The organism is Bradyrhizobium sp. SZCCHNR1051, assembly GCF_032489615.1.
GTDB lineage: Bacteria > Pseudomonadota > Alphaproteobacteria > Rhizobiales > Xanthobacteraceae > Bradyrhizobium.
In genome coordinates this window covers 229,687-320,192 of sequence record NZ_JAUEYJ010000007.1, presented here as the reverse complement: position 1 = coordinate 320,192, position 90,506 = coordinate 229,687, and the positions used below count along the sequence as shown (strand labels likewise).

At 63.6% G+C, this 90,506-nt stretch carries 78 protein-coding genes and 1 pseudogene (1 of these 79 running past the window's edge); 41 read left to right on the top strand and 38 right to left on the bottom strand.

Translation table 11 applies throughout. The features are described 5' to 3' along the window. Window positions 1–294 precede the first annotated feature (294 nt). Both QW868_RS11315 and QW868_RS11310 read right to left on the bottom strand, forming a co-directional pair. Window positions 295–528 carry a DUF6894 family protein gene (locus QW868_RS11315; RefSeq protein ID WP_315712992.1) on the bottom strand — a complete coding sequence of 78 codons (234 nt, stop codon included), beginning with the start codon at window positions 526–528 and terminating at the stop codon, window positions 295–297. Window positions 529–752: 224 nt separating this feature from the next. Beyond that, window positions 753–983, bottom strand: a complete 231-nt coding sequence (locus QW868_RS11310; protein ID WP_315739109.1) for a hypothetical protein — start codon at window positions 981–983, stop codon at window positions 753–755. Between QW868_RS11310 and QW868_RS11305 the strand changes: the two genes are divergently transcribed. After that, entirely contained in the window at window positions 964–1,152 is a 189-nt protein-coding gene (locus QW868_RS11305) for a hypothetical protein (RefSeq protein ID WP_315782872.1), read from the top strand. The genes QW868_RS11310 and QW868_RS11305 overlap by 20 nt on opposite strands. A 2-nt stretch (window positions 1,153–1,154) precedes the next feature. Here the strand turns inward: QW868_RS11305 and QW868_RS11300 are convergent, their stop codons facing one another. The 4 genes from QW868_RS11300 to QW868_RS11285 all read right to left on the bottom strand — a co-directional run bounded on the left by QW868_RS11300 (window position 1,155) and on the right by QW868_RS11285 (window position 4,259). Further along, window positions 1,155–1,481 (bottom strand): cupin domain-containing protein, encoded by a 327-nt coding sequence (locus QW868_RS11300; protein ID WP_316230573.1) that lies wholly within the window; start codon window positions 1,479–1,481, stop codon window positions 1,155–1,157. Further along, on the bottom strand, window positions 1,478–2,140 hold the full coding sequence (locus QW868_RS11295) for a YqcI/YcgG family protein (protein ID WP_315782868.1): 663 nt from the start codon (window positions 2,138–2,140) through the stop codon (window positions 1,478–1,480). Before QW868_RS11295 ends, QW868_RS11300 begins: the two co-directional genes overlap by 4 nt. A 116-nt stretch (window positions 2,141–2,256) precedes the next feature. Beyond that, window positions 2,257–3,549, bottom strand: coding sequence for an MFS transporter (locus QW868_RS11290; RefSeq protein WP_315782866.1), 1,293 nt, complete (start codon window positions 3,547–3,549; stop codon window positions 2,257–2,259). Then, window positions 3,549–4,259 (bottom strand): hypothetical protein, encoded by a 711-nt coding sequence (locus QW868_RS11285; protein WP_315739103.1) that lies wholly within the window; start codon window positions 4,257–4,259, stop codon window positions 3,549–3,551. Before QW868_RS11285 ends, QW868_RS11290 begins: the two co-directional genes overlap by 1 nt. A gap of 65 nt (window positions 4,260–4,324) precedes the next feature. On the opposite strand from QW868_RS11285, the gene QW868_RS11280 reads away from it, so the two are divergent. The 3 genes from QW868_RS11280 (at window position 4,325) to QW868_RS11270 (ending at window position 6,286) form a co-directional block, all read left to right on the top strand. Further along, a complete protein-coding gene (locus tag QW868_RS11280) occupies window positions 4,325–5,344 on the top strand; it encodes a GlxA family transcriptional regulator (RefSeq protein WP_315756162.1) in 1,020 nt (339 codons plus the stop codon). Window positions 5,345–5,541: 197 nt separating this feature from the next. After that, window positions 5,542–5,781 (top strand): hypothetical protein, encoded by a 240-nt coding sequence (locus tag QW868_RS11275; protein WP_315812938.1) that lies wholly within the window; start codon window positions 5,542–5,544, stop codon window positions 5,779–5,781. A 151-nt stretch (window positions 5,782–5,932) separates the two neighbouring features. Beyond that, on the top strand, window positions 5,933–6,286 hold the full coding sequence (locus QW868_RS11270) for a phasin (protein WP_315739142.1): 354 nt from the start codon (window positions 5,933–5,935) through the stop codon (window positions 6,284–6,286). A 108-nt stretch (window positions 6,287–6,394) separates the two neighbouring features. Here QW868_RS11270 and QW868_RS11265 read toward each other — a convergent pair whose 3' ends face one another. The 3 genes from QW868_RS11265 to QW868_RS11255 all read right to left on the bottom strand — a co-directional run bounded on the left by QW868_RS11265 (window position 6,395) and on the right by QW868_RS11255 (window position 7,537). Further along, window positions 6,395–6,709: a c-type cytochrome gene (locus QW868_RS11265; RefSeq protein WP_315739101.1), complete on the bottom strand. Its 315-nt coding sequence runs from the start codon at window positions 6,707–6,709 to the stop codon at window positions 6,395–6,397. 151 nt (window positions 6,710–6,860) lie between these two features. Then, the gene (locus tag QW868_RS11260; RefSeq protein ID WP_315739100.1) at window positions 6,861–7,013 is read right to left on the bottom strand and encodes a hypothetical protein; all 153 of its coding nucleotides are present in this window, start codon (window positions 7,011–7,013) and stop codon (window positions 6,861–6,863) included. Between the two features lie 275 nt (window positions 7,014–7,288). Next, complete coding sequence (locus QW868_RS11255) at window positions 7,289–7,537, bottom strand: hypothetical protein (protein WP_315739099.1); 249 nt, start codon at window positions 7,535–7,537, stop codon at window positions 7,289–7,291. Window positions 7,538–7,962: 425 nt separating this feature from the next. Here QW868_RS11255 and QW868_RS11250 point away from each other — a divergent pair, with 425 nt between their 5' ends. Next, entirely contained in the window at window positions 7,963–9,081 is a 1,119-nt protein-coding gene (locus tag QW868_RS11250) for an OpgC domain-containing protein (RefSeq protein ID WP_316230572.1), read from the top strand. Window positions 9,082–9,091: 10 nt separating this feature from the next. Here the strand turns inward: QW868_RS11250 and QW868_RS11245 are convergent, their stop codons facing one another. After that, window positions 9,092–9,352, bottom strand: coding sequence for a hypothetical protein (locus QW868_RS11245; protein ID WP_315782901.1), 261 nt, complete (start codon window positions 9,350–9,352; stop codon window positions 9,092–9,094). Between the two features lie 198 nt (window positions 9,353–9,550). On the opposite strand from QW868_RS11245, the gene rocF reads away from it, so the two are divergent. Further along, window positions 9,551–10,525: an arginase gene (gene rocF / locus QW868_RS11240; RefSeq protein ID WP_316230571.1), complete on the top strand. Its 975-nt coding sequence runs from the start codon at window positions 9,551–9,553 to the stop codon at window positions 10,523–10,525. A 55-nt stretch (window positions 10,526–10,580) separates the two neighbouring features. On the opposite strand, the gene QW868_RS11235 is transcribed toward rocF, so the two are convergent. After that, complete coding sequence (locus QW868_RS11235; RefSeq protein ID WP_316230580.1) at window positions 10,581–12,212, bottom strand: NAD-dependent malic enzyme; 1,632 nt, start codon at window positions 12,210–12,212, stop codon at window positions 10,581–10,583. Window positions 12,213–12,407: 195 nt separating this feature from the next. Then, window positions 12,408–13,712 carry a divalent metal cation transporter gene (locus tag QW868_RS11230; protein WP_315739096.1) on the bottom strand — a complete coding sequence of 435 codons (1,305 nt, stop codon included), beginning with the start codon at window positions 13,710–13,712 and terminating at the stop codon, window positions 12,408–12,410. A 165-nt stretch (window positions 13,713–13,877) separates the two neighbouring features. Between QW868_RS11230 and QW868_RS11225 the strand changes: the two genes are divergently transcribed. Together QW868_RS11225 and QW868_RS11220 are read left to right on the top strand one after the other, a co-directional pair. Further along, window positions 13,878–17,732, top strand: coding sequence for an ATP-binding protein (locus QW868_RS11225; protein ID WP_315782858.1), 3,855 nt, complete (start codon window positions 13,878–13,880; stop codon window positions 17,730–17,732). Between the two features lie 103 nt (window positions 17,733–17,835). Further along, the gene (locus QW868_RS11220; RefSeq protein ID WP_316230570.1) at window positions 17,836–18,774 is read left to right on the top strand and encodes a hypothetical protein; all 939 of its coding nucleotides are present in this window, start codon (window positions 17,836–17,838) and stop codon (window positions 18,772–18,774) included. A gap of 31 nt (window positions 18,775–18,805) precedes the next feature. On the opposite strand, the gene QW868_RS33535 is transcribed toward QW868_RS11220, so the two are convergent. Then, complete coding sequence (locus tag QW868_RS33535) at window positions 18,806–19,225, bottom strand: hypothetical protein (RefSeq protein WP_410051290.1); 420 nt, start codon at window positions 19,223–19,225, stop codon at window positions 18,806–18,808. A gap of 451 nt (window positions 19,226–19,676) precedes the next feature. Between QW868_RS33535 and QW868_RS11210 the strand changes: the two genes are divergently transcribed. From QW868_RS11210 to QW868_RS11175, 8 genes and pseudogenes are all read left to right on the top strand, one after another. Beyond that, complete coding sequence (locus tag QW868_RS11210) at window positions 19,677–19,940, top strand: hypothetical protein (protein WP_315796627.1); 264 nt, start codon at window positions 19,677–19,679, stop codon at window positions 19,938–19,940. A gap of 328 nt (window positions 19,941–20,268) precedes the next feature. Then, on the top strand, window positions 20,269–20,694 hold the full coding sequence (locus QW868_RS11205; RefSeq protein WP_315739090.1) for a hypothetical protein: 426 nt from the start codon (window positions 20,269–20,271) through the stop codon (window positions 20,692–20,694). A gap of 31 nt (window positions 20,695–20,725) precedes the next feature. Further along, entirely contained in the window at window positions 20,726–21,274 is a 549-nt protein-coding gene (locus QW868_RS11200; RefSeq protein WP_316230569.1) for a hypothetical protein, read from the top strand. A gap of 760 nt (window positions 21,275–22,034) precedes the next feature. After that, window positions 22,035–22,376 (top strand): hypothetical protein, encoded by a 342-nt coding sequence (locus QW868_RS11195; protein ID WP_316230568.1) that lies wholly within the window; start codon window positions 22,035–22,037, stop codon window positions 22,374–22,376. A gap of 142 nt (window positions 22,377–22,518) precedes the next feature. Further along, entirely contained in the window at window positions 22,519–23,448 is a 930-nt protein-coding gene (locus QW868_RS11190; protein WP_316230567.1) for a hypothetical protein, read from the top strand. 89 nt (window positions 23,449–23,537) lie between these two features. Then, a pseudogene (locus QW868_RS11185) lies at window positions 23,538–24,071 on the top strand (phage terminase large subunit); the annotation flags it as partial. Window positions 24,072–24,474: 403 nt separating this feature from the next. Continuing rightward, window positions 24,475–24,936 (top strand): GNAT family N-acetyltransferase, encoded by a 462-nt coding sequence (locus tag QW868_RS11180; RefSeq protein ID WP_315756135.1) that lies wholly within the window; start codon window positions 24,475–24,477, stop codon window positions 24,934–24,936. A 193-nt stretch (window positions 24,937–25,129) separates the two neighbouring features. Further along, the gene (locus tag QW868_RS11175) at window positions 25,130–26,392 is read left to right on the top strand and encodes a CoA transferase (RefSeq protein WP_316230566.1); all 1,263 of its coding nucleotides are present in this window, start codon (window positions 25,130–25,132) and stop codon (window positions 26,390–26,392) included. Window positions 26,393–26,450: 58 nt separating this feature from the next. Here the strand turns inward: QW868_RS11175 and QW868_RS11170 are convergent, their stop codons facing one another. Next, on the bottom strand, window positions 26,451–27,179 hold the full coding sequence (locus QW868_RS11170) for a CBS domain-containing protein (protein ID WP_315777046.1): 729 nt from the start codon (window positions 27,177–27,179) through the stop codon (window positions 26,451–26,453). 161 nt (window positions 27,180–27,340) lie between these two features. Between QW868_RS11170 and QW868_RS11165 the strand changes: the two genes are divergently transcribed. Beyond that, entirely contained in the window at window positions 27,341–27,703 is a 363-nt protein-coding gene (locus QW868_RS11165) for a hypothetical protein (RefSeq protein ID WP_315739043.1), read from the top strand. Between the two features lie 209 nt (window positions 27,704–27,912). Continuing rightward, window positions 27,913–29,586 carry a PHA/PHB synthase family protein gene (locus QW868_RS11160; protein ID WP_410051291.1) on the top strand — a complete coding sequence of 558 codons (1,674 nt, stop codon included), beginning with the start codon at window positions 27,913–27,915 and terminating at the stop codon, window positions 29,584–29,586. A 38-nt stretch (window positions 29,587–29,624) separates the two neighbouring features. Here QW868_RS11160 and QW868_RS11155 read toward each other — a convergent pair whose 3' ends face one another. Together QW868_RS11155 and QW868_RS11150 are read right to left on the bottom strand one after the other, a co-directional pair. Beyond that, window positions 29,625–31,169 (bottom strand): AAA family ATPase, encoded by a 1,545-nt coding sequence (locus tag QW868_RS11155; protein ID WP_316230578.1) that lies wholly within the window; start codon window positions 31,167–31,169, stop codon window positions 29,625–29,627. 22 nt (window positions 31,170–31,191) lie between these two features. Further along, a complete protein-coding gene (locus tag QW868_RS11150) occupies window positions 31,192–32,181 on the bottom strand; it encodes a zinc-dependent alcohol dehydrogenase family protein (protein ID WP_316230565.1) in 990 nt (329 codons plus the stop codon). A gap of 250 nt (window positions 32,182–32,431) precedes the next feature. On the opposite strand from QW868_RS11150, the gene QW868_RS11145 reads away from it, so the two are divergent. Next, window positions 32,432–35,125 (top strand): bifunctional acetate--CoA ligase family protein/GNAT family N-acetyltransferase, encoded by a 2,694-nt coding sequence (locus tag QW868_RS11145; RefSeq protein WP_316230564.1) that lies wholly within the window; start codon window positions 32,432–32,434, stop codon window positions 35,123–35,125. Window positions 35,126–35,168: 43 nt separating this feature from the next. On the opposite strand, the gene QW868_RS11140 is transcribed toward QW868_RS11145, so the two are convergent. Next, the gene (locus QW868_RS11140) at window positions 35,169–35,672 is read right to left on the bottom strand and encodes a phage holin family protein (RefSeq protein ID WP_315777050.1); all 504 of its coding nucleotides are present in this window, start codon (window positions 35,670–35,672) and stop codon (window positions 35,169–35,171) included. A gap of 431 nt (window positions 35,673–36,103) precedes the next feature. On the opposite strand from QW868_RS11140, the gene QW868_RS11135 reads away from it, so the two are divergent. The 3 genes from QW868_RS11135 to QW868_RS11125 are packed head-to-tail and all read left to right on the top strand — an operon-like array spanning window position 36,104 to window position 39,126. Next, a complete protein-coding gene (locus QW868_RS11135) occupies window positions 36,104–37,240 on the top strand; it encodes an MlaE family lipid ABC transporter permease subunit (protein ID WP_316230563.1) in 1,137 nt (378 codons plus the stop codon). Window positions 37,241–37,242: 2 nt separating this feature from the next. After that, complete coding sequence (locus QW868_RS11130; RefSeq protein WP_315739035.1) at window positions 37,243–38,022, top strand: ABC transporter ATP-binding protein; 780 nt, start codon at window positions 37,243–37,245, stop codon at window positions 38,020–38,022. Between the two features lie 3 nt (window positions 38,023–38,025). Further along, the gene (locus tag QW868_RS11125) at window positions 38,026–39,126 is read left to right on the top strand and encodes an ABC-type transport auxiliary lipoprotein family protein (RefSeq protein ID WP_315782846.1); all 1,101 of its coding nucleotides are present in this window, start codon (window positions 38,026–38,028) and stop codon (window positions 39,124–39,126) included. A gap of 10 nt (window positions 39,127–39,136) precedes the next feature. Here QW868_RS11125 and QW868_RS11120 read toward each other — a convergent pair whose 3' ends face one another. Continuing rightward, window positions 39,137–39,454: a cytochrome c gene (locus QW868_RS11120; RefSeq protein ID WP_316230562.1), complete on the bottom strand. Its 318-nt coding sequence runs from the start codon at window positions 39,452–39,454 to the stop codon at window positions 39,137–39,139. A gap of 141 nt (window positions 39,455–39,595) precedes the next feature. Between QW868_RS11120 and QW868_RS11115 the strand changes: the two genes are divergently transcribed. Together QW868_RS11115 and QW868_RS11110 are read left to right on the top strand one after the other, a co-directional pair. Beyond that, complete coding sequence (locus QW868_RS11115; RefSeq protein ID WP_315782844.1) at window positions 39,596–40,309, top strand: helix-turn-helix domain-containing protein; 714 nt, start codon at window positions 39,596–39,598, stop codon at window positions 40,307–40,309. Window positions 40,310–40,881: 572 nt separating this feature from the next. Next, window positions 40,882–41,613: a Crp/Fnr family transcriptional regulator gene (locus QW868_RS11110; RefSeq protein ID WP_315739031.1), complete on the top strand. Its 732-nt coding sequence runs from the start codon at window positions 40,882–40,884 to the stop codon at window positions 41,611–41,613. A gap of 190 nt (window positions 41,614–41,803) precedes the next feature. Here the strand turns inward: QW868_RS11110 and QW868_RS11105 are convergent, their stop codons facing one another. The 3 genes from QW868_RS11105 to QW868_RS11095 are packed head-to-tail and all read right to left on the bottom strand — an operon-like array spanning window position 41,804 to window position 43,721. After that, entirely contained in the window at window positions 41,804–41,944 is a 141-nt protein-coding gene (locus QW868_RS11105) for a hypothetical protein (protein WP_316230561.1), read from the bottom strand. Between the two features lie 36 nt (window positions 41,945–41,980). Next, window positions 41,981–42,979: a TRAP transporter substrate-binding protein gene (locus QW868_RS11100; RefSeq protein ID WP_315771494.1), complete on the bottom strand. Its 999-nt coding sequence runs from the start codon at window positions 42,977–42,979 to the stop codon at window positions 41,981–41,983. 55 nt (window positions 42,980–43,034) lie between these two features. Then, entirely contained in the window at window positions 43,035–43,721 is a 687-nt protein-coding gene (locus QW868_RS11095) for a GntR family transcriptional regulator (RefSeq protein ID WP_315756124.1), read from the bottom strand. A 377-nt stretch (window positions 43,722–44,098) separates the two neighbouring features. On the opposite strand from QW868_RS11095, the gene QW868_RS11090 reads away from it, so the two are divergent. From QW868_RS11090 to QW868_RS11075, 4 genes are all read left to right on the top strand, one after another. After that, window positions 44,099–46,186, top strand: coding sequence for a molybdopterin oxidoreductase family protein (locus tag QW868_RS11090; protein WP_316230560.1), 2,088 nt, complete (start codon window positions 44,099–44,101; stop codon window positions 46,184–46,186). A 727-nt stretch (window positions 46,187–46,913) separates the two neighbouring features. Then, complete coding sequence (locus QW868_RS11085) at window positions 46,914–50,339, top strand: acyl-[ACP]--phospholipid O-acyltransferase (RefSeq protein WP_316230559.1); 3,426 nt, start codon at window positions 46,914–46,916, stop codon at window positions 50,337–50,339. Continuing rightward, window positions 50,339–51,076: an esterase/lipase family protein gene (locus QW868_RS11080; RefSeq protein ID WP_316230577.1), complete on the top strand. Its 738-nt coding sequence runs from the start codon at window positions 50,339–50,341 to the stop codon at window positions 51,074–51,076. The genes QW868_RS11085 and QW868_RS11080 overlap by 1 nt, the downstream gene beginning before the upstream one ends. Window positions 51,077–51,148: 72 nt before the next feature. After that, window positions 51,149–51,928, top strand: a complete 780-nt coding sequence (locus QW868_RS11075) for an enoyl-CoA hydratase/isomerase family protein (RefSeq protein ID WP_315777056.1) — start codon at window positions 51,149–51,151, stop codon at window positions 51,926–51,928. Window positions 51,929–52,025: 97 nt separating this feature from the next. On the opposite strand, the gene QW868_RS11070 is transcribed toward QW868_RS11075, so the two are convergent. Next, the gene (locus QW868_RS11070) at window positions 52,026–53,234 is read right to left on the bottom strand and encodes a TIGR03032 family protein (RefSeq protein WP_315777057.1); all 1,209 of its coding nucleotides are present in this window, start codon (window positions 53,232–53,234) and stop codon (window positions 52,026–52,028) included. Window positions 53,235–53,419: 185 nt separating this feature from the next. Here QW868_RS11070 and QW868_RS11065 point away from each other — a divergent pair, with 185 nt between their 5' ends. Both QW868_RS11065 and QW868_RS11060 read left to right on the top strand, forming a co-directional pair. Further along, complete coding sequence (locus QW868_RS11065) at window positions 53,420–56,746, top strand: autotransporter domain-containing protein (RefSeq protein WP_316230558.1); 3,327 nt, start codon at window positions 53,420–53,422, stop codon at window positions 56,744–56,746. 258 nt (window positions 56,747–57,004) lie between these two features. Further along, the gene (locus tag QW868_RS11060; protein ID WP_316230557.1) at window positions 57,005–57,880 is read left to right on the top strand and encodes a GNAT family N-acetyltransferase; all 876 of its coding nucleotides are present in this window, start codon (window positions 57,005–57,007) and stop codon (window positions 57,878–57,880) included. A gap of 1 nt (window position 57,881) precedes the next feature. On the opposite strand, the gene QW868_RS11055 is transcribed toward QW868_RS11060, so the two are convergent. The 5 genes from QW868_RS11055 to QW868_RS11035 form a co-directional block, all read right to left on the bottom strand. Beyond that, the gene (locus QW868_RS11055) at window positions 57,882–58,244 is read right to left on the bottom strand and encodes a VOC family protein (RefSeq protein WP_316162049.1); all 363 of its coding nucleotides are present in this window, start codon (window positions 58,242–58,244) and stop codon (window positions 57,882–57,884) included. 86 nt (window positions 58,245–58,330) lie between these two features. Next, complete coding sequence (locus QW868_RS11050) at window positions 58,331–59,335, bottom strand: SDR family oxidoreductase (RefSeq protein WP_316230556.1); 1,005 nt, start codon at window positions 59,333–59,335, stop codon at window positions 58,331–58,333. A 208-nt stretch (window positions 59,336–59,543) separates the two neighbouring features. Beyond that, window positions 59,544–59,972 carry a GlcG/HbpS family heme-binding protein gene (locus QW868_RS11045; protein ID WP_315777060.1) on the bottom strand — a complete coding sequence of 143 codons (429 nt, stop codon included), beginning with the start codon at window positions 59,970–59,972 and terminating at the stop codon, window positions 59,544–59,546. Window positions 59,973–60,137: 165 nt separating this feature from the next. After that, window positions 60,138–63,092 carry an FAD-binding and (Fe-S)-binding domain-containing protein gene (locus QW868_RS11040; protein ID WP_316230555.1) on the bottom strand — a complete coding sequence of 985 codons (2,955 nt, stop codon included), beginning with the start codon at window positions 63,090–63,092 and terminating at the stop codon, window positions 60,138–60,140. A 113-nt stretch (window positions 63,093–63,205) separates the two neighbouring features. Next, entirely contained in the window at window positions 63,206–63,964 is a 759-nt protein-coding gene (locus QW868_RS11035; RefSeq protein ID WP_316230554.1) for a GntR family transcriptional regulator, read from the bottom strand. Between the two features lie 128 nt (window positions 63,965–64,092). Here QW868_RS11035 and QW868_RS11030 point away from each other — a divergent pair, with 128 nt between their 5' ends. From QW868_RS11030 to QW868_RS11005, 6 genes are all read left to right on the top strand, one after another. After that, a complete protein-coding gene (locus tag QW868_RS11030; protein WP_316230553.1) occupies window positions 64,093–65,298 on the top strand; it encodes an alanine--glyoxylate aminotransferase family protein in 1,206 nt (401 codons plus the stop codon). A 208-nt stretch (window positions 65,299–65,506) separates the two neighbouring features. Next, window positions 65,507–66,700: a pyridoxal-phosphate-dependent aminotransferase family protein gene (locus QW868_RS11025; protein WP_315739013.1), complete on the top strand. Its 1,194-nt coding sequence runs from the start codon at window positions 65,507–65,509 to the stop codon at window positions 66,698–66,700. Next, complete coding sequence (locus QW868_RS11020; RefSeq protein WP_315739012.1) at window positions 66,700–67,497, top strand: enoyl-CoA hydratase/isomerase family protein; 798 nt, start codon at window positions 66,700–66,702, stop codon at window positions 67,495–67,497. Before QW868_RS11025 ends, QW868_RS11020 begins: the two co-directional genes overlap by 1 nt. A 133-nt stretch (window positions 67,498–67,630) precedes the next feature. After that, complete coding sequence (locus QW868_RS11015; protein WP_316230552.1) at window positions 67,631–68,617, top strand: tripartite tricarboxylate transporter substrate binding protein; 987 nt, start codon at window positions 67,631–67,633, stop codon at window positions 68,615–68,617. 32 nt (window positions 68,618–68,649) lie between these two features. After that, window positions 68,650–69,192, top strand: coding sequence for a tripartite tricarboxylate transporter TctB family protein (locus QW868_RS11010; protein ID WP_315739010.1), 543 nt, complete (start codon window positions 68,650–68,652; stop codon window positions 69,190–69,192). A gap of 119 nt (window positions 69,193–69,311) precedes the next feature. Further along, a complete protein-coding gene (locus QW868_RS11005) occupies window positions 69,312–70,832 on the top strand; it encodes a tripartite tricarboxylate transporter permease (RefSeq protein ID WP_315739008.1) in 1,521 nt (506 codons plus the stop codon). A 66-nt stretch (window positions 70,833–70,898) separates the two neighbouring features. Here the strand turns inward: QW868_RS11005 and QW868_RS11000 are convergent, their stop codons facing one another. The 10 genes from QW868_RS11000 to QW868_RS10955 all read right to left on the bottom strand — a co-directional run bounded on the left by QW868_RS11000 (window position 70,899) and on the right by QW868_RS10955 (window position 85,126). Then, the gene (locus QW868_RS11000; RefSeq protein WP_316230551.1) at window positions 70,899–73,958 is read right to left on the bottom strand and encodes an autotransporter domain-containing protein; all 3,060 of its coding nucleotides are present in this window, start codon (window positions 73,956–73,958) and stop codon (window positions 70,899–70,901) included. Between the two features lie 888 nt (window positions 73,959–74,846). Further along, window positions 74,847–75,008: a hypothetical protein gene (locus QW868_RS10995; RefSeq protein ID WP_315739007.1), complete on the bottom strand. Its 162-nt coding sequence runs from the start codon at window positions 75,006–75,008 to the stop codon at window positions 74,847–74,849. 169 nt (window positions 75,009–75,177) lie between these two features. Next, the gene (locus QW868_RS10990; protein WP_316230550.1) at window positions 75,178–76,368 is read right to left on the bottom strand and encodes a CoA transferase; all 1,191 of its coding nucleotides are present in this window, start codon (window positions 76,366–76,368) and stop codon (window positions 75,178–75,180) included. Between the two features lie 136 nt (window positions 76,369–76,504). Beyond that, window positions 76,505–77,725 (bottom strand): phenylacetate--CoA ligase family protein, encoded by a 1,221-nt coding sequence (locus tag QW868_RS10985; RefSeq protein WP_316230549.1) that lies wholly within the window; start codon window positions 77,723–77,725, stop codon window positions 76,505–76,507. A 126-nt stretch (window positions 77,726–77,851) separates the two neighbouring features. Further along, entirely contained in the window at window positions 77,852–78,691 is an 840-nt protein-coding gene (locus QW868_RS10980; protein ID WP_315759165.1) for an ABC transporter ATP-binding protein, read from the bottom strand. Between the two features lie 142 nt (window positions 78,692–78,833). Then, window positions 78,834–80,120, bottom strand: coding sequence for an ABC transporter substrate-binding protein (locus tag QW868_RS10975; protein ID WP_315759164.1), 1,287 nt, complete (start codon window positions 80,118–80,120; stop codon window positions 78,834–78,836). Between the two features lie 58 nt (window positions 80,121–80,178). Next, on the bottom strand, window positions 80,179–81,252 hold the full coding sequence (locus tag QW868_RS10970; RefSeq protein WP_315759163.1) for a branched-chain amino acid ABC transporter permease: 1,074 nt from the start codon (window positions 81,250–81,252) through the stop codon (window positions 80,179–80,181). Between the two features lie 109 nt (window positions 81,253–81,361). Beyond that, window positions 81,362–82,255 carry a branched-chain amino acid ABC transporter permease gene (locus tag QW868_RS10965; protein ID WP_315739000.1) on the bottom strand — a complete coding sequence of 298 codons (894 nt, stop codon included), beginning with the start codon at window positions 82,253–82,255 and terminating at the stop codon, window positions 81,362–81,364. A gap of 121 nt (window positions 82,256–82,376) precedes the next feature. After that, window positions 82,377–84,308 carry a long-chain fatty acid--CoA ligase gene (locus QW868_RS10960; protein ID WP_316230548.1) on the bottom strand — a complete coding sequence of 644 codons (1,932 nt, stop codon included), beginning with the start codon at window positions 84,306–84,308 and terminating at the stop codon, window positions 82,377–82,379. After that, entirely contained in the window at window positions 84,305–85,126 is an 822-nt protein-coding gene (locus QW868_RS10955) for an ABC transporter ATP-binding protein (protein WP_315712912.1), read from the bottom strand. The genes QW868_RS10960 and QW868_RS10955 overlap by 4 nt, the downstream gene beginning before the upstream one ends. Window positions 85,127–85,456: 330 nt before the next feature. On the opposite strand from QW868_RS10955, the gene QW868_RS10950 reads away from it, so the two are divergent. The 3 genes from QW868_RS10950 (at window position 85,457) to QW868_RS10940 (ending at window position 88,287) form a co-directional block, all read left to right on the top strand. After that, window positions 85,457–86,131 (top strand): Crp/Fnr family transcriptional regulator, encoded by a 675-nt coding sequence (locus QW868_RS10950; RefSeq protein ID WP_315738997.1) that lies wholly within the window; start codon window positions 85,457–85,459, stop codon window positions 86,129–86,131. Between the two features lie 136 nt (window positions 86,132–86,267). Beyond that, window positions 86,268–87,350, top strand: coding sequence for a GDP-mannose 4,6-dehydratase (gmd, locus tag QW868_RS10945; protein WP_316180285.1), 1,083 nt, complete (start codon window positions 86,268–86,270; stop codon window positions 87,348–87,350). Next, window positions 87,334–88,287: a GDP-L-fucose synthase gene (locus tag QW868_RS10940; RefSeq protein ID WP_316230547.1), complete on the top strand. Its 954-nt coding sequence runs from the start codon at window positions 87,334–87,336 to the stop codon at window positions 88,285–88,287. Before gmd ends, QW868_RS10940 begins: the two co-directional genes overlap by 17 nt. Before the next feature lie 80 nt (window positions 88,288–88,367). Here QW868_RS10940 and QW868_RS10935 read toward each other — a convergent pair whose 3' ends face one another. Next, window positions 88,368–89,285 (bottom strand): AraC family transcriptional regulator, encoded by a 918-nt coding sequence (locus QW868_RS10935; RefSeq protein WP_315777189.1) that lies wholly within the window; start codon window positions 89,283–89,285, stop codon window positions 88,368–88,370. Between the two features lie 138 nt (window positions 89,286–89,423). On the opposite strand from QW868_RS10935, the gene QW868_RS10930 reads away from it, so the two are divergent. Both QW868_RS10930 and QW868_RS10925 read left to right on the top strand, forming a co-directional pair. After that, the gene (locus QW868_RS10930) at window positions 89,424–90,179 is read left to right on the top strand and encodes an SDR family NAD(P)-dependent oxidoreductase (protein ID WP_315782799.1); all 756 of its coding nucleotides are present in this window, start codon (window positions 89,424–89,426) and stop codon (window positions 90,177–90,179) included. A gap of 25 nt (window positions 90,180–90,204) precedes the next feature. Further along, window positions 90,205–90,506, top strand: the start of a protein-coding gene (locus QW868_RS10925) for an N-acyl homoserine lactonase family protein (protein WP_315738992.1). It continues 493 nt past the right edge of the window; the window shows 302 of its 795 coding nt (coding positions 1–302); it begins with the start codon at window positions 90,205–90,207; its stop codon lies off the right edge, out of view.

The following is a 90,506-nucleotide window of genomic DNA, read 5'->3' as shown; positions in this document are numbered from 1 at the left end:
GGTTCGATGAGCGGGGAAGGGAAACGGGGCGTTGCCGAATGGCCCAAGCCACCGCGCCCTTCCTCGACTCTACCCGTCGGTGGCGCAGCGGTGGCGTTCGTTGGCGACCGAGGGAAGGGGAGAGCCGGTCGAGCGGAGCGGCGGGGGGCTGACACTCAGGGCGCTCTTGATGCCGAAGCGGCCTGATCGCGCGCCAAACGTACACACTCAAGGGTTGTTCGGCTTTTCGTTTCCTCTACGAAAAGTAGAAAAAATAGTCAGCGCGCAGTCTCTGCTGGCACGCCTATGAAAAAATCAGGACAGGCTGGCCTTCACTGCAGCCGGATAAACCGGCTCACGGTGAACCTCCGCGCCAGATTCGTCGACGACGACGATGGACAGCCTGCGGTCGGTGATGCGCGGGTCGTGCCGGAGTCGCCGGGCCAAATCCCGGCTGTGCTCGATCGCCCCCGCACTCGTCGCAAATTCCAGGCCGGTCCGGTCTCTGGTCGGAATGCCATCCTTCATATCGAAATAATAAGTGCGCATGGTCTTCCTGCAGCCGCTGTGTGGCGGGAGTGGGCACGGAGCCCGAGCGGGATCCGCAACCCATTCTTCCCCCAAAGCAAACTATAGAAGACCTCTAATGTGGAGGACAAGCTTACCGCTGCCGTAATCCCCGCGCATTGTTCGGTAAACGACCGTTTCCACTGGTATCGTCAGCCAGAAACTGCCAGAAGACCCAAATTGTGACGCCGAAATCAACCCACCGGTCAGTTCGGCTTGCTGCGAGAGTTGTTCCCTGGCATACTTTCAACCTCATCGGGTTCCGCACGGTCGATTTCCAGGCGGGCCATCCTGAGGATCAGGGTCGCAGTCGTCAGACCGAGACTTTCAGCCTCGATTGCTGCAGTATCTACCTTGCGTGCAAGGCCTTCACGTTTGCTAAGGACTGGCATTACCGTTTCCTGCCAAAGGTGCGAGATGAAGAATTCAACATTCATCGCGGAGCTGCACACGAAGCTCGGAGCCCCATCGAGCGAAGCCGTGGAAAGCCTTCGTCTGCTGAAGGCGTTCCTGAAGCTGGCTCCGGGCCAGCGCATCGAGGTGATCGAGATAGTCGAGCGGTTGACCGCAGACGCCCTTTCGGAGACCGACCGCCCTCTGTCCTGACCTCATCCCTCCCGATTGCATGCAATGGTTGCGGGTGGCCGCGTAGCGATCGCGTAGATTGCATCATCCAGCGCTTCCGATTCGTGCAGCGTCCCGGCCGGCAACAGGATCTTGTCGCCGGCGGTACAGATGCGCTCGCCGCCTTCCCAACGAAACGCGAGCCGTCCCTTGATCACGACGAGGATTTCGTCGACGGGGTGGGTATGGAAGGCGTGAACCTTGCCGGCTGCATCGTGCTGCAGCTCGATGCAGCCCTGCGTCGGCAACAGCGCCAGGATGTCGGGATCGATCGCGAAGCTGGTCTTGGTTCCAGCGATGATCTGGGTCATGCAGCCTGCTCCTTGTCTGTAATGGACGATGGCTTGGTCTGCGCCAGCTTGTGGAAGGGACAGGCCGGCGGCGGCTGGTTGTCGTCGTAGAGGAAGTACTGTTTGAACTCCCGGCCCTCCGGATTGCCGTAGCGTCCGAGCTGGGGCGAAGGCGCCGTCGTGTCGAACGGGACCAGCCGTTTGCGCACCTCGCCGAAGGCCTTGGCCGCCGCCTCGTCCGTGCCGAGCATCCGTTCGAACACCCAGCGCGGTTGGAAGGTCAGCATGAATGCGCTCGATCGGCGGCTTTGCCGCATCACATGTGCGGGCGTGCTGCAGACGACGAAGATCGGCTCCCCGGCGAACGAGAACTCCCACATCGGATGATCGACGGTCTCGGGAATTTCGGCGGGCCACGGCTGGCTGTCGACGCGCGCCAGCTGATCGAGGATGTGCCAGAATTTCTTGTAGTAGGAGTCGATGGTCTGGACCGGGCGCGGGCGCGTGAACAGCACCAGCGAGGTGTTGGGCCCGTGCGAGCGGCTCTCCGAGACGAACAAGGCGAGCTGCTGGCCGAGCACGTCGATGTCGATGGGGTCGAGAAACAGATAACGAAGCTGATCGTGACGATAGCCCGCGACGCCGAATACGCACGGAAAGGGTCTTGCTTCGCTGCTCATCTGAGCCTCGAATTCCGAAAACAGGACGCTCTGCCAGGTGCCGGCCTGATGGCCGGATCGGACTTCGTCCCTTCTCAAATACAAACGCGACATACTGACCCTCTCTGTTCTTATGCTTAAGTACGAAGTATCAATTCGCGCCTCATCATCAGCGGCCCAAGGAGTCCAGGAAGCGACATCAGGAGAAGAATCTCGATCAGGGCTGCGTAGCCGGAATCGCTGGCGGCACTGCGCAGGCTTGATCCGATGTCGGGGTCGAGGCCGCTTGCAGTCACCATGGCAAAGGCGATCGCCGGCTGAGCCAGCCCGGCAAAAATGCCGGCGGCTGTCGTATTGATCGATGCGCCGACGCCGATGCGCTCCGCCGTGTAGAGATGCTTCGTGCTTTTCAGGATCAGCGGCACGGTGCCCCCGGCCACCAGACCGAGCACGGCGAACACCGCGCCGACATAGAAGAAGCCGAAGCTGTGCGCCAGTGCCGGCAACAGCATCACGACGAGCAGCATGCGCAGCAGGGTGATGGAAATCAGGGCTGCATTGAGCGACTGCATCCGGTCGGCGGCATGGCCGAGAAAGATCGATCCGATGGCGTTGCCGACCATGAAGGCGAGCAGAGGGCCTCCGGCCGCTGACGGCGAGATGCCGAAATAATGCGCGACCATCGGGATGCCCCACACCCCGGCAAGCGTGGTCACGACCGCGAAATGCGCAGCGAAGCTCATGGCGCAGCCCCAGGTCGCGGCCGATCCGAGCGCATGCCAGCTTGTGACCAGGACGCTCTTCAGCGTCCGGCTGGTGTAGTTCGCAGGTGCGGATTTCAAGGTCGCGGACGCGCAGGCAAAGTTCGCGACGCCGACGCAGGCGATGAAGAGAAAACAGGCGCGCCAGCCGAAGCCGCTGACCGCAGCGGCGAGCGGGGTCGTGGCGAGGACGCCGCCGACATAGCCCGACACCTGGGAGATGCCGGACATCAGGCCGAAACGCTGGTCGGAAAAGTTCTGCGCGACGAGCTTCAGCAGCGCCGTGAACACCAGCGCGTCGCCGCACGCCACGACCACGCGTGCGACGAAGACGTCGAACAGGGTAGGCGACAGCGCGAAGGCGGCGCTGCCGAGCACCGACGCCGTCATGCTGCACAGGACGACACGCTTCACACCGTAGCGGTCGACCAGAACGCCCGCGGGGATCTGCATCAAGGTGTAGCCCCAGAAGTAGCTGGAGGCGAGCATCGCGACGCCGGAGGCGTCGGTGCCGAAGTCGCGCATGAAGTCGAGGCCCACGGTCTGCGGCGACATCCGCTGCAGGAAGGCGACGGCGTAGGCAAACGCGACCGTTCCCCACGCAACATAGGCGCGATCGAAGAACCGGAGCGAAGAGGACGCGACCGCTTGTTGTCCGAGCGCCGCCATCACACCCTCGCATAGCCGACGGAGAACAGGGCGTCGGCGGAATCCGGGATGATCCGCGACATCGCGGTCTCGACCAGCGAGGCCCTGCCGTGATAGTCTTGCCTGATATGCTGGATGTGTCCGTAGGCGCCGCGCATGATCATGCGGGGCACCTCGAGCGGCTTGCCCGGATAGATCGTCGCGCACATCTCGACGCAGGCGGCCTGCAACTCCGCATCCGCCGCCTCATCGAGCAGCGACGGCGCGACCCTCTCGCAGATCTTGGCGTTGGCAGCCCACACGATCGGGTTGCGCGTACGCCATCCGTAAAGAATTTCTTCGCCGGGCGTGGCCGACCCAGGATGCTTGAGGATCTGCGACGTAAAGAACCCATACAGGCCACGACCCTGATGTGCGGGTAGTACTTCGGTTCCACTGCGATAGATGGCCAGCCGCTGCGCGATGGTCATCACGCGATAGACCGAAAACGCGACCAGTCCGATGTGATCGTAGACTAGAACGAGGCCGTATTTGCTGTTGAACGGCGATGAGGCCGCGGTCCAATGGGGTTCGATTGCTTTCCAGTTAATGGCAATGATCGAATTCATCGCATCCATGATCGGCTGCCGATCAGGCAGCTCGATCTCCGACGCGTCGGAAAAGCTGTAGACGGTGTAGTCGTCCCATGGCGAGGCGATCGTCTTGTATCGGCCGTCCAGGTTGCGCGACATCACGTGAACTCCAGCACTGCAAGGTCGAGCTATACAGGCGGTCCTCCGATGGCTTAAAGGACAATATGCCCTCGAATCCTGCCAACTCTCCCCGGCGTGCTGCGGTGCGTCGAGATGGTGCCGAAAGGCGGCTCGCCATCTTTGCCTTTCCCGGAGTGACGCTGCTCGACGTTTCCGGCCCGGCGCAGGTGTTCGCCGAGCTCAGCGAGATCGAGCTGCCGGGGCCGGGCTATGCGCTCAGCTACGTGTCCAAGGAGGGCGGACTGGTGCCGACCGATGTCGGCCTGATGATCGACACCGCGCCGCTCTCGTCCGTGAAGCCTGAGGAGGTCGACACGCTGCTGATCCCTGGGGGGCCGGGCATCTGGAAGCTGCGGCAGGACGAGACGGTGATGCGGTGGATCGGGGAGGTGCTCCCGGGCGCCCGGCGGATCGCATCCGTCTGCCTCGGCGCCTTTGCGCTGGCCTGGGTCGGCGCGCTGGAGGGCAGGCGGGCCGCTACACATTGGCGCTACTGCCCCCGCCTGCAGGACAGTTTTCCGAACGTGAAGGTCGAGCCCGACGCGATCTTCGTGCAGGACGGCCGGGTCTGGTCATCCGCAGGCGTGAGCGCCGGCATCGATCTGGCGCTGGCGATGATCGAGGAGGATTTCGGTCATACGATCGCGCTCGACGTGGCGCGCCGGCTCGTCGTCTTCCTGAAGCGTCCTGGCGGCCAGAGTCAGTTTTCGACCGTCCTGGCGGCGCAGGCGTCCGACGTCGAGGGTCGGTTCAGTGCGCTGCATGCCTGGATCATCGAGAACATCGCGAGCGACCTGCGCGTCGAGGCGCTGGCCGCGAGAGCCGGCATGACGCCGCGCACCTTTGCCCGCACCTATGTCAGCCGCACCGGGATGACCCCGGCACAGGGAGTCGAGGCGCTCAGGGTCGAGACGGCGCGCCTCCTACTCGAAAGCCGCCAGGTCGAAAACGTGGTCGAAGTCGCCAAACGGGCGGGCTTTGGCGACGACGAGCGCATGCGGCGGGCGTTCCTGCGGCATCTCGGCGTGTCGCCATCGGAGTATCGGCGCCGCTTCTCGGGCTGAGCGGCGCTTGCCGCAACCGGGGCTGACAAGATTCGCCGGAGTCGACGCCTTTGCCTTTGCTTTCGGGTTAGTCTCGCCGCTCGCGTTGAGGCCAGAGCGGCCATGCCTTATGCGATCGCTCGAAGGCTTCCGTAAAAGGCCATGTGTATAACGCTGAAAATTTGATGCAGATCCGCCTCCGCGGACGGGAAAGGCCAATGACCAACATCGTTCCCTTTCGCACGAGGACACTCTCTCCTCAGGCCGCCTTTGCGACGGCTGAAGAGAAGGCCGCGGTTGTGGTGGCCGGTGCCGGCCACATGGACACCGTGCGAGCCGGTGCATTCGGTGTCAGGGAGGATGCGAGAAGAACTGTCCTCCTTCTCGATCTTGCCCTGCAGCATGCGCGAGAGCTCTCAGGCCTCGTTACGGACCGAGCGCGCGCGGCGGACCTATGATCGTCACCTCGCTTCGATCGAATACGCGCTGCAGAATACGCGCCAACGTATGGCCGCACTCTGACAGGCGCGCAGCTTTCTTCCGCATCTATTTGTACGGCGACGCAGGGAGTCGGATGTGGTAGTTGGATCTGTCGTGGAGGACGCAACGATGACCCAAACCAAACTGGAAGTGCCCGCTGAACTGCGGGACCTGGCCGAAAAGACCATCTCGCAGGCGGAAAAGGCGTTCGAGATGTTCTTCGACGCAGCCGGCAAATCGATCGGCACGGTTCCCGGACCTGCCGCCGACATGTCCAAGCAGGCGCTCACTCTCACCGAGCAGAACATCAAGACGGCTTTCGAACACGCTCGAAAGCTCGTTCACGCCACCGAGCTCGAGGAGGCGATGCGGATCCAGTCCGAGTTCCTGCGCAGCCAGTTCACCAACGCCGGTGAGCACATGAAGACGATCACGTCGAGCATCATGTCCGCCGCGAGCAAGGCGACCGAACCCAAGAGCTGAAGCGCGAGCCTCGCCGTCGCAGGAGCGACGGTCTGCATGGACAGAGCTCGGCGGCAGCGCTGCCGCCGAATGGACACGGGCGGACGAGACGGGCGAAAGAGCCCAGCCCTATTTTCGCAGGCTGCCGATATAGGCGGCGATGTCGGCCGCCTCCAGCCGGTTGAGCGGAAAGCTTGGCATCTTCGGATGCGGGTCGAGCAGGAAAAACGCGACCTTCTCTGGCGTGAAATCCGTCTTCTGAGCAATCTGAGCGAAGGTGGGAACGTCCGCGCTCGCCTGCTTCTGCGTCCCTTCGATGAGGTGGCATGAGGCGCACCAGCGACGGGCCAGATCCCCGCCGTGATCCGGATCGGCGGCCCATGCCGGTGTCGACGCCGCAGCCGCGATCGCGATCGCCATAACTCTCATCACCGAGGCGTGCATCAAGGAACTCCTGATCATTGTCTGTTGAGTGGTGGCATACCTCGCCGGAGTGACGGCGGGTGGCTCACGAAGGAATGTTTCGCCCCTGGAGAGGAGCGATCTTGGCGGCTCCGCCTCGCAGGCACGCGCGGCGCGTCGATGAATCTCGACGTCAATTACAGCATGATTTGGGAAAATGGGACAGGTCGATCCGGCTGACGATTGCCTTCAGGAGCGCGCCGGCGCGGCGCAGCCAAGACATATCGGCCGAGCGAGACACATCGGTCGAGGCGGTGATCGTCAGCTCTTCCGCAACGTAGGACATGTCGAGCCCTCCCTGTCGCTCAGCATCTTTCCGCTCAGCCTGTTGACGAGGTGCGTACCGCCGCATGCTGGGCATGCGGCGGCCTCATAGGCATCGAACTGGTCGGCAAGAGCCGGTGCGGCCAAGCCGATCTGAACGTTCGATCCCGTCTGGGAGCAGCGAAAAATGAGAGTTTCCATCGCCTGAACATGACAAATGCCGGCATCGATGCCTTGATCTGTCTCAACAGGCGATGAGCGGTCCGGCGCGCGCCGGACCGCCGGAGAGAGAGAAAGTCAGGTCAGGCCATGCGATGCGGCCTTCGCCATCTCGATCCGTTCGGCGACATTCACCGTGGACACGGAACCCGTTTGGGCCGCACGGAGCGCCGCATCGATCTTCGACTTCACGCGCCGGGCCGCGAGCGCGGCGAGTCTGGTCTGGGTGCGTCCGGTCTTGATCTGATCGCCGAACTCGTACCGCCATTCCCACATGTCCGGTTCAGCAGTCGCCACGACCGTATATTGGACACCTCGGTGGATCACGGAACCCCCCTGTCAACATTTCCACTGCAAGTCAACGTCTAAGCAATCTACAATCAATCCGGGCAAATACGGGACTGGAACAATTGCCAGTCCGGCGGTGGTGAGATGCTTAACACCACCATGCCGACAATGTTCCACAGGCACCCGGTTTCCGTGCACACTTTTCGAGTACGGATATTGGCCGTGCACAATCGGCTGAAATGACGGGGGGCAGCCTGAAGACGCAAACGGGGGGCTGCGCTCAATGGCCAACCTCGAAATCTGCCAGAAGGGTGGACGACGCGTGCGGCGGATTCGAGTTCCGATCGATGACCGGCAGGAGATATTAAGGCACAACATGCATGCCGGAGTCGATGTTGGTCGGCCATCCCGAGACGAGGTCCATCTTGTTTGCCGATGATCAAGAGCTGGCGAGGACGGATAGCGTGGCAGCCGGCAACGGCAACGGAGGTCGTGACCTCCGGGTCGACGCGTTCCGGGGGCTCGCCCTCTGGTTCATCTTCATCGATCATGTTCCGGACAATTCGCTGGCGTGGCTGACGCTGCGCAACTACGGCTTCAGCGACACCTCCGAGGTGTTCGTCTTCGTCTCCGGCTACACCTGCATGCTCGCCTATGGCGGAGCGCTGCCGAAGCAGGGCTGGGCGACCACGGTGGTGCGGGCGCTGCGGCGCGCCTGGGAGATCTATGCGGCGTTCCTGGTGCTGCTGCTCGCCTATGCGGCGCTGGTCTGGGTGATCGGCGGCGGCACGCGCTTCGTCGACGAGACCAACACCGGCTTCTTCTTTCGCGAGCCCGGGCCCACGCTGGTGCATGTGGCGCTGCTGCAATTCGCGCCCGTCAACACCGACATCCTGCTGACGTTTGCAATTCTGCACATCTGCTTTCCCGTCATCCTGTGGCTGATGATCACCAGCGCGACGTTGACGCTGGCGCTTTCATTCCTGCTCTACATGATGGTTCAGCTGTTCAGCTGGCAGGCGCCGGCGTGGCCGAGCGGCGAGCTGTATTTCAATCCGTTCGCCTGGCAGTTCCTGTTCGTGATCGGCGCCTGGTACGGCTGTGCCGGCGCCACACGCCTGCGTCCGCTCCTCGACTCGCGAATGCTGTTGATCGTGGCGATCGGCTATCTCGTGTTCAGCCTGTTGATGGCGCTCAGCTGGGAGTTCAAGAGTCTCGAGAACCTGATCCCGTCGGCCATCAGCGGCCTGATCTATCCGATCTACAAGAGCCACTTGGCGCCGGTGCGGTTGTTGCACTTCCTGGCGCTTGCCTTCGTGGTGTCGCGGCTGGCTCCGCGGGACTGGAAGGGGCCAATCCGTCCGCTGATGACGGCCATGATCAGGTGCGGCGAGAACTCGCTCCCGATCTATTGCCAGGGTGTGCTGCTGGCCTTCCTCGGCCAGGTCGTGCTGACCGACGTGGCGAGCGGGTTGGCGATGCAGGTCCTGATCAGTGTCGCCGGGATTGCGATCATGGTCATCGCGGCCACGCTGCTGACATGGGAATCGCAGCTCGACCGGCGCGGACCGCGGCTGTTCTGACCGCCGTTCCTCAACGCCGGCGTGCGACGGTGACCCCGAGCAGGAAGGCGACGAACAGGCTCGTGAGCGGGGCCTCGCGGGTGATCGCGCTGATGGTCGACAGGGCGGTCCCGGGCCGCCGCGCGTCCCTTGCCGCTTCGCTCAGCCGGTCCACGGCCGCACTCAGGGTACCCACCACTTCGCCGAGTGCATGCGACATGTCCGTTGCGGTGTCGAGGGCGCGTTCGGCGACGCCCGGCTGCGGAGGTGTTTCGAACGTTTCGCTGCTCACTGTCGTTGCCTTCTTGCCGCGGCTCGTCGGATTGGCACCCTCGTGCCGACGCGATTCGGCCGAGGGGCGCATGTAACGCTCGTGGGAAATGCCTGCTGATGCGATTGGTTCCCTGGGACCGAGACGCATCGCCGGCGAAGCGCGCGGTGCAAAATCGCGCTACGCTGGGCGCCCGGCCGTCGATGAAAGGATTCCGTCTTGGCTTCTCCAGACCTTAAGGCGCCACATCGCATCGCCGTCCTTGGTGCTCCGATCGATCTCGGCGCGTCGGTCCGCGGCACGCTGATGGGGCCTGCTGCGCTGCGCACCGCAGGTCTCATCAGCGTGCTGGAAAGCCTCGGGCTCGACGTCACCGACTACGGCGATGTCGGCATCGCCGACATGACGGAGCCCGGTGACGAGCCGCCGGTGAAGGCCAAGCACTATCGCCAGATCCAGCGCTGGTCGCGGGTGCTGGCGCGTCGCAGTCACGAGCTGGCGCAGACCGGCGCCATCCCGATGTTTCTCGGCGGCGACCATTCGCTGTCGATGGGGTCGGTGAACGGGATCGCGCGCCATTGCCGCGAGATCGGGCGGGAGCTGTTCGTGCTCTGGCTCGACGCACATGCCGACTACAACACGCCCGAAACCACCATTACAGCGAACATGCACGGCATGTCCGCCGCGTTCCTGTGTGGCGAGCCGGGTCTCGACGGCCTGCTCGGCGACGAGGCGCGCACGCCCATCACCCCAGATCAGTTGGAGCTGTTCGGCATCCGCTCGATCGACAGGGCGGAAAAGGAGCTGCTGCGTCTCCGTCGTATCAGTATCGCCGACATGCGCGCCATCGACGAGTTCGGCGTCGGCGTACTGACGCGCCGGATCGTCGACAAGGTTCGTGCGCGGAACGGCGTCCTGCATGTGAGCTTCGATGTCGACTTCCTCGATCCCGAGGTGGCCCCCGGCGTCGGCACGACCGTACCTGGCGGCGCGACCTATCGCGAGGCTCATCTCATCATGGAGATGCTGCACGATTCCGGGCTGGTGCGTTCGGTCGATATCGTCGAGCTCAACCCGTTCCTGGACGAGCGCGGCAAGACCGCGCGGGTCGCAGTCGAACTGATCGCCAGCCTGTTCGGCCAGCAGATTACCGATCGGCCAACGCCCACCAACGCGATCGTGCCGGACCAATAGGTGGATGCCTCTTCGCTCGCCACTGGTGAGTCCGAGGCATCCGAGGGCGTCGAGATCAGTAGCGGGCGTCGTACATCTTCGACTCGACCAAGCCGAGCAGATCGTTCGGCGCCGGCCCCGTGGCGAGCCCATTCTGATAGGCAACGCCGGCCACCGCGGCGCCGATCTGGGCAGACACCTCGCGGATGCGCGGCAGCGCCGGGTACAGGCTGCCCTGCTCGAGATCGGCGCCGGTGACGCAGTTCGCCAGGGTGTGCGCGGCAGCCATGAACATCTCGTCCGTCACCAGCCGCGCGCAGCTGGCGATGGCGCCGAGGCCGACACCGGGGAAGATGTAGGAGTTGTTGCCCTGGCGCGGCACGAAGGTCTTGCCGTCGAGCTTGACCGGATCGTAGGGGCTGCCGCAGGCGAACAGCGCGCGGCCCTGGGTGTAGCGATAGGCCGACTCCGCCGAGCATTCCGCCTTCGAGGTCGGATTTGAGAGCGCAAAGATGATGGGGCGCTCGTTCAGCTCGGCCATGGCCTGCAGCACTTCCGGCGTGAAGGCGCCGCCGACGGCCGCAACGCCGATGATCGCGGTCGGCTTCAGCGTCCTGATCGCGGTCAGGAAGTCTGCGATCGGGGCCTGGTCGTGCGCATAGCGTAGCTTATGGCCGTGCAGGTTCTCTCGCCCCTTGATGACGAGGCCGCGCGAGTCCATCAGCCAGTTGCGCCGCAGCGCCTCGGCTTCGGACAGGCCCTCGGCCATCATGGCGGAGACGACGAGATCCGCGATGCCGGTGGCCGCCTCGCCGGCGCCGAGGAACAGCACGGTCTGGTCGCGCAGCTTGCCGCCAGTGATACGCTGCGCCGAGAACAGGCCGGCGAGCGCCACGGCTGCGGTGCCCTGGATGTCGTCGTTGAAGACGCAGGTGTCGTCGCGATATTTGTGCAGCAGCTTGAACGCGGCGTGGTTGGCGAAATCCTCGAACTGGATCAGCACGCCCGGGAAGGCGGCGCGCGCGGCCGTCATGAACTCGTCGACGAACGTGTCATAAGCTTCGCCCGTAAGGCGCTTCTGGCGCAGCCCAATGTAGTAGGGGTCGGCCAGAAGCTCTTCGTTGTTGGTGCCGACATCGAGCATGACCGGCAGGCACTCCTCCGGATGAATGCCGGCGCACGCCGAGTACAGCGACAGCTTGCCGACCGGAATGCCCATGCCGTTGGCGCCGAGATCGCCGAGCCCGAGAATGCGCTCACCGTCGGTGACGACGATCAGCTTGGCGCGATATGGCCAGTTGGCGAGGATCTCCGCGATCCGGCCGCGGTCATTGGCCGAGATGAACAGGCCGCGCGGACGCTGGAAGATCAGGCCGAATTTCTGGCAGGCGAGGCCGACGGTCGGCGTGTAGATCAGCGGCTGGATCTCGTCGATGTTGTCGCAGACCACCCGGAAGAACAGCGCTTCGTTGCGGTCGTGCAGTGCATTCAGTGCCACGTACTTCTCGAGGTCGCTGGACAGGCTGCGAAGATTGACCAGGATCCGCTCGGCCTGGGCCTGCATCGACATTACGCCGGCGGGCAGGAAGCCGCGCAGGCCGAGCGCATCGCGCTCCTGCTCGGTGAAGCCGGTGCCCTTGTTGAGCAGCGGATCGCGCAGCAGCGCGAGTCCGCGCGGGGAATAGGGGGATAGCGTCGGTGCGCTCATGCGTTGCGGTTGGGTCAAGGCAGTCTCCGAGGTCCTTTATTCGAGCACCGCCATACCGGAGCGCGCCCAGCGTTGATCGGCATCAATCGCGGCGGGATGGCGGGAACGGACTGTTAACACAGTTTACGTCCCGCGTTGCACCAATGACATTGTGCAACTGCGTTGCAGTCGACGCAGAGGGAAACGCGATGGTCGCTAGGCGCGGCCCGTGACGAATGACCACAGCAGGGCCAGCACGGCGATGGCCATGATACCTGTCCCGATCCATCCCAGGGCGATCAGCCAGGACCGTCCGCGGAAGCGGCCCATCAGCCCGGCATTGGACACGATCACCATCATCATCGCCATGATCGGCACGGCGGCGATGCCGTTGAGCACGGCGCTCCACACCAGCATGTGGATCGGGTCGATGCCGGTGAAGCCGAGCCCGAAGCCGATGATCGTGGCGGCAGCAATGATGCTGTAGAAGCCGACCGCCTCGTCCGGCTTGGCCTCCAGGGTCGCGTGCCAGCCGAAGGTCTCGGCGACGGCGTATGCCGCCGAGCCCGCCAGCACCGGGATCGCCAGCATGCCGGTCCCGATGATGCCGAGCGCGAACAACAGGAAGGTGAGGTCGCCCGCGAGCGGGCGCAGGGCTTCGGCCGCCTGCGTCGCCGAGTCGATCCTGGTGATGCCATGCGCGTGCAGCACCGTGGCGGTCGTCACGATGATGAAGAACGCGATTGCGTTCGAGAAGATCATGCCGATCGTGGTGTCGATCCTGATCCGTCGGAGGTCGGGGTGGTCCTTCTTCGACAGCTCGCGCAAGGGACGGTCGACCTTGCCCTGGTTCATCTCCTCGACCTCCTGCGAGGCCTGCCAGAAGAACAGGTAAGGGCTGATGGTGGTGCCGAGGACGGCCACCACCGTCAGCAGATAGTCGGCCTCCGTCGACGGGCTGGGCCATACCGCCGCGAGCAGCGCCGTGCTCCAGGGCACTTCGACCATCAAGGCGGTCGCGACGTAGGCGAACAGGCTGAGGGTCAGCACCTTGATGAACGGTGCGTAGCGGCGATAGGGCAGGAATACCTGGAGCAGCGTCGACCCGGCGGCGAAGATCAGCGCGTGCTCATGGTTGAGACCGCCGATCACCAGCGACAGCGCCTCCGCCATCGCCGCGATGTCGGCTGCGATGTTGAAGGTGTTGGCGCCGACCAGGAGGGCGACGAGGCCGAAGACGATCCCGCGTGGCGCAAGCGCAGTGATGTTGGCCGCCAGCCCTTTGCCGGTGACACGGCCGATGCGCGCGCTCACCAGCTGGATCGCGATCATGAAAGGCGCGGTCAGAAAGACCGTCCACAACAGCCCGTAACCGAACTGCGCGCCAGCCTGGGAGTACGTCGCTATTCCCGACGGATCGTCGTCGGCGGCACCGGTCACGAGACCTGGACCCAAAACCCGGAATACGCTCCAGGGCGACCGTTTCGGTTTGTTCGGTTCGGATGCAACGGTCATGGCCATGGCAGTGCTCCCCCGGCGGTGTATGTCTCTCGAAGTCGCACGCCCTCTTTTCGTTCCCGGCTCCGGAACCGGAGGGGAGTACCAGCGTTCCAGATCACGTCGGATTTCGACCAAGGGGGACGCGTGCCGGACCAGCGGCAAACAGGGCATGATCAGGAGCTCGGCATGGCCGAGCGCGAGAGGCTTTTCGCCGGAGGCAGTGAGCTGGCCGGACTGATGTTGCGGTTCGATTGGGAGAGCACCTCGATCGGAACGCCGGAGCATTGGCCGCAGAGCCTGAAGACGGCCGTCAGGCTCATGCTGACATCCCAACAGCCGATCTGGATCGGTTGGGGAAGGGAGCTGATCTATCTCTACAATGATGCTTACAAGACCATCATCGGCGGTAAGCATCCCTGGGCTCTCGGTCGCCCGACGTCCGCGGTCTGGCACGAGATCTGGGAGGACATCGGTCCGCTGCTGGCAAAGGCCGGCGGCGGTGACCAGGGCACCTATGTCGAGGCGCAGCTCCTGATCATGGAGCGCAACGGCTTTCCCGAGGAGACCTACTACACGTTCTCCTACAGTCCCATACCGGACGACGATGGATCGCCCGGAGGAATCTTCTGCGCCAACACCGATGACACCCAGCGCGTGATCAGCGAGCGCCAGCTCTCGCTGCTGCGCGAGCTCGCAAATGCCGGGGCCGGGGCCCGCAGCATCGACCAGGCCTGCGCAAGCTGCGCGGACGCCTTGGCGCGGGAGTCGCGCGACCTTCCTTTCGCGATGATCTACATGACCGACCCGGACGGCGAGGCGGCGCGGCTGGAGGCCTTGACCGGCATCGACCGCGATCATCCCGCCGTTCAGCCGAGGCTGAGAATTCAGCCGGAAGGAACGTGGCCTCTGGCTGAAGCGCTGAGGCTGCAGGATGCGGTGCTGGTTCGCGATCTTCCGCGGCGGTTCGGCCTCAGCTTTCCGACCGGCGGATGGCGTCAGCCGCCACAGCACGCCGTTGTGCTTCCGCTGCCCGCGTCGGGGGAGGCCGGATGGGGCGGCTTCGTCATCGCAGGTCTCAATCCGTTCCGCCTCTACGACGAGAGCTATGCGCGCTTCCTGAACCTCGTCGCGGGGCAGATTGCAGCGGCCGTCAGCAATGGCGGGGCCTATCAGGCAGAGCGGCGCCGCGCGGAAGCGCTGGCCGAAATCGACCGCGCCAAGACGACGTTCTTTTCCAACATCAGCCACGAGTTTCGTACGCCGCTGACGCTGATGTTGAGCCCGCTGGAAGACCTGCTCGGCCGCGACGAGGCCCAACTCACCTCCGAAGCGCGATCCGTCCTCAGCCTGATCCACCGCAACGGCATTCGCCTGCTGAAGCTCGTGAACACGCTGCTCGACTTTTCGCGCATCGAGGCCGGCCGCATGACCGCGCACTTCGAGCCGATCGATCTTGCGGTCTTCACTGCCGAGCTCGTGTCCAACTTCCGCTCGGCGACGGATCCTGCCGGCCTGCGTCTCATCATCGACCCCAAGCCCCTGTCCGAGCCGGTGTATGTCGACCGCGACATGTGGGAGAAGATCGTTCTCAATCTGGTGTCGAACGCGTTCAAGTTCACCTTCGAAGGTGAAATCGCGGTGTCGATCGGCTTGTCCACCGACCGCAATCATGCCGAGCTCAAGGTTCGCGACACCGGCACCGGCATCCCGCCCAGTGAGCTGCCGCACCTGTTCGAACGGTTTCGTCGCATCGAAGGCGCGCGCGGCCGATCCTTCGAGGGCAGCGGCATCGGTCTCGCTCTCGTTCAGGAACTGGTGAGGCTTCACGGCGGGGAGATCGCTGTAGACAGCGCGCTCGGCCGCGGCTCGGTCTTCACCGTGCGAATTCCGCTTGGCTCGGCGCATCTGCCAGCGGGCCAGATCGGACCTTCCCATGTCCTGACCGTTACCAACGTGCGGGCCGAGGCCTACATCGAGGAGGCGCTCGGGTGGCTGAACGGCGGTGTGTCGTTCGAGCTTCCTCACCCGTCATCATCCGACGACCTCGGAGTCCGCTCCGCGACGGCATCGGCCCGTGATCGCGTGGTGCTCGCGGACGACAATCCCGACATGCGCGACTACGTCCGCCGTCTGCTCGGCGAGGATTATGACGTGGAGGCGGTCAGCGACGGCATGGCGGCCCTCGAGGCGGTCCGACGGCGCCGCCCCGATCTGGTGCTGACCGACGTCATGATGCCGGGGCTCGACGGCTTCGGCCTGCTGAAAGCGCTACGTAGCGATGCGCAGCTTCGCGACATTCCTGTGGTCATGCTGTCGGCGCGCGCCGGCGAGGAGGCCAAGGTCGAGGGGCTTGATGCCGGGGCGAGCGACTATCTCACCAAGCCGTTCAGCGCGCGCGAGCTGCTGGCGCGGGTGCGTGCCAATATCGATCTGTCGCGGGTGCGGCACGAGGCCGAGACCACGCTGCGTGAGCTGAACGAGCGCCTGGAGACGCAGGTCTCCGAGCGTACCGCGGAGCTGCAGGCCAAGGAGGCGCGGTTGCGGACGATCTTCGAGGCGAGCTACACGTTCCAAGCTCTGCTCTCGTCCGATGGGACGCTTCTGGATGCCAATGCGACCTCGCTCGAAGCGATCGCTGCGCCCCTGCACGAGGTCGCAGGGCTGCCATTCTGGGAGACGCCGTGGTTTGCGGGGACGCCCGGCACGCCCGAGCTGATCAGATCCCTGGTCGACGCCGTCGCTCGCGGCGACGGGGCCCGCCAGGAGTTGCAGCTCGAGCTGCCGGTCGGCGGCTCACGGTGGTTCGACTTCCAGATGCGGCCGGTGCGGGACGAGACCGGACAGGTGGTCGCCATCGTGCCCGAGGCGGTCGAGTTGACCGAACGGCGCAAGGCGGAGGAGGCGTTCCGCCAGGCCCAGAAGATGGAGGCGATCGGCCAGCTCACCGGCGGCGTCGCGCACGACTTCAACAATCTCCTGACCGTGATCCGGTCCTCGGCCGACCTGTTGCGCCGGCGCCAGCTGTCCCCGGAGCGCATGCGGCGCTACGTGGATGCGATCTCGGACACGGCGGATCGCGCCGCCAAGCTCACCGGACAGTTGCTCGCCTTCGCGCGGCGGACGCCGATGGAGCGCCGCGTCTTCGATGCCGCGGGGCATATCGAGCAGATCGAAGAGATGCTGCAGACCGTGCTCGGTGCGCCGGCCGCGATCGAGCTCGACCTGCAAGCGCGGCCGCTTCCGGTCGATGTCGACATCAACCAGTTCGACACGGCCCTCGTCAATCTCGTTGCCAATGCGCGGGACGCGATGGAAGGCCGGGGCGTCCTGACCATTCGCGGTCAGCTGCTGCCGCAGGACGGCCAGCCCGGGCGGCCGCAATTCGTCTCGATCGCCGTCAGCGACACTGGATGCGGCATTGCGCCCGATCAGATCGACCGCATCTTCGAGCCGTTCTTCACGACCAAGGGAGTCGGGCGCGGCACGGGTCTCGGCCTGTCCCAGGTCTACGGCTTCGTGCACCAGTCCGGCGGACGGGTGTTGGCGGAGAGCGAGGTCGGCAAGGGGACGACGCTGACCCTGCTGCTGCCGCGCACGCACAAGCCGTTGGAGCTGCGCGAGCGGACCGAGCACACTCCGGACATGGTCGTCGCGCGCTGGAACGTGCTGGTCGTCGAGGACAACCCGGAGATCGGCGAATTCTCGACCCAGCTGCTCGAGGATCTCGGCTATCGAACCGTGCTGGCGCGCAGCGCAAACGATGCGCTGCGCTTGATCGACGCGAATCCCGGTGGCTTCGATCTCGTGCTCAGCGACGTCGTGATGCCCGGAATGGACGGAGTCACGCTCGGCCGGGAAATCCGTCGCCGGCTCCCGATGATTCCGATCGTGCTCAACAGCGGCTACAGCCACGCCCTCGCCGACGGCGACCGCCACGGTTTCAGTCTCATCCAGAAGCCCTACTCGGTCGATGAGCTCTCGCGCGTGCTGCGTCAGGTCATGGCCGCACGCGAGGAAGGCGCCAAGTCGGCGTCGTCCTGACGACGCGCGCCGCGGCTTTCCCCTGACGTCGGCATCGCGCTCGTGATCCGCACTTGAAGGATGGTGCCCGGGCGGCGTATTTTCGGGCGCTGGGGGAGGTCTCATGGCAGACGTGGAATCGTTGCCGCGCGGGCGTTGCGTGCCGCGGCGCTCATTTGCTCTGGCCGCGTGTGCGGCGCTGGTCGTCTGCAGCAGCGCGTTTGCCAAGGACGATGATGCGGACGAGCCCGCATCGGGTCTCGCCAATGTCTACATCGACTTCCGGACGAACTATGCCTACGTGCCAGGGGGCACGTTGTCGACCGGCCTGGGCGACACGTCCCTGTTCGGAACCCTGTCGCAGCTCGCGACCTTGCGCAAGCTGCTTGACCGGCCGGCTTTGCCCGGACGGCCGCAACTTTCGGCTCCGACCAACCAGGGCCTTGGCGTCGACGTTCCGCTCACCGTCGATCTCGGCGACGCCTTGTCGCTTTGGGCCGGGTTCACCGGAAGCACCTCCTACAACGGCCTGTCCGGCTGGGCCGACGTGGCCATCACCAGCTGGTTCCTCGGCTTCCAGGCCGACGTCTATCAGCAGAACGGCGGCACGCTTCCGACGCTGACCTTGCAGTCGACGCTGACACGGTCGGTGCCGGAATCGCCATTGGCGACCACCTCGTTCAACACCGTCATCGAAGCCAAATACGCGCTCGATCCGGATGAGACGCGCGGCTGGCTCGCGGGCGTTCAATACACCCATGTCGAGGTCGATTCCGCGCTCGCGCATGTCGGGAGCACGACCGCCGGCTATATCGGCGGCTTCTACCAGTGGGAGAACAACTGGAAGGTCTCCGCGCGCGTCGGCATCCAGTCGTTCGGTGGCGCGCAGCTGCTCGCCATCACGCCGATCGCGTCCTACACGCAGCCGCTGGTCAGGCTCGATCTCGATCGCATGGATGACGATGACAACCGGCTGTTCGGCATCACCGCGCAAATCGCCTGGGCGCCGAAGCCGGTCTATCAGCTGACGGTGAGAACGCCACTCTACGCGATCAAGAACTGACGGGGTGATCGAAGCTGCGCGCCGGCTCGTCTCAGCGCATGCTCACGAACTTGGCCCAGAGGCCGGCGAGCAACGCGCCGGTCATCATGTAGTGCGGCTTGTCGCAGAACAGGCTGCCATATTGACAGACATCGGCGCCGACCGATCCCAGCTGGTGCTGACTCGCCGCGTAGAACAGGGCGGACAAGCCGGCCAGTACGACCGCAACGACATACATCGGAAGACCTCCTCCACCGGCCGCGCCCGACGGGCTGAAGTAGCGTTGCCGATCGGCGCAACTATCTGCGCTTGACACGTCGGGCAAATCAGGCGCATTTTGACATCGTCGAAGAAACCATAAAGCCCGCGCCGCGAACTCGGCAGCGGGCTTTTTATTGGCTCGGCCCGGATTTGGAGCGGCGGTTATCGAAATCGCAAAGCCTGACCGCCGCATTTCGATCAAATTTGACATGTCGGGCAAATCACCGGCATAGTGTCATTATCGAATTTTCCGAACAAGATGATGCCGCGTTGTCCGCGGGCATTTTGACTTGAGCAGCGCAGCCCGGCATCGGCTGTCGACCACGATCGTCGGCTATTCATCGCGCGTCGCGCAGCGCGCAGACAACTTCGAACATCCGGATACTCGCCGGCCCGCGCGAACGGGCCGGTGCGTGGGCGTGGCGACCGTCGCTTCGCCCGCAGCGGTCCCTTGCTTGAGCCGAGGGATAGGGTTCGCGCCTGAAACGATCGCGCTTTCGGCTGCGATCTGCCGCGCTTTTCCTTCGCCCAGGAGAGAGGAAGATGACCGCCTACCTCATTGCGCTCGCCCTGATCGGCCTGGTGATGGTCGCAGCCGCCGATGCGATCTCGTGACGATCACCACCCTCGCATTCATCACCCATGATATCAGGGACGTGACCATGTCGAAGACGATCACCGAAATTCGCTCGATGGCCCGCAGCCACACCAAGACGGCGATCAACACGCTGGTTGGCGTGATGCGCTCACCGAAGGCGACACATGCCGCGCGCGTATCCGCCGCCAACGCCATCCTCGACCGCGGTTGGGGGAAGGCGCCTCAGGCGCTGCAGAACAGCGAGGACGGCGCCCTCGAGCTGATCCACCGCATCGAACGTGTCATCGTGCATCCGGATGAGCACGATGGGGAGCAGGTGGATGAGTGATCCCGGTGGTGGGTGAGGCGTGAGCGCCTCGCAGGATCGGGAGATCGGCTTTCAATTGGCGTGGCAGCTTGGTGTTCTCTCCCCGGCTCCTGGGACGGTGGCGAAATCAGATCGAGACATGCCGGCCGGAGACAATGAGCCGAGACGGACTCAGCGCCCAAACAGCCGCAAAAAATCAGAGCCGGCGGACTTGACGTCGACGCTCGTTTGTTCGATCTTTGTTCTCGGTCCCTGAACGTCGTTCCGTGGGCAATCGCAATCTGGATATCTTCGGGTCATCAACATGATTGCATCAGCACGGTCACGGCCGGCGCGAGTCGTGAGTGTCTTGAAGCGGCTGCTTGCTCTCTGGCTGTTGCTCTTCGGATTATCGTGCCGCGCGGCTGTCGCAAGCGATGTCCTCATCAGCTATGCGGTTGAAGCCAAGGGAGAGACGGATAGCGGCAATCTCAACGATTGCGACGAGGTCGGCGTATGCCGCTTCCACGCTGCCGGTCTAGACGTTGAAGTCGTCCTCTATACAGAAGCAGGCGTTGCCATGCTGGAGATGATTGTCAAAGGACCGCCTGGCTGCTGTTATACCTTCGAGGCCAAAGAGCAATTTCGAGCGACCATTAAACCCGGCCTGACGCGGTTGGAGATCTACCAGCGCATGTGGTCACCGCACGATGATTTCGTCAGGACCCCGTTCTCCTGGAATCGACGGATTGGAACCATCTATCTCGCGTTCTCACAAAAGCGCTCCGCGAAGTAATCGGGCGCGTCATGATTAGGAAGGATTGGACATGGCCAGCGGACGAGATTTCGTAGAGCGGGCGCCACTGCCTCCGCCGGGGGCTCCGAAAATCGAGGAGGGTGACCGATCTCGTGTGTTCGGAGCAATTGGAAAACAGATCGACGACATCGTGAACGGACCCGGGTCCTATTATCCTGAGGGGCACAAGAAGAGCCCAGATGCGCTGCTGGAAGACCTGACCAATTTTTATGGTTCTGTTGAACGTCTGAGCAAACAGCTGGATGACCCCTCCAACATCATGGGTGACGTGCTGGACCAGATCAAGAAGTTCAATGACGCGTTTGCCCCGTCAGCAAGGTGGAGTACGCCGAGCTCCCAGAAAGACAAGGCCATCGAGCTGCCATTTAAGCTCGTTCCGGAGACGAGAGATCGTAACGTTATCGATGTACCGGATGACGGACCATATACGCCGCCCATGCCATGGAGAGCGCCGAGAAAGGATCGCAACGTGTTGTTGGGAGGACCGCAGCGCGTTGCCGGTGGCGTAGATCCGCGGGTCTCTCGGCGTCTCGCAACGCGGCTGATCTATCCCTCCTGACCGTCCGTCGCATCCAGCCAAACGCAATTGCAGGCCGGGCTGCAAGTGCGCAGGCATCCGCATTCGGTCGTGTCTCCAAATAAGACGCTGAGCGAGGGGCATCATGAGGTTGAACAGGGGTGGGTTGATAGTCTGCGCAATCTATCTGATCTGGTTTGCGATATTGACTTGGCTCTCATGGGAAGCGAAGGATCCAAAGGGAGCTTATTTCCTAGGTCAATTGTCAATCCTGCCGGCGCAGGTTTTTTGTGGACCTCCGGGGTCGGTCAGGTCTTGGAAGCTCACGTTGCCTCGGAGTCCCAAATCAACGGACCTCTGTTGACTGTGCCCCTGAGTTTCGCCGTGGTGTATTTGTTTGGCTGGGGAATGAGCGCATTTGGGAAAGTCTGGTCGCAGGCCACGCGCGACGCTGAGCGGGCCGACCGGGAGTAGGTCCGTCGCTTCTGTGTGTGCCTGATTGGATAATCGTGCGCTTACGCTGCTGAAGCGGCTCCAACCGAATGCAAGGCTCCGGCTGCATTTCGCGGCGTGTTGGGTCCGTCCTCCTTCGCCGCCGATCAAGTCGACGGAACACCTTTGGTCTGATCACTCACCTTGCCCCGCTGCTGGAGAAATCCGATGGCATCACGCTATTCTCAGCTGGCCGAGCCGTCGACTGGTACCCAAGATGGGTCAAGTCTCTGGGAACGCCTTAGATGGCCGGAGCATGGCCAAGGATTGCGCCTGCAGTAATAGTTCGAAAGCTCATCCGGAGGTAGACATGCGGCTGAATAGAGGTGGTCTTATCGCGTGCGCCGTCTACACGCTGTGCGCTGCCGGCCTTGTCGGCTCGGCATCCGTCACCGATGTTAAGACGAGCGTGATGCTGTCCTCTCTTGCGGTGTTTCCTGCCGGGATTTTCTGGTCCGTCTGGGCCGCGGTGTCCGGCTCGGAGCGTTTTCCTTTTTCCGTCGAGTCCTGGTTGAATAGTTTACTCGCCTATTACCTCGAGTCGCTCTTTCTCATCTACCTGATCGGTTGGGCTGCGAGTGCGCGGACAGCGGCAGGAGAGCGCCTCCGCAACAAGGAAGTCCGGTTGCCTGATCGTCCTGACGTCGATTGATCGGTTTCGCCTGGACGGCCGCAGCCATTGATCTGGCTCCAAGCGGAAAGCTGTAATTCATTCGCACCATCTGGGCACGGGCGACACTCGTTGCGCGGGGGTAAGCCCGCGCGAAGGAGAAGCTCATACAAGGTCAACGCATATGGCATCTCGATACTCGCTGACCGTTCAAATCAATCCTGGTTTTCCGGGACATGCTGCAGTCGTCGTCAACGAGCCTGGGCGACAGACGTTTGCCGGGTTCGGACCCAGCACCCATGGGGTTCCGTTGAGCCACGGGAAATTTGACGTTCATACGCTCCGTCCGGGCGAAACTCCTCCGCCTGATTTCTCCAGCGTCGTCGACGATGGTCAGTACCGCTCGTTTACCGTTCCCATCACGCCAGAACAGGCGGCAAGCGCGCTGAACGAAATCGGTCGGATCCGAAACGCGGGCGAAACTTACAACGGTCTCAAAAGTTACAGCCCGAACGTTTGCACAACGATCGTGAATCGGATTATGGGGGCTGCCGGTCTGGGCGGGAACAGTCTCCCACGCGTGCTGCCGTCGCAAAGCGGCGAGTACCTCGCGAATATCGAGAGAGAGCTGTCCGCCAACAGGAAAGCGAATGTGACCTTCGATGGTGGCGGTTTCGCCAATCGGATTCCCGACGCGCTTCGTGACATCCAGAGCGATTATGCATTTGTCGGTGGTGGCTACGATACACCGTCGGAGCGAACCGGCCGCCTCCCTAGGCAAGCGTCGAACCTGTACGAGACAGTGCCGCCACCCGACGATGCGGTGGGAATGGACCGCGGGTCCGGCCGATATCTGCGGAGTCGTCGAGCGGACTCGGCGACTGCAACGATGTTCGACAGCAGCACGAATCCCATACCGTACATCCCGCGAGTCCTGCTGGGACCACAGGCGACGCGGTCAGGACGTATCTCTGGATCGCCGGACGAATCCGGGCCGGCCGAGCTGGGCTCTTCATATCGGCAGCTGTGGCCGCAGCCCGACGAAGGGGACACCACGCCGAGTGATTTCAACGATTGGTACACGCGCTGGGTCAAGCCGCTCCGGGAGCCATAGCTGGCAACCGAGACGGGGCCGCGGACGCGAGGTGAACGGCCGGTAAGAGCAGGTGATCATTGTCCACCCTCAAGATCCCCACCGCGAAAGTGTTTGAGCCGCTGCTCGCGCCCGCCCGCTACAAGGGCGCGTTCGGCGGGCGCGGCTCGGGCAAGTCGCACTTTTTTGGCGAGCTTCTGGTCGAGACCTGCCAAGCCGAGCGCGGCACGCTCGCCGTCTGCATTCGCGAGGCGCAGCGTACCCTGGCGCAATCATCCAAGCGGCTGATCGAGGACAAGATCGCGGCGCTCGGCCTCGGCCAGGGCTTCCGGTCGTTCAGCGACCGCATCGCGGCTCCCGGCGACGGGCTCATCATCTTTCGGGGCATGCAGGATCACACCGCAGAGTCGATCAAGTCACTGGAGGGATTTCGCATCGCCTGGATCGACGAGGCACAGACCTTGAGTGCGCGTTCGCTGTCGCTGCTGCGGCCCACCATCCGTGCGCCTCGCTCGGAGCTGTGGGCGAGTTGGAATCCGCGCCGCAAGTCGGATGCCGTGGACGATTTTCTGCGCAGTCGCAAGCCGGAAGGCGCCGCCGTGGTCAAGGCGAGCTGGCGCGACAATCCGTGGTTTCCGGCGGTGCTGGAGGAAGAGCGGCAGCTCGACCTCGCGCTCTATCCGGACCGCTACGAGCATATCTGGGAGGGGGACTACGTGCGCGCGTTCGAAGGTGCTTATTTTGCCGATCTGCTGGCGCAGGCGAAACGCGAGGGACGGATCGGCAAGGTGCCCGCGGACCCGCTGTTGCCGTCGCGGGCGTTCGTCGACATCGGCGGGGCCGGCGCCACGGCGGACGCCTTCACGATCTGGATCGTGCAATGGGTCGGCAACGAGATGAGAGCCGATTTCCAGCACCTGCGGCGCTGGCGCAAGAGCGTGGAGCAGGCCCAGAGCTATACGTTCAAGGCCGTCATCACGGTCATCGCGACCGGTCTGATCGGTGCGATCTGGCTCGGCATCAAAGTCGTGCTCGGAAGGTGATGCCGTGCCAGCCTGGATCTCGCGGCGAGGCCGCCGCTTCCGCATCAGAGAGGTCGACGCTTGCGAGCCTGACGTCCTCGACACCTTGAAGGAGCTCCATGCGCGCACATTCCTCGATTGCGCACCTCTGCCCGATTTCGAGAGCGGACAATGGTGGATATCGACCGAGCTCGGACGGCCCGTCGCCTTTGCCGGAATGATGCCGTCATCCCTCGGCAAGGGCATCGCCTATCTTTCGAGGGTTGGCGTTCTCCAAGAGCGGTGTGGTTACGGCCTGCAGCGACGGCTGATGCGTGTGATCGAGCAGCGCGCGCGTCGCTCGGGCCTGGATTGCATCGTTTCGGATACGACTTGCAACATCGTATCCGCGAACAATTTCATTCGGTGTGGATATGTGTTGTTCCAACCGGTCCGGCCCTGGGCCTGGGTGAACTCGCTCTATTGGCGCAAGATGATCGGGCGGTGAGCTGTCGATCGATGCCTCATGCAGATTGCATTGCGCTGCAGCAGAATTGGGCCGGCTCGACAGCTCCGACCCGGGCTTTTTTTGCGGCTGCCGTTGAGCTAACCATGCATTGTCGGAGTTTGGAGACAATGCCACGCCGGGCAGTCAATGGAAGATCGCTTCAGACGATCAAAGCAGCGGGAAGGACTCTGGGATGCCGGCCGAGGTCACCCTGCCAGAGCGTGCGCCACGGCCGCCTGACGCGCCAACCGCGCTGGCTGGTCTGCTGGTGATCGATTTCACGCGGGTCGTCGCAGGGCCGGCGTGCACACAGACGCTGGCCGATTTCGGCGCCGAGGTGATCAAGATCGAGCAGCCGCTCACGGGAGACGATACCCGCGCATACGAGCACGCCGAGCTCGGCGGAGAGAGCGCAGCGTTCCTCAGTCTCAATCGGAACAAGCGCGGCATGGTGTTGGATCTCACGATACCGCAGGCCAGAGACGTCGCGCGGGCGCTGATCGCCAAGGCCGACATCGTCGTGGAGAATTTCTCGTCGTCCGTCATGGAGAGGTTCGGGCTGGACTATCAGACACTGTCCAGCACCAATCCCGGGCTGATCTATTGCTCGATCTCGGCCTACGGACGCTCCGGTCCATTCGCGTGGCGATCAGGGTTCGATCCAATCACCCAGGCGGAAAGCGGGTTCATGTCCCTCAACGGTTTCGCCGATGGTCCGCCGGTGCGGACCGGTCCTCCGATCGTTGATCTGGCCACCGGCATGTCCGCCTGCAATGCCATCCTATTGGCACTCGCCGCCCGGCAGCGGCTCGGTCGCGGGCAGCACGTCGAGGTGGCGCTGTTTGACATCGCCTTGGCGATGATCGGCTTCTCCGGAATGGCGTATTTGATGAACGGCGTGAACCCCACGCGGACGGGCAATTCGCCGAACGACTCTCCGACGGTCGGCGTCTTTGAAGCGTCAGATGGTCCGCTCTACATCGCATGTGCCAACGATCGGATCTACCGCCGGCTGGCGACGGAGGTGCTTGGTCGTCCGGATCTCCTGAGCGATCCCCGCTTCGCCACGCGAAGGGCGAGATGGGTCAACCGTGCGCAGCTGCGCGGCCTCATCGCCGACATCCTCGCCACGGAACGGATGGATGTCTGGACCTCTCGGATGAACCAGGCTGGAGTTCCGGTTGGACACGTTCGTACGGTCGAGCAGGCGTTCAACGCGGCCGAGGTCCGGATGCGCGACCGCACCTGTCGTATTCCGCACCCGACGGCAGGCTCGATACCCAACATCGAGCCGGCAATCGCCATGAAGCTCACGCCGACCGTCGAGCCGACGGCGGCGCCGCGGCTCGGTGAGCACACGGCCGCGATCCTGCGCCACAGGCTTGGGCACACTGAGCAGGAGATCGAAGCCCTGCGTTGGGCGGGGGCGTTCGGACGCAACAATCCGGGAACCTAAGGCATCGTCACTGGTGCCGGACACGAGGCAGGAAGAGCGGCTGCGTCCTCAGCAGCCATCAGCCGGCTTTGGCCATCTCGTCGTCTTCCGGTGAGTTCAGGTACATGCCCGACATGGTGTCAACCCAGCACAGATGATCATGCACCTTCTTGACACCAGAGATGTTCTCGGTGGCAACGATTGCCGCCTGCCGCGAGCGCTCTTCGGTAATGACGCCGCTCAGATGAACGATGCCGTCCTTGACGATGACGGACAATCCGAACGGGCACCAGTCGTTCTTCTCGAGAGCGTCGATCACACGGTTGCGGATGTGATCGTCATCCGCCGTCGGATCCGGGACCTGCCGCCCGAGCGCGGCGACCGCTTGCAGCAGGTTCGCCCGTGACACGATGCCGATGACCCGGTCTCCCTTGACCACGGGCAACCGCTTCACGTGGTTCTTTTCCATCAGTTCCACGATCTCCGCCAGTGCGGCGTCTTCGGTGATCGTCAGGGGAGACTTGGTCATTACCTCTGACACTTTGCGACCATGCTCGTGGACGAAGTCGGCGGCCGACTTCCCGGGCCCGAGAATGAAGCGCAGCCAACGGCCGCGCTTACGCCCTGTGCCGATCTCGGATCGGCGGATGAAATCGCCTTCCGAGACGACGCCCACGAGCTTTCCACCGGAATCGACCACGGGAAGGCCGCTGACGTGCCGTTGAAGCATGATATTTGCCGCATCCACGATGGAAGTGTCAGGGGTGACGGTGATGACGGGACGGGTCATGATCTGGTGGGCGCGCATGGCGAACTCCAATGTCAAAGGCTAAGAAAACGTAATCCGCCGCCACGGTCTTGAATTGACGCAGGTCAAAGGAGGTGCGGCCGCGTCATTGACGCAGCTCAAGGTCCTGGCATTGAAATGCAGCTATAAGGCATCTTGATCTAGCGAGAGGAGAAGTGCCCATGTCCGAGTTCTCCGGGACCAAGGTCCTGGCCGACGAAACGGCCGAACTGTCCGAACGTGTCGCTCTCTCCAACAAGCACGCACTCGAGCTGCTCGTTGGTTCCCAGCAGATCGTCATGGAGGAGGTTCTGTTTGCCAGCAACGAAGTGCTGGATCGCGCGCGTACGGAGACGCATCTGCTGGCCGAGTTCGTGTCGAAGCTGGCTGGCGTGCATTCCGTGAAGGGAATCCAGGCGATGGTCCAGGAATGTGGACGGCATCAGATTGATTTCGTCAGGCGGGATTGCGATCGACTCTTCAAGCACGGGCAGCGCCTGATTGATGCTAGCGTGAATCTCATGGGGCAACGGTGGCGAAACTGAAGAGTGCGGGGGCGTCGCGTCCCGATCGACTGGAATGCGAGGGAACGACCGTTAACGACCGGAGCAGTGCCGTTGTCTCTGCAGAGACCTCTTTGAAGCCGGAGGGTGCGCTCGCCGCACCCGACGCAAAGTTGCTCTCCCGAGAAGCCGACGCGACCTCCGGGGAGCTTCGACGCGAGGATCACGAGCTGGACAGGGCCTTCAGCGCGATGCTGGCTCGGCTCACCGGTGGAATTTCCCCGGCCGCTCTATCAATGGCGTATCTGGATTGGGCTTGTCATCTGGCCGCTGCACCTCAGCGTCAGATCGAAATCGTCCGAGATGCTTGGCACGGCGCTAAGCAGGTCGCTGAACGGTCATTGCAGTTTGCAGACCCGAATCGCAGTCCTTGGGACCTGATCAAACCGCAGGCCAACGATCATCGCTTTTCCAAGCCGCAATGGGCGACGCACCCGTTCAACTTGTTCGCCCAGGCGTTTTTGCTCGGGGAAGATTGGTGGCACAAGGCGACGACCGGCATTCGTGGTGTCGACCCCGCTAACGAAGCCGTCGTCGACTTTTCAATTCGTCAACTGCTCGACATCTTCGCGCCATCGAACTTTGCAGCGACCAACCCGGAAGTGTTGGAGAAGACGTTTCAAAGCGGTGGCGAGAACCTGATCTTCGGCTGGCAGAACTGGCTCGCCGATCTCATGCAGGTGATGCAGCCGGGGAAGATGCCGATCAATGGCGAATTCGTCGTCGGCAAGACCGTCGCGGCCGCGCCGGGCAAGGTTGTGCTTCGCAATCAGTTGATTGAGCTGATTCAATACGCGCCGACGACCGAGATGGTGCGACCAGAGCCGGTCCTGATCGTGCCAGCTTGGATCATGAAATATTACATCCTGGATCTGTCGCCGCACAATTCGCTGGTCCGATACCTGACCGACCAGGGCTTTACGGTTTTCATGATCTCCTGGCGAAACCCCGGAGCGGAAGACCGGGATCTTGCGTTCGACGACTACCGCTCGCTGGGCGTCATGGCTGCCCTGGACATGATCGGAAGGATCATTCCGAATACGCTGCTCCATGCCGCAGGCTATTGTCTCGGGGGAACGCTTCTTTCGATCACGGCGGCGGCCATGGCACGCGATGGCGACCAGCGCCTGAAGACAATCACGCTGTTTGCGGCCCAGACCGATTTCACGGAAGCGGGAGAGCTGACGCTCTTCATCAATGAAAGCCAGGTCGCCTTTCTCGAAGACATGATGTGGGAGCGTGGATATCTCGACACCACCCAGATGGCGGGCGCATTTCAATTGCTGCGCTCCAACGATCTGATCTGGTCTCGTGTCTCGCGCGACTATCTTCTCGGCGAGCGCGCAAACCCGAGCGACTTGATGGCATGGAACGCAGATGCGACGCGGCTACCGTATCGGATGCACTCCGAATATCTGCGCAAGCTGTTCCTGAACAACGATCTCGCCGAGGGGCGGTATCGGGTCGAAGGGAAGCCTGTTTCGCTCTCGGATATCCACACGCCGATGTTCGTCGTTGGGACGCTGCGTGATCACGTTGCGCCTTGGAAGTCGACGTACAAGATCCATTACGAGGTTGATGCTGACGTCACTTTCGTGCTCGCCAGCGGCGGCCATAATGCCGGCATCGTGGCGCCGCCGGGCGAGCAGGGGCACTCCCATCAGTTGCGAACCAAGGCTGCCGACGCTCCATATCTCGGACCCGACGAGTGGCAGGGCACATCGCCAAAGCTGGAGGGATCGTGGTGGCCGGCCTGGACAGAGTGGCTCGGACAGCAATCGGGAGCGCCGGGCGCACCGCCGCAACTCGGGACAGATCGTTCGAATGATCTCGGAGACGCGCCGGGCGACTACGTGCACACGTGATCGCCGCGCGTTGCGGCCAGGGGGCCATCCCACCGGACTCAGGCGCTGATCCGGAGCAATGAAAGGCTTCGCTCCAATGTCGTCTCAGCCGTGCCTGACGCATCGACCTGGAGCCAATCCAGAGCGCCGATGTCGTAGCGTTCCTGATCCTCGGTAACTCCGATCGTTGCATCGGACGCATCGGCGACTCGATGGTGAATTCGCTCCTGCCGGCTGCGCAAATCTGCGACGAGGAAGAGGCCGGCAAAGGGCGCCTTCAGCCGCTTCGCGAGATCATGGATCTCCTGTCGTTCATCCGGACGTGCAAACACGGCGTCGACGATCACCGTGAAGCCTTGTGAGAGCACGCGGCCGGCCAGCGTCGTCAACTCTCGATAGACCCGAGCACTCGATTCCGGCGTATAGGCTGCAGCCGGGAGGCGTTCGGTTTCCTTCACGCCAGACAGTTGCTTGCGTAGCACGTCGCTGCGCAACACGATTGCTCCCGGTGGAGGCACCAAGAGAGGAGCGAGAGCCTGGGCGAGCGCAGATTTTCCCGTTCCCGACAGGCCTCCGACCGCGATCATCCTCGGCTCTGCCGGCCGGATCAGGCTGCGTGCAAGTTGAAAGTAGCTCTCTGCGGTCTCGATCGTTGCGGAGCGATCAGCGTCCGAGTGTTCAGCATCACCGCGGTCGCGCCTTGCGACAAAGACTTGCGCACGGATGGCGGCCCGGATCGTCGTGAACAGAGGCAGAGCAGCCAATCCTCCGGTCTGGTCAGGCGCTGCGGTCGAGAGGTAGCGGTTCAAGAGACGGTTGGCGGCGACCGGCTGCTCGAAGTGCAAGAGGTCCATCAGTGGAAAGGCGAGATCGTAGAGGACGTCGATCGTGGCGATCCGGTCGTCGAACTCGATGGCGTCGAACAGCACCGGCTTGTCGTCAATGAGGACGATGTTGGCCAGATGGAGGTCGCCATGGCAGCGTTTCACGTGCCCCTCATTTGCACGTTGCTCGAGCAGGGGTCGGAGACGTGCGAAGGCCGAGTGGCAAAGGACGCGGAGTTCTTCGACCTCCGTTTCGCCAAATAGCGAGACTGTCCGAAAGCTGGCGACGAATGCGTCGATCCAAATCGGAATGGACTCGGTCCACCCATTGGAGGAGCTCCGAACGGCGACTGCATGCGACGCTGCGATCGTCTCTGCCAGACGCTCGCCCAATCCGGCGTCCAGCTGCTGGCGGCGAGAAAGATGATCAAGCGTCTGGCTGTCATCGAAGCGACGCATCTCGACGGCATATTCGACCGGAGTGCCCGATCCATCGACATCGAATGATCCGTCAGGCGCCTTGGTGATGGCGACGACACGCAGATAGATGTCCGGAGCAAACGGGTGATTGATCTCGATTTCCTTTGCGCACGCGGCCTTGCGCTGATCGAGCGTCGAATAGTCCAAAAATGGCAGCCGAACGGCGCGCTTAATCTTCAGGGCGCGGTCACCGATCAGAAACACGGAAGCCGCGTGCGTGTCGATCCGGCGGACACCTAGATGTCGAGTGGTATTGCCCAAGAAGGAGAAGACCAGTTCCTGATCGGATGGTGATGCCATGGGCGGTGTTGCCACGTTCATTTCAAAAGTCCGGGATAAGCACCGCCGCGCCGACGACGTCACCCCGCCTCAGGCGGGCCAGAACGTCATTTGCGTCGGACAGCGGATAGGGCGTCGTATGGGTCCGTATTTGAGCCTGCTGCGCGACCCGCAGGAAATCGAGACCGTCTTGTCGCGTCAGGTTGGCGACAGACACCACCTGGCGTTCTCCCCAGAGGAGGGAATACGGGAACGTCGGAATGTCGCTCATATGAATACCTGCGCAGACCACCCGGCCACCCTTCCGAACAGCCCGCAGAGCGGCCGGAACAAGCTCGCCAGCCGGCGCGTAGATGATGGCCGCGTCCAGAGCAACATCGGGACGCTGGCCCGCCGCTCCGGCCCATGTGGCGCCAAGTTGGCGCGCGAAATCCTGCGCAGCTTGGTCGTGCTCGCGGGTGAACGCATAGATCTGGCGCCCCTGCCAGCGGGCCACCTGGGCAACGATGTGACCGGCCGCGCCGAATCCGTAGATGCCAAGCCTCTCGGCTTTCCCTGCCATGACCAGAGACCGCCAGCCGATCAGGCCGGCGCACAGCAACGGAGCGATGGCAATGTCATCCTCCAAACCGTCGAGCGGGAATGCGAAATTTGCGTCCACGACGGCGTGGGTTGCATAGCCGCCGTTGCGTGTGTAGCCGGTAAACGTGGGCTGGTCGCAGAGATTTTCCATACCTCGTGCGCAGAACATGCAATGGCCGCACGTATGCCCCAGCCATGGAATTCCGACGCGCGCGCCGAGCTTGTGCGTCGTCACACCAGGACCAATCTGGTCGACATGACCGACGATCTCGTGTCCGGGGACGATCGGATACCGAATGTCGGGAAGCTCACCGTCGTACACATGCAGGTCAGTGCGACACACGCCGCATGCCCTGACCTTGACGCGGATCTCACCGGGACCAGGATCGGGGTCCGCGAGCGTCTCGGGCTGCAGAGGCGCTCCAGGCTTTCGCAGAACCATCGCTCGCATCGGAGAGCCTCCCGGACGAAGTTGCAGGGTAATAAGATAATCAGCCCGGCAATCGTTTGATGCTCATCAAGGACTTGGTACGAATACTGCGGCCTACCGAGCAGAGCCGGCAGGTGCAGTCAGGGAACGGAGCGGTATCGCCTCCGTGACTATGCTGGGATGATAAGTCGCGCTAGACCCGCTGCGGATTGAAACTAAGATCAATCCTCGGGATTCACCCGCCTTTCACCAACTGATGTTGGACGTGCAAATGTCGACCTACCGATTGCGGAACCTGCTTTTGCCACGCTCCATCGCTCTGATCGGAGGGAGTCCGCGACCGAACTCGGTAGGGAAGGCCATTCTCGACAATATCGTCAAGGCGCGGTTCGAGGGCAAGCTTGGCCTGGTCAATTCTCGCTATCGGGAGATATCCAATATCGCAGCCGTTGGCAGTCTCGCCGAACTGGCGTTCGTGCCGGAACTGGTGGTGATCACGACGCCACCCCCTTCGATCCCGGATCTCATCGATCGCGCAGGCGCGTTGGGGACGGCAGGAGCTCTGATCATTACCTCGGGTCTGGGACACGGAGAGGGGTCGCTTGCCGACCAGACCGAGAAGGCAGCGCAGAAATACGGCATGCGCCTCATTGGACCGAACTGTCTCGGCATCATGATGCCGACCATCAAGCTCAATGCGAGCTTTTCGGCGCACATGCCGGTTGTAGGTAGCCTGGCGCTCATTTCACAGTCCGGCGCTATCGCGGCGGGGATGGTAGATTGGGCTGCTCAGCGCCGTGTTGGGTTTTCCGGAATCGTCTCGATCGGCGACCAGTTGGACGTCGATCTCTCAGATCTTCTGGACCATTTCGCGTTGGACGGTGGGACCCGCGCGATCCTGCTCTACGTCGAAGCTGTCAAGGACGCTCGAAAGTTCATGTCCGCGGCGCGAGCGGCGGCAAGGGTCAAGCCGGTTGTGGTCGTGAAATCGGGCCGCGGTGCCGTCGGTGCGCGAGCTGCGGCGACACATACGGGCGCGCTGGCGGGAGCGGATGCCGTCTACGATGCGGCTTTTCGCCGGGCCGGCGTTCTGCGGGTCTCCGATCTGCGCGAGCTGTTCGACTGCGCCGAAACGCTGGGGCGGGTGGAGTCGCCCATGGGCAAGAGGCTCGCCATTCTCACGAATGGCGGCGGGATCGGCGTGCTCGCCGTGGATCGACTGGTCGAGCTCGGAGGCGTGCCTGCCGCACTTTCGCCGGTCGTCCACGACAAACTCGATGCCATCCTGCCGCCGACCTGGTCCGGATCCAACCCGGTCGACATCGTCGGCGATGCCGATGCCGCACGCTACACGCTCGCGCTCGAGGCGCTGCTCGCCGATCGAGCCAACGATGCAATTCTCGTCATGAACGTTCAGACCGCGATTGCATCCGCGAGCGCCATTGCCACGGCTGTCACCGAGTTCGTCAGTACCTATCGAAAGCAGCACCAGCGCTGGGCAAAGCCGGTTCTGGCGGCATGGGTCGGTGCGGAGCAGCCGGTCATCGAAACCTTGAGCGGGGCAGGAATTCCGAACTACCCAACCGAGGACGATGCCGTTCGTGGTTTCATGCATCTCGTTCGTCATCGGGAGGTGGTCGAATCGCTTGCCGCTGTCCCGCCGGCCATGCCGAGCTCTTTTGCGCCCGACGTCGAGGCAGCCCGCAAAATTGTAGCGACGGCCCTCGCTGACGGGAGGACTTGGCTCGATCCGGTCGAGATCAGTCGCCTGCTGGAGGCCTACGATATTGCGATGGTGCCGACGTTCGCGGCGGCTTCGGTCGACGAGGCGGTCGGGTATGCGGAGCAGTTGTTCGCTCAGGGCACAACTGTCGTGCTCAAGATTTTGTCGAGAGACATCATTCACAAGTCCGACGTCGGCGGTGTCGTGCTCAATCTGACCACGGCCGAGGCCGTGCGTAACGCGGCGAACGAGATCATGGCCCGCGCGAGGGCCGTTCGGCCCGACGCACGGATTTCCGGCGTGATCGTGCAAGCCATGATCGTCCGCGCCAAGGCGCGGGAGCTGATCATGGGCATTGCCGACGATCCAACCTTCGGAACCGTGATCGTGTTCGGCAGGGGCGGTACCGCCGTCGAGATCATCAACGACAAAGCGCTCGGTCTGCCTCCGCTCGATCTCCATCTGGCGCGCAACCTCATCGAGCGGACGCGCGTCTCACGATTGCTGCACGCCTATCGTGATGTCCCGGCGGTCAAGCCCGATGCAGTCGCACTGGTGCTGGTCAAGCTTGCGCAGCTTGCAGCAGACGTTCCCGAGATTCGCGAGCTCGATATCAATCCGCTGCTCGCGGATGAGAGTGGCGTCATGGCCGTCGATGCGCGCGTCGCCGTCGGCAGGGTTCCGCCGAAATTCAAAGGCTCTGGTCCATCGAATTTCGCCGTTCGGCCGTATCCGAGCCAATGGGAACGGCATCTCCAAGTCAAGGACGGCTGGCGAATCCTTGCGCGACCGATCCGACCCGAGGATGAGCCAACCATTCATGAGTTCCTCAAGCATGTCACCGCGGAAGACCTGCGTCTTCGATTCTTTGCCCCCATGAAGGAGTTCACGCACGAGTTCATCGCGCGCCTGACACAGCTCGACTATGCGCGCGCGATGGCTTTTGTGGCTCTCGATGAAGCGACCAACGAGCTGGTCGGCGTCGTGAGGATTCACTCCGACTCGGTTTACGAGAGCGGGGAGTACGCGATCCTGTTGCGGTCGGATCTCAAGGGACGCGGACTCGGCTGGGCGTTGATGCAGCTGATCATCGAATACGCCAAGGCCGAAGGCCTGAAGATGATTTCCGGCGACGTGCTGCAGGAGAATGTCGTCATGCTGGAGATGTGCAGGAACCTCGGTTTCGAGGTCAAAACCGATCCGACCGAACGCGACCTCTGCAACGTCAAGCTCAGGCTTTGAGCTCAGGCTTCGATTGCCTCTCACCTGCTTCAGAAGGATGGGTTCAAGTCGCACGGCGGTCGTTGGGCGGCGGGCTCGCCGCCTCGCCTTCGGAGCCGCCATGCGAGCGGAGAGTTCTGATGATCATCGTCGCAATGGGAACGATGAGCAGCGGAATGAGGCTGTTGAGCGGATGATTGACCACGCTCGAGATCTGGGCCTGCAGAGCTCGTGCTTCCAATTGCAGCGAGTCCATGGACGAGGAGTGAATCTCGTTGGCTAGTTCGAGTTCCCTGCCGGACGGTGCACGGGATGCGATGATCAGCAGGATCACCGCAATCGCGACATTGCAGGCTCCGAGTGCTGCGGCTGCCACGACCGCGGAGGTGATCTGGACCAATGCAAGATAGGCCGCCAGCTCGAACATCAGGAGGCCAAAGACGGCAATCAGCGCCGCAAAGGCCCGGAGGCCGAGCCCGACGAGCAGGTGCCGGAGCCTGATGTCGGCAATGACCCGGTCCGTCCGCCAGAGAAGGCGCAAATGTTTAACGACATTCTCGGTATCCACTTAAGTTCTCCGCAGTAGGAGGCCAACGGCAAGACCGAGGGCGAAGGCCGAAGCTGTCGCCACGATCGGACGGTCCCTGATCATCCGCTCCACCTGAACGTCTGTCTCACTTAGACGCATGTCCAGCGCCTCGATCGCTGCAGCGAGCATTCCGGCGGCTGGTTGCGCGTCCGGGTTGCCACGCGGCGCCCCCGCGCCCCGCAGCAGCTGGCTTAGCTCACGCGTCAGGCTGTCCAACTCGGTCCTGAGCGTCGTCGGGTCGATAGCCATGTTTTGTCCTCGCGTCAAAATCACTGTAGAACGCAGTCCGGCGCGATGCTTGATTTCGCTCAACCCGTTGCGCTGACGGCATTGACGCAGATCAAGCGAGGCAGATCGGCCGGATCTAGGAACGGGTGTGCCTCGGCACGCCGACTGAGGGAGACATCCAATTGCGTGCTCATCCGGGACTGACGGCCGCGACGACGGAGGATGTGCTTGAGCTTCGTCCGAGCGGATCATGGGTGTCCCTCAACGTGGCGGAGCTCGAGAGTTTGACCAGCTCTGCCGGCACCAGGGTCAACAGTGCGAAAGCCGTGAAGCTTGATCTGGGTGCCGTGAGCGAGATCGATACCGTCGGTGCCTGGTTGCTCGAGAAGCTCAGCCGCCGTGCCGCCGCTGGCGGTCGTCGGGTCGAGATGACCGGGGTGGCAGAAAACTACATCGGCCTGGTCGAGGAGGTCCGGCAGGTCAATCGACGAGCGGTCGAGCCGGCACCGAGACTGAATCCTGTCCTCGCCAAACTCACGGACCTCGGTCGTTCGAGTCTGGGGGCAGCCCAGGACGTCAAAGTGTTCCTGGACATGTTGGCCGCGCTATCCTTTGCTCTGCTGCGAACGCTACGCCGGCCGCAATCTTTGCGCGTGACCTCCCTCGTCTATCAGATGTACCGCATCGGATGGCAGGCTATTCCAATCGTGGCGTTGATCACTTTCCTGATCGGCGCCATCATCGCCCAGCAGGGGATCTTCCATTTTCGACGTTTTGGTGCCGAATCCTACGTGGTCGATATGGTGGGAATTCTGGTCCTGCGCGAGCTTGGCGTTCTGATCGTCGCGATCATGGTGGCAGGGCGATCGGGAAGCGCCTACACGGCAGAACTTGGATCGATGAAGATGCGCGAGGAGATCGATGCGCTGGTGACGATGGGGCTGGATCCCGTCGAGGTGCTGATCCTGCCCCGCATCGTTGCGTTGATCTTGACCTTGCCAATTCTCGCCTTCATCGGCTCGATGGCTGGCCTGTATGGGGGAGGGCTGGTGGCCCAGCTCTATGGCGGCATGGGACCGGCAATCTTCATCGCCCGGCTACACGATGCCATCTCGGTCACCCATTTCGAAGTGGGAATATTGAAGGCCCCGTTCATGGCCTTGGTGATCGGCATTGTTGCCTGCAGTGAAGGACTTCGTGTGAAAGGTAGTGCCGAATCGCTGGGGCAACAAACCACGACATCCGTGGTGAAGTCCATTTTCCTGGTCATCGTGCTCGACGGTCTGTTCGCCGTGTTTTTTGCGTCCATTGGAATGTAGCAATGGATGATCTTGGAGTGTCCAGCGCGATCCGCGTGACCGATCTCGTCGTCGGGTTCGGCCGGCAGCTCGTTCTGAACGATCTTTCGCTCGACGTTCGTCGCGGTGAGATTCTCGGCTTGGTTGGCGCGTCAGGCGGCGGGAAATCCGTCCTGATGCGGACGATCATCGGCCTCATTCCTCGGCGCAGCGGGACCATCGAGGTCATGGGGACACCCCTTGGTGGCGCCGAAGAGCGGACGACACAGGCTGCGGCGAGGCGTTGGGGAATTCTGTTCCAGCAGGGAGCTCTGTTCTCGTCTCTGACGGTCAAACAGAACGTTCAATTTCCGCTGCGCGAGAGCCTGCAGATGTCGCAGGGCTTGATGGATGAGATCGCGATAGCCAAGCTCGAAATGGTCGGCCTTCGCGCAGAGGACGGTGATAAATTCCCAGCCGAACTATCCGGCGGCATGACGAAGCGCGCCGCGCTGGCGCGGGCGCTCGCTCTCGATCCGGCGATCGTATTTCTTGACGAGCCGACCTCCGGCCTCGATCCGATTTCCGCCGGCGATTTCGACGCCCTGATCAAGACGCTCCAACTGACGTTGGGATTGACGGTGTTCATGGTGACGCACGATCTCGCCAGTCTGAACACGGTCTGCGACCGGGTCGCTGCTTTGGCCGACGGCAAGATCGTGGCAATTGGCCCTATGAGCGATCTCCTTCGATCAGAACACCCTTGGGTCAGAGCCTATTTTCACGGCAAGCGATCCCAGATGCTGCAACCAAAAGCGAGTTGAAAGATGGAAACCCGTGCGCCTTTCGCTGTCATCGGCGGCTTCGTGCTGGCGGCCATCGTCGCGATCTTTGGCTTCGTTTACTGGCTCAACAACACTGGAGGACTCGGGCCTCGCACGACCTATCACGTGCAGTTCGAGGGCTCAGTGCCCGGCCTGCTGGTCGGGGCTGCCGTTCTGTTCAACGGAATTCGGGTCGGCGAGGTGACTGAGCTGGGCCTGGCGCCGAACGATCCGCGTCGGGTCAACGCAACGATTTCCGTGGCGTCGACGACTCCCGTGCGCGCCGACACCAAGGTGGGTCTGGAATTCCAGGGGCTGACAGGAGTGCCGGTGATCGCGCTGGAGGGCGGCTCGTCGGCAGGAGCGGCGAGTGCCATATCGACACTGATTGCAGAACCGGGCGCCGGACAAAGCATGACGCAGGCCGCCCGGGACGCCCTGCGGCGCGTCGACGCAGTGCTTGCGGAGAATGCCGGGCCGCTCAAAGACACGATCGCCAACCTCAAGACATTCTCGGACGGCCTTGCGCGGAATACCGGCAAGCTCGATGGAATCGTCTCGGGTCTGGAAAAAATGACGGGAGGCGGCGCTCCAGCACAGAAGGTCACCTATGATCTGAGCGCGCCGCGAGAACTGGGGCCGGTCAACAAGACCATCAAGGGGCAGCTCGCGATTCCTGAGCCCACGGCCGTGGCGATGCTGCAGACTCAACGCATGCTGTTCACGCCGACAAAGGACTACCCGGGGTTCGGTGATTTCCTCTGGGCTGACAGCATCCCCAAGTTATTGCAGTCACGTCTGATCGATGCCTTCGAGAATTACGATGTGGCCCACGCTCCGCTGCGGACATCCGATCTCGGCCAGCCGGATTTTCAGCTGCTGATCGATGTCCGCCGTTTCCGTATCAATGGGGACACCGCCGCGGCGGAGATTGGTCTGTCGGCTCGCCTCGTCGACAAGAACGGCAAGGTCATCGCGTCACGGCTGTTTGACGAAAACCAGCCCGTTGCGCGGCTTGATCCTGCTGGTGCCGTGTCCGCCTTCAACGAGGCCTTCGGCCGGGTTGCCAAATCGATTCTGACCTGGACGATACAGGCGCTCTGAATCGACGGGGCTATTCCAAGCTCTTCAAATACGAAAGCAGATCGTGGATCTGCGGCGGCGCAAGCTGGAATTGGGGCATGGCCGGGTGACCAGTCACGATCCCCTCCGCGAGCGCTTCGCCCAGTGATTCGATCGGGTAGCGGAGATGCAGGTTTCGGAACGGGGGTGCCGGTTCGAAGGGACTCTCTCCCGTTCGACCGATGGCATGACATCGTGCGCAGTGGGCCTTCGCGAAGGCCTGCCCACGTTGCTGCGACGTCGACGCCGCGTAGGAGGGGGTCGCCAACGCTATCGCGGCGAGAAGGTGGCACAGAACAAGCCGCTGCATTCACAATGTCCGTTGGCGCTGGCAATGGCGGCCACGATAGGGCCCGGATTGTTGGTTCGTTTGATTTGAATCAATCGGAACTTCGAGCGTCCGTTAGAATGCAATCATTATATCCTTGCGCTTGGCCCAGCGGAGCCCCGTATGAAGACGTCTCTTGTTGCAGTCGATTTCCATGGGCAGGCCTGTGCCGATTGTGCCGTGCGGGGATTCAGTGTCTGTGCGTCGCTCGACCAGTTCGAAATGCGTGAATTCGAGCAGCTCAGCCGCCGGGCCCATTTTACGACCTGCGAGACGGTTTTCGCGCAAGAAGATACGTCGTCCTGCTTCTACAATTTATTGGATGGGGTCATGAGGCTCTACAAGCTTCTCCCCGACGGACGCAGGCAGATCGTCGGATTTGCGCTGCCTGGCGACTTCGTCGGCATGACGACGGAGGAACGGCATGGATTTTCGGCCGACGCAATCGGTCCCGTCACCGTCTGCCAGTTCGCAAAGGGACCGTTCGGACGCTTTGCCGAGGACAAGCCGAACCTGCTGCGGCGGATGAACGAACTGGCCGTGCAGGAGCTGAATCAGGCGCGTGATCACATGGTACTTCTCGGGCGCCGATCAGCCGAGGAGAAGGTTGCGACATTCCTCGTTGGCTGGAGGGACCGGCTGGTGGAGCTTCGGGGACCCTCTAACATGGTACCGTTGCCGATGAGTCGGCAGGATATCGCCGACTATCTCGGGCTCACCATCGAGACCGTCAGTCGAACGTTCACGAAGCTCGAACGGGAGGGCATCATCGCGATCCTGCCCGGGGGCGTCTCGCTTCGAGATTCGGCGCGAGCTGAAGCTATGGCTGCTGCCTGACGTCGCTGGCGAAACCCGCATTGCATTGATCTGGATCAAGGACTGTCGCGCAGCCGATAGGGAACTGTGTCTCAAACTCGAACAGGGGAGAGAGACATGCCGCTCGACGCTATGATGGTCAGCTTTGCAGTTGTGGGGGTTTTTGTCGGGTTCGCTGCGGTCCTGCTTTGGGCTGATTCACAGACAAGACATCGGGTGTGACGTACAGGCTGCCCTTGGGCTGCGGCATCTTGCGCTCAGAAGAGTAGCGCTGCTGGTCCGACGGGCGGCTGGACGACTCTCACGCGCTGCACAATGTATGCCGGGCCCGCCTCTCGGGGGCGGAAACGCCTCCGGCGTCGATTGGCAGATGGCTTCGCCTTGAGCGTTCGCCGCATTTTCCTGGACAATCCGCCGATCTGCCGTATTCCGAAGTGCAATGAAATCGAGGATCGGTGGTCGCAAGTCCGAGGGATCGTCTTTGCTGGTGGCTGTAGGCGTGTCCATAGTCCCCTGACATCCGCGGGGGGCCTTGGCCACCGGCTTTGGACAGCTCCCTTGGCGGCGGTATTCGGACGCCTGGGAGATGCGGTGTGACTGAGGAAAAGCGGGCGAGCGTCCGACCTACCAACAACGGCAAACTGTCGGTGCTGCGTCAGCATCCGATTTTTCGTGAACTCGAGGCCGATGCGGTCGATCAGCTCTGCCGCTACGCCAAGCCGACATCGCTCAAGCGCGGTTCAACCATCTTCTCAAAAGGCGATCCTGGCTCAAGCTTGTATGCCGTGATCAGTGGCACCGTCAAAATCAGTGTCTCATCGCCCGACGGCCGCAATGCCATCCTGAACCTGATCAGCGCGGGTGAGATATTCGGCGAAGTCGCCGTGCTCGACGGCCGAGAACGCACAGCCGACGCAACGGCCAATACGAACTGCGAGATCCTGGTCATCGATCGGCGCGAATTCCTGCCGTTCGTGAAGAGCCAGCCGGTGCTGGCAATGAAATTCATCGAGCTGCTTTGCGATCGGCTGCGCTGGACCAGCGACCAGGTCGAGCAGGTCATCCTTCAGGATCTCCCCCGCCGCCTTGCCAGTGCGCTGCTCGGCCTGACCGACAAGCGCAAGCTGGATACCGCAAGCCGCACCATCGCCATCACTCAGCAGGAGATCAGCGAAATGGTCGGCATGACGCGGGAGAGCATCAACAAGCAGTTGCGTGCATGGGCCGCGCGGGACTGGGTCCGCCTCGAGCACGGGGCGATCGTGCTTCTGAATCCCGAGCCGTTACGCGGATTGGCGGAGGCCGGTCAAGACGAAGACGAGTAGGGGCGGCGAGGCATTTTCCGACGTCCTACCTAGCCGGTGATGGCCGTATCCCGCCGACGGCGAGCTGGATTTTCCCGGGGGGCGGACATGAACAGTGCGCTGATCGAGATCGTCCCGCCGGCCGCGAGCGCGTGAAGGACGGCGTTATGGTTTGGTGGCACCAGCACAACAGGACGGCCATCGCTTCGGGTCAGGAAGCCGCGCTGTTCAGGACGTAGCGGGTGAAGACCGCCCAAGTGATGACGGCTGAGATCAGCACGAGCGCCGTTACGCCCACGATGACGCAAACGGGATACAGCGCATCCATCGCCCGGCGATAGAGTCCGGCCATCGTAAGCCTCTTGATCGTCCGAACCGAGCGTGCGGTCTATGCGATGTCCTGAATGCGCTTGATCATTTCTTGGTACTTCGGACCGTATTTGTCCCAGACCGGCTTCACGGCCTTCTGGAACGGCGCCTTGTTGGCGATTTCGACGATCTCGGAGCCACCGGCCTTGGCCTTCTCAATCGCTTCCCGCTCGTAGGCCTTCCAGAGTTCGCGCTCCTCCATCTGCGCTTCGCGCGCGAACTTCTTGATCAAGGTCTGGTCGTCGGTCGACAGGTTTGCCCAGGACCGCTTCGAGAACACGAGGATTTCCGGAATGACGAGATGCTGGGTGAGCGAATAGTACTTCGCGGCCGTGTAATGATTGCTGAAGACGTAGCTCGGCGGATTGTTTTCGGCCCCGTCGATCACGCCGGTCTGCAGCGCGCTGAAGACCTGATCGTAGCCCATCGCGACGCCGTTGCCGCCAAGCGCGTTCATCATGTCGATGAAGATGGGATTGCCGATCACGCGGATCTTCAGCCCCTTGACGTCCTCGACCGTCCTGATGGGCTTCTTGGTGTTGTAGATGCTGCGCGCGCCCGAATTCATCCAGCAGAGTGCGACCAGATTTGCGCTGGCATTGGCGCTGACGCGGTCCAGAAGGTCCTGACCGATCGGACCGTCCATCATCTTTTCAGAATGTTCGATGCTCTTGAACAGGAAGGGCATGTTGACGACGTTGACGTCGTCGACGATCGGGCCGAGCGCGCCGGCGCTGACCCGCAGCATCTGGATCGCCCCGATCTGGGTCTGCTCGATGGTCTCCTTCTCGCCGCCGAGCTGAGCGGAGGGATACATCTGGATCGACAGCCTGCCGTTGGTTGCCGCTGCAAGCTTTTTGCCGAGGTTTTCTGTTGCTGCAACCGTCGGATAACCCGGCGGCTGAACGTCGGATGCCTTGAACACCGCCTTCGATTGCCCAAGGGCGGCCGAGATCGGCGGCAGCGTTGCAACGCCCGCAAAGCCCACGCTCAATCTGATGAAATCGCGTCTTTTCATGGCGTCTCTCCGACGGAATGATCGTGTCGCCGCAAGGTTCGATGCGATCATCTCGTTAGCTTGGTTGATCGAAATACTCTGGATTCTTGGTCTGAATTTCAGAGATGTCGTCGAGCAGGCGTTCCAGATGACTCGCCATGGCAGCCCGGGCACGATCCGGATCGCGCCGCTCGATGGCCTGAAGGATTGGTTCGTGCTCTGCGATCACTTCGGCCATCCGTCCGATCTGCGGCAGGGTCAGTCGACGATAGCGGTCGACGTGAACCTTGACCTGAACGATCAGTTTCCAGATCCCGGGATAGCCCGCGACCTCGGCGATGCCAGCGTGAAACATCTCGTCCGCCTGGTGGAAGGCTTCGCGATCCTTTGCGGCGCAGGCCTCGCGCTGACGCTCGAGGGTCGCATGCAGGTTGAGCAACTGGCTCGATGTCGCATGCTCGGCGGCCATCCGAGCGGTGGTCTCTTCGAGAGACTTTCGGATGATGATGGTCTCGGGCAGTGCTGCGACCGGAATGCGCGAGACGAAGATGCCGGACTGCGGAAAGATCTCGACCAGCCCTTCATCGGAGAGTTTCAGAATGGCCTCGCGGACCGGTGTCCTGCTGACACCATAGGTCGTCGCAATCTGCGCTTCCGAGATCGGCTCCCCCGGCAGGCGCACGAGCGACACGAGTTCGGACCTGAGATCGGTGTAGATGCGTGACGCTGCTGTCGCGCCGCGGGGCCGACCATTGCGGCGCATGCGGGCAACCACAGGCCGTGGCGCTGGGGCCATTTTCCTCGGGGCTCGACTGGACATGTGCGTTTCCTCAACTGATATATTAATATATGAAGCTGGCTTTGCAATCGAAATTGCCGGTCAGCTGAGGGCTGGGCATGGTGCGCTGCGACGTAGATCGTTCGCAGGAGAGCGACCCCGAGCGCGCAACAGAAGCCTATCGTCTTTTGATGCAGTCTTCACCTTGCCCCTGGCGGCGGATCGGTTGTTGTCGATGGTGACTTGCCGCGTCTAGAAGCAGGCCCAACGTTTGCGGTGGAGCAGACACGCACGAATCTTGTTCATGCGAATGCCTCGCGAATGCTCTCGGCGGACGCATTCTTTGGTGCTACGAATCGGGCATGAACCAGCAAACTCGGGTCGACATCCGCCATTCCACCTGCCCGCACGATTGTCCGTCGGCCTGCGCGCTCGACGTCGAGGTGCTCGATCGAAAGACGATCGGCCGCGTTCGCGGCTCGAAACGGCAGACCTATACGGCTGGCGTGGTTTGCGCCAAGGTCGCGAGATATGCCGAGCGGATTCATCATCCTGAGAGGCTGATGCATCCGATGCGTCGCGTCGGCCCGAAAGGCTCAGGGCAATTTGCACGCATCTCCTGGGACGAGGCGTTGGACGTGATCGCCGAGCGGTTTCTCCAGGTGGAGCGCGACTTTGGCGCTCAGTCGGTCTGGCCGTATTATTACGCGGGCACGATGGGTCTCGTGATGCGCGATGGCCTCAACCGTCTCACCCATGTGAAGAAGTACTCGCGGTTCTACTCCACGATCTGCGCCAATGTCGCGCGCATCGGCTTTGCCATCGGCACCGGGAAGATTGCCGGCGTCGATCCGCGGGAGATGGCGCTCTCGGATCTGGTCGTGATCTGGGGCACGAACCCGGTGAACACGCAGGTCAATGTCATGACTCATGCGGCGCGCGCCCGGAAGGAACGAGGCGCCAAGATCGCGGCGATCGATGTCTACGACAATGAGACCATGAAGCAGGCCGACATCAAGGTCATCCTGCGACCTGGGACCGACGGCGCATTTGCCTGCGGCGTGATGCACGTGCTGTTTCGCGATGGCTATGCCGACCGCGCCTATATGGAGAAGTACACGGATTGTCCTGCCGAACTCGAAGCGCATCTGGAGACCCGGACGCCGCAATGGGCATCGCAAATCTCTGGCGTTCCCGTGGCCGAAATCGAGGCGTTCGCCCGTCTGGTCGGAGAGACGAAGCGGACCTTCTTCCGACTGGGTTATGGTTTCACTCGCAGCAGGAACGGCGCGACGCAGATGCATGCGGCATCGTGCATTCCCGCGGTGACCGGCGCCTGGCAGTATGAGGGAGGCGGAGCCTTCTTCAACAACGCGGCGCTGTGGCATTTCGATGAATCGATCATCGAGGGCCATGATGCCGTCGATCATTCCACCCGCTTTCTCGATCAGTCGCAGATTGGGCGTATCCTCACCGGGGATCGAGCAGCGTTGTGCGGCGGTCCGCCGGTCAAGGCGATGCTGATCCAGAACACCAATCCGATGACGGTGGCGCCCGAGCAGGAGCTGGTTCGCAACGGATTTGCGCGCGAGGATCTTTTCGTCGCGGTCCACGAGCAGTTCATGACCGAGACGGCGCAGATGGCGGATATCGTGCTGCCCGCCACGATGTTCATGGAGCATGACGATCTCTATTACGGCGGCGGCCATCAGCACATTTCGATCGGACCGAAGCTGATCGACCCGCCCGGCGAGTGCCGGTCCAATCATGAGGTGCTGCAGGGCCTGGCGCGCCGGCTGCGGGCGGTGCATCCGGGCTTCGAGATGTCGCCGCGCGAGCTGATCGATGCGACGTTGAAGAAGAGCGGCCATGGCGATATCGCCGGGCTCGAGGCCGATGTCTGGCGCGACCTTCAGCCGGACTTCCGCACCTCGCACTATCTCGACGGCTTCGCGCACAGCGACGGGAAATTTCACTTCAAGGCCGACTGGGCGCATCCACTATTCGGCCGCGTCATGGGCAATCCTGAACGCATGCCGTCGTTGCCCGACCATTGGGCGGTGACCGAAGAGGTCGATCGGCAGCATCCGTTTCGGCTTGCGACCAGCCCCGCGCGCTCGTTCCTCAACACCTCCTTCAACGAGACGCCATCGTCGCAGGCGCGGGAAGGGGGACCCTCCGTCATGATCCATCCGCTCGATGCAGCCCCGCTCGGCATTGTCGACGGCGATATCGTCACGCTCGGCAACGAGCGTGGCCAGACCTCGCTTGCGGCCCGGCTGTTCGACGGAGTCCGGCGCGGGGTGCTGATCGCCGAATCCATCCATCCCAATCGCGCCCATGTCGGGGGGCGGGGCATCAACGTGCTCACCGCTGCCGACACCGTCGCGCCGATCGGGGGCGCGGCCTTTCACGACAACAAGGTCTGGCTGCGCAAATCGGCCGGGTGACGCCGACCTGGACGGGTCATCGAAAATATTTTTAGAATCAATGGCTTGATGTCCTGCCTTGGTGTACTGGCCGCGGCCGGGAAGACTTCGTTTACCCAATCGCTCCGCCTTATCGAATCTTCTTGAGCGCCGCTCATTTTTGCGATATCGATTTTGAGCGTTGCTCAAAATCGAAGGAGTGATCCCATGTAGGTTCTCAGCTTTCGCGGTCCGCAGCTTTTTCCCGTCGTCGATCTCCAGCCGTTGCTGAACGGTTTGGCTCGGGCTGCGTCTCACCTTGTGGCGGCACGCGTTGAGCGCATCGCCAACGCCTGTGACGTTGCCGGCCTGCTGGCCGCGCGGCGCGCAAGGCGGGTGCCCGGAGACCGGCTTTTTCGCGCAGCTGCTCGCGGGGGACGCCGGCCTCGCCGCTGTGGCCTGTTCGGCTGCTTCCACTACCTGAGTGAGCTGGGTTGATCACGGCTCAAATCCCCGGCTCATACGCAAGGAAGCGGTCACCATGTCCTCGCGTCCCATAACCTCCGTCCAGCTGCCCTCGGTCTGGATAAGCCTTTTGCACACGACCTTCGGGCTACTCTTCGTGCTGGTCGGCGGCCAACAACAGAACGGCAGACCGCATGACCGCGTCTAACAGGGTGCATCACCGGCACCACCTCATTTCATCACCAACCTTCAAGACTCTTGCCATCCTTGCGGCCGAGCCGCCGCAGCACACCAGGAAACGACCATGATCAAGCAGTTGATGTCGTCGCGCCGTTTTGCCCCGCTGTTCTGGGCGCAATTCTCCTCGGCGCTGAACGACAACGTCCTGAAGAATGCGCTCGTCATCATGCTGCTCTATGGCGCCATGGCCGTGCATGGCGATGCGCTGGTGACCGTGGCCGGTGCGGTGTTCATCTTCCCATTCTTCATTCTTTCGGGACTCGGCGGCGAGTTGGCCGACAGGTACGTCAAGGGCATCGTCGCGCGCAGGCTGAAGTTCGCCGAGATATTCGCTGCCGGCTTCGCGGCGCTGGGTTTCTTCATGCATTCGATCCCGCTGCTGTTCGTCGCCCTCGGCATGTTCGGTGTCATCGCCGCGCTGTTCGGCCCGGTGAAATACGCCATGCTGCCGGACCAGCTGACGGTCGGCGAGCTCGCCACCGGCAATGCGCTAGTGGAAGGTGCGACCTTCATGGCCATCCTGATTGGCACCATCGCCGGCGGCCAGCTTGTCTCCGGCTCCTCGCACATGGGCTGGGTCGCTCTCGCGGTGATCGGCCTTGCCGTCATCTCCTGGGCCTCCGCCTCGCGCATCCCGCACACGGTGCCGTCCGCGCCGGATCTGCGGATCACAGCCAACCCCTGGACCTCGACCTTGCACCTTCTGAAGTCGTTACATGCCGCGCCCCGGCTGTGGGACGGCATGGTGATCGTGTCCTGGTTCTGGCTGGTGGGTGCCGTCGTGCTGTCGCTGCTGCCGGCCCTGGTCAAGGACGTCGTCGGCGGTACCGAGGGCGTCGTCACCCTGTGCCTCGCCATCTTTGCGGTCGGCATCGCGATCGGCTCGCTGTTCGCCGCGCATCTCAGCCACGTCAGGCCGAACCTCGCGCTGGTGCCGATCGGCGCCATCATCATGGGCGTGCTCGGCCTCGACTTGTCCTGGGCGATCGGCACGACGGAGATCGCGAAGGGAATCACGCCGCTGGGATTCATCGGCTCCTGGTCAGGCTCGCGCATGCTGTTCGATTTCGCCTTGTTCGCCTTCGGCGGCGGCCTCTTCGTGGTTCCTGCGTTCGCCGCTGTGCAGGCGTGGTCGGAGCCCACCGAGCGCGCCCGGGTCATCGCCGCCGGCAACGTGCTGCAGGCCGCTTTCATGGTGGTCGGCTCGCTGGGCGTGGCTGGCCTGCAGGCTGCAGGCGTCTCGATCGCCTGGATCTTCTTCGGTCTGGCCTTGGCGAGCTTCGGCGCCGTCTGGTTCGTGCTCACCAAATGGGGCAGGGAGGGCGTGCGCGACTTCGGCGCGATGCTGTTCCGCGCGCTGTTCCGCACTGAGGTGCGTGGGCTGGAGAACCTGCCGCCGGCCGGCACCCGCATGCTGATCGCGCCGAACCATGTCAGCCTGATCGACGGTCCGCTGCTCCACGCGGTGCTGCCGATCGATGCCACCTTTGCCGTCGACACCGGGATCTCCAAGGCCTGGTGGGCGAAGGTCTTCCTGAAACTGGTGAGCCACATCACGATCGACCCGACCAAGCCGCTCGGTGCTCGCGATCTGATCAAGCTGGTCGCCAGCCAGGAACCGGTGGTGATCTTCCCGGAGGGCCGCATCACGGTGTCGGGCTCGCTGATGAAGGTCTATGACGGCACCGCGATGATCGCCGACAAGGCCGACGCCGTCGTGGTGCCGGTCCGCATCGAGGGCGCGCAGCGCTCGCATCTCAGCTATCTCAAGGATGGCCAGATCAAGCGCTCGTGGTTTCCCAAGGTGACGGTGACGATCCTGCCGCCGGTGAAGCTCACCATCGATGCGGCTCTCAAGGGCAAGACCCGCCGCAATGCAGCTGGCGCTGCGCTGCAGGACGTGATGATCGAAGCCATGGTGAAGAACGCCATGCTGGATCGAACGCTGTTCGAGGCGCTCGCCCATGCCCATCGCGACCACGACACCGGCAAGGTGATGATCGAGGATCCGCTCGGCACCAAGCTGACCTATCGAAAGCTGCTGCTTGGCTCGCAGGTGCTCAGCCGCAAGCTCGAGCAGGGCACGATGGTGGGCGAGAACATCGGCCTGTTGCTGCCGAACTCCGCCGGCGTCGCCGTGGTGTTCATGGCGCTGCAGTCGATCGGCCGCGTGCCGGCAATGCTGAATTTCTCCGCCGGCCCGGTGAACGTGCTGGCGGCGATGAAGGCGGCGCAGGTCACGACCGTTCTGACGTCGCGGGCCTTCATCGAGAAGGGCAAGCTCGACAAGCTGATCGCGGCGATCGAGGGGCAGGCCCGTCTGGTCTATCTCGAGGACGTCAAGGCCTCCGTCAGCTTTGCCGACAAGATCAAGGGTATGATCGACGGCACCAAGCCGCGCGTCGGCCGCAATGCCGACCACCCCGCCGTGATTCTGTTCACGTCCGGCTCCGAAGGCACGCCGAAGGGCGTTGTCCTGTCCCATCGCAACATTCTGGCGAATGCTGCGCAGGCATTGGCGAGGGTTGACGCCAACGCTAACGATCTTGTGTTCAATGTTTTGCCGGTGTTCCACTCCTTCGGCCTCACCGGCGGCATGATGATGCCCATGTTGGCGGGCATCCCCATCTATATGTACCCGTCGCCGCTGCACTACCGGATCGTGCCCGAACTGATCTACCAGACCGGCGCCACCATCTTGTTCGGCACCGACACCTTCCTGACTGGTTACGCGCGCTCCGCCCACGCCTATGATTTCCGTACCCTGCGGCTGGTCATCGCCGGCGCCGAGCCGGTCAAGGACCGGACACGGCAGATCTACATGGAGCGTTATGGCATCCGCGTTCTCGAAGGCTATGGCGTCACGGAGACCGCGCCGGTGCTGGCGATGAACACGCCGATGGCCAACCGTGTCGGCACCGTCGGCCGCCTGTCGCCGCTGATGGAGTACCGGCTCGACAAGGTGCCGGGCATCGAGGAGGGCGGACGCCTCTCGGTCCGTGGCCCCAACGTCATGCTCGGCTATGTCAGAGCCGAAAATCCGGGTGTGCTGGAGGCACTGCCGGAGGGCTGGCACGACACCGGCGACATCGTCACCATCGACGCGCAAGGCTTCATCACGATCAAGGGCCGCGCCAAGCGCTTTGCCAAGATCGCCGGCGAGATGGTGTCGCTGACGGTGGTTGAGCAGATTGCCGCGACGCTATGGCTGCAAGCGGCATCGGTCGCGGTCTCGATTCCCGACCAGCGCAAGGGCGAGCGCATCGTGCTGATCACGACGCAGAAGGATGCCGAGCGCTCCGCGATGCAGCGCCAGGCCAAGGCGCAAGGCGCGCCGGAGCTGGCGGTGCCGGCCGTCGTGATGGTGGTCGACAAGATCCCGCTGCTCGGTTCTGGCAAGACCGACTATGTCGGCGCCAAGGCGCTCGCCGAGGCGAGTGCGGCAACAGCCACGGTCGAGCGTGAGCCGGAAGAGCGGGAAGTCGCGTGATTGCATCGCTGCGCCGGCGTTCTCAGCACATTGGCCACCGCGACGCGGGGGTCGTCCTGCTGCATGGAATCGCCGGCCGATCATTGATGCTGCGTCCGCTGGAAAAGCGGCTGCAGCGAGCTGGTTTTGCGACGTTGAACCTCGACTATGAAAGCCGCAAGAAGCCGCTCGAGTTTCTTGCCGAGGACATCCGTCCGGCGATCGCCGATTTTGCCGCCGGGATCGACGGCCCGATCCACTTCGTCACCCATTCGATGGGCGGCCTGCTGGCACGGGTCGCGATCGCGAAGCATCGGCCGGCGCGGCTCGGCCGTGTCGTCATGCTGGGAACGCCCAATGGCGGCAGCGAGCTCGCCGACCGGCTGCAGAATGTCGGGCTCTATCGCACCTATTTCGGTCCGGCCGGCCTGCAGCTGGTGACGGCGAAAGACGTCACGCTCGCCTCTCTGCCGCCCGCCGATTACGAGATTGGTGTGATCGCCGGAAACCGTTTCCTCGATCCGATCGCCGGCCTGTTCCTGCTGCCATGGCCGAACGACGGCCGTGTCTCGGTCGAGAGCTGCAAGCTCGCCGAGATGACGGACTACACCGTGATCAAGGCCTCGCATATGGGCCTGCTGGTGCATCCGACGTCGTTCCGGCAGACCATCGCTTTCCTGCACACCGGACAGTTCGATCCAGCGCGTCCGCGGCTGCACGGTGTCATCGCCGAGATCGGCCGCCGCGCGGCCAGCTGACGCAAGTTTTCCTTGCCCGCGGCGGCTATCCCGCGCCAATCTCGCATCCAACATCAAGCAACGGGCAAGGCGATGACCGACGACAGCGTGATTCTCGACAAGCGCGGGCAGGCCCTCTGGATCACCATCAATCGTCCAGAGAAGCGCAACGCGCTGAATGGTGACGTCATCGCCGGGATCTCGCGCGGCTATCGCAAGGCGCATGACGATCCGCAGGTTCGCGTGATCGTGCTGACCGGCGCGGGAGACAAGGCATTCTGTGCGGGCGCCGACCTGCAGAACTCGGGCGCGGCCTTTGCGATGGATTTCTCCCGCCCCAATGTCGACTACGCCGATCTGCTCAGGCTGTCGCAGAATGCCACCAAGCCCGCGATCGCGCGCGTCGGCGGCGTCTGCATGGCCGGTGGCATGGGGCTGTTGTGCATGACCGACATGGCGGTTGCGGCCGATCACGTCATCTTCGGCCTGCCGGAGGTCAAGGTCGGCGTGTTCCCGATGCAGGTGCTGAGCCTGTTGCAGAGCATCGCGCCACCGCGACTCGTCAACGAATGGGCGCTGACGGGCGAGCCGTTCGATGCCAAGGCTGCACAGGCTGCGGGGTTGCTCAACCATGTCGTTCCCGCCGCCGAGCTCGATGCCAAGATCGAGTGGCTGATCGGCCGCATCGTCGACAAGTCGCCGACCGCCATCCGCCGCGGCAAATACGCCATGCGCGCCATCGCGTCGATGTCGTTCGACGAGGCGATCGCCTATCTCGAAAGCCAGATCGCGCTCTTGGCGATGACCGAGGACGCCAAGGAAGGCCTGAAGGCGTTCGCCGAGAAGCGCAAGCCGGTGTGGCCGGGGAAGTAGCGCGCGGCAGGTGGATCGCTTGACGGCGGCTCTGTTGTTCCAGCTGTCATGCTCCGCGAAGGCGGAGCATCGCTCGTTCCTCGGCTAGCGCGCAGCTTTACGCGCGCCTCGGGGACCCAATTCCCGGCGCTCGTTCATGCACAGGCCAAGCGCTCTGAGCGGGATCCATCGGATCGTGGGTGACGAGATCAAGGATCTCGTTGTTGGCGAAGCCGATCGCCATTGGTCGTATCACGTCTGGCACAACGCCCAGATCGTAGAATTCGGCTACCGCCCCATCAATCCGAAACCAGTTTTCGCAGGCACCGGTGTCGAGATTGATCAATTGGATTCCGCACCATGGTTCAGAATCGGTTTCGGCCAACCTGCGATCCAGTGCGAGACCCTCGAAACGCTCATAGCGAGGTTTCGACAAGCCAACGAAGGCATAGTTGCCGAAAAACGCGAGCCCGCGCACGAAGCCGGGACAGAATGCCAGAACGTGGAACGTCGCGCCGGCTGCTGAACGCTCGATCCATCCGATCTCCCCCGTGCCCGAGTTGAGCACCCACAATCTCCCGCGATAGAGCCGAGGGGAATGAGGCATCGAGAGACCATCGATCACTATCTCATTGGAGTGCACGTCGATGACGATGCCGCCATCGGAACGACGGTCGCGCCAGCCGTCGACGGTGTCCGATCTGCTGATCGCCGTAACGTAGCGCGGGGCGCCGTCTTCGATGGCAAGTCCGTTCAGATGACATCGGTCCTCCTTGACGATCTTCGAAATGAAGGAAGGCTTCCACAGCGGCGTGAAGCTGTGCCGTTCCGATGTAGAGGCAAGACAATTGTAAAGCGTGTTGACGAAGACGATGCGGCCGTCGCTCAGCATCCCCACGTCATGAACATCGAGCTCGCCAGTGGTGAAGATCTGGCGCGGGACATAACAGGCATCGTGCAGATCGTTGATCTGCTGCCCGGGCGCAAGTACGTTCCTGAATCTCAAGATCTGGAACATCGTGGCGAGCAGGATCGTATCGCTGTCCACGACGCAGATTCCCATGGCCTTGTGAAAGAGGCGCTCGTGGACCAAGAGCCCGCCGTCGGCATTCTGACCCAGGAAATAGAATTTGCCGGATTGATAGGACGAACCCGCGATGGCGATGCGCTGAGAACCAAGAAAGCCGGGCAGTCCGGGTGACATGGAATACCGAACCGCTTCACTGCCGGCCTGGCCAACCTGTTCCGCGGGAAGGCGTACGCAAGTTCGATCGGCTGGCAGAATCTCGTTTGATTCGAATGTCGGTACGTCGTCACGACGGCCCATGGATGCTTCTCCAAACGGCGGTGAACCCGACAAGAGGCAGGCCTCTTCAGCGCGGCCTAGGAGAGTGCCTCGAAAGACGGGAACGGCTTAAGACTTTTTGGTCGATGTGCCATCATCTTCTGGTTGTCCAGTAAATCTTGACATATAAAGGTTGAGTTTCCCAGCCCAAAGGAGGAGGGCGGCGCTTGTCCGACAGGTTTCCATGCCGGCAGTTGGTGCTGTCGTCTTCGATGCTGGTGGGCGCAGTTTTCGGCTATAGCCGCCGGGTCTACGCTGCTTGCGCCAATGTGGGCGGTTCCAATTGGGAATGCTCGGCGGCCAGCACCGCCCAGACGATTTCGGGCGCCAACGCTCACGTGACTGCGCTATCGGGATTCCGCATTACGACCGTCTCCTCGAATGCTCTGACGATCACCGGCGCCGGCAACCTTTCATACACCGATACGAACTTCTCTCCGTTTACTGCGACCGCCGGCAACGGACTCAATATGACGACGACAGCCGGCGTTCCGGGCAGCATCACAGTGAATACCAACGGTGATATCACCGCCCTCAACTACGGCATTCGGGGCCGCAACCAGGGCACCGGCGCGCTCAGCATCACGACCAACGGCGATGTCGTAAGCACGGGCACAACCTCGGTATCGCGGGGAATCGTGGCGATCAATTTCGGCACTGATCTGACCGTGACAACCGGCGCAGGCTCCAACGTCCGCGGCGCGCGCTACGGAATTCTGAGCCGCAACTACGGCACTGGATCGACGACCGTGACGGTCAACGGTGACGTCACGGCCGCCGGCACGACCGGCAGCGATTTCGCTCTTCTCGCGAGAGGGAACGCAGATGTCACGGTGACCACAGCCGCCGGAACTACCGTGAGCGGCCAGGAGAGCGGCATCTTCGCGCGGAGCGATGGCAATGGCGCGGTAAAGATCGCCGTCGCTGGCGACGTCACAGGAACCAATACGACGGGCATATATGCGAGAAGCGGAACGAGCGGATCAATTGCGATTACGATCGGCGCCGGAAGCCACGTGACCTCGAATGGTACGGGAGCGGATGGTTTCGCCATTGATACATCGAGCTTCGTCGTCAGCCCTACCACTCTCACTGTGGCCGGTACGCTAGATGGCGGTGCGGGCGGCGCCGTTCGGTTTCATGGTTCGGCGAACCGGCTTGAGCTCTATCCAACCGCTGCGATCAACGGCAACGTTTTCGGCGGCGGCAGCGACACCCTTGCACTGGGCGGCACTGGTACAGCGAGCTTCAACGTCGCAACGATCGGTGCCGGCCTGCAATACCAGGGCTTCGGGACGTTTCTCAAGGAGGGCAGCAGCCACTGGACGCTTACTGGCACCACTCCGCTCATCTCCAGCTTTACCGTGAATGGCGGCCTGCTTGAGGTCGACGGAAACATGCCAAACACCTCAGTCACAGTGAATAGCGGCGCACTGCAACTCGGGAATGGCGGCAGCGCCGGCTCGATCGGCGGCAACGTCACTGACAACGGCATCTTTGCGATCAATCGTTCCGACAGCTACACGTTCGGCGGCATCATTTCGGGCACCGGGACATTCCAACAGCTTGGCTCCGGCACCACCATCTTCTCCGGTGCGAACACTTATACCGGCGGCACCATCGTCAGCGCGGGCACACTGCAACTCGGCAATGGCGGTACCAGCGGCTCGATCGTCGGCGACGTGATCGACAACGGAATCTTGGCCTTCAATCATTCCGACGGTTACACCTTCGGTGGAACGATCTCAGGCTCTGGTGCCCTCGAGCAAAACGGCAGTGGCACGCTCGTCCTGAGCGGGCACAGTAGCTACACAGGCCCGACGTTCATCAACAGCGGGATACTAGACGTCACAGGGGAGCTCGCATCGACCGTGTTCGTCAACTCCGGGGCCCGGCTCATGGGCAATGGCACGATCGGCGGCCTCGCTGTCGCGAGCAGGGGAGTCGTTTCTCCAGGCAATGCGATCGGGACGCTTAATGTCTCTGGCGACGTATCCTTTGCCTCTGGCTCCACCTACGAAGTCGAGACCAACGCGTCCGGGGCGGCAGACCGGATCGTGGCGACCGGCACGGCAAGACTCAATGGCAATGTCGTCGTCCTGCCGCAGAACGGTGCCTATGCCTTCCGTACCGCCTACAATATCCTCAATGCCGCCGATGGCATTAGTGGTGCCTTCTCTGGGGTGAGCAGCAACTCTGCGTTCCTGTTTCCCAGCCTGAGTTATGATGCCAACAACGTGTTCCTCTCGTTGACCCAGTCGACGTTCTTTCCGAGCGTCGCGCGGACGGCAAACCAGCTGGCCGTAGCCACCGCTCTCCAGGAAAGCTCGCCGGATAGCCGGCTCTTCGGCAGCGTGATCTTCCAGACAGCGCCCGGCGCGCAACAGGCGTTCGACGCGCTGTCGGGCGAACTTCATGCCAGCGCACGGACGTCCCTCGTCGAAGACGGTCATTTCGCCCGGGACGCCGTCCTCGGACGCTTGCGTCAAACTTCCTTTGAGGACCGTTTTGGGCCGTTTGCGAGTTTCGGCTCCGGTGGTCCAGCCGTGATCTACGGCGATGTCGATCTATCCTCGCCGAAGCATCTGGCCTACGCCGCCGATACGGACAGGCGCATTCTCCGCACCGGCAGCATTCCGTCGTCGGCCAACGCGTCCACATCGCGGGATATTGGCTGGTGGGCTCAGGGAGTGGGGGCTTGGGGCACGGCTCATGGTGACGGCAATGCTGCTGGTATGAGCCGACGCCTGAGCGGTTTCTTCAGCGGAGTAGATGGGCGGCTGGGCGACAACTGGCGGGCAGGCGTCGCGGTCGGCTACACCAATTCGAGGACGAGCATCGATGCCCGTGCGAGCTCGGCCGATATCGATAGCGCATATCTAGCCGTCTATACTGGCTTTGACGTGGGTGCCTGGAACGTCCGCTCGGGGGCACTTCTGAGCTTCAGCACCATTGGGAGCGCTCGCTCGATCAGCTATCCGGGTTTTCTCGAACGGGCGACCGGGCGTTATGGCGCGTTCGGCTCACAAATATTTGGTGAGATTGGGTATGATCTGAACCTCGCGGATGCTCTTGTGGAGCCATTTGCAGGTTGGTCCTGGATCCATCTCCATACCAATGGCTTCGATGAGGCCGGTGACGTCGCCGCACTTTCCGGCTCATCGCGCGAGGAGGACGTAGGTTATACGGCGATCGGGGCGCGCGCATCGGCGCTGATTGCACTATCGGACGGAATGGCGCTCAAGCCGTCAGCATCGCTCGCTTGGCAACACGGTTTCGGCCAGCTCAAGCCGGAAGACCACCTGCTTTTCAGAAGCACCGGCGCTGCATTTGACATTGCAGGGCTGCCGCTCGCTCGGGATGCCGCCCTGGTGCAGACCGCCCTGGATCTGCGCACAAGCGCCAATACTGTCATGGGAGTGTCCTATCGCGGCAATCTTTCGAGGAGCAGCCAGGATCACTCGATCGAGGGGCACATCAAAGTTCAATTCTAGCTCTATCTGGGGAAAGATATCCGGACAGCGGATGCGCGAGGCGATCAGCGTCTCATCGAGACCTGCCTATCATTTGGCTGCGAATGCGCAGCGCACATTTGAGTGCCGCCTGGCTTGTCCTTGCAGCAGATGAACAGCGTGCTTGGACGATCATCATTCGAGACTGAAACCTCACAGCAGTATTGGCCGCGTAGGTTGCCCTGAGGTTCGCGCGGCGTCATGATTGACGGATGGTGCGGCATTCGGATCGAGGGGAACATGACACGACCCGCCGGACATCCCGACGCTGATGGCCTGCACATCCGGCCGATGCGGCCGGACGAGATCGGGCTCGCGATCGACTGGGCGGCAGCCGAGGGGTGGAATCCCGGGTTGTCCGATGCGACGTGCTTCGCAGAGGTCGACCCCGACGGCTTCCTCGTCGCCGAGCGCGACGGCGTGCCGGTCGCGACCGTGTCCTGCGTGAACTATGACGACCGGTTCGCCTTTCTCGGATTCTACATGGTGCGTTCCGAGCTGCGCGGGCGCGGCTACGGCTTGCGGCTCTGGCAGGCGGCGATGGCGCATGCGGGATCGCGCATTGTCGGACTCGATGGCGTGGTCGCGCAGCAGGACAACTATCGGAAATCCGGCTTCAGCTACGCGTATGCCAATATCCGCTACGGGGGACGATCCGCCGCCTTGCTGCAATCGGCGGATCGATCAGGTATCGTCGCTCTTGCCGATGTGCCGCTTTCCGACATCGAAGCGTCAGATGCGACCGTATTTCCCGCCCCGCGCCGGGCATTCCTGCGGGCCTGGATCGACACGCCCGGTCATGTCGGCCGGGCGCTGATCCGCGACGGTACGCTAGCCGCCTGGGGTGTGATCCGTCCGTGCCGTGCGGGCTACAAAATCGGTCCGCTGATTGCGGAAAAGCGTGCCGATGCCGAGGCTGTGGTGTCGGCGCTGCTGAGCGCAGCCGGCGACTGCGAGATGTTCCTCGACGTGCCCGCGATCAATCCGGAGGCGGTTACGCTCGCCGAGAGCCTCGGCCTGAAGCCGGTGTTCGAGACCGCGCGCATGTACACCGGGCCGATCCTGCCGCTCTGGATCGACCGGGTGTTCGGTGTCACTACCTTCGAACTCGGCTAACTCACCGTCCGAGCGGCCGCGCGAAGCTCAGTTCGTGGCCGTCGGGATCGGTGAGGTGGAAATAGCGCTCGCCCCATTCGGCATTGCAGGGCGTGGTCGAGGGGACAAAGCCAGCGGCCAGCGCCTTGGCGTAGACGGCGTCGACATCGGCGACGTGGAAGATGATGCGGCCCCACCAGCTCCATTGCTTCTCCCTGGACATGGCGATCAGGTTGAGGAAGCCGGAGCCCACACGGAAGCTCGTGAACGACGTGTGGGCGCCGCCATGGGCGATGTCGTCGAAGCCGAGCGCGCGATAGAACGCGACCGCGCGCGTCATGTCGTGGGTGGCAATCGTAATCGCGCTGATGCTCTCGATGGTCATGGAGGCGCTCCTCGCCGTGTGGAAGCCGCGCCATAGAGAAGCTCAGATCACAGTTGGCACGCAAGGGCGGCCGGGTCGTGACGAATTCAGCGCCAGCGCCGCCGGCTCATCACAGCGCCCAGCGCGAAGAACACCGCCGCGCCGAGCGCAATGGTCGCCGCGCGCGCGACATCCCCCGGCACGAGCATCGCCCGCTGCGCCGCGCCCTGGCTGAAGGAGCCGCGGGTGCGGTGTAGGCGCGTCACGGGACGGTCGAGATTGTCGGTGCGATCGGGCACCAGTGGTACGTCGGTCTGTTGCCCGGCGATCGCCTTGGCAGCGAGGTAGCGGTCGAGCAAAGCGGGCGCGACGGCGTTACCGAGGATCGTGAGCAGTGTCGGCCAGCCGATCCAATATTCGCGGAATCCGCCGTCGGCGACGCGATAGACGGCGTCCGCGATCACCTCGGGCTCCACCGGCCGGCCCATTGGTCGTGGCGTATGCGCAAGGTGCGCGCGAGCCCAGTCGAATTGCGGTGTGTTCACCGCGGGCAGGTCGACGATGCTGAGCGTGATGCCTGAGCGCTCGTGCATCAGCTCGGCACGCAGCGAGTCGGTGAAGCCCCGGATCGCATGTTTGGCGCCGCAATAGGCCGCCTGCAGCGGAATGCCGCGATAGGCGAGCGCCGAGCCGATCTGAATGATGCGGCCTTCGCCGCGCCGGCGCATCGAGCGCAGCGCCGCCATCGTGCCGTGCACGAAGCCGAGATAGGTGACCTCGGTGACGCGGCGGAACTCCTCCGGCGTGATGTCGGCCACGGTCGAGAACACCGTCTCCATGGCGTCATTGATCCAGATGTCGACCGGACCCAGGCGCTGCTCGAGCCGTTCGGCGGCCTCGAACAGCGCCTGCGCGTCGGCGACATCGACCGCCTCGTATTCGGCATGGGCAAACCGCGCCTGCAGCTCGCGCTGGACGTCGCGCAGCGCATCCTCGTCACGCGCGATCAGGCCGACGCGGTCGCCGGCCTCGCCGAAGCGTTTTGCGATGGCGCGGCCGACGCCGGCGGAGGCGCCCGTGATGATGATGGTGCGAGCTGGTCTGCGAGGCATGTCCGGTTCTCCACGCGCCCCGTCGTACAAACGTGCTGCGGCCGGCAATGTTTCGGGCCGGTCAAGCCGGCCGAATGAATTCTCCGTCAGCCGTTATCGGAGCCGTGGACTTCGACGCGCGATCCATCAGGCTCTGAGAGGGCAGGCCAGCCCCCCCGGAGATTGTGGGACAGAAAAGCTCGCTGAGCCTTGCCGGTGCGACCGGAGCTCAGCCCGGATTGGCCTTGAGGCCGGCGGCTTCGATGCCGGCGACGGCGCAGATCTCGTCATTGTCCGAAGTGTCGCCGGAGACGCCGACGGCGCCGACGAGCGTCGTGCCGTCCATGATCAGCACGCCGCCGGGCACCGGGACCATGCGGCCCTGGGCCAGCGTGTTCACGGCGTCGATGAAATAGGCCTGCTCCTGGGCGCGCTGGAACAGGGCGCGGGAGCCGAGGCCGAGGGCGAGTGCGCCGTAGGCCTTGCCGTGCGCGACCTCGGCCCGCATCAGGCTGGTGCCGTCCTGCGCGGCGGCGGCCTTCAGGCAGCCGCGCGCGTCGAGCACCATCACAGCGAGCGGCTTGAACTTCTTCTCGATGCCCTTCGCGAGCGTGGCGTCGAGGATCTTGCGGGCGGTGTCGAGCGAGAGATCGGCCATGTCGGTGTCCTTGTGCTTTGTGATGCCAAGTTGGCTAGGTCATCCGTCATTGCGAGCGAAGCGAAGCAATCCAGGGTGAAAGAAAAGGTCTGGATTGCTTCGTCGCTTCGCTCCTCGCAATGACGAACATTGAGATCATGCTCCGCGGCGTTCCGACCTCGTGAATCAAGAACGCATCTGCGTCCGCTCCAGGCTCATCGCCAGGAGCTGCGCAGCGTGCACGGCGCCGCGACCGGCGCCGTCTTGGATCTGGTGGCGGCAGGAGGTGCCGTTGGCGACGATGAAGGTCGAAGCTTCTGCCTTGCGTACCGCAGGCAGCAGCGACGCCTCCGCCATCTGCAGCGAGACCTCGTAGGTCTCCGCGCCATAGCCGAACGCGCCGGCCATACCGCAGCAGGAGGATTCGATGGTCTCGACCGTGAGCTCCGGAATGAGTCGCAGCACCTGCTCGACAGGCTTGAAGGCGGCGAAGGATTTCTGATGGCAATGGCCGTGCAGCAGCGCCTTGCCGGGCAGGGGGGCGAGCGGCAGCGCGAGCCGTCCGGCCTCTGCCTCGCGCGCCAGAAACTCTTCCAGCAGCAGCGCGTGCGCGCTGATCGTCTTCGCGGCGGTATCGTTGCGTAGCGACAGCAGCTCGTCGCGCAGCGTCAGCAGGCAGCTTGGCTCCAGGCCAATGATCGGCACGCCGCGCGCTGCGAACGGCGCGTAGGTCTCGACCAGGCGCTGCAGCTCGGACTTGGCTTCGTCGACCAGACCGGCGGACAGGAACGTCCGGCCGCAGCACAGCGCCCGGCCGCCATCGGCGGGCTTGGGAACGTAGACGCGGTAGCCGCCCGCGATCAGCACGCGCAGCGCGGCGTCGAGATTTTCGCGCTCATAGACGCGGTTGAAGGTGTCGCCGAACAGCACGACCTCACGGCCATCAGCCGGACCGAACGCGTCGGCCTCGACGCGGAAGGTGTCGGTGCGGAAGGCGGGCAGCTTGCGCTTGGCGCTGATGCCCGCAACGCGCTCCATCAGCACGCGCAGGGGCGCAACATGATTGCGCAGGTTCACGAGCGGCGCGACGCGGGCGACGAGATCGGCGTAGCGCGGCAGGTAGGCGACGAGCCGGTCACGCAGCGTAAGACCATGCGTCGTTGCCCGCGCTGCCAGCACCTCGATCTTCATCTTGGCCATGTCGACGCCGGTCGGACACTCGCGGCGACAGGCCTTGCAGGACACGCACAGCTTCAGCGTTTCCATCATCTCGTCAGACGACAGCGCGCCGGGACCGAGCTGGCCGGAGATCGCGAGCCGCAGCGTATTGGCGCGGCCGCGCGTGACATCCTTCTCGTCGCGGGTGGCGCGATAGGACGGGCACATCACGCCGCCGTCGAGCTTGCGGCAGGCGCCGTTGTTGTTGCACATCTCGACCGCGCCCTGGAAACCGCCGGCGGCGCCGGGATAGGCCGACCAGTCGAGCACGGTCTTGAGATCATCGATGCGATAGTCCGGCGGATAGCGGAACAGCGAGCGGTCGTCCATCTTGGGCGGATCGACGATGCGGCCGGGATTGAGCACATTGCCGGGGTCGAAGCGCTGCTTGACCTCCTTGAAGTCGGCGACGATGCGGCTGCCGAACATCTGTTCGTGGAATTCCGAGCGCACGATGCCGTCGCCGTGCTCGCCGGAATGCGATCCCTTGTACTCGCGCACCATGGCGAAGGCTTCCTCGGCGATGGCCCGCATCGCCTTGACGTCCTTCTCCAGCTTCAGGTTCAGCACCGGGCGGACGTGCAGGCAGCCTTCGGAGGCATGCGCATACATGGTGCCGCGCGTGCCGTGCTTCGCGAACACATCGTTGAGCCGTGCGGTGTAGTCGGCGAGATGCGGCAGCGGCACGGCGCAGTCCTCGACGAACGACACCGGCTTGCCGGCCTCCTTCATCGACATCATCACGTTGAGGCCGGCGGCGCGGAAGTCGGCGACCGCGGTCTGCAGGGCAGGGTCTGATATCTCGACCACGCCGCCCCATTTGCGCGGCTCGTTGCTCCAGGCGAAGCCGAGGTCGCCCATCAACTCGGAGAGCTGCTTCAGCTTGGCGAGGTTCTCGTCCGTTGTCTCTTCGGCGAACTCTACCACCAGGATGGCGTCGGGGTCGCCGCGCACGGCGGCGGCGATCACTGGCTGGAACATCGCGATGTCGCGTCCAAGCCCGATCATGGTGCGGTCCACCAGTTCGACCGCGATCGGCTTCAGCTTCACAAGGTGCTGAGCCGCGTCCATGGCCGCGTAGAAGCTGCCGAAATGGCAGACGCCGAGCACCTTGGTGCGGATCAGGGGCCACAGCTTGAGCTCGATGCGGGTGGAGAAGGCGAGGGTGCCTTCGGAGCCGACGAGCAGATGGGCCAGGTTGTTGGCGGCGTTGCGCGGCGTCAGCGCATCCAGATTGTAGCCGCCGACGCGGCGCTGCACCTTGGGAAACTTGTCGGCGATCTCCGCGGCCTCGCGCTCGCCCAGCGCAAGCATGTCGCGAAACAGCGCGTGAGCGCTGTCCGGCGCGCTGACGTCACGAAGGTCTCGCGGCACCTCGCCAAAATGCGCCAACGTGCCGTCGGCGAGCGCCGCGTCGATCGCGATGGTGTTGTCGCGCATCGTGCCGTAGCGCAGCGAGCGGCCGCCGCAGGAATTGTTGCCGGCCATGCCGCCGATCGTGGCACGCGACGCCGTCGAGACGTCGACGGGAAACCACAGGCCGTGCTGCTTGAGCTGGCGATTGAGGTCCTCGAGCACGATGCCCGGCTCGACCACGCAGGTCCGAGCCTCGACGTCGAGAGAGACGATGCGGTTCAGGTGCTTGGAGAAGTCGACGACGATCCCTTCGTTGACGGTCTGGCCGCATTGCGAGGTGCCGCCGCCGCGCGGGGTGACGATGCGGCCGTCGTCGCGGGCGAGGGCGAGCGTGCGCAGTGCCTCGTCCATCGTGTGCGGCACGACCACGCCGGCCGGGATGACCTGGTAGAACGAGGCGTCGGTGGCGTAGCGGCCACGGCTGAAGCGGTCGAAGAAGACGCCGCCTGCAATCTCGGCGCGGAGCTTCTGTTCGAGCCTGGACGGACCGGCTTTGGCGTTCGGCATGGTGATCCCTGGTCGGGCCCGGCTGTCGTCTGGCGGGCCCTCTTGAGCCCCGTGTCATTCATTTCTGCAAATGCGTCAATCTGATTGCATGCAAATTTGCGCAATCCTGGGCGTCATTCGACCTTGTCCGGCTTACTTCCCGCCGTTGGCGGTTGACTCTCGCCGAAGTAGGCGATCGCGGCCGCGCCCTTGTTGCGCAGATGTTGAAACAGAATGTCGGACAGCTCGCTTCCGGCGCGCCGGCGCAGGGCGTCGAGGATCATCTCATGCTCGCGCATGGCCTCGCTCCAGCGTTCGCGCTTGCGGGCGAAATTGGCCGAGAAGCGCACCCGCCGGATGCGGCCCGCCAGGCTCTCATAGGTCGCATGAAGGGTGGCGTTGGCGGCGGCATCCACGATCGCGCGGTGGATGAGCTGGTTCATGCGGAAATAGCCCTGCATGTCCTGCCGCATGTAAAACCCGTACATATCATGATGAAACTGCTCGATTTTTCCGATCGCTTCATCCGAAATCTTCTCGCAGGCGAGGCGGCCGGCGAGCCCTTCCAGGCCTCCCATCAGGTCGAATAATTCGTGGATGTCGGCGGCGCTGAGCGGGCGCACCCGAGCGCCGCGATTGGGCAGCAGCTCGACCAGGCCTTCGGCCGCGAGCACCTTGAGCGCTTCGCGCAAGGGAGTGCGGGACACCCCCAGCATTTCGCAAAGCTGGCGCTCGGACAGGCGTCCGCCGTCGGCGACGTGGCCCTCGACGATGTAGTCGCGCAGCCGTGCCAGGATCTCGTCATGCAGTGAGGTCTCGTCCCGCACAGGCGCAGGTCGACCACTTGGATCTGCCAATGGTGGCGTCTCGATATCGGGAATCGTGGAATTCATTTCACCCCATTGTAGCGATAGTTACAGATGTGGTCGACCTTGTGTGTGAATGCGTTTAATCTCTTGCATGCTGAATAATTGAATGCAATCATTGGTGCCAGAATGCCGTCGTCGCCCGGAGCTCTGTCGTGACCCGTCCCCAAGGCCGTCATTTCTTGCATATTCCGGGCCCAAGTCCGGTGCCCGAGCGGGTGCTGCGGGCGATGGACATGCCGGTGATCGATCACCGCAGCGCCGAGTTCGCCGAACTCGGCAAGGCCGTGCTCGGTGGCTCGCAGGCGATCTTCAAGGCCACGAGCCCGGTAGTCATCTATCCGTCCTCGGGCACCGGCGCCTGGGAGGCCGCCATCGTCAACACGCTGTCGCCGGGCGACAAGGTGCTGATGGTCGAGACCGGCCACTTCGCCACGCTGTGGCGGCAGATGGCGGCGCGGTGGGGAATCGAGGTCGATTTCATTCCCGGCGACTGGCGCCGTGGCGTCGATCCTGCCGTCATCGAGGAGAAGCTGGTTGCCGACGTCGGTCATCGGCTCAAGGCGGTGATGGTCGTGCACAACGAAACCTCGACCGGCGCGACCAGCCGGATCGGCGAGGTGCGCGCCGCGATCGACCGCGCCAAGCATCCGGCGCTGCTGATGGTCGACACGATTTCTGGTCTCGCCTCGGCCGACTTCCGATTCGACGAGTGGAAGGTCGACGTCGCCGTGTCGTGCTCCCAGAAGGGCTTCATGCTGCCGCCGGGGCTCGGCTTCAACGCCGTCTCGGACAAGGCGCGCCTTGTTGCCAAGGCCAACAAGATGCCGCGCTCGTTCTGGGACTGGGAAGACATGCTGAAGCTGAACGCGAACGGCTTCTTCCCCTACACGCCGGCGACGAACCTGCTCTACGGTCTGCGTGAAGCGATTGCGATGCTGCTCGAGGAGGGTCTCGATCAGGTGTTCGCGCGCCACCTCAGGCTTGCGGCCGCGACCCGCGCCGCCGTCGAGCATTGGGGCCTGGAGGTGCTGTGCCAGGAGCCGAAGGATTTCTCTCCGGTGCTGACCGCCGTGCTGATGCCGCCGGGCCATGACGCGGATCAGTTCCGTCAGGTCGTGCTCGACAACTACAACATGTCGCTCGGTTCGGGTCTGTCCAAGGTCGCGGGCAAGGTGTTCCGCATCGGCCATCTCGGCGAGTGCAACGCGCTGACCCTGATGGCTGCGCTGAGCGGTGTCGAGATGGGGCTGCGTGCGGCCGGCGTGCCGCATCGTGCCGGCGGCGTCGATGCCGCGATGGCGCTGCTTGAAGAGCCATTGGAGGGCAATGCGCCGCGCCATCTGGCTGCGGTGAAATGAGGCCAAATCGCGTGCAGCAAGCTGGGACGTCCCGCTATGCCGCACTGCACAGGAGAAGGGGATTCGTGTGCATCTGAGGGATGTCAGCCCGAAGCGATCGGTGCTTGCGTCTTCTTTGTTGACGCCAGCGGTCTGGCGGGAGAAAAGCGCGGCCAGCGCGTGGGATGCCACGCCCGCGCACCAACCAAATGACCGGGGACGGACGCCAATGACTGTGCACACAGGACGGCATTTTCTTCAGATTCCGGGGCCGACCAACGTGCCCGACCGCGTGCTGCGCGCGATGGATATGCCGACGCTGGACCATCGCGGTCCCGAGTTCGCCGAGCTCGGCTTCGCCGTGCTGACTGCATCGCAGCGAATCTTCCGCACCAAGCAGCCGGTGATCATCTATCCGTCGTCGGGCACCGGCGCGTGGGAAGCCGCGATCGTCAACACGCTCGCGCCTGGCGACAAGGTGCTGATGGCCGAGACCGGCCAGTTCGCGGTGCTGTGGCGTGGCATCGCCGACAAGTTCAAGCTCGACGTCGACTTCATCCCCGGCGACTGGCGCCATGGCGCCGACATTGCGGCGATCGAGCAGCGACTGGTCGATGACAAGGCGCACAAGATCAAGGCCGTCTGCGTCGTGCACAACGAGACCTCGACCGGCTGCCTGACGCCGCCGCTCGAGGTGCGCAAGGCGCTCGACCGGGCCGGCCACCCGGCGCTCCTGATGGTCGACACCATCTCTGGCCTCGGCTCGATGGAGTATGAGCACGACGCGTGGGGCGTCGACGTCTCCGTCGCTGGCTCGCAGAAGGGCCTGATGCTGCCGCCGGGCCTCGGCTTCAACGCCGTCTCGGAGAAGGCGCTCGCCGCCGCCAAGGCCAATCCCGGCATGCGCTCCTACTGGGACTGGCAGGAGATCATCACCTTCAACAAGCTTGGTACCTTCCCCTATACGCCGGCGTGCAATCTGCTGATGGGCCTCAACGAGGCGCTGAAGATGCTGGAGGAGGAGGGCCACGACAACGTGTTTGCGCGTCATCGCCGCCACAGCCTTGCGACGCGGGCTGCTGTCAAGGCCTGGGGCCTGGATACGCAGTGTCAGGATCCGCAGGCGCATTCGCCGGCGCTGACCGGCGTGGTCATGCCCGAGGGCCATGACGCCGATCAGTTCCGCAAGACGGTGCTGGAAAACTTCGACATGTCGCTCGGCACCGGCCTCAACAAGATCAAGGGCAAGGTCTTCCGCATCGGTCATATCGGTCACTTCAACGACTTGATGCTGATGGGCACGCTTGCAGGCGTCGAGATGGGCCTTGCGCTCGCTGGCGTGCCGCATCGTGCAGGTGGCGTGCTCGCGGCGATGGATGTCCTGAAGGCGCGCGAGGCAGCGCCGATTCCGAAGGTGGCCTGATGAACGCACCTGTGACCGGCTCCGACGATCTGATCTATGCCGTCGACGACGGCATCGCCAAGATCACCTTCAACCGGCCGCAGGCGCGCAACGCGATGACGTTCGCGATGTACGACCGGATGGCCTCTATCTGCGAGGCCATCAACGCCGATCGGTCGATCAAGGCGCTGATTCTGACTGGCGCGGGCGACAAGGCCTTCGCCTCCGGCACCGACATCTCCCAGTTTCGTGCCTTCAAGACCGCGCAGGATGCGCTCGACTACGAGGCGCGGATCGACCGCGTGCTCGGCACGCTCGAACTGTGCCGTGTGCCGGTGATTGCGGCGATCGCGGGCGCCTGCACCGGCGGCGGTGCCGGCATTGCCGCCTGCTGCGACATTCGCATCGGCACCGAGACGACACGTATCGGTTTCCCGATCGCGCGCACGCTCGGCAACTGCCTGTCGATGTCGAACATCTCACGCGTGGTCTCCCTGATCGGACCGGCGCGCACCAAGGACCTGATCTTCAAGGCCCGGCTGGTCGAGGCGCCGGAGGCGCTCGCGCTCGGTCTGCTCAACGAGATCGTGCCTGACGTCGAGACGCTGCAGACACGCGCGCTGGAGACCGCGAGGCTCGTCGCCTCGCACGCGCCGATCACCCTCGAGGTCACCAAGGAGGCCGTGCGCCGCATCCGCCGGACCCTGTCGCGGGACGAGGGCGAGGATTTGATCCTGCGCGCCTATATGAGCGAGGATTTCCGCGAAGGCATGGAGGCGTTCCTCAACAAGCGGACGCCGAACTGGAAAGGCAAGTAGTCCGATGCCGTGCTTGCGACCTTATGCCGAGGAACATGAGGTCGCATCATGCTTGTGTTCTTGAACTGACCACAATAAGCCAGCAGTATCCTGGTAGGATGCAAGCTGGGGCTTCGAACGGGGAAGAAAGCACGTGCGCAAACTCATCAAGATCGCGGCCGCGACGGCGGCCTTTTTCGCAACTGCGCCGGCCTTTGCCGGCTGGGAGCCGACCAAGCCGGTCGAGATTGTCGTCGCCGCGGGCGCCGGCGGTGCATCCGACCAGATGGCGCGGATGATGCAGGCTGCCATTCAGAAGAACAATCTGCTGAAGCAGCCGGTGGTCGTGTCGCTGAAGGGCGGCGCGTCCGGGGCCGAGGCGCTGATGTACATGAAGTCCAGCGACGGCGATCCGAATAAGGTCCTGATCGCCTATTCGCTGATCTACATGCTGCCGCTGTCGGCCAAGCTGCCGTTCGACTGGCGCGAACTGTCGCCGGTCGCGGTGATCGCACTCGATCAGTTCGTGCTGTGGGACAACGTCAACGGCCCGAAGACGGTGAAGGAGTTCATCGAAGCCGCCAAAGCGTCGAGTTCTCCGTTCAAGTTGGGCGGCACCGGTTCCAAGCGGGAGGATCACGTGCTCACGGTCTTCATGGAGAAGAAGACCGGCGCCAAGTTCTCCTATCTGCCCTACAAGTCGGGGGGCGAGGCCGCGACCCAACTGGTTGGCGGGCACACCGAAGCGAACGTCAACAATCCTTCCGAGAATCTCGAAGTCTGGCGCGCCGGCCAGGTGCGTCCGCTCTGCGTGTTCGACAAGGAGCGCATCTCCTACACGACCAAGGTCACGGAGACGCAGTCCTGGAACGACATTCCGACCTGCAAGGAGCAGGGGCTGGACGTGCAATACCTGATGCTGCGCGGCATGTTCCTGCCCGGCAAGGTGACCCAGGAGCAGCAGGAGTTCTACGTCGACCTGTTCAGCAAGCTGGTGCAGACGCCGGAATACAAGGACTACATGGAGAAGCAGGCGCTGAAGCCGATCTTCCTCACCGGCAAGGACATGCTGCAGTTCCTCGAAGAGGACGGCTCGCTCAACAAGCAGCTGATGACGGAAGCCGGCTTCGTCGCCAAGTGAGGCTGGGCGGGGCGAGGGGATGAGGAGGATCGATGTCCAACGCTGAGCTCGAGATTGCCGTCGACGATCCGACCGCGCCGGAGGAGGATTCTCCGGCCGTCACCTCCACCCGGACTGTCGACGTCGCGGTGTCGCTGCTGCTGCTCGCGCTCGCGGTCGTGCTCGCCTGGGACAATTGGCGGACCGGCGCGTCCTGGGACTCGACCGGTCCGGAGCCCGGCTACTTCCCGTTCTATCTGTCGGTGATCCTCGGCGGCGCCAGCCTCTACGGGATCGGCGCCGCCTTCGTGTCGAGAAAGGAAGCGGTCGAGACCTTCGTGACGCGCGCGCAACTGCGGCGCGTGATGGCGGTATTCGTGCCGACGCTGCTGTTCTGCATCGCGATGCAGTTTCTCGGCATCTACGTCGCGAGCTTCCTGCTGATCGCCGGGTTCATGCGCCTCGTTGGCAAGATCGCGATCTGGAAATCGCTGCTCACGGCGTTGCTGTTCAGCGCCGTGATGTTCGTGACTTTCGACGTCGTGTTCGACGTGATCATGCCGAAGGGCCCACTCGAAGCGGCGTTCGGGTACTGACACCGGTCTCTCCCTCGTCATTGCGAGGAGCAACGCGACGACGCAATCCAGGGCTGCGCACTCGACTCTGGATTGCTTTGCTGCGCGCGCAATGACGAGGAAACAGTTGGAATGAAATCATGGAAGCCTTGGGTCTGCTGCTGCACGGGTTCGCGGTCCTCCTGACCTGGAAGACGCTGCTGCTGATGATGGTTGGGCTCGTGCTCGGCGTCTTCGTCGGCGTGCTGCCCGGGCTGGGGGGGCCCAACGGCGTCGCCATCCTGTTGCCGCTGACCTTCTCGATGGACCCGACCTCGGCCATCGTGATGCTGTCCTGCATCTACTGGGGCGCGCTGTTCGGCGGCGCCATCACCTCGATCCTGTTCAACATTCCCGGCGAGGCGTGGTCGGTGGCGACCACTTTCGACGGCTATCCCATGGCGCAGCAGGGCAAGGCCGCGGAGGCGCTGACAGCCGCCTTCACCTCGTCGTTCATCGGCTCGCTGGTCGCGGTGATGCTGATCACCTTCCTGGCGCCCTGGATCTCGTCCTTCGCGCTGAGGTTCGGTCCGCCCGAGTTCTTCGCCGTGTATCTCCTGACCTTCTGCTCGTTCGTGGGCTTGGGACGCGAGGACAAGCACAAGACGGTCATTGCGATGGCGCTCGGTCTGCTGCTCGCCGGCGTCGGCATGGACACCGTGTCCGGTCAGTTGCGGATGACCTTCGGCTCGACCGATCTGCTGCGCGGCATCAACTTCCTGGTCGCGGTCATCGGCCTGTTCGGCATCAGCGAGATCCTGCTGACGATGGAGGAGCGCCTGGCGCTGCGCGGTCACGCCGCCTCGATCTCGCTGCGCACCGTACTCGCGGTGTGGAAGGACCTGCCGAAATATTGGATGACCCTGCTGCGCTCCTCGGTGATCGGCTGCTGGCTCGGCATCACGCCAGGCGGCGCGATTGCCGCCTCCTTCATGGGCTACAACCTCGCCAAGCGCTTCTCGAAGGATCCGGACAGTTTTGGCAAGGGCCGCATCGAGGGCGTGTTCGCGCCTGAGACGGCGGCGCATGCCTCGGGCACCGCGGCGCTGCTGCCGATGCTGGCGCTCGGCATCCCCGGCTCCGGCACCGCGGCGATCCTGCTCGGCGGCCTGATGGTCTGGGGTCTCAATCCCGGACCGCTGTTGTTCGTGGAGCACAAGGATTTCGTCTGGGGCCTGATCGCCTCGATGTATCTCGGCAATGTCGTTGGCCTCGTGCTCGTGCTTTCCACCGTGCCGATCTTCGCCTCGATCCTGCGCGTGCCGTTCGCGGCCGTCGCGCCGATGATCGTGGTGTCCTGCGCCATCGGCGCCTACGCGATCCAGAATGCGATGTTCGACGTCTGGCTGATGCTCGGCTTCGGTGTCGTCGGCTATGTCTTCAAGAAGATCAAGATCCCGCTGGCGCCGTTCACCTTGGCGCTGGTGCTCGGCAGCCGTGCCGAGGACGCGTTCCGGCAGTCGATGATCATCTCCGGCGGCAACATGAAGGTGTTCTGGGCGAACGGGCTGGTGGGCACCATAACGACGCTGGCGATCGTGCTGCTGTTCTGGCCGCTGATCGATCGTGTGATCGCGAGCTTCAGCAAGTCGGGAGCGCCGGCCGCGAAGGCCGAGGCTTAGTACGGTTGTCGCTGATCACCCGTGCCCTGCCAGCTGGACGCCTGCGCTCGATCGGCTACGCCGCTCCTACCACGTGTAGCGCACGCTGCCCTTGCCGGCATAGGAACGGGTGACGCTCGAGAACTCGCCTTCGAACGTCGCTATGGCGCTCCAGCCGTTCTGCCAGCTCATCTCGACCGAGGTCGTCGTCAGCGCGGAGTCGCGCGCCTGCGCGGCGCCGTTGACGACGAAGCTTGCGCCCGGCAGCGTCTGGAACGTCGCCGCGACCGAACGATCGGGATTGAAGTCGTGCGCCCAGGCGAGGCGGCCGCGCAAGGTGAGGGCGCCGTCTGCCAGCGCATAGGACTTGTCGGTGCGCAGGCCGAACTCGGTACGTGTGTCGGTGACGGTCTTGCCGGTGTAGCTCAGCGCGAAGGTCGACGTGCCGGAGATGGCCTGCTCCACATAGGCCGGTAGGCGCAGGCTCGTCACCCGCGCAGCCGCGTAAGGCGTGAGGCCGATGCCGCCTATGGGAGCGACGAAGCGCGTGCCGCCCTCGATGCGGCCGATCCAGGCATTGGCTTGATAGGTCGCGCGCAGCCGGTCGGCACCGGAGATGGTGACGGTGCGATCCGCGGTGACGTCCTGCCAGCCATAGGCCAGGGCCGCTCTCAGATAGCTCGGGCCGATATGATGATGCAGATAGGCGCCGGCCTGGAACAGATCGGAGCGGCCGGAGCCGAGGCCGTTGACGCTGAAGCTGGTGCCGCCGCCGCCGAGCGCGAAGCCCGCAATCGTGCGCGGTGCGATCCGGTAGTCGGCGCCGACGGCGGTGCCGGCGATGCGGCTGGTGGTATCGTTGGAACCGACGACTGCATTGCCGCTGGTCGTTTGCGAGCCGCCGAAGCCCGCCGCCCAGACATTCCAGCGCTGCGCAAAGTCGGCCGGCCTGTCGTCAGTCAGCATCGCGAAAGCATCGGTGCGCTTGCGGGATGTGTCAGCATAGCTGATCGTGCCCCCGCCGCTGGCTTGACGTTGTGCGAAGGGATCGGTCAGCAGGCTGGCGAACTGGCTCATGGCGTTGAACGTGGTCTGTTGCACGCCGGTGGCGCTCTCGCCGGACGCCTGCGTAAGGCCCGCCTGGTTCAACTTGCCGAACACGACGGGAATATCGCCGGTGCGATCGAAGAACGCCGACAGCGTATCGCCGACCGTCTTCTGATTGCCGTTGAGTCCGCCGGGCACGGCGAAGGCGAGGATCAGATCGAGATAGACGTTGTTGGCGTCGTAGCTCAGGCTGGTCTTGAAGCCGGAGGGCAGGTTGGTCTTCACCACCGATCCGAAGCCGCCCGAGATGCCGCCGCTCGTCGTCAGGATGGTGTAGCGCTTGTCGATATAACCGCCGCCGGTGCCGAACACGGCGTTGACGGTGGCTCCGCCGAGGGTGGCCGATCCGGTGACGCTCGCGAATGAGGCCGTGGTCGGATCGAGCTGCACCAGATAGTACGCACCGGACTGGAAGGCGAGATTGCCGACGATGGTCATCGACGAGCCGGCGGTGCCATTGCCGGGCGCCAGCGTGCCGCCGGCATTGATGCCGACCGTCATCGGCGGATCGACGAGACCTGCACCCGTCAGGGTGCCGCCGGCATTCACGGTCACCCCAGAGGTGTTCATGATCGCACCTTCGACGTCGAGCACGCCGCCGTTGATGGTCGTCGCCCCGGTGTAGCTGCTGGTGCCTGACAAGGTCAGGATGCCCACGCCGACCTTGGTGAGCCCGCCCGTGCCCGAAATCGTCCCGCCGAGTGTCGCGTTGTTGCCGTTGGTATCGAACGTGCCGCCGCCGGCATTGAGGGTCACGGTCCGGCTGGAGCTGAAGCCGGCGAGATATTGCAGCGTGCCGCCACCGAACGACACGCTGCCGGAAGCATCGCCGAGATTGGCATCTGATGACACCGCGAGCGCGCCCTGGTTGATGCTCCACGGCGTAACCTCGGTCGTCGTGCCGGTCAGCGTCCAGGTCGCGGTGCCCGTCTTCACGAAACTCGAGAAGCCCTGGAATTGCGCGGTCGCACCGATCGTGGAAACGTCGAAGCTGCCGTTCGCGGCGCCACCGAGCCGGAACGTATCGGTGCCGGTGCCGACGACATTGCCATTGATGATCGAGCTCGCCCAGATCTCCAGCACGTTGCTGCCGCCGGTGAAGCTGATGGCGGCGGGGGCCACGAAGAATCCGAAGCCGTTACCGCGCGAGATCGTGCCGCTGTTGATGATCGCGAGATTGGCGCCGATGACGCCCGCACCGGCCCTTCCAGCCGTGCCGGAGTGACTAGTATCCGTCGCGCCGGCCACGCCTGCGTCGCCGCCGGTGATGGTGCCGGAGTTGATCAGCGTGCCGTCCGCGGCGAAGGCGACGCCGGCGGCACCACTACCACCGTCGCCACTCGCATTCGGTTGGGTGCTGGATGGCGCCTCACCACCATTTCCGCCGCCACCGCCTTTGATGGTGCCGGCGTTGTTCAGCACGACGCCGCTTCCCGTCAGAAAGATACCGTAACCGCCCTGGCCGCCATTGCCACCCCAGCCATTCACGACGACATTTAGCGAGGCAGCCGCGCCGCCATTGCCGCCCTTGCCTCCCGTGATGCTGCTGCCATTGCTGTAGGTGAGCCCGTTGCCATCGACGACCACCCCGTATCCGCCGGCGCCGCCGCCGCCACCGCCGAAATCCCCGGTGGTGGCGCCGCCACGTCCACCATTGCCGCCCGACACCGCTGCAGAGTTGCTCGTGTCCGTGGTTACGACGGCGCCATGTGCGCCACCACCACCTCCGCCTCCGCTGTGAATCGAGAAGCCGCTTTGACCGCTTATTCCGTTGGCGCCCGGACCGATCCCGCCGCTGCCACCCGGTGCGGCACCGGTCGAATCGCTGCCGCCGGCCCCGCCGAGTGTGCCGGCGCCGCCACCGCCGCCGCCTCGGGTAGGAATAGGTGCATTGGCGCCGACATTTCCAACGGCCGTGGCCGAGCTGGCACCGCCATTGGCGAAGGTGTCCTGGCCGCTGCCGCCGGCGCCGCCTCTGGTGGCCTGCGCAATGGCTGGCGCCGCCGCAAGCACCGGGGTGACCAGCGCGGCCGCTGACAACCAGCACAACCGCCTCGACCGCGAGACCGTATGGGGACCGGATCGGTTTGCGATCAGCACGTCGGCCTTTGCATCTTCGCGATTGAATCCATGTCATGCAGACGCCGTCAGGCGCCTCCAATCGTGCCAGACGGCATTTCGTCAAGAGCAGCCAAGATCGCCTTGGCGGGTACTGTGATTTTTTGGGTGGATTTCGAGATGGCCTAAGTTCGTCGCTGCCTGTGACCGTCGTGCAACACTCGATACGAACTAGCCTCCGCTCCCGGTTGTACGTGGTCGTTCCACAGCCGAATCGCGCTCATGCGGCGGGCTTGTGCAGCATGGGCTGTGGCATCAGCGATCCTGCCTCAAACGCTGCGGATAGACCGCGACGAGCACCTGAATTGCCCAGATTCTCCCTGCGCGTCAGCAGACCAAACGCGGCGGGTGAACAGGCCACGCTGAGGCTCCAACGACCATCGGCATCAGTTGCGAGTTTCTGATTGGGACCATGCCGTAATTGGTTCGCGGATTGTGGTGGATAGAGCTTGGCTGGGAACACCAAAACAATCGTACCGATGTTCGAAGCCGTCCGGCGCTTCTCCAGAGGTTGTGTCTTTGCGATGACAGCTTTTTAGGCAGGAGAGTGGTAGGCTTCATTCATGGGCAGTTTCTGAATTGCTCACGCGCGGTGCCTGATCTCTGGTCATCGCGCCCTGATGTTTCCTCCCGAGACGATCCCTTGCCCGGCGCTTGCGTCGGGCTTTTTTTTGCGTTCGGTGGATCAGAGTTCGCAGCTCATCCCGGTTGCGCCCCGAAATGAAAAAGCCTCCGTCCGGCTTCTCGGAAGGAGGCTTTGGGCAAAGGCGATGTAGGAAAGAGAGCGCGCGAACCCGAGGAAGGTCAGCCTCAGTTGGCCTTCTCGGCCACCGGCATGTGGTACCAGTCGGACTCGTTGTCGAGCATCGTCTCGTCGAACGGCAGAGCGCCGGGGTGATTCAGAGCGGCTCCGTTGACGTCGCGCACGATGTTCATCGCCGTCAGAAACTCGTTCAACTCGGATGCGCTCATGATCCGCTACTCCTCACACGCACGGGCCCCGAGGGGGTCCGCGATCAACTGATGCGAAGAGATTAACGCGATCTTGCCTTGGCCTCAATCCGGCCAAGTCTGAAGTTCCAACGTGGTGACATCTGGGCCACAGCGGCGGGATGCCGCAGCTTGGACATATTGCACCTGCTCACACGACGCGATGCAGTCGGAGATCGGCGATCTCGCCGTCGGTGAAGCCGAATTCGGACAGGATCTCCTCGGTCTGCTCGCCGAATTCCGGCGGCCGCGCCGCCATCCGGCTGGGCGTGCGCGACAGGGTGAAGGGCTGCGCCACCAGCGTGATGTGGCGGCCGTCGTCGTTCGGCACCGGCTGCGCCATGCCGAGATGCTTGACCTGCGGGTCCTCGAACATCTGATCGATCGCGTAGATCGGCCCGCACGGCACGCCCGCGGCATTCAGCTCAGCGACCCATTGCTCGCTCGTCTTGGCAAGCGTGCGTGCGTTGATCTCGGCATTGAGCGCGTCGCGGTTCTTCGAACGCGCCGGTGCCGTCGCGTAGTCCGGATTGTCGATCCATTGGGAGGCACCGAGCGTCTGGCACAGCCGCTCCCAGATTCGGCCGCCGGTCGCGGCGATATTGATGTAGCCGTCGGAGGTCTTGAACACGCCGGTCGGAATGCTGGTCGGATGATTGTTGCCGGCCTGCGGCGCGACGTCCTTCTCCATCAGCCAGCGGGCGGCCTGGAAGTCGAGCATGAAGATCTGCGCCTGCAGCAGGGAGGTCTGGACCCACTGGCCCTCGCCGGAGACCTCGCGCTCGAGCAACGCCGTGAGGATACCCATCGCGCAAGAGAGCCCTGCCGAGAGATCGGCGATCGGGATGCCCGCGCGCATCGGACCCTCGCCAGGTGCCCCGGTGATCGACATCAGCCCGCCCATGCCCTGCGCGATCTGGTCGAAACCGGGCCGCTTGGCATAGGGACCATCCTGGCCGAAGCCGGAGATGCTGCCATAGACGATGCGCGGATTGATCTTGCGCACCGCCTCATAGTCGATGCCGAGCTTGGTCTTGACGTCGGGCCGGTAGTTCTCGATCACGACGTCGGCTTTTTCGGCGAGCCGCATGAACACGTCGACGCCCTTCGGATCCTTCAGATTGAGCGTCATCGCGCGCTTGTTGCGATGCAGGTTCTGGAAGTCGGCGCCGCGGCGCGGGCCGCCAAGCGCTTCGCCGCCATCCTCCATCATGGCGTCGATCTTGATGACGTTGGCGCCCCAATCGGCGAACTGCCGCGCGCAGGTCGGGCCGGCGCGCACCCGCGTCAAATCGAGCACCGTGAAGCGGGACAGGGCTTTGGATGCGCGCGGGAAGGCCATGCGGACGAACTCCGAGAGAGGCGACATGGCTGTATAGGAGAGCGCGCGCAGCGCGACAATTGCGCGGACAGCGGTGCGTGCCGCGCTGCTCATGCCGCTGGTGCAGGGCTTCTACTTGAGCGGAACTTGCGCGCGCTCACCGCTCGTCGGCGATCACCTTGCCATCGTTGGGCAGCGTGCCCGGCGCGACCAGCTCGACTTGGCCGCTGAGCTTGGTGACGCTGCGCAGGCTGGCGGCCAGCGCCTCTTGCAGGTCGGCTGCGGGCGCCGCGCACTCGGCCTTCAAGGTCATCGCGTCGGTCTCGCCGGCACGGGTTACGACCAGGCGGAGGCGGCCGAGCTCCGGGTGGCGCTTGCCGATCTCGGCGACCTGCTCGGGGCGCACGAACATGCCCTTGATCTTGGTGGTCTGGTCGGCGCGCCCCATCCAGCCCTTGATCCGCATGTTGGTGCGGCCACACGGACTGAGACCCGGGAGAGCGGCGGTGAGATCGCCGAGTGCCAGGCGAATCCAAGGATGGTGGGGATCGAGCGAGGTGACGACGATCTCGCCGACATCGCCCTCTTGGACCGGATCGCCGGTGCCGGGCCGGACGATCTCGAAGATCAGGTCCTCGTTGACCACCATGCCCTCGCGCGCGGCGGTCTCGTAGGCGACGATGCCAAGATCGGCGGTGCCGAACGCCTGATAGGCGTCGATGCCGCGGCCCTTGATCTCGGCCTGCAGCGATGGCGGGAACGCCGCGCCCGACACCAGCGCGCGCTTGATCGAGGAGACGTCGCGACCGGCGCTGGCGGCGCCGTCGAGCAGGATCTTCAAGAAGTCCGGCGTGCCGCTGTAGCCGATCGGCCGGTAGGCCTCGATCAGCTCGAACTGCGCCTCGGTGTTCCCTGGCCCCGCCGGGATCACCGCGCAGCCGAGCGCGCGCGCCGAGGCGTCGAAGATGAAGCCTCCGGGCGTGAGGTGATAGCTGAAGGTGTTCAGCACGACGTCGCCGGGACGGAAGCCGGAGGCAAACAGCGCGCGGGCGCCGCGCCAGGGATCGTTGTGCGCCGCCTCCGGCTCGAAGATCGGTCCGGGCGATGTGAACAGGCGCGAGAACGCGCCGGGCACCTGCGCGACGAAGCCGCCGAATGGCGGCGCCGCCTTGTGCAGCGCCGGCAGCTCCGACTTGCGCAGCACCGGCAGTTGCGCCAGCGCGGCGCGCGTCGTGATGTCCTGGGGATCGATGCCCTGCAGCAGCGCGGCATAGGCCGGCGCCTTCATCGCCGCGTGCAGCACGTCGGGCAGGCGGCCGAACAGATCCTGCTCGCGGGCTGCGGGATCACGGGTTTCGAGGGCGTCGTAGTGGGTCATCGTACCCAGTCCTTGAATCTTGCGGTCGTCATGGCCGGGCTTGTCCCGGGCATCCACGTCGTTCGTCGTTGCGGCTCGCGCGTGGATGGCCGGGTCAAGCCCGGCCATGACGAGGAGAGAGTTCGGCTACAGCCACCGCTTCCGCCGCTTGAAGCTCTTCAGGTTCTTGAAGCTCTTGCGCTGGTCGCCGGCGCCGCCGAGGTAGAACTCCTTGACGTCCTCATTGTCGCGCAAGGCATCCGCGGTGCCGTCGAGCACCACCTTGCCCTGTTCCATGATGTAGCCGTGGCTGGCGACCGACAGCGCCGCGCGCGCGTTCTGTTCGACCAGCAGGATGGTGACGCCGAGATCGCGGTTGATCTCCTTGATGATCGCGAACACTTCCTTCACCAGCAGCGGCGACAGGCCCATCGACGGCTCGTCCATCAGGATCATCTTCGGCCGCGCCATCAGCGCGCGCCCGATCGCCAGCATCTGCTGCTCGCCGCCGGAAAGATAACCCGCAAGGCCGGTGCGCTCCTTCAGCCGCGGGAAATAGTTGAACACCATCTCGATGTCGCTGTTGACCTCGCGATCGGATCGCGTGAACGCGCCGAGCTTGAGGTTCTCCAGCGAGGTCATGTCGGAGACGATGCGGCGTCCTTCCATCACCTGGAAGATGCCGCGACGGACGATCTTCTCCGGATCGATGCCGTCGATGCGCGCGCCGTCGAACATGATCTCGCCGCGCGTCACCTCGCCGTCCTCGGTCTTCAAGAGGCCGGAGATCGCCTTCAACGTCGTCGACTTGCCGGCGCCGTTGGCGCCGAGCAGCGCGACGATCGCGCCCTTGGGCACATCGAGGCTCAGCCCGCGCAGCACCAGGATGACGTCGTCATAGACGACCTCGATGTTGCGGACGGAGAGCAGGGGGGCGGGTGCCCCAGCAGTTGCGGCCGTCCGCAGATTTTCCAGTGTATCGGTCATGGCGACACTCTATCCGTCGTCATGCCCGGGCTTGACCCGGGCATCCACGCCTATCAGCGTGTGAAGCAAGACGTGGATGGCCGGGGGATTGTGCAAAGACGCGCTTCGCGCTTCTGCCCGGCCATGACGCTGGTGTAAGGAACTACCACCCAGCCCATTCGGCTTTGCGCGGCAGCTCGATGGTCTTCACCTTCTCGAGCTTGATCACGCCCTTGGCCATGAGCTCGTTGAGGTCGCCATCCGTCGGACCCGTCACGCGCGCGCGATAGAGGTCGACCTTCATCGTGCCGCGATGATCCTTGTCGGTCCAGGTCGAGGGGCTGCAGACGCCTTCCATCCCTGCGGGCACCCAGTCCTTCTTCTGGTAGAAGCCCTTGGCGACGTTCTCGCCGGTGGCGCCGCCGTTCTTCGCAGCCCACTCGATCGCCTCCTTCATGTAGAGCGACGAGCAGACTGCGGCGACGTAGTGCACCGGGCGGTAGACCTTGCCGGTCGGGTCGGACATCTTCGAGATTTCCTGCACCGTCTTCATGCCCGGCGCATCGCCGCCCCAGGCCACCGAGGTGCGCAGCGGAAAGACGACGCCGTTGGCGGCATCGCCCGCGGTCTTGGCGGCGTTCTCGTCCATGCCCCAGACGTTGGACAGGAACTGCACCTCGACGCCGGCATTCTTGCAGGCCTTCATCACCGAGATGTTGGAGGCCGCGGTGTTGCCCAGATAGGCGTAGTTGGCGCCGGAGCTCTTCAGGCTCAGGCACTGCGCGCTGTAGTCGCCGGGCGCCAGCGCGAACACCAGCGGCGGCAGCACCTCGAAGCCGAGCTCGGTGGCGAGCGCTTCGCCCGCGGCCTTCGGCGCGTTGGGATAGGGGTGGTTGGCGCCCATGTGGACGAATTTCGGCTTGCCCGGCTTGCCCTTGGCCTTCCAGTCCTCGGCCGCCCAGGTCAGCTCGGCGCGCAGCGCATCCGAGTAGCTCGGGCCGTAGAAGAAATTGTACGGCGCCGGCTTCGCCTTGCCGCTGGTGCCCTCGGGATCGGTCAGCGCGGCGGCGTAGGAGCCGGACATGTCCGGGATCTTGTCGTTGGCGAGGAAGCCGGTCAGCGCCTCGGTGTCAGCCGTGCCCCAGCCCATGATCGCCGCGACCTTGTTGTCCGGCGCCGACCACTTCTTGTACAGCGCGATCGCGCGCGGCACCTGGTAGCCATAGTCGTTGCTATCGACCGCGAGCTGCTTGCCGCCGATGCCGCCGTTCTTGTTGACCCAGGCGAAGCTGTCGACGACGGCCTGGCCATAGGGCGTACCGACGTCGGACGTGCCGCCCGACAGATCCTGCAGATGGCCGATCGCGATCTGCTGCGCCTGCGCCGTTGAAGCGAAGGCGCCTGCGAGCAGCGCGAGAGCCGCCGAGCCCAGCAATGATTTCATCGTCATAGTGCTTCCTCCTGTGGTGCGTTCGGGCCGGATTGTCGCCGGTCCCTGTTGGTTGAGTTCAATGTGAGAACGGATAGAGCTTCCAGTATGTCTTGATCTGTCGCCAGCGATGCGCCAGCCCGTCCGGCTCGAACATCAGGAAGGCGATGATGATCAGGCCGATTGCGATCTCGCGCAAAAAAGTGATGTTGTTGTTGAGCGCGAGCGCCTTGTCGATGGCACTGCCCTTCAGATTGTGGCTGAGCCACTCCATCGATTCCGGCAGCAGCACGACGAACGCGGTCCCCATCAATGTGCCCATGACCGATCCGGTGCCGCCGATGATGATCATGGCCAGGAACAGGATCGAGCGCTCGATGCCGAAACCCTCCTGCGAGATCACGAGCTGGTAATGCGCGTAGAGCGCGCCCGCGATGCCGGCGAAGAAGGCGGCGAGGCCGAACGAGAGCGTGCGATATTTGGTCAGGTTGATGCCCATGATCTCGGCGGAGAGATAATGGTCGCGGATCGCGATCAGTGCGCGGCCGTCGCGGGTGCGCATCAGGTTGGTGACCAGGAGGTAGCAGACCACGACATAGGCCAGCACGACATAGAAATATTGCCGGTCGCCGCGCAGCGTGTAGCCTAGAATCGAGAACGGATTGGCCGAGGCCGGCACCGATCCGCCGGAGAACCATTCGGCACGGGAGAAGAAGTCGAGCAGGATATATTGCGCAGCGAGGGTGGCGATGACGAGATAGAGCCCCTTCAGCCGCGCTGCCGGAAGGCCGAAGATCAGACCAACGAGGGCCGTGATCACGCCCGCGAGCGGGATCGCGAAGAATACCGGGATGGCATAGGTGTTGTTGATGTAGGCCGAGGTGAAGGCACCGAGCAGGAAGAAGCCTGCCTGGCCGATCGAGATCTGGCCGGTGAAGCCGACCAGGATGTTGAGGCCAAGCGCCGCGATCGCGAAGATGCCGATCTGGATCGAGACCGACAGCCAGTATTCGGAGAACACCTGCGGCGCGAAGCACAAGAGGATCACGCCCGCAATCGCGAAATTGCGGCTGGTTCTGGTCGGGAAGATCGTGGTGTCGGCCGCGTAGGAGGTGCGGAAGTCACCGGCGGGGATGGTGGAACGTGCGACCATGGCGGGCTCTATCTCGCCTGAGGCTTGAATTGCGTCATGGGCTCGCCCTTCTTTTTTGTTTGAGCATGATCGTTACCGAAAACGGGCCTCCACTTTTCGGCGATCATGCTCATATCCGCTCGATGTCTTTGGTGCCGAACAGGCCATAGGGCTTGATCATCAGGATGATGATCAGGACGTAGAACGGCGCGATCTCGTAGAGATTGCCCCAGTGCAGATACTGGCTGTCGACATATTGCGCGATGTTCTCCAAGAGGCCGATGATGATGCCGCCGAGCACGGCGCCGCCGACGGAGTCGAGGCCGCCGAGTATCGCCGCCGGAAACACCTTGATGCCGTAGGCCGACAGGCCGGAGGAGACGCCGTTGACCACGGCGACGACGACGCCGGCCACGGCGGAGACAGTCGCCGAGATCGCCCAGGCCATCGCGAACACGTTCTTCACGGAGATGCCGAGCGACTGCGCGACCTGCTGGTTGAAGGCGGTGGCCCGCATCGCAAGGCCGTATTTGGAAGCCTTGAAGAACCACGCCATGCCAAGCATCATCAGGACCGACACCACGAGGCTCATGACATAGACCGTTTGGATTTGCAGTCCGAACAGGTCGACGGACGTGCTGGCGAACACCGGCGGGAACGGCTGCGGGTTGACGCCGAACATCCATTTCAGCGCCGCCTGGAACACGGTCGACAGACCGATCGTGACCATGATGACGGAGATGATGGGCTCGCCGATCATCGGCCGGAGGATCACGACCTGGATCACGATGCCGAACGCGAACATGAAGACCAGCGTGAGCGGCATGCCCACCCAGAACGGCACTTGATATTTCGTCAGCAATGCCCAGCACACCCAGGCGCCGATCAGGAGCAGCTCGCCTTGCGCGAAATTGACGACCTGCGTCGCCTTGTAGATCAGCACGAACGACATCGCGACCACGCCGTAGAGCGTGCCGACCACGAGGCCGTTGACGAGGAGTTGGAGGAGGAAGGCGGTGTTCATGATCGGTCTCACTCGTCATCGCCGGGCTTGACCCGGCGATCCATCGCATCAGAGATTTTCGCAATAGGATGGATGCGCGGGTCGAGCCCGCGCATGACGATCTCATGTGACGGAAGACTCATCACTCCGCGGCCTCCGCCATGGGTCCATGGCCGCCGAGGTCGACGACCTTCAGCGTGGTGCGGATGCGCTGGGTGGTGCCGTCCTGGAAGCGGATGACGGTGTCCACCGGGATGTCCGGCTTGCCGCCATAGATCCCGTCGATGATGCCGGCGTATTTCTCGTTGATGACGCTGCGGCGGACTTTGCGGGTGCGGGTCAGCTCGCCGTCGTCGGCGTCGAGCTCCTTGTAGAGCAGGAGGAAGCGGGCGATGCGCTGCGCCGGGGGCAAGGTCGCGTTGACCGTTTCCACTTCCCGCTGCAGCAGCGCATAGACCTCGTTGCGCGAGGCGAGATCGGAGTAGGTGGTGAACGCGATGCGGTTCTTCTCCGCCCATTTCGAGATGATCGAGTAGCGGATGCAGATCATCGCCGCCAGATGCTCGCGGCCGGCACCGAGCACGACGGCTTCCGCAATGTAGGGCGAGAATTTCAGCTTGTTCTCGATATATTGCGGCGAGAAGCGTTCGCCGCGTGCGGTCTCGGCGAGATCCTTGATGCGGTCGATGACGACGAGCTGCTTCTCTCGGTTGAAATAGCCGGCATCGCCCGAGTGCATCCAACCGTCCTTGACGTCGGCGGTCGAGGCCTCCGGGTTCTTGTAGTAGCCCAAGAACATGTTCGGGTGGCGCACCAGGATCTCGCCGATGCCCTGGCTGTCGGGCTGGTCGATCTTGATCTCGATGTCCTGGGACATCGGCACGCCGGTCGTGTCGGGATCGACCTTGTCGTCGGGGTGCAGCGTGTAGGCCCCGAGCAGCTCGGTCTGGCCGTAGAGCGTGCGCAGGGGCACGCCCATGGCGCGGAAGAACTTGAACGTGTCGGGCCCGAGCGCGGCGCCGCCGGTGGCGGCCGAGCGTAGCCGGGTGAAGCCGAGCCGGTCGCGCAGCGCACGGAACAGCAGCAGATCGGCAAAGCTCGAATGCTGACCCTTCTCCAGCGCGGCGAGGCCGGTCGACATGCCCAGATGATAGAGCCGCTGCTTCAGCGGCGAGGCGTCCATGACGGCGGCACGAACGTCGGCCGCGATCTGCTCCCACACCCTTGGTGCGAACAGCACGAAGGTCGGCGCGATCTCGCGGAAGTCGTTCATCATCGTATCCGGCTCTTCGACGAAGTTGACCTTCATCCGGCAGAGCAGACCTTTGCCGAGCACATAGACCTGTTCCATGATCCAGGGCAGCGGCAGCACCGAGACGTATTCATCGTTGGGGCCTTTGGGATCGAAGCTGAGATAGGTGGCGCAGTGTTTCAGCACGCGCGCCGCCGAGAGCATCGCGAGCTTGGGATGCGATGTCGTGCCCGAGGTGGTGCAGAGGATCGCGACGTCATCGCCGTTTGTCGCATCGACCATGTGGTCGTAGAGGCCGGGCTCGCGCGCCGCTCTGTTGCGGCCGAGCTCGGCGAGCTTGTCGGCCGGCAGCAGCCGGGGATCGTCATATTTGCGCATGCCGCGCGGATCGGAATAGACGATGTGCTTGAGCGCCGGCACGCGGTCGGCGAGGTTCAAGAGCTTGTCGACCTGCTCCTCGTCCTCGGCGAAGACCAGCCGCGCCTCGCCATAGTTCAAGAGATAGGCGGCCTCGTCATCGAGCACGTCGCGATAGAGACCCAGGCTCAAGGCCCGGATCGCGTGGGTCGCGATTTCGGCAGCGACCCAGTCCGGCCGGTTGTCGCCGATGATTCCGATCACATCGTCCTTGCCGAGGCCGAGCTCCACCATGCCGAGCGCGAAATCGCGCACGCGCGCCTGGTAGTCGGCCCAGGTGAAGGTGCGCCACAGCCCGAGATTCTTCTCGCGCAGCGCAATCTCCTTGCCGTGCTCGCTTGCATTGAGGCGCAGCAGCTTCGGATAGGTGTCGGCCTGCCGGACGCGCCCTGCATAGTCCATCATGCCGCGTCCTCCGCGATGGACGGCGCCTCGTCGGGATCGACCAGCAGCTCGTCCTCCTCGCCGAGATAGGCGCGCTTGACGTGGGGATCGGCGAGCACGGCGGCCGGGTCGCCTTCGGCGATCTTGCGGCCGAAATCGAGCACCATGACGCGATGGGAGATGTCCATGACCACGCCCATGTCGTGCTCGATCATCACGACCGTCATGCCGAATTCCTCGTTGAGGTCGACGATGTAGCGCGCCATGTCCTCCTTCTCCTCGAAGTTCATGCCGGCCATCGGCTCGTCGAGAAGGATGAGATGCGGCTCGAGCGCCATCGCGCGCGCGAGCTCGACGCGCTTGCGCAAACCGTAGGAGAGGGTGCCGGCCGGCGCCTTGCGCACCGACTGCAGGTCGAGGAAGTCGATGATCTGCTCGACCTTCTCCCGATGCTTCAACTCCTCCCGCCGTGCGCCGGTGAGCCAGTAGAGCGAGCCGGTGAGGAAGTTGTTCTTCAAGAGGTGATGCCGCCCGACCATGATGTTGTCGAGCACGCTCATGTGGTGGAACAGCGCGAGGTTCTGGAAGGTGCGGCCGATGCCGATGTTGGCGCGCGCGCTCGGCGGCAGGCCGGTGATGTCGCGGCCGCGATGGAACAGGCGGCCCTCGGTCGGCTTGTAGCGGCCGGAGATGCAGTTGACGATCGAGGTCTTGCCGGCGCCGTTGGGGCCGATGATCGAGAACAGCTCGCCTTCGCGCACGCCGAAGCTGACGTCGGTCAGGGCTCTCACCCCACCGAAACGCAGCGAGACTCCGCGCGCTTCCAACGTATAGTCCAAGTCGTCCTCCCGAACTGTCTTCGGCGCTTGGCGCGCTCTTCAGGCATTGTGTCGTGCGACGTTGAGTTCGTCGCATCGGTTGCAATCCTATCCCGGGCATCGGTTCCGCGCCATCCGACGAATGACGGGCCACCCGAGCGGGTGCATTTTGCCGCATCTCAGGCGCGCGTCATCCCGTCCCAGGATGCGCGAGTCGAAGGCGGTGGTCCTCGATAGGGGAAAGCGCTATCAGGAACTGTCTTGCGCCTGACATTTCCCAGGCAAATTTCACCGCAGGATTGTTGCGATGCAATATGATCGCCGCGAGCTTCGACGAGACGAGATGACGGCTTGATCTCTTCCGATACCCTTCTGCGCATCGCGCCATGGTCCTGCCATTTGAAGCCCGAGGAAATCGACACCGCCTCGTCCGGCATCGTCGAGCGTTCCTATGCGGCCAACGAGCACATCTTCGTTCGCGGCGACCCGTTCGAATACTGGACCGGCATCGTCACCGGCCTGGCCCGCATGAGCACGGTGTCACGCGGCGGCAAAGCCACCACCTTCGCCGGCATGTCGGCGGGCGCCTGGTTCGGCGAGGGCAGCGTGCTGAAGAACGAGCCGCGCCGCTATGATGTCGTGGCACTGCGCGATACGCGCGTCGCGCTGATGGAGCGGCCGACCTTCATGTGGCTGTTCGAGAACAGCGTCGGCTTCAACCGCTTCCTCGTCACCCAGCTCAACGAGCGGCTCGGCCAGTTCATCGGCCTGGTCGAAGTCGGCCGCACCTTGGATGCGACGGCGCGGCTCGCCCGCAGCATCGCTTCGCTGTTCAACCCGATCCTCTACCCGAATACGACCCGTCACCTGGAGATCACCCAGGAGGAGATTGGCGCGCTCTCGGGCCTGTCGCGGCAGAATGCCAATCAATGCCTGAAGACGCTGGAGCGCGAAGGCCTGCTGCGCGTGGAATATGGCGGAGTGACGGTCATCGATCTCGACAGCCTGCGCTGTTACGGGGATTAGATTCCGCTTTTCGCAGGCAGGCCCCTTCAGGGTCTATCCGGCGCTGGTTCGTCGTTGAGCTTGACCCGCGGCCTCGGCTGTGGACTGCTCACCGGGAACTCCGGCCTTGAAGGGCCGAGACGGTGTTGGAGTGAGTATGGCGGGGCAGGATTGCAGCGGTCGCGTGGCGCTGATTACGGGCGTCACCGGCCAGGATGGCGCTTATTTGGCCGAATATCTGCTCGGCCTCGGCTACACCGTGCACGGCATCAAGCGGCGGTCGTCATCCTTCAATACCGCGCGGGTCGATCATCTTTACCAGGATCCGCACGAAGGCAACGTGCCGTTCCTGCTGCATTACGGCGACATGACCGATTCCACCAACCTGATCCGGCTGGTGCAGCAGATCCGCCCCGACGAGATCTACAATCTCGCCGCCCAGAGCCATGTCGGCGTCAGCTTCGAGAGCCCGGAATACACGGCCAATGCCGATGCGCTCGGGGTTCTGCGCTTGTTGGAAGCCATTCGCATTCTCGGCATGGAGAAGCAGACGCGCTTCTACCAGGCCTCGACCTCGGAGCTGTACGGTCTGGTGCAGGAGATCCCGCAGCGGGAGACCACGCCGTTCTATCCGCGCTCGCCCTACGGCTGCGCCAAGCTCTATGGCTACTGGATCACCGTGAACTATCGCGAGGCCTATGGGATGTTCGCCTGCAACGGCATCCTGTTCAACCATGAGAGCCCGATCCGTGGCGAGACCTTCGTGACCCGCAAGATCACCCGCGGCGTCGCCCGCATCGAGATTGGCCTGGAGGAGACGATCTATCTCGGCAATCTCGAGGCCAAGCGCGACTGGGGCCATGCCCGCGATTATGTCGAGGGCATGCATCGCATCCTGCAGGCCGATACGCCCGACGATTTTGTGCTGGCGACCGGTGAGGCCCATTCGGTGCGCGAGCTGGTCGAGCTCGCCTTCGCCGAGGTCGATCGCCGCATCGAATGGCGCGGCGAGGGGGTCGAGGAGACCGGGATCGACGCTAAGTCCGGCAAGGCGGTGGTGCGGATCGACCCGACCTATTTCCGCCCGACCGAGGTCGACCTCTTGATCGGCGATTGCAGCAAGGCGCGCGACAAGCTCGGCTGGAAACCGAGGACGAGCTTCGCCGAGCTGGTCAAGGAAATGGTCGCCAGCGATCTATGCGCCGCACGGCGGGAGGCGAGCATTGGCAACGCCGTTTGATCTCGGCGGCAAGCGTGTCTTCGTCACGGGCCATCGCGGCATGGTCGGCAGCGCGCTGGTGCGGCGGCTGGCGAGCGAAGGCGTCGAGCTGCTGACGGTGCCGCGCAGCGAGGTCGATCTGCGCGATCAGGCGGCCGTGTTCGCATGGTTCGCGCGCGCCAGGCCGCAGGTCGTGTTCCTCGCTGCGGCGAAGGTCGGCGGCATCGTCGCCAACAACACGCTGCGCGCCGAGTTCATCTACGACAACATCGCGATTGCTGCCAATGTCATCCACGCCGCGCATGTGAACGGCGCCGAGAAGCTGATGTTTCTCGGCTCGTCCTGCATCTATCCCAAGCTCGCCCCCCAGCCGTTGCGCGAGGACGCGATGCTGACCGGGCCGTTGGAGCCGACCAACGAGCCCTATGCGATTGCCAAGATCGCCGGCATCAAGATGGTCGAGGCCTATCGCAGCCAGTACGGCGCCGACTTCATCAACGTGATGCCGACCAATCTCTATGGTCCCGGCGACAACTACCATCCTGAATACAGCCACGTCGTCGCGGCGCTGATCCGCCGCTTCCACGAGGCCAGGCTTGCCGATGCACCCGAGGTGGTCGTCTGGGGCACGGGAACGCCGCGGCGCGAATTCCTCTATGTCGACGACATGGCGGATGCCTGCGTGCATCTGATGAAGACCTATTCGGATTCGGAGCTGGTCAACATCGGCACCGGCGAGGACATCACGATCGCCGATTTCGCGCGCGTCGTTGCAGCGGCCGTCGGCTACACAGGAGCCATCGGCTTCGATACCTCAAGGCCCGACGGCACGCCGCGCAAGCTGCTCGACGTGTCACGGCTCTCGAAGCTGGGCTGGCGCGCCACGACCTCGCTTCAGGACGGCCTCGCGCGTGCGTATCAGTCGTTCCTCAAGGAGACGGGGCATGGCGCAGAGTAACATCCGTCCTTGCGAGCCGCGGCAGCGTCGAAGCCGTCCAGGACCGAACGTGAGACGCTGACTTGCTCCGCGAACCCCTGTCATTCGGCCGCGCGTCCCTCGGCGGCTCCTTGCACAGCCCCTATCTTGCTGCGCACCGCCTTGATCTCGCGCACCGGCGACGAGCCGAACATCCGGCCGTATTCGCGCGTGAACTGCGGCACACTCTCATAGCCGACGGCAAAGGCCGCGCTGCCTGCGGTCATGCCCTCCGCCAGCATAAGCCGTCGCGCCTCGATCAGCCGAAGCTGCTTCTGGAACTGGAGCGGCGACAGTGAGGTGAGGCTGCGGAAGTGCTGGTGGAATGACGACGGGCTCATGCCCGCGACGGCCGCCAATTGCTCGACCCGCAAGGGCCGTGCAAACTCGGTGCGCAGCACGGCCACTGCGCGTGCGATACGCTGCGCGTGGCCATCCGGCCAGCCGAGACGACGGATCGCCGTTCCATGCCGGCCGGTCAACAGCCAGTAGTGCATCTCGCGCAACAACTGTCCCCGCAGCACCGGTATCGATTCCGGACGATCGAGCAAGCGCATCAGACGTAGTGCAGCGTCGGCCACCTCGCGATCGGTCGGGTCGACTCGGACCGGCGTTTGGTCGTCTCCGCCGGCGTCATCCATCTGTGCCGAGAGATCGGTGAGAATCGCCGGATCGAGCTCGAGCACGAGCGAGAGATAGGGCGCCGCGATGCTTGCGCGCGTGATCTGGCTGACGGTCGGCACGTCGGCCGTGATCAACAGCGAATCCCCAGCGGAAAAGCCGAAGCCCTGGCCGCCCATCGTGACATGCTTGCTCCCCTGCACGACGAGGCAGACCAGCGGCCGCGAGATCGCGTAGAGGAGGCCGCTGGGCGCGGTCGCCCGTACGGTCATCAGGCCCGGGATTGGTGTTTGGCCAATACCGGCACCGTCGGCATGGGCTTCGGCGTGGCGGCCCACGGCGTGAAGGAGCGTGCTCATCATGGTCCGAGCCTAATCGGTCGACGCCGGCGATGCACCGCATTTTGGAGGATTAGGCAAGAAGCGGCGAGCTTCCGGCAACAAAGGCGCGCGCGCCTGGTCGATATCGGGGTGGTCAAGACCGCAGGAGTTCAGACCATGACCAAGATTGCTCTCGTGACCGGTTCGAGCCGAGGCCTCGGCCGCAACGCCGCGCTCAACATCGCCCGCCGCGGTGGCGACGTCGTCCTCACCTACCAGTCCAGAGTGGACGACGCTCACGCGGTCATGGCGGAGATCGCTGCGCTGGGCCGCAAGGCTGTCGCCTTGCAACTGGACACCGGTGACGTCGCAGGTTTCATGTCGTTTGCCGAGCGGCTGCGGACCGCGTTGCGCGAGACCTGGGGCCGAGAGACGTTTGACCATCTCGTCAACAATGCCGGCCATGGCGACTATGCCTTGATCGGCCAGACCACTGAGGCGCAATTCGATCGCCTGGTCGACGTCCATTTCAAGGGCGTCTATTTCCTGACGCAGACATTGCTGCCATTGCTCGCCGATGGCGGCCGCATCGTCAACCTGTCCTCCGGCCTGACCCGTACGTCGTTTCCCGGTTACGCCGCCTATGCGGCGGTCAAAGGCGCGGTCGAGGTGCTGACCCGTTACATGGCGAAGGAATTGGGGGGCCGCGGGATCGCGGTCAACACGGTGGCGCCCGGCGCGATCGAGACCGATTTCGGCGGCGGGGTGGTTCGCGACAATCCCGAGATCAACAGGGTGTTTGCGGACATCACCGCGCTCGGCCGCGCCGGCCTGCCCGACGACATCGGGCCGATGATCGCGAGCCTGCTGTCGGAGGACAATCGCTGGGTCAACGCGCAGCGGATCGAAGTCTCGGGTGGACAAGGCATCTGAGACGAGCAAATCCGGGAGATCTCCCATGTCAGTTTCAGCAGGACCCGCCGGCACCATCGATCGGCTCTACGTGCTGGATGCCGGGCTCGCGGTCGCGCCTGATCGATCGGTTTATACGCCGGGACAGTGGGAGGGCGAACAGGTCACGTTGAGCTGCAATGCCTACCTGATCCATCGTGGCGGCGCCTGGATCATGTGGGATACCGGCATCGAGGATACGATCGCAGAGGAGGCCGGCGGCCGGATCATCGCCCACGGCATCAGGGGCGTCGTTGCGCGCCCGATCGTCAGCCAACTCGCCGATATCGGACTTGTGCCCGAGGATGT

Coding starts and splice junctions, on each gene's coding strand:
- QW868_RS11150 (WP_316230565.1), bottom strand. CDS start 32,181: ATGCGAGCGATGGTTCTGCGAAAGCCTGGAGCGCCTCTGCAGCCCGAG.
- QW868_RS11235 (WP_316230580.1), bottom strand. CDS start 12,212: ATGAGCGCACCGACGCTATCCCCCTATTCCCCGCGCGGACTCGCGCTG.
- QW868_RS11300 (WP_316230573.1), bottom strand. CDS start 1,481: ATGACCCAGATCATCGCTGGAACCAAGACCAGCTTCGCGATCGATCCC.
- QW868_RS11315 (WP_315712992.1), bottom strand. CDS start 528: ATGCGCACTTATTATTTCGATATGAAGGATGGCATTCCGACCAGAGAC.
- QW868_RS11260 (WP_315739100.1), bottom strand. CDS start 7,013: ATGTCCTACGTTGCGGAAGAGCTGACGATCACCGCCTCGACCGATGTG.
- QW868_RS11125 (WP_315782846.1), top strand. CDS start 38,026: ATGGAAACCCGTGCGCCTTTCGCTGTCATCGGCGGCTTCGTGCTGGCG.
- QW868_RS11115 (WP_315782844.1), top strand. CDS start 39,596: ATGAAGACGTCTCTTGTTGCAGTCGATTTCCATGGGCAGGCCTGTGCC.
- QW868_RS11305 (WP_315782872.1), top strand. CDS start 964: ATGAAGAATTCAACATTCATCGCGGAGCTGCACACGAAGCTCGGAGCC.
- QW868_RS11225 (WP_315782858.1), top strand. CDS start 13,878: ATGGCCGAGCGCGAGAGGCTTTTCGCCGGAGGCAGTGAGCTGGCCGGA.
- QW868_RS10935 (WP_315777189.1), bottom strand. CDS start 89,285: ATGAGCACGCTCCTTCACGCCGTGGGCCGCCACGCCGAAGCCCATGCC.
- QW868_RS10930 (WP_315782799.1), top strand. CDS start 89,424: ATGACCAAGATTGCTCTCGTGACCGGTTCGAGCCGAGGCCTCGGCCGC.
- QW868_RS11290 (WP_315782866.1), bottom strand. CDS start 3,549: ATGGCGGCGCTCGGACAACAAGCGGTCGCGTCCTCTTCGCTCCGGTTC.
- QW868_RS11210 (WP_315796627.1), top strand. CDS start 19,677: ATGTCGAAGACGATCACCGAAATTCGCTCGATGGCCCGCAGCCACACC.
- QW868_RS11085 (WP_316230559.1), top strand. CDS start 46,914: ATGATCAAGCAGTTGATGTCGTCGCGCCGTTTTGCCCCGCTGTTCTGG.
- QW868_RS11045 (WP_315777060.1), bottom strand. CDS start 59,972: ATGGCCGATCTCTCGCTCGACACCGCCCGCAAGATCCTCGACGCCACG.
- QW868_RS11050 (WP_316230556.1), bottom strand. CDS start 59,335: ATGCCTCGCAGACCAGCTCGCACCATCATCATCACGGGCGCCTCCGCC.
- QW868_RS10970 (WP_315759163.1), bottom strand. CDS start 81,252: ATGGTCGCACGTTCCACCATCCCCGCCGGTGACTTCCGCACCTCCTAC.
- QW868_RS11100 (WP_315771494.1), bottom strand. CDS start 42,979: ATGAAAAGACGCGATTTCATCAGATTGAGCGTGGGCTTTGCGGGCGTT.
- QW868_RS11220 (WP_316230570.1), top strand. CDS start 17,836: ATGGCAGACGTGGAATCGTTGCCGCGCGGGCGTTGCGTGCCGCGGCGC.
- QW868_RS11010 (WP_315739010.1), top strand. CDS start 68,650: ATGTCCAACGCTGAGCTCGAGATTGCCGTCGACGATCCGACCGCGCCG.
- QW868_RS11035 (WP_316230554.1), bottom strand. CDS start 63,964: ATGAATTCCACGATTCCCGATATCGAGACGCCACCATTGGCAGATCCA.
- QW868_RS11025 (WP_315739013.1), top strand. CDS start 65,507: ATGACTGTGCACACAGGACGGCATTTTCTTCAGATTCCGGGGCCGACC.
- QW868_RS11170 (WP_315777046.1), bottom strand. CDS start 27,179: ATGCGCGCCCACCAGATCATGACCCGTCCCGTCATCACCGTCACCCCT.
- QW868_RS10990 (WP_316230550.1), bottom strand. CDS start 76,368: ATGGCCTTCCCGCGCGCATCCAAAGCCCTGTCCCGCTTCACGGTGCTC.
- QW868_RS11230 (WP_315739096.1), bottom strand. CDS start 13,712: ATGGCCATGACCGTTGCATCCGAACCGAACAAACCGAAACGGTCGCCC.
- QW868_RS11275 (WP_315812938.1), top strand. CDS start 5,542: ATGACCAACATCGTTCCCTTTCGCACGAGGACACTCTCTCCTCAGGCC.
- QW868_RS11195 (WP_316230568.1), top strand. CDS start 22,035: ATGCGGCTGAATAGAGGTGGTCTTATCGCGTGCGCCGTCTACACGCTG.
- QW868_RS11265 (WP_315739101.1), bottom strand. CDS start 6,709: ATGCACGCCTCGGTGATGAGAGTTATGGCGATCGCGATCGCGGCTGCG.
- QW868_RS10995 (WP_315739007.1), bottom strand. CDS start 75,008: ATGAGCGCATCCGAGTTGAACGAGTTTCTGACGGCGATGAACATCGTG.
- QW868_RS11055 (WP_316162049.1), bottom strand. CDS start 58,244: ATGACCATCGAGAGCATCAGCGCGATTACGATTGCCACCCACGACATG.
- QW868_RS11040 (WP_316230555.1), bottom strand. CDS start 63,092: ATGCCGAACGCCAAAGCCGGTCCGTCCAGGCTCGAACAGAAGCTCCGC.
- QW868_RS11310 (WP_315739109.1), bottom strand. CDS start 983: ATGAATGTTGAATTCTTCATCTCGCACCTTTGGCAGGAAACGGTAATG.
- QW868_RS10975 (WP_315759164.1), bottom strand. CDS start 80,120: ATGACGATGAAATCATTGCTGGGCTCGGCGGCTCTCGCGCTGCTCGCA.
- QW868_RS11165 (WP_315739043.1), top strand. CDS start 27,341: ATGTCCGAGTTCTCCGGGACCAAGGTCCTGGCCGACGAAACGGCCGAA.
- QW868_RS11155 (WP_316230578.1), bottom strand. CDS start 31,169: ATGGCATCACCATCCGATCAGGAACTGGTCTTCTCCTTCTTGGGCAAT.
- QW868_RS11190 (WP_316230567.1), top strand. CDS start 22,519: ATGGCATCTCGATACTCGCTGACCGTTCAAATCAATCCTGGTTTTCCG.
- QW868_RS11145 (WP_316230564.1), top strand. CDS start 32,432: ATGTCGACCTACCGATTGCGGAACCTGCTTTTGCCACGCTCCATCGCT.
- QW868_RS10965 (WP_315739000.1), bottom strand. CDS start 82,255: ATGAACACCGCCTTCCTCCTCCAACTCCTCGTCAACGGCCTCGTGGTC.
- QW868_RS11070 (WP_315777057.1), bottom strand. CDS start 53,234: ATGGGCCGTCGTGACGACGTACCGACATTCGAATCAAACGAGATTCTG.
- QW868_RS11090 (WP_316230560.1), top strand. CDS start 44,099: ATGAACCAGCAAACTCGGGTCGACATCCGCCATTCCACCTGCCCGCAC.
- QW868_RS11005 (WP_315739008.1), top strand. CDS start 69,312: ATGGAAGCCTTGGGTCTGCTGCTGCACGGGTTCGCGGTCCTCCTGACC.
- QW868_RS11175 (WP_316230566.1), top strand. CDS start 25,130: ATGCCGGCCGAGGTCACCCTGCCAGAGCGTGCGCCACGGCCGCCTGAC.
- QW868_RS11075 (WP_315777056.1), top strand. CDS start 51,149: ATGACCGACGACAGCGTGATTCTCGACAAGCGCGGGCAGGCCCTCTGG.
- QW868_RS10980 (WP_315759165.1), bottom strand. CDS start 78,691: ATGACCGATACACTGGAAAATCTGCGGACGGCCGCAACTGCTGGGGCA.
- QW868_RS11020 (WP_315739012.1), top strand. CDS start 66,700: ATGAACGCACCTGTGACCGGCTCCGACGATCTGATCTATGCCGTCGAC.
- QW868_RS11160 (WP_410051291.1), top strand. CDS start 27,913: ATGCTGGCTCGGCTCACCGGTGGAATTTCCCCGGCCGCTCTATCAATG.
- QW868_RS11060 (WP_316230557.1), top strand. CDS start 57,005: ATGACACGACCCGCCGGACATCCCGACGCTGATGGCCTGCACATCCGG.
- QW868_RS11120 (WP_316230562.1), bottom strand. CDS start 39,454: ATGCAGCGGCTTGTTCTGTGCCACCTTCTCGCCGCGATAGCGTTGGCG.
- QW868_RS11280 (WP_315756162.1), top strand. CDS start 4,325: ATGCCCTCGAATCCTGCCAACTCTCCCCGGCGTGCTGCGGTGCGTCGA.
- QW868_RS11200 (WP_316230569.1), top strand. CDS start 20,726: ATGGCCAGCGGACGAGATTTCGTAGAGCGGGCGCCACTGCCTCCGCCG.
- QW868_RS33535 (WP_410051290.1), bottom strand. CDS start 19,225: ATGTCAAATTTGATCGAAATGCGGCGGTCAGGCTTTGCGATTTCGATA.
- QW868_RS11295 (WP_315782868.1), bottom strand. CDS start 2,140: ATGAGCAGCGAAGCAAGACCCTTTCCGTGCGTATTCGGCGTCGCGGGC.
- QW868_RS11095 (WP_315756124.1), bottom strand. CDS start 43,721: ATGCGCCGCAATGGTCGGCCCCGCGGCGCGACAGCAGCGTCACGCATC.
- QW868_RS11130 (WP_315739035.1), top strand. CDS start 37,243: ATGGATGATCTTGGAGTGTCCAGCGCGATCCGCGTGACCGATCTCGTC.
- QW868_RS11105 (WP_316230561.1), bottom strand. CDS start 41,944: ATGGCCGGACTCTATCGCCGGGCGATGGATGCGCTGTATCCCGTTTGC.
- QW868_RS11270 (WP_315739142.1), top strand. CDS start 5,933: ATGACCCAAACCAAACTGGAAGTGCCCGCTGAACTGCGGGACCTGGCC.
- QW868_RS10960 (WP_316230548.1), bottom strand. CDS start 84,308: ATGATGGACTATGCAGGGCGCGTCCGGCAGGCCGACACCTATCCGAAG.
- QW868_RS10985 (WP_316230549.1), bottom strand. CDS start 77,725: ATGACCCACTACGACGCCCTCGAAACCCGTGATCCCGCAGCCCGCGAG.
- QW868_RS11285 (WP_315739103.1), bottom strand. CDS start 4,259: ATGTCGCGCAACCTGGACGGCCGATACAAGACGATCGCCTCGCCATGG.
- gmd (WP_316180285.1), top strand. CDS start 86,268: ATGGCGGGGCAGGATTGCAGCGGTCGCGTGGCGCTGATTACGGGCGTC.